The following is a 90,167-nucleotide window of genomic DNA, read 5'->3' as shown; positions in this document are numbered from 1 at the left end:
AGGGGGAGGGGGGAGAGGAAGGAGGGGGGAAAAGGAGGAAAAAGACACGACAGCCCCCCCCCCCCCCCCCCCCCCCCCCCCCCCCCCCCCCCTCGCCGCGCCCGGAGTGTCAGTTCTCGCCGTTGGCGGACAGGATCGACACGTCCTCCAGCAGGTGCGCCAGCGCGCCGTCGCGCTTGGTCTGCGTGGAGTTCTCCGTGCACTGCTGGTTCAGGTCGTCCGAGAGGATCGGGACGTCCTGGATCGGGATCAGGTTGACGATCGGAACGTTGATGTCGTTCAGACCGATGCAGGGCTTGTTGAAGGAGCCCTGGATGAGCGCCATCTGCGGGCTCATGTTGCCGTACGTGGCCGAGTTGCCGAAGCTCTGCATCGCCGCGTTGCCGTTCGCGATGGCCGGCCCGTTGTCGTCACCGATCGCCATCGCCGTCGGAGCCGCGGATGCGGAGGCACCCACGACGGAAGCGGTGATCGCCGCAGCGGCAAAAACCTTCTTGATCACTGGCCAGTCCCTTCTTAAGAAACCCCGTCCACCGGAGCGCCATGACCAACTCCGTTTGGCAAGGATGGTTTCTCCCGTTCACCCGCACGGCCGATACCCCACGCGTGTGCCGACCCGCTGAAACCCTTGATTTCTCGTCCCTGTCGCGCACTCGTGGGGGCCAACCGGGTGAACGCCCGCAACTAATCCTGTGACGGCGGGTTGATGAGGCAGTACGACAGTGCGTCGCTACGAGGAAAGGAACACGAAGTGCTCAAGAAGGCTATGGTCGCCGCGGCGGCCGCCGCTTCTGTGATCGGTATGACGGTGGCGGCTGCTCCCCAGGCCCTTGCCATCGGTGACGACGCCGGACCGTCCGTTGCCAACGGCAACGGCGCGACGTCGGCTTTCGGCAACTCGACGACCAAGGGCGACATGAGCCCGCAGCTGTCGCTGGTCCAGGGCACGCTCAACAAGCCGTGCCTCGCGCTGGATGACGTCAACGTCGCCGTCCTCAACCTCGTCCCGATCCAGGACGTCCCGATCCTGTCGGACGACCTGACTCAGCAGTGCAGCGACAACTCGACGCAGGCCAAGCGGGACGGCGCCCTGTCGCACGTCCTCGAGGACATCTCGGTCCTGTCCGCCAACAGCGAAGGCTGAGACGCTCCCGGTGCGGCCCGGGTTGCCCGCCACTCTCCGTGCGGGCCGCCCGGGCTTTTGCCCACGTGCATCCCACCGGACCCGTCGTTTTCTGTGCGGAGCGTTCGAGTGAATTATCAAGCGGCTTTCGTTCCGTAGTTTCTTCGGACCTCCGTCCTCGTTCACCGCATGCAGGTCGTGCTGCGAGCCGTTTCCCAGATGCTCGCTCGGTTTCGGCCGGCACAGGGGCATGACCGCAGAGAAGGGAAAGCACGTGAATTACAAGAAGAGCGCAGCTGTCGTCGCCGGCGCCATCATGGCTCTGGGCATGGGCGCCCCGGCCTTCGCCGACGCCGACGCGCAGGGTGCCGCCATCGGGTCCCCGGGTGTCCTGTCGGGCAACGTGGTCCAGATCCCCGTGCACATCCCCGTCAACGTGTGCGGCAACACGATCAACGTGATCGCTCTGCTGAACCCGGCGTTCGGCAACACCTGCGTCAACGCCTGACGTCGGAGCGCACCAGCCGCCCGGCCCGGTCACGCCGGCCTTGGATGACCTTCACGGTGCCAAGGCCGGCTTTCCCACTTCTACCAGCAGGAAGACAACGACATTGCGACAGACTCTGAGCAGGGGAATGGTCGTGGCCGCGGCCGCGACGGGCATCGTGTCCATGTACGGCACCCCCGCCTTCGCGGACTCGCATGCGGGCGGAGCCACGTCGGACTCGCCCGGTGTCGCGTCGGGCAACAACGTGTCGGTGCCCGTGCACGTGCCGGTGAACGCCTGCGGCAACTCCGTCAGCGTGGTGGGTGCGTTGAATCCAACTTTCGGCAACTCGTGTGCCAACATCTCCGCTCCCCGCGGTGCGCACGGATCCCACGGCGCTCCTCACCGGCCCTCCCACCACGGCGGGGGCTACGGCGAGGGTGCCGGGTACGGGGACGCGCCGGGCTCGCACGGGCACTCCGGCTCCTCGGCGCACGGCGTCGCGCAGGGTTCGCCCGGCGTCGGCAGCGGCAACAACGCCGAGGCCCCGGTGGACGTACCGGTGAACGTGTGCGGCAACACGGTCGACGTGATCGCCCTGCTGAACCCGGCGTTCGGCAACCGCTGCGGCCAGGAGGCCGGAGGCACCCAGCCGCACCGGCACCCGCACGACACCCACCCGCACATCCCGTCCGAGCGGCCGCCCGGTGACTCGCCGGTCACGCCTCCCGAGCACACCCGGGCCCAGCCGCCCGCCGACACGCCGGAGGGCCCGGGCGACTCCACCCACGGGGCCTCGTCCTCGCTGGCCGAAACCGGAGGTGAGGGCGTGCTCGCCGCCGGGGCCACCGGTGCCGCGCTGCTGATCGGTGGGGCCGTCCTGTACCGGCGAAGCCGAGTGGCGTCCCGTCGGTAGGTGCTCTTGGGTGCCGGACGCGCCTGCCCGGCACCCAAGCCCGTTTCACCGCCCTGCCGTGTCCAGCGCCCCGTCCGGCAAGCGGAGTGCGGGCGCCGGGACCCGCCCGTCCCGCGGCCCCGCGTGCAGCCGTCGGCGCACCCCGCGCACCAGCGTGCCCGCCGTGAACGAGGCACCGTGCACGAAGCGCATCGCGGGCCCGAAGCCGGCCGCCGTCACCAGCCCGGCCATGAAGAGCCCGGGAACCGACGACTCGAAGTCCCGCCCCACGTAGGGCGATCCGTCCGGCATCGTCTCCAGGCCGCCGCGGACGTCGTCCGCCAGCAGCCCGAGCCGTTCGCGGCTCGCCCGGAACCCGGTGGCCGCGATGACGTGCTCCGTGTCCAGGACCGTCAGCTCACCGGTCCGGCTCACCGTCTCCAGGCGGACGCGCCCCCTGGCGTCGTGCGCCGCCGCCACCTCCCGCCCCAGCAACACCTCCACGGCCGGCTCCACCCGGTCGCGCACCCACCAGGCGCCCGCCGGGCCGAGGGCCGTCGCCGCGACGCGGGCGCGCGTCGGCGCCGGGAGCCGGCGGAAGAGGCCCGGACGCTCGGCGTAGAACCAGTTGCGCCAGCCGCAGCCGAGGCCGCTGTGCGGGGCCCGGAGCGACTGCCACAACGGGCGCTCCCAGGGCGGGGGCACCTCGTTCCAGCGCAGCCGGTCCGCGCGGGCCAGCACCCGCACCCGGGTGCCCTGTTCCGCCAGGAGCGCCGCCGTCTCCAGCGCCGCCTGGCCACCGCCGACCACCGTGACGTCCCGGTCCCGGAACCGGGCGAGGTCGCCGTGGTGGCTGCTGTGCGAGACGTACTCGGGGTCCAGGTGGCGCAGCGCCGCCGGGATCTCGACGAACGGCAGGACACCCACGGCCAGGGCCACCGTCCGCGCCCGCACCACCTCGCCGTCCTCGGTGACCGCCTCGAAACCCCCGGGGACGGTGTGGACGCGCGTCACCGTGCGCTCGTCGACGCCGGGCACGCCGTGACGCGCGAACCACAGGCCGTACGAGGCGAACATCTCCACGGGGATCGGCTGCCCGTGCCCCGCCCGCACCCCCTGCCCGGCGCAGTACATGTCCAGCCGCAGCCGGCCCTGCGGGTCGGAGAGATTCGACGCCCACGGCTCGGACTTGAGGAACATGCCGCGGGGCATGTGGTCCCGCCACGACGCCATGGGTCTGCCGAAGACGCGCAGGCTCAGACCGGCGGCCGCGGCATGGGAGGCGATGGACAGGCCGTAGGGACCGGCCCCCACCACCAGCAGGTCGTACATCAGCACGTACTCGCTTTCTCGTCGTCGGCCGGCGGACGCGCGTCGCACACCGGCCTCACGTCATCGGACAACGGATTCCTGGTGTCCGGCGGTCGCGCGGGCCGGGGGAGCCGTGGTGCGGTCGCGGTGCCCGGCGCCCGGTCCAGCAGGCGCGCCGCCACATGGCGGGACCACAGGGCCCACAGCGCGATCCCGGGTGCCAGGTCGTCGCGGGCGTGCCAGGCCAGCTCCCGCCCGCCGGGCCGCGTACCGAGCGCGGTCAGCGGGGCGTAGTTCTCCGCGACGAACGTCCGCCCGGGCCGCGGCGCCGGGTCCGGCAGCGGACGGTGCGTCAGGTCCAGGTGCAGGGCACGTACGACGTCCAGGCCCGAGGCGTCGGTGAAGAGCCGGAACTGGGCGCCGGGGCGGGGATTGAAGTCGAGCAGGTGATAGCGCCCGGCCGCGCCCTCCCGGCGCAGGTCGAGATCGAAGATGCCGCGGTAGCCCAGTTCCCCGGCGAGCCGCTCGGCGAGCTCCTGCACCCGCGGGTTCGGCATCCACTGGCCGACGGCGGTCAGGCCCGCGCCCCGCGGCTGGGCGCGCAGCTTGCGGCCCGGACCGCCGGCCCGCACGGCCCCCGACCGGTCGGCGTACCCGTGGAAGAACCAGTCCCGGTCCGGCCCGGGCGGCAGAAAGGCCTGGAGCAGCAGCCGGCTGCCCGCCTCCGCCGACCGCAGGTACAGCGTCTGCGCCTGCTGGGCCGAGTGCACGATCACCGTGCTGCGCAGCCCGGTTCCGGCCGGCACCAGCCACGGGCGGCTCCACTTCGCCACCACGGGCATCCCGAGCCGCCAGGCCGCCGCCGCCGCCTCCGCGGCACTGTCCGGGACCAGCGTCACCGGGTGGGCGATGCCCGTACGGGCGCACAGGCCGGCCAGTTCCGCCTTGTCGGCGACGGACTCGGCGAGCGGGCCCGGCTGCCGCGGCAGCAGGTAGCCCGGTGTCAGTTCCTCGCGCAGATGGCCCACCGCGACGGCACTCGCGTCGTCCATGGGGATCAGGACGGCGGGACGCGCCACACGCCGGGCCACGCGCAGCAGTGTGGCGGCGATGTCGCGGCGGGACGCGCCGGGCGGTGGCGGCGGATGCAGCTCGGTCACAAATCGCGACCTGCGTACGGGACTTCCGGCGCAGTCGGCGACCACGTGCACGTCCACACCCGCACGCCCGAGGGAGCGCACCGCGCCCAGTGTTCCGTGATGAAAGGGATTCCGGTCGATCCGCAGAAGAACGGCGGGGACGCGGCTGTCGAGAAGCGACACGGGCATTTCCTTCAGTTCGGCTCACCCGTGCGGGTGATCGGAGCACGCGAATTCCGGCACCTCGGTTGGCGGAATTCGCATTTATATGACTGAGTGTCAGTGGATGGACCAGCGCATGACGGCACAGCTCGCCGGAGAGACAGCGGAGAAGCGTGGAGAGAGGAGCAGGTATGGCCGCACAGCAACGACGGCCCCGGGCCGGACGGTCGGCGTTCGTCGCGGCCGCGATCGTCGCGTCGCTCGCCCTGGCGTCGGGACCGGGACACGCGGTGGGCGCGGGGGCACGAGGGGCCGCCGAACCCCCGGTGCCGGAACCCGCCTCGGCGACACCCGCCCCGACACCACCCGCCGCGGAACCACCCGCCGCGGCGCCGGCGCCCGCCGCCTCGGGCCCGGTGACGCTTCCCGCGCCCGCCACCCCGCCGGTCGGTCCGCCGCTCACCCCGCCACCCCTCCCACAGAGCGGGACGACCGCGCCCTCGGAGCCGAAACCCGCGGCTCCCCGGCCCGCCTTCGGCGCCTACCTCGACTACGGCCCCCGGGGCGTGGCCCGGATCGCCCGGTTCAGCGAGTGGCTGGGCGGCGCCGAACTCCGCGTCGCCCACACGTACCTGCCGGGCGATCTCTGGAGCAACATCGAGGGACCGCCCGGCTTCCTCGACGCCTGGGCGGACTGGCGCCGCGAGAAGGCCGACCGGCTTCTGGTCCTCAACGTCCCCATGATGGAGCGCAACGAGGGGCACGTCTCCGACGCCGAGGTGCGGCGACTGCTGGCCGAGGGCGCGTCCGGCGCCTACGACGAGCACTTCCGCGTGCTGGCCGAACGGCTGGTCGCGCTGGAGGTGCCGGACACCGTCGTGGTGCTCGGCTGGGAGATGAACGGCATCACGTACACCCATCGCTGCGGTCCCGATCCGGAGGCGTGGAAGAAGTACTGGAACAGAATTGTCACGACCATGCGTTCGGTGCCGGGCCAGAAATTCCGGTTCGACTTCACTCCGAACCGTGGCCGGGACGCCATTCCCTGGACGCAGTGCTATCCCGGGGACGACACGGTCGACATCATCGGTATGGACGCGTACGACCAGCCGCGGGGTATGTCATTCGACGAACAGGTGACGGAGCCCTACGGCCTTCAGGCGCACGTGGATTTCGCGAAGGCCCACGGCAAGCCCATCTCGTATCCGGAATGGGGACTCTTCCGCAACGGCGACAACGCGACGTACATGAAGCGCATGCTCACGTGGATGGACGAGCACCAGCCGCTCTACCACACCGTCACCGACTACTGCCCGCACGGCGTGTGGCAGTGCGACGACAACCCGAAGGCGTCGCAGGTCTACCGGGACATGCTCTCCGGCCGCACCGATCCGGCACCGGAGCCCACCGCACCGCCGACGAAGACACCCCCGACGGCCCCGACTCCGACTCCCGGGCGTCCGGTGAACTGCTCGCCGGTGGAGCTGGGCGACTGGGTCGAGTACTGGATCGGAGGCAAGCTCTGCCTCCGCTTCGACTGGTGGTCGCGCAACCGGTGACCGCCGGGGGAGCGCCCGCCGGGCGCTCCCCCCGTGGGGCGACTTCCGGACGGTGGCGCTTCGTTCAGGACCCGTCGCCACCGCGCTCCCTCCAGCGGTGCACCAGGTCCCGGCAGAGTCCGCGGGCTGCCACACCGGCGGCGACCACCGCCAGCAGCGGCGCCGTACGACGGCGGGCGAGCAGCAGTCGCTGGTTGACGACCGTCTCGGGCCGCCAGCGGTGCTTGTACGACTCGGCGCCGCGCAGCAGGCTCAGCACCTGCCGTTCGCCGCCGACCGACTGCCGCGCGGTCGCGTCCAGCAGCATGGTGGCCACGTCCGCCTTCCGTTCGCGCAGCCGCGGATCCGAGCCGTACAGATAGCCGCCCGCGAGCCGCCGCGACAGCAGGGTGAGATCGACCGCCACGACCTCGCCGTCGAGCAGGAACTCGGTCACCAGCGCGTCCCCGGAGCGGACCATCCGGCTCACCGCCCGCACCAGGTGGGTGCGGAACCGGGGCCGCAGGTGCTCGGACGTCACCCTGCGGCCCTGCCACTGGAGCCGGTGCAGCTCCAGCAACCGGTTCAGTGCCGCCTCCACGCCGTCGTGGCCCACCACGCGGTGCCGGACGCCGAGGGCGGCGAGCTTGCGCAGCTTGGAGCGGGCCCGCTGGGCGCGCGAGGGCGGCAGCCGGTCCAGCAGCTCCTCCATCGGCAGGGCGGGCAGCTCCATGCAGACCGAGTCCCGCTCGCACCGCCGCGGTCCGCTCCACTGCTCGTAGAACCGCTCGGCCGCGCCGCCCGGACGCACCTCGCGGAAGTCGATCAGGGCGGTGCGGGCGGCAGCGGCGAGCCCTTCGGCGAGCGCGGACGCCGCCCGGTCCGCGTGCTCGTCGTCCAGCAGCACGTCGGCGTAGTCCGAGATCGCCCCGCCCAGCGGTACGAGGACGGGCAGCGGCCGGCGTACGCGCATCAGCGGCGCGACGGCGCGCAGCTCGCCGCCCTCCCGGACCACGACGAGCCGCAGCGCGCCCGGGGTGCCGTACGAGAGCCACCAGGAGTGCAGCCATGCGTGACTCTGGAACGGGGTGGCCGCCGAGCACCGCCGGTACAGCCGCTCCCAGGCCGGGCCCAGCTCCGCGAACTCGTCCGCGCCGGTGACCAGTTCGGCCGCCAGAGTGCCGCGGGTGCCGCGCTCGGCGCCGGTACCCGTGGTGGGCGCCGGGCCCGGGACGATGCCCGGAACCGGCCCTGTGGTGGTCCCGTCGGCCGCGACGCCGGCGGCCTGCCCGGTGCTCACAGCTGTCCGTGCGCGTCGGCGGCGACGGCCGGGCTCGGCACGGACGCGGCGCGCGCGGCGTCGTCCGCCGCCCGCCGGGGCCGGACGAGCAGCGCGAGCCCGCCCAGCAGCCCGCCCGCGGCGGCGCCGACCAGGCCCGTCACCGCGGGCGACGCCGAGGAGGCCTCGGCCGGCTTCACCGCGCGCGAGAACTGCAGCAGTTCCACGTGCGTGCTGCCCTTGGTGTCGTTCGCGTGCCGGGTCAGGGAGCGCGAGACGGCGTTGGCCATGTCGGCGGCCAGGTCCGGACGCGAGGAGGTGGCCGTCACGGAGACCATCGGGGCGTCCGGCGAGGTCGCGGTCCGCACGCTCTCCCGGAGCGTCCTGACCGGCACCCCGGCCCACACCTGGGCGTCGCCGAGCACCGCGAGCTGCGTGGCGACCCGGCCGTACGCCTGCGCGAAGCCGAGCGCCGACGCCGGGTCCGCCTGCCCGGCCGGTACGACGACGACGTAGCTGGTCGCCGTGTACGTCGCGGGGGTCAGCACGCCGTACGTGCCGCCGGCCAGGGCGCCGAGCAGGGCGCCGCCCGCGAGCAGCGCCCACGCCGGCAGGGCCCGGGCCCGGGACAGGGCCGGGCCGGGCCGGGCGGCCGGGCGGTGGGAGCCGGTGTGGTTGTCGGTCATCAGGAACTCACTCCCAGAGAGGTGCGGGACACCGCGGCCGCGTACACGTCCATGAGCTGGGCGGCGCTGCGGGTGATGCAGTAGTGGTGGGCGGCCTCGGGCGCCGTACGCGGCCGTGGGCCCTCGGCGCGGACCTGATCCAGCGCCCGGGCGAACGACTCCGCGCCGCCCTGCACCCGCCGTGCGCCGAGCGCCGCGCCGGGCGGCAGGTCCTCGATCGCCGGGCAGGACACGTACAGCACGGGCAGTCCGGCGGCCAGGGCCTCGACGACGGCGAGCCCGAACGCCTCCTCCGCGCTCGGCGAGGCGAGCGTGTCCATCGCCGCCATCAGCGACGGAAGGTCGGCACCGGGGAAGCCGCCCGTGGGGCGTTCGCCGGTGAGCAGGACACGGTCCGCCACGCCCGCGCGCTGCGCGACGCGCCGCAGGACGCTCTCCTCCGCGCCTCCGCCGACCAGCAGCAGCCAGTAGTCGTCGGGGAGCCGGGCGAGCGCCCGGACCAGGACGTCGAAGCGTTTGCCCGCGGTGAGCCGGCCGACGCCGCCGACGACGTACGCGCCCGCCGGCAGCCCGAGCCGGCGGCGGGTGCGTGCGCGCAGCACCGGGTCGAAGCGGAAACGGCTCACGTCGATGCCGTTCGGCACGACCTCGATGCGCGGCCCCGGCACACCCCAGCGGCGCAGCCGGTCGGCGACGGTGGGCGAGACGGCGACGGTGGAGCTGCCGAGCCGTTCGCTGGCGAGGTACAGGGCGCGGACACCCGTGCTGAGCGCCCGTCCCTCCATCTGCGAGTCGCCGAGGGAGTGCTCGGTGGCCACGACGGCCCTGACTCCCGCGAGCCGGGCCGCGATCCGGCCGTACACGCAGGCCCGGTAGAGGTGGGTGTGGACGAGGTCGTAGCCTCCCGCCCGGATGATCCGCACCAGCCGGGGGAGTGCCGAGAGGTCGCGGTTGCCGGTCATGCCGAGGTGGATGACGCGGACACCGTCGTCGGCGAGACCGTCGGCGACGCTGCCCGGGTTGGTGAGGGTCACCACGTCGCAGTCGACCGGCAGGTGCCGCAGCAGCAGGCGCAGTTGCTGTTCGGCGCCGCCGACGCCGAGGCCGGTGATGACGTGCAGGGCCTTCATCAGACCCCCTCGGCGGGGCGGCGGCGCAGCCGGTGGAGCTTCAGCTTGAGCAGCAGGCGCACGGCGGTGTCGTTCTGGCCGACGTGGACGCGGGGCAGGGCGAAGGGGCCGGTCAGGGGCCCGGGGTCGATCGCGCAGGCGTAGCGGTAGCCCGCCGCCCGTACGGCGTCGACGGCCCGCCGGTCGACCGTGCCGTACGGATAGCAGAACCCGTCGACGGGAGCGCCGATCAGGTCCGAGAGCAGCGCTCGGCTGTCGGCGACCTCGGCGTGCAGGAGCGTGTCGTCGGCCCGGGTCAGATCCACGTGGGTGAGGCCGTGCGAGCCGATCTCGATGCCCTCGGAGGCGGCGGCGACGCGGATGCCCTGCTTGCCGAGCAGCGGCTTGCGCGGGCCGAGCGGGTCCCACGCGTTGTCGCCGTCCAGCCGGCCGGGCAGCACGAAGAGGGTGGCCCCGCAGTCGTGGCGCCGCAGCAGCGGCAGGGCGTGCTCGACGAAGTCGGCGTACCCGTCGTCGAAGGTGAGGCCCACCAGGCCCCGCCCCTCGCCCCGGGCCCGGGCCGCGATCAGTGCGCCCATGCTCACGCCCCGCAGTCCGCTCCGGCGCAGCAGCCCGAGCTGGCGGTCGAGGCGGTCGGGCGAGACGGTGATGCGGTACGGGTCGTCGGAGCAGTCGCCCACGGAGTGGTACATCGCCACCCACGGGGGAGTGCCGGTGTGTCTGGAGGCACGTCGAACTCGTGCCGGGTCAGCGGAAACGGACATACGGAAGCCTTCGGGTCACGGAGCGGAGGGCGGGTGCGACGGCCTGGGCGTTCAGCGCCCAGGCCACGAGGACGAAGACGACGACGACGGCCGAGCCGCCGACGGCGAGACCGGGCAGCGGGGAGTCCGTGCGGCTCGCGCAGAACGCCCCCGCGGCCGCCGCGGCCACCGCCGCGCGCACCGGCCGGCCGATCTCGGCCACGACCTGCCGGGTGCGGATCGGCACCCCGCGCCGGCCCATGCCCGAGAGCAGGAGCAGCGCGGAGAGGGTGATGCCGAGGGCGTTGGCGGCGGCGATCCCGCACACGCCCCAGGGGCCGACGGCCCACGCGCCGACGCCGCCGGTGACGGCGATCCCCGCCGCCATCGCGCACATCGGGTACCAGGTGGGCCGGCCCGCCGAGAAGTACGAACGGACGAGCGCGCCGACGAGGGTGTGGCCGAGCAGGCCGAGGGCGTACACGCGCATGACGGCGGCGGTGGCCGCGGTGTCCTGGGCGCCGAACGCGCCTCGCTCGAACAGCAGTTGGATCATCTGGGGGGCGCAGGCGACGACCGCCGCGGCGCCGAGCAGGACGGTGCACGACACGACGGCCAGGTCGCACTCCACCCGGTCCCGGGCCCGCTCGGTGTCGCCCTCCGCGAGCGCCTGCGCCACCACCGGGAAGGTGACGGTGCACAGCATCAGCGACAGCACCATCGGCATCTGGGCGACCTTCTGGGCGTAGTTCAGATGCGAGATCGCCCCGGCGGGGAGCGAGGAGGCGAGGAAGCGTTCGACGAGTACCTGCGACTGGCGGAACAGGGCGAAGAGCAGGACCGCGGCGACGAGGACCAGGTCCATGGAGCGCGCGGCGGACCCGTCGTTCCCGGAATCCGCCGCGGGACCGTCGGCGTTCCCGGCGCCCGGCGCGGGCGGGGCGGGGGATCCGTGGGCCGGTGCGGGTCCGGGCGCGGGCCGGTCCGGGCAGCTGTCGGCCGTCCCGTCCTGTCTGCCGTGCCGGCCGTGCCGCGGTCGCCCCCGGAGCTGCCGCCACAGCGACGGCGCCTGCGCCAGCACCATCAGGACGCCGCCCACCGCGACCCCGGCCGCCGCCGACCGCACGCCCCAGCGCCCGCCCAGCACGAACATGACGGTGATGATGCCGGTGTTGTACGCGACGTAGATGGCGGCCGGCGCGACGAACCGGCGGTGCGCGCGCAGGGCCGCGCTGCAATAGCCGGCCAGCCCGAAGCTCAGGACACAGGTCGCGGTCAGCCGCGTGCAGTCCACCGCGAGCCCGGGGTCGGGCAGCCCGGGCGCCAGCGCCTCGACGACGTACGGCGCCCCGGCGATCAGCAGCGCAGCCGTCGCGGTGAAGGCCGCGGTCAGGCGGGGCAGTGTGCCGGAGACCAGCGAGTGCACCGGGTCCCCGGCGGCCCCCCGGGCCCGGCGGGCCACGGCCCGGCTGAACATCGGCACCAGGACGAAGGCCAGCCCGTCCTCGATCAGCAGCGTCGCCGCGAACTCCGGCACGGTCCAGGCGATCAGGAAGGCGTCCGTCTCGCTGCCGGCCCCGAAGAGGTGCGCGAGTGCCTGGTCCCGGCCGAGGCCCAGCAGGGCGCCGACGATGGACAGGCCGACGGTGACGAGAGCGGCCTTGGCGAGGAAGCGCTGCGAGGAGGGACCGGCGGGCGCGACCACCACCGCGTCCGCAGCAGTACGGGTGTCGGTGCCCGTACCGGCCACCGCGTCCGCGTCGCCAATACCAGCGGCCGTGTCCGCGCCGGTGCCGGCGGCCACACCAGCTGCCGTACCGGCATCCGTGCCGGCATCCGTGCCGGCATCCGTGCCGGCATCCGTGCCGGTATCCGTACCGGCGGCCGGGGAAGCGCCGCGTGCCGCGGGCACCGTCGTCGCGTCGTCGGACCGAGGGGGTGTCACCTTCATCGCGCCGCGGCCTCCCCGAAAGGACCCACCGTCACGCCCGGCCGGACGGCGGCACCGCCGGGCCCGGCCGCCGCGCCGCCCGGCGCCGCGGAGGCGGGATCCATCAGCGCCCACCAGGCCACGAGCCCGAAGCAGACGGCGGTCAGCACGGTCGAGGGCCCGCCGATGTCGCCGTACGCGAAGTCCACAAGCTGCCAGACCAGCAGACCGCAGGACACGAGCGCGCAGTCGAGCCCGTGCCCGCTCCCCGGTCCGCCGCCGGGAGCCGCACCGGCCGGGTCCCGCCGCCGCACCCGGACGAGCCCGCGCAGCGCGCACACCAGCAGCGCCAGCCAGCTCCCGGCCAGCGCCAGCAGCCCGATGAGGCCCTGCTCGCTGAGGACCAGCAGGTACATGTTGTGCGGGGAGAGCAGCGGCTGCTTGCGGAACGCGGCGCCCGCGCCCTCCGTGTCGCTGCCCGACGACAGCGCCAACGAGGCGTGCCCGTCACGGTGTTCGGGAAAGCCCTTCAGGCCGACCCCGGCCGCCGGGTGCTCCCGCCACATGTCGACCGCGGCGGCCCACATCGTGTAGCGGTCCGTCACCGACCGGTCGGGCGCGTCCGTGACCTGCGTGATGCTGGTGATCCGCTCCTGGAGCATGGCCGTACCCACACCGACCCCGCCCACCAGGACGACGGCCACGGCGGTGACGGCCAGGCCCACCTTCAGCGCGCGCCGCATCCCGGCCAGCGCCAGCTGCGCCGCGACCGTCACCGCCGTGGCGATCCACGCGCCGCGGCTGAAGGACAGCGCGAGCGGCGCCAGCAGCGTGAGCGCGCACGCGGCCGCGACGGCCCGCTGCCGGGCCGGGCCGGTCCCGAGCGCCGTCCCGACCGCGCACACCAGCCCGAACGCCACCACGGTCGCCATCCCCATGACGTCCGCCGCCCCGAACGTGCCCACGGCCCGGATCTCCTCGCCCATGTACGAGGCACCGGTCCCGGTGGCGTACTGGTGCACCCCGAGCGCGCCCTGCCACAGCGCCAGGGCGACGAACGCCCAGGCGAGCAGCCGGAAGTCGCGCCGGTCCCGCAGCAGCAGCACCACGGCGGCCGGGACCAGCACGAAGATCTGCAGATAGCGGCCGAACCCGGTGAGCCCCGCACCCGGCGACGCCGCCCCGAGAGCCGCGACCGCGAAACCGGCCACGGGCAGCGCGAGGATCACCGCGGCCGTCCGCGTCAGGGGCCGCCGCCGCTGCCGTACGAGACGGATCACGCAGTACGCCACCAGGAGCCCGGAGACGGCGTCGGCGGCGGTCGCGCCGCCCTCGCCGCCGGGCGCCACCGGCAGCGCGAGCATCGCGACCACCGCCACCACCGGCACGACGGGCGTCCACCTGACGGTCACGGGCTCAGCTCCCCGTCGGACGGACGACGGCGACCACGGTGCGCAGCAGGATGCAGATGTCCTGCCACAGCGACCAGTCGTCGATGTACGCGTTGTCGAAGCGGCAGCGGTCCTCGATGGAGGTGTCCCCGCGCAGCCCGTGCACCTGGGCGAGCCCGGTGACGCCGGTGCGCATCCGGTGACGGCTCGCGTAACCCGGATACGTCTGGCTGAACTGGGCCACGAAATAAGGGCGTTCGGGACGCGGGCCGACCAGGCTCATGTCGCCCCGCAGGACGTTCCACAGCTGGAGCAGCTCGTCCAGCGAGGTCCGGCGCAGGAAGCGGCAGAACGGGTTCATCTCGTGCGCGTTCGCCACGCTCCACCGGGTCGCCGCCTCATGGGCGTCGACGGGGCGGTGGGTGCGGAACTTCAGCAGCGTGAAGGGCCGCCCGTCCTTGCCGATGCGCTCCTGCCGGAAGACCACCCCGGGCCCGTCGGCCAGCCGCAGCACGACCGCGCACACCAGCAGCAGCGGGCTGACCGTCAGCAGCAGCGCCCCGGAGACCAGCACGTCGAGCAGCCGTTTGCCGGCGCTGCCCCGGGGCCCGGTCACGCTGACGCGCCGGCAGGAGAACCCGGCGAGCCGCTCGCCGTGCACGTCGTACGACGGCGAGTCGGCGTCGACCTCCCACAGCGCGCACCCGGACTCGCCCAACGCGCGCAGCAGCGGGGTGTGTTCGGCGCGGCGCCCGACGACGAGGACGTCCTGGACGCCGTTCTGGATGAGCGCCCGCTGCACCTCCTCGCCAGTGGTCAGCACCGGCAGCCCCTCGCCCCCGGACGGCTGCCGGTCGACGATGCCCACCGGCCGCACCCCGCACCGCGGGTGCCGCAGGAACGCCGCGGCCACCCGCTGCGCCGTGGCGGCGGGGCCGATCACCAGGGCCGCTCCGGGACGCCGGACCAGGGCCCTGCGCCGCCGCCAGTGGACCGTGCCGCGGCCCGCGCAGCTCACCGCCGACTGGAGCACGCACCCCAGGGCCAGCGTCCTCACGGACAGCGCGTGGGCCGGCGCGAGCGCGGCCACCAGGGCCGCCAGCACGCACCAGCCCACCGCGACGCGCGCGCAGACGGCGGGCAGTTCGTCGAGGACGGCGGGCACGGCGGCCGGCCGGTACAGCGACGCGTGCCCGTTCAGGGCGACCACCACGGCCAGCAACAGGCCGACGAGGAGCGGATGCCGCTGCGTCCCGGTCAGCGCCAGGGACGCGCACAGGGCCGCACCGGCGTCCACCGCGGGCAGCGGCCAGCGCGAGGTGCGCCGTACGAAGGTCCGCCGGCCGGCGGGAAATCTGAAGCCGTCGGCGGCCTCGCGCGGAGGGATGACCGAGACGGGCGAGAATCCGTGCTCCCGTGGCTGTGCGCCGGGGGAGGGAACGGTGCTTTCCGCAGTCACGTGTGGATGGACTCCCTGCACTCGTTGTGTGCCCCGCGCGCGGCGAACTCCGCGCGCTCGGCGTGCCCGGCGGACGCCCTGCGGCGCCTGGCGGGCTGTGCGACGAGCAGCTCGCCGTACACGGCCGTGACCGCGTCGGCCATGCGCCGCACGTCGTGCGTGGCCAGTACGTGGCGACGCCCCCGACGGCCGAGCGACTCGCGCAGCGGTGGGTCGGACAGCAGACCGCAGAGGGCGTCGGCCAGCGGGCCCGGCGCCTCGGCGGGTACCAGGCACCGGTCCTGGAGCCCGGGCGGAAGACTCTCGCGGGCGCCGTCGACGTCCGTGATCAGGACGGGGCGCCCGCAGGACATCGCCTCCAGCGGCGCCAGCGCCATCCCCTCCCAGCGGGACGGCAGCACCACCAGGTCGGCGGCCTGGTACCAGGGCACGGCGTCCGCGGCGGCCCCGGCGAACAGTACGGATCCGGGGGCGCGAGCGCGCAGTTCCGGGCCGTCGGGGCCGTCCCCGACCAGCACCAGGCGGGCTCCCGGCATCCGCCGGGCCACCGAGTTCCACGCCGCCAGCAGGACGTCCTGCCCCTTCTGCCGGCACAGCCGTCCCACGCAGACCACCAGCGGACTCCCGGCGCCCGCCCCGGCGAGCAGCGGGATCCCGGACCGCACGGCCCGCGCGTCCGCCGGACGGAAGCGCGCCGGGTCCACGCCGTTGGGGATCACCCGCCACCGGCCGGCCACCCCGGCCCGCGCCCCGGTCCTGCGCTCCGCCTCGCTGACGCACACCACCCGGGTGGCCCAGCGTGCTCCCCACCGCTCCCACCGCAGCGCGAGCGAGGCGGTGACACCGCCGACCGCCTCGAACGACCAGGCGTGCGGCTGGAACACGGTCGGCAGCCGGCCCCGCAGGGCGAGTCGCACCGCGAGTCCCGCCTTGGCGCTGTGCGCGTGCAGCACGTCCGGCCGCGTCTCCTCGACGATCCTGCCGAGCTGCCACAGCTCCGACGCCAGCCCGCCGTCCGGCGAACGCGTCGCCCGCCACGGCCGTACGTCGCTGCCGAGCATCCGGAGCGTGTCGGCGAGCCCGCCGCCGTCCGGGCAGGCGACCGTGACGTGCAGTCCGGCGGCGAGCTGCGCCCGCACCAGGTCCGTGACGACGCGGGCGACGCCGCCGTCGACGGGCTGGGTGACGTGCAGGACCCGCGTCGCTGGGTCGGTCGGTGGCAGTGGCATACGCGGTTCCTCGCTCACGGACGGCGCCGGCGGGAGCGCGTCACTGCTTGGCGTCGACAGCGACGAAGAGCGCACCGGCCCAGGCCGCGTCCCGCTGCGCAACGAGCCGGAAGGCCAAGTGGTCACCGCCGCGCCGTAGGGCGCTGCCCAGATCGAAGACGTCGGAGTCGTAGCCGAGGGTGTTCCGGTAGCCGGGCGTCCGCTTCGCGGCGCCCGGTCCCGGCTCGCTGATCGTGGAGTTCAGCACGTCGTCGGCGGGGTTGGCGGCGTTGCTCAGAGCAGTCGCACCGCGCCCGGTCGACACCGTGAGCGAATCGCCGTCGCGGCCGGCGTCCCCGTTGTAGGCCACGAGGCCCGCCCGGCCACGGGCGCCCCGGCCGAGCGGCAGTCCCCGGACCCCGATCACCTGGTCCGCGCCCGGCCCGAGCGGGGCGAAGCCGTCCCACATCGCCAGGTGCCGCAGCGGCTCCGACTCCCGTTCGTACGCCACCATCAGCGTCCAGCCGCCCCAGGCACCGGCCGCCGAACGGCCCATCGCCACGTTGACCTGCGCCACCGTGTAGAGCCCCGAACCGCTCGCCCGCACCAGCCCGGTGACGTCCGCGGAGGCCTGGAACGCGTCCGCCCCGCGTGCCACCCGGTGCCCGACGACGGTGTCCGCCCGCACGGCCTTGTACGCCCCGCCCGGCTCGGCCACCAGCACCCGCGCGTTGTCCTTCGGCGGCTTCTGCTCGCCCACCCGGAGGTTGCCGCCCCAGTACAGGCGCGCGTACGTGACCCGCCCGCCCTTGGGCAGACGGACCTCGCCCCGGCTGGAGTTGTAGGTGTTCGGGTCCTTGTCGACGTCGATGTAGAACATGTCGAAGTCGTTGTTCGCGGCCGCTCCGCCCGCTCGCGCGGCAGCGCACGGCGACGCCCCCGAGGCGCGGCCGGACTTCGGGCCGCGCGCGGGTGCCGTACGGCAGGTGATGGACGAGTTCGCCGCCCGGACGATCCCGCCGTGCTGGAGCGCGTGATACCGCTGCGTGAACGCGAGGCTCTCGGCCTCGGCGGCGGCCGGGGCGGCCGTCGCGAGGCCGCCGGGTGCCCAGAGCGAGGTCAGGGCGAAGCAGCCCACCAAGGCACGGCGCAGCAGACGACTCGGGGAATTACGCATTCGGCGTTGCCCTTCCGAGCTGAGAAGGTTCCGGACCGGCGGAGGGGCGACCGTGTGCGGATCGCACAGATCTCGCGCCGACTCCCCCGTCCTGTCCCGGGGGTCGAAGCGGCCCCGGGAGGAGCGCAACTCTAGCCGGTATCGGTATTTATCGGTGAAACATCCCAAGTGTGTCGGAATGGTGAAGTCGGGCAGTCGGGACATCACTCCTTTGGAGGCACAACCCGCGCGAGAGCCGCGCGTTGACACAGCGCCGGGCATCTCCGCCCGGTTGTTGTGTCGACTCCCAAGGAGCACCTCTCCATGTCGCGAATCGCGAAGGGCCTGGCCCTGACCTCCGTTGCCGCCGCCGCTGTGGCGGGCACCGCCGGCATCGCCGCCGCCGACAGCGAGGCGAACGGCGCCGCCGTCAACTCCCCTGGCGTGCTGTCGGGCAACGTCCTTCAGGTTCCGATCCACATCCCGGTCAACATCTGCGGCAACACCGTCGACGTGATCGGCTTGCTGAACCCCGCGTTCGGCAACGTCTGCGTCAACGACTGACGCCGCCCCGACCCTTCTGCCGGCCGTTCTCCCCGACGGGAGGGCGGCCGGTCTGCGTTGCTCCTAATGGGCGGAGGGGGTATCCGCGCGATGAGACGGCGTCTCACCAGGGACGACGTTCATGGCGGCGGTGCCGGGCGGGTACGGGTGCCCGGTCGATCGGTTGCAGGGAAAGATCACCGCTCCCACGGTGATCACAAGCTCCTAGCGACCATCGAAGGGAACATCCATGCGTGCTCTGCCCGCCGGGCGCATCGCGTCCTGCGCACTCTGCGCCACGCTCCTGCTCGGGGTCGCCGCTCCGGCCGCCACGGCGGCCGACGGCGACTCGGCGCGTGGCCGCGCCCACGCGGCGGCTCCCGTCCCCGGCGCGGACGGGCTCCTGGACCAGGTCGCGGCCCTGGCCGGCCTCGACGGTGCGCTGGCCCCGGTCACCGGCCTGCTCAGCGCGGTGCTCACGACGGACAACGGCCGACTCTCCGACGGCGAGGCGGCGGAGCTCGGCGACGCCGCGAAGACCGCGATCGCCGAGATCACCGAGGAGGTCACGGCGGAGGCGCCGGCCGACCCGGTGGGGGACGCCACCACCGAGCCCTCGGACGAGACGCCGGACGCCGACGGCCTGCGGGACGAGGACGCGGCGGACATCGACGCCAACCTGCTCGCGAAGCTGCAGAACGGTCTGGACAACCTGCTGGAGGTGATCGACTCGGGTGATTTCGGCAAGGTGGCGCCGGCGGCCACGAGCCTGGTGACCGGTCTCGTCGACGTCGTCGCCTCCACGGCGGTCGGCAGCGGCAGCACCGCTGCCTCGGAGACCTCCGGCCCGGCGGACACCATCCCGGACTCCTCCCCGCTCCCGCAGAACGGCCTGCTGTCCCTGCTGGGCCTGGGTGCCCGCGCCTGAGACGAACCACGGGCGCGCCCGCCGTCGAGCCGGCCCGAGCGGCCGGCGCGACGGTTGTTTTATATGAGAATGGGACGCGCCGTTCGTTCGGGTGGTGTCCAGGAATTTACCGGGCGTGGGGTTTCCGGTCGCGGCGGGGATCGTTGACCAGGGCGAAGTCGAGAGACCAGGCACAAGTAATGTCTGTACGGAATTCCTCCTGGCGACGCGAGTTGCCGAAGAAAGGAACACGATGAAGTCCCTGAAGGCTGCCGCTGTCGTTGCCGGTTCCCTGGTCGCCGCGGGCGCCGCCGCTCCCGCCTTCGCGTACGACCCCGCGCCCACCAGCCTCAACGGCGGCCTGAACGGCGCCATCGAGACCATCGGCAGCCAGCGCTCACTGGACGTGGAGGACCTGCAGCCCCTGAAGCAGCAGTCGAACGCGCTCGACACCGAGAACAAGGACTCCGCGCTCAGCACCGCGAAGGGCGCGACGAAGGCCCTGAACACGGCCACCAGCCCGTCGGATCTCCTGCTCGGCGGCCTTCCTCTCAACGGTTAATAGGTTCATTTCATCGCGTGTCCTGACGGAAAGGTGCGCGGGGCCGTTTATAGGCTGGAGCAAACCTCGAAGAAAGGACCGATGATGAACAGCGTCAAGAAGGCCGCTCTGATTGTCGCCGCCGTGGGAATGTCCATGGGGGCCGCCGCGGGCACCGCGTTCGCGGACGCCGAGGCCGAGGGTGCCGCCATCAACTCCCCGGGCGTCCTCTCCGGCAACGTCGTTCAGGTTCCCATCCACATCCCGGTCAACGTCTGCGGCAACACCGTGAACGTCGTCGGCCTTCTCAACCCCGCGTTCGGGAACGTCTGCGTCAACAAGTGACGTCGTACGCCGGCGGGTGAGGTGACGCGCCGGCACCCGGCGGCGTACTGACGCGAGGGGCCGGTTCCGGCTTGTGGAACCGGTCCTTGCCCCTGTTCGACCCTCCTCCCTCGTTCGGGTGGTCGGCCACGCGGTGTCACCCCGGCGAGTGACGAGGCGACCGGACGAATTCCGGTGCCTGGATAGGGTCTTGCGGTGACCTCAGCCTCAAGCCACACCCGTCCCTTCCGCGCCGCCGACCTCGGCACGCTCGTCGTCATGGCGTTCAGCGGCGCGGCCCCCGACGGCGACATGCCCTACCTCCTCGCCTACACCCTGGGTGACGGCGAAGGCGGCCCGGCGGGCTCCACGGCCGCGGTCGAGGAACTCCTGCGCGGGAACGGACTGTTGACGGACGACGAGATCCTCGACGGTGCCCAGCGGCCCGACCTGCCGCTCACTCTCTCCGTCGAAGGAAGCGAGGTCGTGATCGACATGCCGTACCTCAACGCCCGTTGCGCGGTGCCGGCCGAATGGCTGGCCGCTGTGGGGCAACGCGGTTACACCTACTTCCTGTTCGCCACCCGCCCATGGCCGGAGGCGGAGCCCGGCAAGCCCGTGGCGCCGGAGAGCCTCACCGCCTTCGCGGGTGACGAGGACGTCCTGAACAGCGCGGCGCACGTGCTCCTGCCCGCCCGCGGCGCGCACGTCTGACGGCGGCCGTCGCCCGGCCGACGACGGTGCTGAACCTGACCAGCTGGTGGGACTTCTGGACGAGCTGATCGTCGTACCGGTGCGGCGGCCGGACAGCCGCAGTGCCACGCATCGCAGGGCCGCACGGCCACGGAGCCGCACGGCCGCCGGTCCGATTACTGCGTCGGACGGGGGAATCTTGCGCTGATGCCGTTGTCGGGATCGTTACGCGGTACGGACGCATTGCCCCGAATCCTGAAAGGGACCGTACCTGAGATGAAGTCCACCACTCGAGCAACCCTCGCCGCCGTCCTGACAGGTGTGGCGGCCTCCGTCGGAGCGGCGGCGACGCCCGCCGTCGCGGCCCCCGCCGTCCCCGTCCCGGTCCCGCTGGGCGGCGCGGAGCATGCCCTCGGCATGGAGTTGCCCAGGGTTGCCGGAGAACTGCCGGTGCCCGTACCGGGCAGCCCGAACGGGCCGCGGTTCGTCACGGGTCACCTGCTGCCCGAACGCACCCTCCCGCAAGTGCCGATCAGCACGGCACTGCTCGGTGCGGACGTCGACGCGCCGCTCCCGCAGGCCCTCGGGGACGACTTCGAGCACCTGGTCGTCGACGCGCCCGCGTCCGACCTCAGGACGCTCACCCCGGGCGTGTCGACGGACGCACCGTTGACCGCGCCCAACCCCGGCCACCTCGGCCTCCCCGACCCCAAGCTCCCTCAGGCCGGGGTGCTCACCCCGACGCTGCAGACGGCGCCGGGGATGAACCTCGGGTTCGGCGAGTAACCCCACCAGGGGCCGGGCGCCCGGCGGTCAGGACCCCGGCACCCGCCTCCCACCGGGCGGCCACCGCCACGGGATCCGACAAGGAGAGAACGATGTCCGTCAGCAGAGTGCCGGTGCCTCCGACCGGCCCGGTGGAGGTCGGGAACAGAACCCGCCGGAATGTCATGCGCGCCATGTTCGCCTCGCTCGTCGCGGTCTCGGCGGTCCCCGTCGTCGCGGCGTCGAGACCGTCAGGTGGGGACGAGGTGGTGTCCGACCCGCGTGACGTGGCGGACACCTTCGAGGAGACGTACCGAGGGCGCCACATCCACGGCGTCTACTCCGTCGCGGGCCGTGCCGCCTACGACAGCGGACAGTGGCACGTCACCGTGGACGGGCGGCCGCTGCATCTCATGCGGCGCGCCGACGGCTCGTATCTGAGCATGGTCGACCACTACGAGTCCTACCCCACCCCGCTCGCCGCGGCGCGCGCGGCCGTCGACGAACTGGGCGCCGCCCAGCACCTGCGCGGCCTCGCGGCCGGGGGGAGGCACGATGGTGTACACGCGTAGGGACGTCAGTTCCCTGACCCGCACCGAGCGGCGGCGGTTCGTCGCGGCGCTGCTGGAGATCAAGCGCCGCGGCGAGTACGACGACTTCGTGCGGATGCACATCGAGTACTACGTCTCCGACGGCGACGACGGTCTGCGCACCGCCCACATGGCGCCGTCGTTCCTGCCCTGGCACCGCAGATTCCTGCTGGACCTGGAGCGGGCGCTGCGGCGGGTGGACTCCTCTGTGAGCGTGCCCTACTGGGACTGGACGCGCAGCCGCACACCGTCCTCCGCCCCCTGGACGGCGGACCTGCTCGGCGGCAACGGCCGGCGCTCCGACCACCGGGTCATGAGCGGGCCCTTCGCCTACGGGAACGGGAAGTGGAAGATCAAGGAGGGGGTCACCGACATCGAGTACCTCACCCGCGACTTCGGGCGCCCCCGGGATCCGATCAAGCTGCCGACGGCGGCCGAGCTGGCCCGCGCTCTGGACGATCCGGTCTATGACGCGCACCCCTGGAACTCCACGTCGGCGCGGGGGTTCCGCAACAAACTCGAGGGATGGGGGGCAGGCGGCGGCAGCGGCGCGTGGCGCAACCACAACCGCGTCCACCGCTGGGTCGGCGGGCACATGCTCGGCGGTGCCTCCGTCAACGACCCGGTCTTCTGGCTGCACCACGCCTTCGTGGATCTGCTCTGGACCCGCTGGCAGCGAAAGCACCGCGGAGCACGCTACCTGCCCGCGAGCCCGCCGGGGCCGGGCAGTTCACAGTACCGGCGGATCGTCGCGCGGCACGAGGCGATGCCTCCGTGGAACGTGACACCGGATCAGCTGGAGGACGTCGGCGGGATCTACCGGTACGCGTGACCGGCGCCGGCCCTCTGTCGTGCGAGACCCCCGGCGGTACCACTGCCGGGGGTCGTTACGCGTGTGCGGGCCGGTCAGTGGCCGTAGCCGCTGTCCTTCTTGTCGTCGTGCTGGTGGTAGTGCTTGTCACCGCTCTTGTTGATGCAGGTGTTGCCGAAGGCCGGGTTCAGCAGGCCGACGACGTTGATCGTGTTCCCGCACAGGTTGATCGGCACGTGGACCGGAACCTGCAGGACGTTGCCGGACAGGACGCCGGGCGAGCCGACGGCGGCGGCGCTGGCGTCGGCGTCGGCGGTGGCCAGGCCGGCCCCGCTGAGGACCACGGCACTGGTGCCGAGAACGACAGTGGCTGCCTTCGCGATGCGGGACATCACGTTCTCCTTCTACTCGGTAAGCGCGGCCGCACGAACGCGACCGCACTTCCCCTTCAACGCGTCCGGTCACGGGTGGTAACGGCGATAAGCGCTGCGTCACCCTTATCGACGGGGAAAGCTCCGGGGAGCGGGGCCGGGAGTCGGGAGAAACGGTTCTTGGGCGCAGGCTGGTGCTGGTCACCGCATGGGTTCAGAGGGTTCAGGTGAAGCCGCGTCCCGACGCACCGGGCCTGGCAGGATCTTTCGCGTGTTCGAAGAGCGGCTGCGAGGTGTCCGCGATCGTGGACAGTCAAGGCGCTTGGTCGCGCAGCGATGTGCATCCGGACACCAAGGAACCCCTCATGCATTTTCGCAGGAGACAGGGTGTGTGCGCCCCCGGCAGGACTCGAACCTGCGGCCAAGCGCTTAGAAGGCGCCTGCTCTATCCACTGAGCTACGGGGGCCGGGTGTGGTGGCCTGTGTCCTGGTGTTGCCCGGGTGTGGGCTGGTCCGTGACGGTGCCGGGGACAAGGATAGGGCTCCCGCGTCCTTGTCCTTGATGCTTCCCCTCCGTGGCTCGATGTGGAGGTTCGGTGAAGCGGTCCTGATAATCGCAGGCGGATACGAATCGTGCACCGCTTTTGGCTTCTGGCGCACCGGGTGTTGTGCACTCGTTATGCCTGCGCCCCAGTCATCCCTTCCGCCCCCTTGTGTCCTGTCGGCGCGCAGGCGTGTCCATATGCTTCAGAAAGCCTCCAAAATTGGGCATTCTTCGCATGTGGTGACCTTGGACGTACGGCCTCAGCTGCTCGACGCACTCTCCGCCCTGCGCGACCGTGTCGCCGCCGCACGCTTCCCGCTGCCCCTGGCTGGGGCTCCACGCGCGCGTGCCAACCGCGATGAACTGCTCGCACAGCTCGACGACTATCTGGTGCCCAGGTTGAGAGACCCCGAAGCACCCCTGCTGGCCGTGGTGGGCGGATCCACCGGGGCCGGCAAGTCGACCCTGGTGAACTCACTCGTGGGACGCCGGGTGAGCGAGGCGGGAGTGCTGCGGCCGACCACCCGCACCCCGGTGCTGGTCTGTCATCCGGAGGACCATCACTGGTTCAGCGGGATGCGGGTGCTGCCCGACCTCACGCGCGTGTGGGTGCCTCATCAGGAGCCGGGCGACGACATGCACACACCCGTCGAACGCGGTGAGCGGGTGCTGCGCATCGAGACCGCCGACACGCTGCCACCGGGCCTCGCCCTGCTCGACGCGCCCGACGTCGACTCGCTGGTCGCCGACAACCGCGTCCTCGCCGCCGAACTCATCTGCGCCGCCGACATCTGGGTCATGGTGACCACGGCCGCCCGGTACGCCGACGCGGTGCCCTGGCACCTGCTGCGTACGGCCAAGGAGAACCAGGCGACCCTGGTCACCGTGCTCGACCGGGTGCCCCACCAGGTGGTGTCCGAGGTGTCACGGCAGTACGGCGCGCTGCTCACCAAGGCGGGACTCGGCGACGTGCCCCGTTTCACCGTGCCCGAACTGCCCGAGTCGGCCTGGGGCGGTGGGCTCCTCCCGGCGACCGCGGTCGCGCCGCTGCGGACCTGGCTCATCCATCACGTCCAGGATCCCGCGGCCCGCCACCAGGCGATGGCCCGCACCGCCTACGGCGTCCTCGACTCGCTGAAGTCCCGGATGCCCGAACTGGCCGCCGCGGCCGCCGCGCAGTACGCGGCCGCCCTGCGGCTCACCGCCGCCGTGGACGGGGCCTACGACAGCGAGTACGCGCGCGTGCGGGGCCGCCTGCAGTCCGGGGCCGTGCTCGCCGGGGACGCGCTGAAGCGCTGGCGCGCCTATCCGCTGGACTGCACCGCGGGCGAACTGCTGGACGCGCTCGTCGAGAGCCTCGGAGCGCTCGTGCTGTGCGCCGTCACCGCCGCCGACGAACGGATCGACGAGGCCTGGCGGCGGGAACCCGCGGCGGCCGCGCCGGGGCTGACGGACCGTGACCCGACCCTGGAAAGCGCAGAGCACCGCGTCGGGATGGCCGTACGGCGCTGGCGGCGGGTCCTGGAGGAGTACGCGGAGGAGGAGGTCCGCGACCTCGACAAGAGCGTCGCACCGGACGCCGAGGTGGTGGCCGCGCTGGTCGCGACCACGCTCCTGGGCGGCCGCCGGGGGAGAGCCGCGGGTGAGGGACTCGCCGAGCGGATCGGCGCGCACGGCGCCCTGCGGCTCCGGGACCGGGGCGGGCGCCTGCTCACCGACTACCTCGACAGGGCGCTGCACACCGAGCGCGAGCGTCGTCTCGCGCCTCTCGACGCACTCGACGTACACCCGGAACCCCAGGCCGAACTCATCGCCGCGCTGTCCGTACTGCAGAAGGAGAGGTGACCGCTGTGACCGCCGTCACTGACCGCACGGATCACGCCGACCGTCCCGGAGACGACCCCTCAGGGGACGGCACTTCCGGAAACGGCCTTCCCAGGGAAGGCACTTCGAAAGACGACCTCCACGGGAGTGCCCGTTCCGAACCCGGAACCTCCGTGGAGGCCGGGAGCGGCAGGCGTCCGGCACGTGAGCCCTCCGAGGGCGGACGCGCCGGCAACGCTTCCTCGAACGGTGGCCACGCGCGCGTGGAGCGCGAGGAGGCGGGCCCGCGCCTCGCGAGCGCCGAGGACGGCAAGGACGCCACCGCCCCGGGGACCGGCAGGACGATCAAACCGATCAGGTTCATCTCCAGGAGAGGCAGGGGCGACAAGGACGAGCGCGGCGGCCGGGACGGTGATGACCGCGCCGGCGAGGCCGCCGGGGCGGAGTCCGGGCCGGGCTGGGACGACGGACTGATCGCGCGGCGGGTGTCCGAGACGGACACCCCGCAGGAGACACCCGTGGTGGAGACCAGGACCGCCGTCCAGGCGCCGCCCGCCCCTCTCGCGTACGACGGGCCGCTGCGTTCCCGCCTCGACGCCCTGCGCGAACTCGTGGGCCTGTCCCGCGCCCGGCTCGACAACAGGACGCTCTCCGAGGCGGGCAGGGTCCTGGACGAGGCGGCGGCCCGGCGCAAACTCTCCGGACAGCACACGGTGGTCGCCATCGCCGGAGCCACCGGCAGCGGCAAGTCCCAGCTCTTCAACGCACTCGCCGGGGTGGCCATCTCGGAGACCGGCGTACGCCGGCCGACCACGGCGGCCCCCATCGCGTGCAGCTGGAGCGACGGCGCGGCCACGCTCATCGACCGGCTCGGCATCCCCGGACGGCTGCGCCGCAGGCCGTTGCAGAGCCCCGAGGCGGAGTCGCAGCTGCGCGGGCTCGTCCTGGTGGACCTGCCCGACCACGACTCGGCGGCCGTCCAGCACCGCGAACACGTGGACCGCATCCTGGCGCTCGTCGACGCGGTCATCTGGGTGGTCGATCCCGAGAAGTACGCGGACGCGGTACTCCACGAGCGCTATCTGCGGCCCATGGCGGCGCACGCGGAGGTCACGTTCGTGGTCCTCAACCAGGTGGACCGGCTCCCCGGTGAGGCCGCCGACCAGGTCCTCGACGACCTGCGGCGGCTGCTCGACGAGGACGGCATCGCCCTGGGGGAGTACGGCGAGCCGGGCGCCACCGTGCTTGCGGTGTCCGGGCTCACCGGGCACGGAATCGGTGAACTGCGCGAGGCACTCGGTCAGTTCGTGGCCGAGCGCGGCGCCGCGGCCCGCCGGATCTGCGCCGACCTGGACGTGGCCGCGGCCCGGCTGTGGCCCGTCTACGCGACCGGCCGGCGCGCCGGGCTCAGCGAGGAGGCACGCGACGAGTTCGCCGACCGGCTCGCCGACGCGGTGGGCGCCACCGCCGCGGGGGACGCGGCCGAGCGGGCGTGGCTGCGCAACGCGAACCGCGCGTGCGGCACTCCCTGGCTGAGGCTGTGGCGCTGGTACCAGGACCGGCGCGAACCCCCGACCGGGCGGCTGCCCGTGCGGGCGCCCGCGGACGAGGAGGCCACCGCGCGCCAGCGCGTCGAGCAGGCGGTGCGTACGGTCGCGGAACGGGCGGCGTACGGGCTGCCCGCGCCCTGGGCGCAGGCGGTGCGCGAGGCGGCCGCCCGGGGCGCGCAGGGGCTGCCGGAGGCGCTGGACGAACTCGCCGTGCGTGCGGGAGGCCCGCCCGGGCGGCCGCCGCGGCCCGGCTGGTGGCCGGTGGCTGTGTTCGCTCAGGCTGCCATGACGATTCTTCAGATGATCGGCGGGCTGTGGCTGTTGGGTCAGATCATCGGGTTCATGGCGCCGAACCTCGGTGTGCCGGTGCTGCTGATGGTGACGGGCATCGTCGGTGGTCCGGTCGTGGAGTGGAGCAGCAAGCTGGCGGCGCGCGGTCCGGCGCGCAGATACGGGCTCGAAGCGGAACGGCGGCTGCGGGAGGCGGCCGCCGGGTGCGGACGGGCCCGGGTGCTCGACCCGGTGGCGGCGGAACTGCTGCGGTACCGGGAGGTGCGGGAGCAGTTCGGGAGGGTCGTGGGGACGCGGGTCTAGGGCCTCACCCTCTGCGGGGGCCGCGCCGTTGGGCAGGGTGACCTCTGGGTGGGGCGGCTGCTGGGCGGGGGTGGGTGTGCCGAGCCCCTGTGCGGGGCCGCGGGTCTCCCGGGACCGCGGAACTCCTCGTTCGGGTGACGCAGTTGTCCACAACCCGGCGACGGTCCACAGCGCTCAGCGGGCCCGGCCCGGCGGAGGCAGTCTGGTCCCACGGCGATCGCACCGACGTGATCGCCGCGACAGACGCAGCCGTACGGGCCGGGCCTGTACGCCTGTCCGCGATCCGCCCGGCTGGACAGCCGGGGTGAGGGAGGGGTTCGGGATGAACGAGACCATGGTGTGCGCGGTGGGGAACGTGGCGACGCAGCCGGTGTACCGGGAGTTGGGGTCAGGAGCCTCGGCCCGCTTCCGGCTCGCCGTGACCGCGCGGTACTGGGACCGCGAGAAGAGCACCTGGACGGACGGGCACACCAACTTCTTCACGGTGTGGGCCAACCGGGCGCTCGCGACCAACGTGGGAGCGTCCCTCTCGGTGGGCGACCCGGTCATCGTGCAGGGCAGGCTGAAGGTGCGCACCGAGGTGCGCGAGGGGCAGAGCCGGACGTCGGCGGACATCGACGCCGTGGCGGTCGGCCACGACCTGTCACGAGGGACCTCGGCATTCCGTCGCCCGTCCGGCAAGGGGGAGTCCGGCGTTCCCGCCGCATCCCGGCCCGAGCCCGAGTGGGAGACGGATCCGGGGAGCCGGACCGCGCCGGCGGCGCAGGAGCAGCCGCTGCCCGCCGTGGTGACGTGATGTCAGAGATCGGAGCGAACTGACCTGGCGCACGGCCTATCGGCGTCGGTGTGCCGACGATTTTCGTGGATTTGTCGATAAGCCCAGCTCACAGGGTGTTCTCAGCGATAACGATTCCGAGTCGGATCGGTTATCGGATGACATGACCGGGGAGAGCGGTGTGCCCCCTACCTAGGATGCCGGGCATAGCTCATGGGGCTTCTGATTCTGCTGGTGGGACCGTTCCCCCACGTCAACGGGTCCTGCTCGAAGGGGAATTCTGTGTTTTCTTCGTTCTCTGCGTCGTCCGCGCGCAGGCGAGGGGCCGCGCGCCTCGCCGCCGCGACGTTGGTGTCGGGGCTCGTCGCCGCCGGGGCGATGGCCACCGCCGGCGCGGCCGTCGCCGACGAGACCCCGCAGAGCCAGGGCGGTGCGACCGCGACGATAGGCGGCCTGAAGACGTACGGCGACGCCGTGATCCACGACGCCGAAGGGGACCTGGAGGTCTCCGCGGGACTCTTCGAGATGTCCGTCGACAACGGCGGCATGCTCCAGACCTACTGCGTCGACGTGCACAACCCGACGCAGAAGGACGCCAAGTACCAGGAGACCCCCTGGAGCGGCACCTCCCTCAACGGCAACGTGGACGCGGGCAAGATCCGCTGGATCCTGCAGAACTCCTACCCGCAGGTCAACGATCTCGCGGCGCTGGCGCGCAAGGCGGGGACGAGCGGCCTCACCGAGCAGGACGCGGCGGCCGGCACCCAGGTCGCCATCTGGCGGTACTCGGACGGCGCCGACGTGGACGCCGTGAGCCCGCGGGCGGAGAAGCTCGCGGACTACCTGCACCGGAGCGCACACAGCCTCGCGGAGCCCAGGGCCTCGCTCACCCTCGACCCGCCCGCGGTCTCCGGTCACGCGGGCGGGAAGCTCGGCCCGGTGACGGTGCACACGAACGCGGACAAGGTGACGGTGTCCCCGCCCGCCGACGCGACCGCGGCCGGAATGAAGATCGTCGATCAGCACGGCAAGCGGGTCACCTCGGCGACGGACGGCAGCCGGCTCTACTTCGAGGTGCCGCAGGACACGGCGGACGGTTCCGCAGCGCTGACCGTGCAGGCGTCGACGACCGTGCCCGTCGGCCGTGCCTTCGCCTCCGAGACCCGGAGCCAGACCCAGATACTCGCGGGTTCCAGCGAGTCCACGGTCTCCGCGACGGCGACCGCGACCTGGGCGGAGAAGGGTGCGATACCCGCGCTGTCCGCCCGGAAGAACTGCGCCAAGTCCGGCGTGGACATCACGGCCGCCAACGAGGGGGACGAGCCGTTCACCTTCGAGCTGATGGGAGTGGAGCACACCGTCGAGGCGGGGGTGACACAGACGGTGACGATCCCGCTCCAGGAGGACCAGGCGTACGACTTCACGATCGAGGGCCCGAACGGCTTCGAGAAGCGCTTCACCGGCGTGCTCGACTGCGAGACCGAAAGCGGCGCGGGCGGCGACGCGGCCCAGACGCTCAGTGAGCCGAGCCCGGCCACGGCGGGCGGCGACACCTCCACCGGCGGCACCGACCTCGCCGCGACCGGCGGCTCCGGAGCCACCCCGATGATCGCGGGCACCGCCCTCGCGCTGCTCGTCATCGGCGGCACGGCGCTGCTGCTCATTCGGAAGAAGACCCCGACGCAGGACTGAGCGGCACGGCACCTTGACACCTCCACAGCGAGCCACGGCCCCGACCGGCGCCGCGCGACGCGAAGAGCCGGCACCGGGTACGGCAACCGCCGCGGACGCCGGCCCTGACGTGCAGGTCGCGGGCCCCCGATGAGACTGGTTTCCATCCAGGGGTGGCCGTCAGGCAAGATGGGGTGTATCTGCCCACTGCCGATTTCAAGCGTCCGGACGGTTTCTCTTGGCTGAGTTCATTTACACCATGCGCAAGGCGCGCAAGGCGCACGGCGACAAGGTGATTCTCGACGACGTCACCCTGAGCTTCCTGCCCGGAGCGAAGATCGGTGTGGTCGGCCCGAACGGCGCCGGTAAGTCCACCGTTCTGAAGATCATGGCCGGCCTCGAGCAGCCGTCGAACGGTGACGCGTTCCTGTCGCCCGGCTACTCGGTCGGCATGCTCCTGCAGGAGCCGCCTCTGGACGAGTCGAAGACGGTCCTGGAGAACGTGCAGGACGGCGCCGCCGAGATCATGGGCAAGCTCAGGCGCTTTAACGAGGTCGCCGAGCTGATGGCGACCGACTACTCGGACGCGCTCATGGAGGAGATGGGCAAGCTCCAGGACGACCTGGACCACGCCAACGCGTGGGACCTGGACACCCAGCTGGAGCAGGCCATGGACGCCCTGGGCTGCCCGCCCGGCGACTGGCCGGTCACCAACCTCTCCGGTGGTGAGCGCCGCCGCGTCGCGCTCTGCAAGCTGCTCCTCGAAGCCCCGGACCTGCTGCTGCTCGACGAGCCCACCAACCACCTGGACGCCGAGTCCGTGCAGTGGCTGGAGCAGCACCTCGCGAAGTACCCCGGCACCGTCGTCGCCGTCACCCACGACCGGTACTTCCTGGACAACGTGGCCGAGTGGATCCTCGAACTGGACCGCGGCCGCGCCCACCCCTACGAGGGCAACTACTCCACGTACCTCGACAAGAAGTCCTCCCGCCTCAAGGTCGAGGGCCAGAAGGACGCCAAGCGCGCCAAGCGGCTCAAGGAAGAGCTCGAGTGGGTGCGGTCCAACGCCAAGGGCCGGCAGGCCAAGTCCAAGGCGCGTCTGTCCCGCTACGAGGAGATGGCCGCCGAGGCGGACAAGATGCGGAAGCTGGACTTCGAGGAGATCCAGATCCCGCCGGGCCCGCGCCTGGGCAGCATCGTGGTCGAGGTCAACAACCTCAGCAAGGCCTTCGGTGACAAGGTTCTCATCGACGACCTCTCCTTCACCCTGCCGCGCAACGGCATCGTGGGCGTCATCGGCCCGAACGGCGCCGGCAAGACCACGCTGTTCAAGATGATCCAGGGTCTGGAGACCCCGGACTCCGGCACGATCAAGGTCGGCGACACGGTCAAGATCTCGTACGTCGACCAGAGCCGCGCGAACATCGACCCGAAGAAGTCGCTGTGGGCCGTCGTCTCCGACGAGCTGGACTACATCAACGTCGGCCAGGTCGAGATGCCCTCGCGCGCCTACGTCTCCGCCTTCGGCTTCAAGGGCCCGGACCAGCAGAAGCCGGCCGGCGTCCTGTCCGGCGGTGAGCGCAACCGGCTGAACCTGGCGCTGACCCTCAAGCAGGGCGGCAACCTGCTGCTCCTCGACGAACCGACCAACGACCTCGACGTGGAGACGCTCTCCTCCCTGGAGAACGCGCTGCTTGAGTTCCCGGGTGCGGCCGTGGTCGTCTCCCACGACCGGTGGTTCCTGGACCGGGTGGCGACGCACATCCTCGCGTACGAGGGTGACTCGAAGTGGTTCTGGTTCGAGGGCAACTTCGATTCGTACGAGAAGAACAAGGTCGAGCGGCTCGGCCCGGACGCCGCGCGTCCGCACCGTGCCACCTACAAGAAGCTGACCCGGGGCTGATCTTGCGGCACATCTACCGCTGCCCGCTGCGCTGGGCGGACATGGACGCGTACGGCCACGTGAACAATGTGGTCTTCCTCCGCTACCTGGAGGAAGCCCGTATCGACTTCCTGTTCCGCCCGGACAAGGATTTCCAGCAGGGGTCCGTGGTGGCGCGCCATGAGATCGACTACAAGCGCCAGCTGGTCCACCGGCACGCGCCGGTGGACATCGAGCTCTGGGTGACGCAGATAAGGGCGGCGTCGTTCACGCTCGCCTACGAGGTCAAGGACCCGGACCAGGTGTACGTCCGGGCCCAGACGGTGATCGTGCCGTTCGACTTCGAGGCGCAGCGCCCGCGCAGGATCACGGCGGAGGAGCGGGAGTTCCTGCTGGAGTACCAGGACGACCGGGCCGAGGCCGTCGCCGCATGACGGACCTGGAGCTGGCCGACGAGGGGGAGGCGGCGGACCTCGCCGCCTTCCTGGCCAGGCTCATCCACTACGACCGTGCCGCCGCCGTGCGCCTCCAGGCGTCCGGCACGACGCTGGCGGTGTTCGGACGGCCGCCGTCGTTCGAGGTCCTCGCCGTGCGTGCGGCGCGGCTCGTCAAGCCGTACGAGAGCGGACTGGACGTCACGCTGGACGTGACCGTCTCCGCCGGTGAACTGCTGGAGTCGCTCGACGAAGCGGCTGCCGCCGTCACCGTGCCGGCCGCCGTCACCGGGCCGCCGTGGGCCGGGTTGCTTCCGCCCCGCGGCGGATGGCGGCCGGAGCCCGGGCTTCCGCCACTGGACGCGGTCCGGGCGGCCGTCGGCACGGCGGTGTCCGAATTCCGGTCCCGTACGCAGGAGTTGGCGGCCGAGCAGCGTACGCGGGCCGAGCTCGACCGGATCGGCCGGGAGATCTGGTCCCGGCCCGTCGGCGACAGCGCCCTTCCGGTGCGGGCCGCGCATGCCGCACAGGCGCTCGGGTTCCTGCGTCCCGCGCGTACGGCGGCGTCGGACGAGGAGTCGCCGGCCCTGTACTCGTCGGGGGCCTGGCTGCGGCTGCGCACGCCCTACGGTTCGATAGCCGTACGCAGGGCGGGACTCGGGGCGCTGGACGTCAGCGTCCGCTGAACGCCCCGCCCGTCCGCACCCGGCGCCGTCCCGCCCGTCCGCACCGGTCCCGTGCCGGACGGGCCACGGGAAGCCCGCCGTGAGGTCAGCCGGCCGTGAGGTCAGCCCGCGGTGTTCACCATCGACGCGGCGGCGTACGTCAGGTACTTCCACAGGGTGTGCTCGTGCTCCTCGGAGAGGCCGAGCTCCTCGACGGCGACGCGCATGTGCCGCAGCCACGCGTCGTGCGCGGCCTGATCGACGGCGAAGGGGGCGTGGCGCATCCGCAGCCGGGGGTGGCCGCGGTTGTCGCTGTACGTCGTCGGCCCGCCCCAGTACTGGATGAGGAAGAGAGTGAGGCGGTCCTCGGCCGGTCCCAGCTCCTCCTCGGGGTACATGGGCCGCAGCAGCGGGTCCTCGGCGACGCCCTGGTAGAAACGGTGCACGAGGCGGCGGAAGGTCTCCTCGCCGCCGACCTGCTCGTAGAAGGTCTGCTCCTGAAGCGTGCCGCGCGGGATCTCATTCACCCGTCCATCGTCTCAGACGCGCCGACCGAGGACTCAGGGCCTAGGGCCTGTCGTTTGGATCATGCCGGCGTCGCGGGGTCTGGCACGCACATCTGCGGCGTTGTCGTCGGTCGCCGACGCTCCGCGTCGACTCCCTCCTCCGCCTTGCAGCTGCACGCGCCAGACCCCGCTCGGGTCGGTCAGGACGAACCGTCGGTCACAGCCAGCCTGATCCAAACGACAGGCCCTAGGACTCCCCACCTTCGCCCGGCCCGCCGGGTAGCACGGTGAGCGCGCCGAGGAGCCTCTTGGTGCCGAGTGCGGACGGGATGGCTCCGGTATTCGCGTCGCGGGCACTCCGGCAGCACAGTGGAGGTATGGGTGCGCACGCTCTCGACCCCGGCCTCGACGACCTCGCCACGTCCGCGCGGGCGGCGCTGGTGCGCGAGATCGACGCGAGCGGGGCCTGGGGCGGCGACCCGCTGTGGCGGGAGGCGTTCGAGACGGTCCCGCGTCACCTCTTCGTGCCGTACTACTACGTCGGCGTCCTCGGCGGTTACGAGCGGATGTGGGGAGAGGATCCCGACCCGCGCCGACGCGAGCGCTGGCTGCGTGGCGCGTACGCCGACGCCCCGCTGGCGACGCGGGTGCGGGACGGGGAGCTGCTGTCCTCCAGCAGCCAGCCCTCACTGATGGCGAAGATGCTGACCGAGCTGGCGGTACGCGACGGGGACGCCGTCCTGGAGATCGGCGCCGGCACCGGCTACAACGCGGCCCTGCTCGCGCACCGGCTCGGCGACGGTCTCGTCACCACCGTCGATCTCGATCCGGAGATCACGGGCTCGGCACGGCGGCACCTCGCCGTCGCCGGTCACCACCCGGCCGTCGTCACCGGTGACGGAGCACGGGGAGTCCCGGAGCGCGCGCCCTTCGACCGGATCATCGCGACCTGCACGCTGACCTCAATCCCGCGGGCCTGGCTCCCTCAGTGCCGGCCGGGGGCCCGGATCCTCGCGCCGCTGGCCACCGGTCTGATCGCCCTGCGCGTGCGGGACGCCGGGCACGCCGAGGGGCGCTTCCTGCACACGCCCGCCTTCTTCGTGCCGCTGCGCGGGGACACCCAGCCCGAGCCTGAGCTCCCCGAACTGGGCGGGCTGCCGCGCCGGGCCACCACCGACGACCTGTTCCGGTTCCTGCTGACACTGACGGCGGGCCGTGTCGACCCGCACGAGGCGTACGCCGTGTGGGAGCGCGAGGAGGCGCCGTCGCGGGAGCGGTACGGCGTGACGGTCAGCGGCGCGGACGCCTGGGCCTGGCTGGACGACCCCGAGGGGCCGTACACCTGGCCGTTGGCGTGAGCGCGGCCGCCGTACGCGGACCGGGCCGGTGAGCGCCGGGTGGCACGCGCCCCGGCCGGGGAGAGCCCTCAGCCCCGGCGGACGGTGATCGTCGTCCAGGCACCCACGTGGACCCGGTCGCCGTCCTGGAGCGGGACGGGCACGAAGGGCTGGATGGGCTCCTCGCCGCCGTTGACCGTCGTGCCGTTCGTGGAGTTCTGGTCGACGACCGCCCAGCTGCCGTCCGGCTGCTGGACCAGGACCGCGTGCTGGTGCGAGACGCCCGGGTCCTCCGGCGGCACCGACAGGTCGATGTCGGGGGTGTCGCCGGTGGAGTGGCGGCGGCGGCCGATGGTGAGCTGGTTGCCGGTGAGGGGGCGCTGCTGCTCGGGGGAGTACGCGGGCAGGTTCAGCCCCGCGGCCTCGGGACCGGAGCGCTGCATCATCGCCATGAAGTACGCGCGGTCGGGACCGATGGTCGCGGTCCAGGTCTGCGGCTGCTGCTGGTAGTCGGGGCCCGGGGCGGGCGGGGCCTGGGTCGCGCCGGGCTGCGGGAAGCCGTAGCCACCCTGCCCGTGCCCCTGTCCCTGGTCGGGGTTGCCCGGTCCGCCGGGGCCGCCCTGGCCGCCGGGGCCGGTGGACGGCGGGGGAAGCACCCAGTCGTCGTCGCCCCCGAAGGCCGGACCGCCTGGCTGCGGGGCCTGCGGCTGCTGCCGTTCGCCGGGGAAGGCCGGCGGCGCGGCGGGACTCTGCTGCTGGAAGGCCTGCGGAGCGCCGGGACCGCCGGACTGCGGCGGAACCGGCCGCGAGGGATCACCGGGGAAGCCGGACGGGCCGGGGCGTGAAGGATCGGCCGGAAAACCGGACGGACCGGGTCGCGAGGCCTCGCCGGGGAAGCCCGACGGGCCGGGGCGCGAGGGTTCGCCGGGAAAGCCGGACGGGCCCGGCGGGTTGCCGCCGAAGCCGGACGGACCGGAGGGTTCCTGGCCGTACGGCGGGATCGGCTCGGCGGGCCGGTTCATCTGCGAGGGCCGCGAGCTCTGGTAGTCGTACGCGTCACCGCCGGCGCCGTAGGACGGGCCGGGCTGCTGCTGGAAGCGCTGCCCCGGGCCGGGGCCGCCCGCAGCCCCCGGGCCGGGCGCCGGCGGACGCGGCGCGGCCGGGGTGTACGAGGTGGCGGTGTTGGTCAGGAAGTTCCACCGGCACTCCTCGCAGAACGGCGCGCCGCCCTCGCGGGGCGTGCGGCACTGCGGGCAGAGCTGCGGCTCGCGGTCGGGGGCGCCGGAGAAGGGCCGGCCGCCTCCGGGCTGACCACCCGCACCGGGCGGCGGGGGCGAGCCGGGCGGCGGGTAGCCGTAGCCGGCGGGGGGCGGCGGCGGGGGCGGGGGTACGGCACCGGCCATGCGGTGACCGCAGACCTCGCACCAGTCGTCGGAACCCGACTGGTGTCCGTTCGGGCAGGTCGGCATGTCGGCGCTTCCCCCTCTCCTTTTCCGGCCGGTCCGGCCGGGTTTCTCCGGTCCCCTGGAGGGGCCGGGCTCGCTACTTCTTTACACGAACAGTCTTGGTGGACCGGGTCTCGAGGGTCATCTCGTCCGCCTCTTCGACCCGTGCCTTCAATCGCACAGTACCTGCAGCCGCGTCGACCACGTCCACCACCTTCGCAAGCAGTTTCGCAGTATCGGCGTTGCCGGACGCACTCGCGAGCTGGACCGCGCGGCCCAGCTTGGCCGTCGCGCCGTCGACATCTCCCGCTTTGCGGGCATCCAGGCCCTGTTGGATGACCTGTGCCAGTTCCGCCTGGCCTGTGTAGTGCGCGACCTGGGGGTTGATCGACGTGGACGCCACCATGTCCTCGGTCCACACGGCCCGTACGAGTCCCTGCGCGCCGAGGCTGTGCACGCTTCCGTCGCTCTGCGGGACGACCAGGGAGACCCGTGCGGCCAGCATCTCCTGGCCGAGGCCGGCCGAGGGGACCTCCACGCACACGTGGTAGTCGCGGGACTCGTCGCCCCAGGACCCGGTGGGGTAGTCGCCCGCGCGCGGGCCCGCCTCGCTGCGGCGGCCGGTCAACTCCTCGACCGTGGGCGCCACTTGTTTGACGAACTTGATCTCCGTGCCGACGGGTGTCCACAGCCGGAGGGCGACGTCCGCGACCTCCTTGCCCATGGCCGTCTCCATCATCTGCGTGAAGTCGGCGGCCAGGGCGGCCGGGTCGGCGACGATGTCGGCGGTGCCGAGCAGTGCCGAGGCGATCCCGGTGACCTCCTTGACCTCCCAGTCCGTGCCGACTCCCCGCGCGTCACAGGTGAATCGGCCGGCGCAGGAGTCCAGGGCGGCCTTCAGGTCCTTCGGCGTCTCGTGTTCGTTGCGGCCGTCGGTGAGCAGGATTCCGTGCCGGATCGAGACGTCCGCCGAGGACAGCAGGCGGTCGGCGAGGCGCAGCCAGGTGCCGATCGCCGTGCCGCCGCCTGCGCTGAGCCTGCGCAGTGCCTGCTTGGCCTGCTCACGGGTCTGGGCGCTGGCCACCGCGAGCCGCCCGTCGGCCGGGTAGATCTCCTGGGCGACATGTGTGCCCGAGATCACCGTGAAGTGCACGCCGTCGCGCACCGCGTCGATCGCGGCGGCCGTCGCCTCGCGGGCGCCGCGCATCTTGGCCGGCGGGTAATCCATCGAGCCCGAGCAGTCGACCATGATCGCCACGCCGGCGTCGGGTGCCTGCCCGGCCGCGTACAGATGCGGGGCGGTGATCGCGCTGCCGACGGTGCCGCCGCCGGTCGCGCTCACCGTGACGATCGCGTTGACCTCGCGGCCGCCTTCCGGCAGGTACTCGTTCTGGTAGACGTCCACCGAGAACTGCGGCGCGTGCGACTTCGAGAAATTGGCCATGCCTTCTCTGCTCCCCCCAGCGTCCCGCGCCGCGCGGTTTCCCACGGCGGGCGGAAGGACAACGATGTGCGGACCGGTCCCCTCCGGTCCGAGGCCGTTCCCGTGCTGCGGCCTCAGGCCGATCCTGCCCCCTGAGAGGGTGCGGGGAACGGCATGACGGCCACTGTTACGTTGTCGTGGCCCCCGCCGTCCAGGGCGTGGCCGACCAGGACCTGGGCGCTGTGCAGGGGCCGGTCGGTCGCGTCGGGGGGTACGACGTCGGCCATGTGTTCGGCCGCCTCCAAGTAGTTCCACAGCCCGTCGGTGCACACCACCACCACGCCGGGCCGGTCGGGCTTGAAGGACGCGACGTGCGGCTCCAGTTCGTAGGCGTCCGCGCCGAGCCAGCCCGTGATCGCGTGGGCGCGCTCGTCGGCGTAGGCCTCCGCCTCGTTCATCAGGCCGGCCGCGACCATCTGCGCGGCCCACGAGTCGTCCTCGGTGAGCCGGGCCGGGGGCGCACTCCGGTCGGCCGGCACCCAGTAGGCGCGGCTGTCGCCGACCCAGCCGACGGTCAGCAGGCTGGTCGTGACGACGGCGCCGACCAGGGTGCAGGCGGGCGCGTTCTGGTGGGGGGTCTGCTCGCGGGCCGGACCGGGCTCCTCGGCCAGGGCGTTGACGGCGTTCGAGGCGGCGACGATGGCCTCGTGCATCGCCTGCTGCGGGTGGGTGCCGAGCGGCAGCGACTCGAGCAGCGCCTCACCCGCGGCGCGGGACGCGGCAAGTGACGCCTCGTCGGGGCGGGTCGCCGAGGAGACGCCGTCGCAGACGATCGCGACGACGGCGGGCGAACCGTCCGGCAGTGCGGTCGAGGAGAGCGTGAACGCGTCCTCGTTGCGGTGGTGGCGCAGCCCCCGGTCGCTGACCGCGGCGACGGCGGTGAGCTCCTGCTCCATGTGGTCCCGCTCGCGCGGCTGGGCGTGCCCGCAGTTCTCGCAGTAGCCGTCGCGGTCGACGTGGCCCGCGCGGCAGGCCACGCAGAGCTTGGTGCCGGCGGGCGGCGTCACGAGGTCCGCGGTGCGGGGATCGGCGGGTGCCGACCCGGGGGGAGCGAGGGGGTACTCGTCCGGCTCCGCGGGCCGGTCGAACCGCACACCGGCGGACTCGCCCCCGGCGTCCGGCACTTCGGCCCCCCGGCCGGGCACGGACCCGGCGCCGGCGGGTGACTGCGGGTCCGGGAGTTCGGAGCCGGCCGAGTCCGTGCCCGGGATGTCCGAGGGCAGGTGGACCGGGGCGGGCGTGCCGGAGCTGCCCCGCTCGGGGGCGACGGGCCAGTCCACGGACGGGACCTCCGAAGGGGGGCGGGGGGCATCGCCGTTCATGGTGATCGTGGGGGTGTCCTGCGGCGGTGCGGGCACCGCCGACAGGTCGAACCCGCACGCTCCGCAGAAACGGTCACCCGGCTCCAGGGGCTCCTCGCAACTGGGGCACCTCGAAAGAGCCGTCGGCTGGGGCATCTGGGACATCAATCACACCCACGTCCGGGGGCGGTAACGGTTGGCACGTTCCACCAGGTCGATCCTCTCCTCGCCGCCCTGCGCGAGCCTGGCCAGCGTCCGGTACGAACGCTCCAGACCGAAGCGGAGGCCTCGCTCGTCCAGCTCGCTGCCCAGCAGCGCACGTCCGCCCGCGGCCGGTGCGGAACCCTGGCTACCGGAGAGTACCCAGTCCAGCGCGCATCCCAGGACCTCTGTGGACAACTGCTCGCGTCGCACGGCGTCGAGACCGTATCCGTCCAGGGCCTCCACCTGCCCGGCGGCGGCCGTCAGGTCGTCCAGGAAGCGCGGCGCGGCGGTCTCCTCGGCCGTCCGGTGCCGCAGCCGCGCCCGTACGGCCGCGACGCGCGCCGCCGTGTAGTGGATCGACGACTCCGGCACCGACTCCAGCGTCCGCACCGCGCCGCGCCGGTCGCCCGCCGCCAGCTGCACCCGGGCCAGCGCGAACGCCGCACTCACATAGCTCGGATCGGTCGTCCACACCAGGCGGTAGTACTCGGCCGCGTTGTCCAGCTGGCCGAGCACCTCCGCGCACACGCCGAGCGCCAGCTTGGGGGCGGGCTCCCCGGGGAACGCGTCGTAGACCGCGTCGAAGGACAGCGCCGCGCCCTCGTGGTCGCCGGTGACCAGCGCGGCCACACCCCGGTACCAGACCACCCGCCAGTCGTCGGGCCGCTGCTCCTCCAGCTTCCGCAGGACGTCGAGCGCCGTGTACGAGTCGCCGTTCTCCAGCCAGGCCCGGATCTGCCGCAGCTTCGTCTCGACCGACTCGCCGGGCGCCGCCGCGAGCGCCGTGACCAGCTCCGCGGGCGCGGACGCCATCAGGCCGGCCAGGAAACCGGCGTTCGGGTCGCCCGGATCGACGTGCGGGACGGGCAGGGCGAGCGCGGTGGCGGCCGTGTCCAGTGGTCTGACCAGGGCGGCCCCGGGAGGCGCAGGGAGCGGCGGCGTGCCGTTCGTCCCGGCCGCCGGGCGGGGTGCGCCCTTCCTGCCGCGTACGGGCACGGCGCGCGCGCCGAGCCGGGACACGTCACCGTGCGGCCCGCCGAACAGCTCCGTGTCCGTGACCTTGACCTCGGGGCCGAACAGGGTCGACAGGGAGGGCCGCGGACGGCCGGTCTGCAGGGCCACGACCTCGCGCAGGACGCCGGTCAGCTGCTCCGACATCTCCTCCGCGGAGGCGAACCTGCGGGCCGGATCGGGGTCGGTGGCCCGCACCAGCAGCCGGTAGAACGACTCGTACTGCCGGAAGACCTCGATGGTGTCCGGGTCGGGCAGCGAGTCCACGAAGACGTTCGTGTAGCCCTGGAAGTCGAAGCTGAGGACCGCGAGGGTGCGTGCGACGGTGTACAGGTCGGAGGCGACGGAGGGCCCGACGTCGGCGACCTCGGGTGCCTGGTAGCCGACGGTGCCGTAGATGGCCGACTCGTCGTCGTCCATCCTGCGCACCGCGCCCATGTCGATCAGCTTGAGCTGGTCCTCGGTCTGGATCGCGTTGTCGACCTTGAAGTCGCAGTACAGGAGGTTGCGGCTGTGGAGGTGCCCGAGGGCCTCCAGCGCCTCGATGCCGTACGCGCACGCCTGCTCCACGGGCAGCGGATCCCGCTTGCCGCCCGCCGTGCGGCGGCCGTTGGCGATCTCCTTCAGCGACTTGCCGCCCACGTACTCCATGACGATGTACCCGTCGAGGGAGCCGCTGCGCTGGTCCAGGTGCTCGACGAAGTTGTAGATGCGCACGATGTTGGCGTGCTCGATCTCGGCGAGGAAGCGGCGTTCGGAGATCGCGGCCGCCATCGCGTCCTGGTCGCCGGTGTCGAGCAGGCCCTTGAGGACCACCCAGCGGTCGGAGACCGCGCGGTCGACGGCCAGGTAGACCCAGCCGAGACCGCCGTGCGCCAGACAGCCCACGACCTCGTACTGGCCGTGCACGATGTCGCCGGTGTGCAGCTTCGGCACGAACGAGTACGGGTGGCCGCACTTCGTGCAGAAGCCCTCCGTGCGCCCTGCCCGGTCCCCGCGCGAACGCCCCACCGGCGCCCCGCAGTCGGAGCGCGAGCAGAACCGCTTGCGCTCGGGGACCTCCGGGTTCTCCAGCACCATCTCGCGCGGGTCGGGCCGCGGCACCCCCGGGACCTGCACCAGGCCGGCGCCGAGCCGGCCGCGGCTGGAGGCCCCCGTCGTGGCTCCGGAACTGCGCACGGACACCGACCGCGACGCGGAACCGCCCGACAGCGACCGCGACAGTCGGCCCGAGACGGAACGCCGGGACTGCGAGGACCGCGACGACGTCCGCGAGCTGGCCCGCGCACTGCCGCGCGTGCTGCTGCTGCGGGAACCGCGCCCGCCGGCGGTGATCCCGGTCGGCGGCGAACCGACCGTGCCGTCGTGCGAGACCACCGGCGCCAGACCGCACGTGTCGCAGTACAGCTCGCCGCCGCCCATGTCCTCGTACGAGCCCGGGCATCCGGGCCGCTGGCACGTCCGCCGCGCACTCTCGGGCTGTTCACTCACGTCGTCTCACCCCTGCCCCTCACGTGACCGGCCCCCTGCGGTCGGTCCGCTCGCCCGGCCCGTCCTGCTCGGGCAACCGCGGGCTGAGCAGGTCGGCCGCCGCCCGCTGGTAGCGCAGCACCGCCTCCTCCGCGACCCGCAGATCGCAGGGCGCGCTCCACAGCATGCGGCGCGCCGCGTCATAGCGCTCGACGAGGAACGGGTCCTCCGCGAAGCCGTGCCGGGCGACCTTCGCCTTGTACGCGTCGAGGCGGCCGCGCAGCTCGGCGCGGACCGCCAGCGGCGCGGTCACCGCCGTCAACGACTCACGGGCACGCAGCAGTTCGTCCTCCGCCTTCTGCTCCAGCGACTCCAGGAGCGGGGACAGGCGGTGCCACTGCGCGTGCCGCCGGTACTCGGCGGCCGTCGCCAGCTGCTCGTGCAGGGCGGTCGGCGGGCCGCTCACCGCGGGCACCTCGGACGCGGCGATCTTCGCCAGCACCTCACCGCGGGCGGAGCGGGCCTCGGCCAGGGTGCGGTCCGCGCGCGAGAGCACGTCCCGCAGCCGCACGAGCCGCGCCTCCGCGTCCTGCCGCACGGTGAGCACCGCGTCGATCTCCCGCCGCACGTCCTCCAGGGCGCGCGCCTCACGGTCGTACGCCGTCGTGTCCGGGCGGCCGCCGCCCGGCGCCGAACTGCCCCGCGCGGGCAGCCAGAAGGCGAGCGGGTCGGAGATCACGCGCTCCCGCATCGACGCCAGCGTGCGGGTGATCCGCTCCAGGTCGTCGCCCGACGGATGCTCGCCGGGGCGTACGCCGACGGAGTGCGCGAGCCGGCGGGTGCGCTGGAGTTCCGCGGCCAGCAGGTCGATCCGGGCGGGCAGTGCCGACCAGACGGCGTCCGCCGCCACGACCATGTCGAGGGAGGCCGCGTACAGCTCGTTCATCCGCTCCACCAGCGAGGCCAGTGAGAACCGCTCGCTGAGCTTGCCCGATCCGGCGAGCGTGGGGGCGTTGGCCGTGGCCGTGGCACTCCCCGCGACGGTGACGCTCTCGCCGCGCAGCAGCTCCGTCAGCTCGGCCAGGTCCTCGCGGCTCGACCAGCGTCTGCGGGCGCGAATGCCGCGGGCGGCACGCAGCGCGTCCGCGTACGCGTCGAAGTACGCCCACAGCAGGGTGATCGACGCCTCGGTGGCCGTCCACCGCTCCTTGGTCGTGCCGGTGAGCTCGGCGCCTTCGAGGAGCCTGCGGCCCGCGTGGTCCTGCAGGGCGAGGAGCGAGGTCTCGATGGCCTCGTGCTCCGCGCCGAGCCGCGCCAGCGCACGGTCCACCTCGTCCCGGTCCAGCACCGGCCCGGGGGGCCCCGTGACGCCCATCGATCACCTCTCGCTCTCGGTAGTTGCCTGGAGTCGGTCGCGGCCCGTCACCTGTAGTGGGCCACCGGCGGTTTCGAGGACGGCGACCTGTCGGGCAGGGTGGCGGCCAGCCAGGTGTCGTACGACGCCTGCCAGCCGCTCTTGCGGTAGTCCTCGATGACCTCGTTGACCCGGCGCACGAGATCCTCGGCGTCCTTGTTCATCGCCACACCGTAGTACTCGGTGGTGAAGGTGCCGCCCTTGAGTTCGACCGTCGGGTCCTGCGCGGCCTGGCTCGCGGCCAGCGCGCCGTCGGTCACCACGGCGTCGACCTCGCCGAGCTGGAGCCGCACCAGGCAGTCGAGTTGGTTGGGGACGACCGTGGAGAGGTCGGCGGACGAGACCAGCCTGCCCGACTTCCGGTCGGCCATCAGGGTGTCGCGCGCGGTCGAACTGTCCGCCGTGCAGATCCTCTTGCCGGCGAGGGTCTCGTCGTAGCCCTCGATGGCCGACTTCTTGGGGGCGAGCACCTGCTGGCCGGTCACGAAGTAGGGCGCGGAGAAGGCCACTTGGTCCAGGCGGTCGCAGGAGATCGTCATGGTGCGGACCACCATGTCGACCCGTCCCTGCTGCACGGCGGGGATGCGCTCGTTGGTGGGGATGGCCTGGAAGCGGATCTTGTCCGGGCTGCCGAGGAGCGCCTGCGCTATCCGCCGCGCCAGGTCGATGTCGAAGCCCTCCAGCTCGACCTTCTTCTTGGTGCTGTTCGGATCGCGGTAGCCCCAGCGGTAGCTGTTCTGGTCGACGCCGACCTTCAGGTAGCCGCGCTCCTTGATGGCCCTGACGGTGGTGCCGCTCTCGTCACCGGACGGGGAGGGGCTCAGGTCCTGCGGGTCCGCGCACTCCTCGGCCTTCAGCTGCCGGCCGTCCGCGACGCCCGGCCCACCGGTGCCCGTGCTGCCGTCCCCGTGGGCGTCGGCCAGCGGGAGCAGCAGCGCGAGGGCCGCGGTGAGGGCACAGGCGAGCGCCATCGCGCCCACTCCACCCCAGCCCCGCAGGCTCGCCCGCAGCCGTCGTAGCGTCATCGCCGCTCCTCCCCTCACCGGTACTCCGAAAGCCTGCGCCCGATGCCCAGGACCGCCGCCGCCGCGCCCAGCACCGCGAGGAGGGCCGCGCCGGCGGGCAGGCCGGTCATCGCACCCCGGCCGTCCCCCGCCGCCTGCCGGAACTCCCGCTCCTCGTGGCCGAGGGCCAGGTCCAGATTGTCGTCGACGCCGTCGAAGCATTCGGCGGTCGGCTTCTGCGCCGGGGTGCCGATGATCCTGTCCAGGGCGCCCCGGTAGTCGCCCGCGTCGTCGGCCTTGCGGGCCTGAAGGTGGCGGGACTTCCACACCTTCATGTTGCCGGTGGCGGCCGTGACGGGCTTCTGGCCCACCGTGTCGTCCGCGAGGGAGTCCGCCTCGGCCAGGCCCTCGGTGAGGTCCCTCATCGCGGCCTGGAAGGCGACGTCGAACTTGTCCTCGGGCTCGCCGTCGACCTTGACGGTCTCCGCGCCGCGGCTCACCAGGGTGAGCGTCTCGTTGCCCCGGGCCTTCAGGGAGGCGATCTGGGCGTCGTGCAGCACGTTCAGCGAGCGGACACCGTGGTCGTACGAGGAGTCGAGTCCGGCGCGGGCGACGCTGTGCCCGACGACCAGCCAGAGCAGGACCACCGTGCAGGCGGCCGTGGCGGCGGCCAGGCCCTGGTTCAGGACCCGGTTCGTGTGCCGGTAGTGGCGCCGCTGGGCCCCGGCGAGCGCGCCGAGGACGAGGACGCCGAGTCCGATCGCGGCCCACGGGTACGGGGTCGCGGCGGCGTAGTCGGAGCGCAGCCGCCGGTTCTCCGAGGTGTAGAGGTCCTCGGCGGCCGGGAGCATCTCCTCCTGCATCTTCTCGTTCGCGTACCGCAGGTAGGCGCCGCCGAGCGGGAAGCCCTGGCGGTTGTTGGCACGGGCCCGCTCGACCAGGCCCTTGTACTCCGGCAGCAGCTTGTTCAGTTCGGTGACCGTGTGCGCCGACGGGGAGCCCGGCTCGGAGTTGGCGGCGGCGGTGACCAGTTTCGCGGCGGCGGTCCTGATGTCGTCCTCGTAGCGCCGGCGGGTGTCCTCCGGCTCCTGACCACCCGCCAGGAAGCCACTGGAGGCTGCCGTGTTGGCGTCGGCGAGCGAGCGGTAGATGTCCGCCGCGTCGGAGCTCAGCGGCTGGCTCTTGTGCAGGACGTCGTCGGCCGCGGCCGAACGCTCCGTCATCTGCCAGGCGGTGACGGAGCCGAACGCGATCACCAGCAGCGCGAGCAGGGCGCCGATGATCCGCAGTCGGCCGGGCTCGGTCGTCGCGCCCGCCCGCAGCCGGTCGACGCCCTCGGCCCACGCCGTGCGCCGGGGCGGAGCGCCGTCGGGCATCGGCCGCGCGGCCGGCCTCGGCGCCGGCACTCCGGCCTGCGCCGGCACGGCCGCCGGCCCGGCCGGCCCGGCCGGCGCCGATGGCGCCGCACCGCCCTGCTGCGGGTATGTCACGTGACCTCCCCCATGGTCATCCGCCGGCCACCCCCGGCCCGCCGCACCGAAGGGCGCGGACGGAGAGGCACGGGCGCAAGTATCGCCGCCGCGACGGACATCCGCACAGGCCTTGACTCGATCTTGTGCGGATCGCGGCCCACCTGTCCGGTTCCGGCGCAGCGCACGACTCCCCGCACCACCCCCTGCCCATGAATACGCGCGCAGGATCCGTTCGGTTCCCGCCCGTGCCCAGGTGGCGCGCCCCGCGCGCGGGAGCTCACGTCCCCGCGCGCGGGCGCCACACGTCCCCGCGCGCGGGGTTCACTCCCCTTCGTAGAAGGCGCGCACGCGCGCATGGGCCTCGTCGGGGGCCCGCACGTGATCGAGGCCGAGGAGGGCGGCGCCCAGCACGGGGGCGGCCGTGACCACCCTGGGGACCGCCTTGGGCGCGCGGTCGGCCAGCAGTTCGCCGATCCGGTCGTCCAGTTGGGGGTGCCGGGCCGCGAGGATGCCGCCGCCGAGCAGGACGGGCACCTCCTCGTCCAGCAGGTCCAGGCGGGTCAGGGCCACCGTCGCCATGGCGACCACCTCGTCCGCGAGCCGGTCGACGAGCGCGCGGGCCACCGGGTCGCCGTCCGCCGCGGTGGCGAACAGCACCGGGGTCAGCTCGTGCCGCCGGGCGTTGCCGACGTGTTCCAGGTGCAGTGCCTCGATCAGCGCGTACATGGAGCGGAGGCCGAAGTGGGCCGGGAGGGTGCGGGCGAGGGCCGTGGGTCCGCCCCGCCCGTCCTCGGCGCGCGCCGCGTGCCACAGGGCCTCCTCCGCCAGGCCCCAGCCGCCGCCCCAGTCGCCGGAGATCCGGCCGATCGCGGGGAAGCGTGCGGTACGGCCGTCGGACCGCATGCCCACGCAGTTGATTCCGGCGCCGCACACCACGGCGACCCCGCGCGGCTCGGCGATCCCGGCCCGCAGGATCGCGAAGGTGTCGTTGCGTACCTCCACGCTCGCGCCCCATCCGCGCGCCCGAAGCGCCCCCGCCAACTGCTCCTCCTCCACCGGGAGATCGGCGTTGGCGAGACAGGCGGAGACATGGGCGACGGAGGTGACGTCCGCCGCGGCGAACGCCCGGTGGACCGCGTCGGCGACGGCGTCCACGGCCGTCTCGACGCCCACCGCGGGAGGCCGGAACCCGCCGCCGCGCGCCGTGGCGAGAACCTCCCCGCCGGCCGTCACGACCGCGACGTCCGTCTTGCTGTTCCCCGCGTCGACGGCGAGGACGCTCGCCCTCACGCCCACGCGAGGTGCTCCCGGTTGTGCGCGATCAGCAGGTCGGTGAGGGCGTCGGCGGACGCGTACCTGCCGACCAGGGGGTGCGCGAGCAGCGCGCGGAACACCCGGTCGCGGCCACCGCGCAGGGCCGCGTCGAGCGCCAGGTCCTCGTAGGCGCTCACGCCCGCCATCAGCCCCGCGTACAGCGGGTCCACGGCCGGCACCGGCAGCGGCGTCGGCCCCTTCGCGCCGACCGCCGCCTGCACCTCGATCACCGCGTCGTCCGGCAGGAAGGGCAGCGTGCCCTTGTTGTACGTGTTCACCACCTGGTAGGGGCTGCCGCCCCCGCCGAGCAGCGCGGCCGCCAGGTCCACGGCCGCCTCCGAGTAGTACGCGCCGCCGCGCTTCGCCAGCAGCTCCGGCTTCTCGTCCAGCGAAGGGTCGCCGTACATGCGGAGCAACTCCCGCTCCATGTCGGCGACTTCGGCGGCGCGGGACGGCTTGGTGCGCAGCTCGCGCACGACCTCGTCGTGCGCGTAGTAGTAGCGCAGGTAGTACGAGGGGACGACGCCGAGCCGGTCGACGAGGCCGCGCGGCAGGTGCAGGTCGCCGGCGATGCTGTCGCCGTGCTCGGTGAGCAGCCGCGGCAGGACGTTCTCGCCCTCCGGACCGCCGAGCCGCACGGCGGTCTCCCAGGTGAGGTGGTTCAGGCCCACGTGGTCCAGGTGCACGTCGGCGGGGGAGACCCCGAGCAGTCCGGCGAACTTCCGCTGGAAGCCGATCGCGACGTTGCACAGCCCGACCGTCCTGTGCCCCGCCTGGAGCAGGGCGCGGGTGACGATGCCGACCGGATTGGTGAAGTCGATGATCCAGGCGTCGGGATTCGTCCGGCGGACCCGCTCGGCGATGTCCAGCACCACCGGCACGGTGCGCAGCGCCTTGGCGAGGCCGCCCGCGCCCGTCGTCTCCTGCCCGACGCAGCCGCACTCCAGCGGCCACGTCTCGTCCTCGTTGCGGGCGGCCTGTCCGCCGACGCGCAGTTGCAGCAGCACGGCGTCCGCGCCCTCGACCCCCGCGTCCAGGTCGGACGTGGTGACGATCCTCCCGGGGTGCCCCAGCCGGGCGAAGATCCGCCGGGCGAGGCCGCCCACCAGTTCGAGGCGGTCGGCGGCCGGGTCGACGAGCACCAGTTCCTCCACGGGCAGGGTGTCCCGCAGCCGGGCGAAGCCGTCGATGAGTTCAGGGGTGTACGTGGAGCCCCCGCCCACTACTGCCAGTTTCATAGTCAGCCCTTCACTCCGGTCAGCGTGACACCCTCGACGAACGCCTTCTGCGCGAAGAAGAACACGAGGATCACGGGGGCCATGACCAGGACGGTCGCGGCCATGGTGAGATTCCAGTCGGTGTGGTGCGCGCCCTTGAACGACTCCAGGCCGTAACTCAGTGTCCAGGCACCGGGGTTCTCGGACGCGTAGATCTGCGGGCCGAAGTAGTCGTTCCAGGCGTAGAAGAACTGGAAGAGCGCGACGGCCGCGATGCCGGGCTTCGCCATCGGCAGGACAACCCTCAGCAGCGTCCTGAGGTCACCGCAGCCGTCGACCTTCGCCGCGTCGAGGTACTCGTTCGGGATGGTCGTCAGGAACTGGCGCAGCAGGAAGATGGAGAACGCGTCCCCGAACGCCATCGGGACGATCAGCGGCCACAGCGTGCCGGACAGGTCCAGCTGCTTCGCCCAGAACAGGTACATCGGGATGACGACGACCTGCGGCGGCAGCATCATCATCGAGATGACCAGCATCAGCGACAGATTCCGGCCCCGGAAGCGGAACTTGGCGAGCGCGTACGCCACCGGGACCGACGAGACGACGGTCAGGACGGTGCCGAGGCCGGCGTAGAGCAGCGTGTTCTTCCACCAGGTCAGGAAGCCGGGGGTGTCGAAGACCTTCCGGTAGTTGCCCCACTCCCAGGTGTGCGGGACGAGGTCCCGGCTGAGTGCCTGGGTGACGCTCATCAGCGAGGTCAGGAAGACGAACACGAAGGGCAGGACGAAGAAGAGCGCCGCCGCCACGCCCAGCGCGTGCACGGCGACCCACTCCAGGAAGACCCGGCGGCGGGCGGTGCGTTCGGCGGGGGAGACGGGCCGGGGCTCCGACCCCACCGGCTTGTCGAGTACGTGGGTCATGGGTCAGTCACCTGCCTGGATGAGGCCGCCACGGCGCCGCATCAGGAACGCGGTGAACACCATGGACAGGGCGAACAGCACGAGCGCGACCACACAGGCGGAGCCGTAGTCGAAGCGCTGGAAGCCGAGGTTGTAGACGAGCTGCGGCAGGGTGAGCGTCGACCTGTCCGGGTAGCCGGGCTCGAACTGCGTGCCCGCGCCCTGGATGACCCCGGACGCGACCTTCCCGGCGATCAGCGGCTGCGTGTAGTACTGCATAGTCTGGATCACGCCGGTGACCACGGCGAACATCACGATCGGCGAGATGTTGGGCAGGGTCACGTACCGGAACCGCTGCCACGCGGACGTGCCGTCCAGCTCCGCCGCCTCGTACTGCTCCTTCGGCACGTCGAGCAGCGCCGCCATGAAGATGACCATGAGGTCGCCGACGCCCCACAGGGCGAGCACGGTGAGGGCGGGCTTGGACCAGGAGGGGTCGTTGAACCAGCCGGGTGCCGGGATCCCGATGCCCTCCAGGATCGCGTTGACCGGTCCCGTGCCCGGGTTGAGCAGGAAGGCGAAGGCCATCGTGGCGGCGACGGGCGGGGCCAGATAGGGCAGGTAGAAGAGGGTCCGGAACACGCCCGTGCCGGTCCTGATCTTCGTGATCAGCAGCCCGACCCCGAGCCCGAACAGGACACGGAGGCTGACCATGACGACGACGAGGTACAGCGTGTTCTTCAACGCGGGCCAGAACAAAGGGTAGTTCTGAAAGACGTAGACCCAGTTCTTCGTCCCGCTCCACGTCGGCGGCTTGAAGCCGTCGTAGTGCATGAAGGAGAAGTAGACCGTCGAGATCAGCGGATAGGCGAAGAAGACCGCGAAGCCGATGAGCCAGGGCGACATGAAGGCGGCCGTGCGCAGCGCCGCCCGGCGGCGCTTGGCGCGCAGTGTGTACGTGGCGCTCATGAGGATGTCACTTCGCCTGGGCGATGTCCGTGTCGATCTGCGCGGCGGTCTTCTTCAGGCCCGCCGCCAGATCCCTGGCCCTGCCGCTCTCGTAGTCGTAGCCGAACTGCTGGATCGACACGAGGTAGGTACCGCCGTTGACCGACGCCGGGGTCGTCGTCGAGTCGGGGTTCGAGGCGATGTCCAGGAACGTCTTGAAGCGCGGGTCGTACCTCAGCTTCGGCGACTTGAGGGCGGCCAGCGTGGACGGCACGTTGTGGATGGCGTTGGCGAAGCCGACCACCGCGTCCGTGTCCGTGGTCATGTACTTCAGCAGCTCCCAGGCCGCGTTCTGCTTCTTGCTGGTGGCGGCGATGCCAGCGACGGTGCCGGTGATGTAGCCCTTGCCGTACTGGTCGGCCTGGTCGTCGGGCACGGGCAGCGGGGCGACGCCGATCTCGAAGCCGGGCTTCGACTCCTCGGCCATGCCGAGCCGCCACTCGCCGTCCAGCTGCATCGCGACCTGGCCGGTGTGGAAGGGGTGCTTGGGGCCCCATTCGTCACCGAGCCCGGACCGGTACTTCTCCAGCCTCTGATAGCCGCCGAGTCCGTCGACCAGCCGCTTCTGCAGGGTGAACGCGGCCTTGAACGCCGGGTCCTTGACGATGTTCGACTTGCCGTTCGTGTCGAAGTACGTGGGCGAGAACTGCCCCAGATAGTGCTCGGTGGTCGACTCCCAGCCGTGGTAGTTCGGCATGAAGCCGAGCTGGGAGTACGAGTCCCCCTTGGTGACGGTGAGCTTCTTGGCGGCCTTCTCGAACTCGGACCAGGTCTTCGGCGGGCTCGTGAGGCCGGCCTTCTCGAACGCGGTCTTGTTGTAGTACAGCCCGTACGCGTCGCCGAGCAGTGGCACCGTGCAGCGGTTGCCGTCGAACCGGGTGTACTCGTTCATCGCCTTCGGGAACGTCTTCTCCGGGTCGGGACCGGTCTTGTCGAAGAACGGGTCGAGGTCGACGAAGGCGCCGGAGGAGCAGAACTTGCCCACGTTGTTCGTGGTGAACGAGGAGACGACGTCGGGGGCCTTGCCGCCGCCCGCGCGCAGCGCCTGGTTGATCTTGTCGTCCGTCATGTTGCCGACGACGTTCACGTGAATGTTGGGGTGCGCCTTCTCGAAGCCCGCGACCAGCGACTTCACGGCCTTGACCTCGGCGGGCGCACTCCAGGCGTGCCAGAAGTCGAGCGTCGTCTCCCGGGAGGCGTCGTCGCTCGCCCCCGCGTCGGACTGGCCGGTACACGCGGTGGCGAGGAGCGCCATCGAGGCGGAGAGGGCCAGCGCGACGGCCGCTTTCCGGGATATTTCGGGCATGACGGGGTCTCCCTAGGACGGGCGGGACTGCAGGGGACGCGGGGGGTGGGGCGGGTACGGCGGGGCGGGTTCAGCGCGAGGTGTCGAAGACCTCGTCGCGGGTGGCCGCGAGCGCGCTCTCCAGCGCGCCGCGCAGCACGGGGTGTTCACGGACGTCACCGACGACGAGGCGAGGCTGGGACGCGGCCAGCTCCTCCAGCTCGGCCTGGACCAGGGCTCGCAGCGGCTCACCGCCGGCGGTGAGGGAGGCGCCGCTGAGCACGACGAGTTCGGGGTCGAGCACGGAGACGAGCGAGGCGAGACCGGTGGCCAGCCCGGTCGCGTACGTCTCCAGCAGGCGCAGGTGCGCTCCCTCGTTCACGGCGGCGGCCCGGGCGACGAGAGCGGCGGCGACCTCGGCGTACGGCCCGCTCGGCACGGGCCGGATGCCCAGCTCGCGGGCCAGTGCCGGGAGGGCCTGGGAGCCGGCCAGTTCCTGATAGCCGCCGCTGTTGGCGCGGGTGACGTGGCGGACCAGGGGCGCGCCGGGCACCGGCAGGAAGCCGACCTCGCCGGCGCCGCCGGTCCAGCCGCGGTGCAGCCGGCCGCCGAGGACGAGCGCGGCACCGAGGCCGCCCTCGTTCCACAGCAGGACGAAGTCGTCGTGGCCGCGGGCCGCGCCGAGCCGCTGTTCGGCGACGGCGACGAGATTGACGTCGTTCTCGTACTCGACGGGCATCGGCAGCGCGGCGGCCAGCTCGTCGAGGATGCTGGGGGAGTGCCATCCGGGCAGGTGCGAGGCGTAGCGCAGCCGTCCGGTGTTGGGGTCGAAGGCGCCGGGGGTCGCGATGACGAGCCGGTGGACGTCGTCCCGGGTGAGGCCCGCGGCCTTCACGGCTCCGTCCAGCGCGTCGGTGACCTGCCGGACGACGGGGTGGGCGGGGCGCCGGCCGGGCGTGGGCAGCTCGTACTCGCCGACGGTCCGTCCCGTCATGTCCGCGACGGCGGCCCGGATGCGCTCGGGGGTGACGTCCAGCCCCGCCGCGTGGGCGGCGCGGGGATTGACGGCGTACAGCTGCGCGTTCGGGCCCGGGCGTCCCTCGCTGGTCCCGGTGGCGAGCACGAGACCGGCGGCTTCCAGGCGGGCCAGGAGCTGGGAGGCGGTGGGCTTGGACAGCCCGGTCAGCTTCCCGATCCGGGTACGGGACAGGGGGCCGTGCTCCAGCAGGAGATCGAGGGCTGCGCGGTCGTTCATGGCGCGCAGGACGCGCGGAGTTCCCGGCGTACCGGCTGATCCGGCCATGTCTGTCCCCACCTGCCTCTCGGCTGCCCAGCTTTCCAGTGACGCGGCGGGGAAGTCCACGCGGGGCCCGGGCCGCCCCGCCGCCGATCACTGTTAGGAAAGTTTCCTGTTCGATGGGAGGAACGTAGGCGCGGTGCCGCGGGGGCGTCAAGAGAGGCCGCCCCCGCGGCAACAGAGTCGTTACCTGCGGGGGCGGCGGAACAATGGGGGCGGGGCGGCTACCTCTGCCGGGGCGCGATCGGCGACGCGGCCTCCGACTGCGGGGACGCGGAGTTCGCGTACACCGAGGGGGCCGCCACCCCTGCCGTCGGGTCCGGGGCGGGGAGCTCCTCCGGCTGCACCGTGGAGCCGCCGACGATCCGGATGTCGGCCTCGTCGAAGGCCCGCTTGATGCGCCAGCGCAGCTCGCGCTCGACGGTCAGGGCCTTGCCGGGCATCGTCTTGGCCGAGACCCGGACGACCATCGAGTCCAGCAGGACGCTGTCGAGGCCCAGCACCTCGATCGGGCCCCACAGCAGCTCGTTCCAGGGCTCCGCCTTGCTCATGGCCTCGGCGACCTCGTTGAGCACGGAACGGACGCGGTCCAGGTCCTCCGCTGCGCTGACGGTGACGTCGACGCCCGCGGTGGCCCAGCCCTGCGAGAGGTTGCCGATGCGCTTGACCTCGCCGTTGCGGACGTACCAGATCTCGCCGTTGTCGCCGCGCAGCTTGGTGACGCGCAGGCCGACCTCGATCACCTCGCCCGAGGCCACCCCGGCGTCGATGGTGTCGCCGACGCCGTACTGGTCCTCCAGGATCATGAACACGCCGGACAGGAAGTCGGTGACCAGGTTCCGGGCACCGAAACCGATGGCCACACCGGCCACACCGGCGGAGGCGAGCAACGGCGCGAGGTTGATCTCGAACGTGCCGAGGATCATCAGCGCGGCCGTGCCCAGGATCAGGAAGGACGCGACCGAGCGCAGTACCGAACCTATGGCCTGGGACCGCTGCCGGCGCCGCTCCACGTTCACCAGGAGACCGCCGAGCGCGGTGCCGTCGACGGCCTGCGCCGTCCGGTTCATCCGTTCGATGAACTTGGTGATCGCCCGGCGCACCGCGATTCTCAGGGCCACCGCGATGACGACGATGAGCAGGACGCGCAGGCCGATGCTGAGCCAGGTGGACCAGTTCTGCTCGACCCAGCTGGCGGCGTTGGTCGCGCTCTCCTGGGCGTCCTGGAGCGGGTCTGCCGTCGTCGACGGTGACGGCGACGGCGACGGCGTGGCTGCGGCCGGCAGGACGGACAAGAACACGGGGGTACCTCCAGGCGTAGCGGTCCGCCCGCGGCCGGAAATCACGAGAGGGACACCGTCGGGCAGACCCACCACACTAACGGGGCATCGTGTGTGGATCGTTGCGATGTCCGAGGGAGAGACTGTGCTCACCTGGGGATGAACGAGGTGTGGTCGAAAACACTCCCAGCCCGTTACCGGGACATGGTGGCGCTTCCACCAGGCCTGAGGGGACACTGGCCACAGATCGTCCCGGCGCGAGCCACGCGCCGCCGGCGTACAAGGAGGCATCCGTGCCGCATGTCCTGGTCCTCAACGCGTCGTACGAGCCACTCGGCGTCGTACCGCTCCGCCGCGCGCTCGTCCTCGTCCTTGAGAACAAGGCCGTCTGTCTCGAGGAATCCGGCGCCTTCATGCACAGCGCGACCGTGACTGTCCCCGCACCCAGCGTGGTCCGGCTGAAGAGGTTCGTCCGGGTCCCCTACCGGGGCCCCGTCCCGCTGACCAGGCGAGCCCTCTTCGCCCGCGACGGCGGCCGGTGCATGTACTGCGGTGGCATCGCCACCAGCGTCGACCACGTCATCCCGCGCAGCCGCGGGGGCCAGCACGTCTGGGACAACGTGGTGGCGTCCTGCCGCCGCTGCAACCACGTCAAGGCCGACCGCCACCTGGTCGAGATCGGCTGGCGGCTGCGCCACAAACCCGCCCCGCCGACGGGGCTCGCCTGGCGCATCATCGGAACCGGCCATCGCGACCCGCGCTGGCTGCCCTACCTGCAGCCGTACGGCGCCGAGGACGCGATGGCCCGGATCGACGGCATCTCCGCCTGACGATCCGGGCTTTCGCACATCCCAGGCGCCCGGCCTGCGGTGCACGGTTCCGCCCGGCCAGTAGCGCACGGTTCCGCCCGGCCTGCCCGCACACCCGTGCCCGGCCGGCCGCGCACGGCCCCGCGTCAGCCGCGGGGCCCTTCGGGGCGGGCACCGCGCACCGCGCAGAGCGCCAGCCCGGTCACGAAGAGTGCCGGCGCCACGGCCCACGCATCCGGCTGCGGCCCCGTCTGCACGGGCCACGCCAGGACTGTCTCGTTTCTCACACGGGGCGCGGACGCGGACAGATACACCGCGCTGAAGTACAGCGTCGTCGGCAGCCAGCTCGCCCGGGCCCCGAACACCACCGCCGACACCGCCGTGAGCCCGACCGCGCCGAGCGTGTTGCGGACCATCGCCGCCGCGCCGAACACCTCGGCGTGCCCCGGCACCGCGAGGGCCAGGAGCAGCGCCGCGAGCGCGCTGAGCACCAGCAGATGGGCCAGCCGCCGGGGCCACCAGGGGCGCACGGCGGTGTCGTCCAGGTCCCGGGGCCGGGCCGCCCGCCGACGGCCGGGGCCGGGCCGCCCGCCGACGCGTAGGGCGCGCAGGCGAGCAGCGCACCGGCCGCCGCCGCCAGACAGGCCGCGGTCAGCCAGCAGGCGAGCGGCAGCGCCGCCGTCAGGAGCTGGGCCAGCGGGCCGCGCGCGGTCGAGGCGCGCAGTTCCGTCGTCCCCAGGCGGCGTTCCCGTCCGCCGTGCCAGGCGCCCGCGGCCAGCGCGAAGGGGGCGCCCATCATGGCCGCTGCGGCGCTCAGCCTGGTGGTCGCCCCGCCCCAGCTGCCCTGCCACTGGGACGCGGTCGCCGCGAGGGGCCACGCCAGCGCCCCACCGTCGCCCGCAGCACCTCGCGCAGCTCGGGCGAGATGCGGTCCAGCGCCGCGCCCACGTCCCCGTACTCAAGTCCGGCCCGCACCCGTTCCTCGGCGGAGGCCGCCGGCGCCGGTGCCTCGCACTCCACCCGCGCGGCCCGCTCCTGCACCCGGCGCGTGTCCACCAGCCGCCGGGCCGCGATCGTCCACAGCCAGCCGCCGGCCTCCTCGCCCCGGTGGGCGGCCGCCGACCGCCACACGGTCACGAAGGTGTCCTGGAGCACCTCGCGCACGACCTCGGGGTCCGCGCACCGCCGGGTCAGCCGCGTGTGCAGCCAGCCGGCGTGCCGGTCGTACAGCGCGGCCATCGCCGCCGAGTCCCCGTCCGCGACGGCCCGCAGCAGCGCCGCGTCCGTCGCGTCCTCCCGGTGGCCCCCCCCACGGGGCGGAACAGTCTCACACCCCCTCTATCGACCCCCGCGGCGTTCCCGGTTCACCGCGCGGCCGGCCGGTCCCGCCCGGTGTTCCCCGCCGGGGGACGCGGTACGCCCCGCACGTCACCGGGTCACGCCGTACGCCTCCACCGACCAGAGCGAGTAGCCGTACCGCGTCGCCCGCCGCGCTCCCTGGACGCGCACGAACCGCACGTCCCGTTCGTCCATGCGCACCGACTCGCGGCCGCCCCGCCCGTCCCGCACCTCCGACGCCGTACGCCAGGTCCGGCCGTCCTCGGACACCTGGATCCGGTACGCGGAGGCGTACGCGTCCTGCCAGCGCAGCACCACCTGGCCCAGGCGCACCGGAGCGGCCAGTTCCATCTGCCACCAGGCGTCGTCCCGGGCGGGCGAGGACCAGCGCGTCCCCCGGTCGCCGTCGTTCGCCGCCGACGCCGGGAAGTCCGCCGTCTCGTCGCCCGAGGAGCTCGCCCTCGCGTTCCGGGCGAGGTCGGGTCCCGCCGTGCGGGGGAACGCGCGGACCGTGAAGGTGCGGGTCACGCCGCCGAAACCGACCGTGACCCCGTACGTGCCCGAGGGCGTCCGGGCCGGGACGGTGACCTCGATGGGGACGTCGAGCCGCGTGCCGCGCCGCAGCAGTTCCGTCACCGGGACCCGCACCCTGACACCCTTGGGCGCCTTCACGGTGAGCTTCCCGCGGACGTCGGACGGGCGCAGGGGGACGAGCCGCGCCGTCACCGACCCGGTGCCGCCGATGGCCACGTCCGTCCGCGTACGCCCCAACTCCAGTTTCGCGAGAGGGGAGTCGGCGAACCACGGCACGAGGTGCCGTACGCGCGAGGACCCCGCCCCGGTCACCCGCAGGGCGTCCGCGCGCACCGTCGCGGAGATCTCCGTCGCGCCGCCCGGCGCGAGCGCGCCGAGACGCCGCCAGCCCTCGCCGGGAACGTACGCCTCGACGGTTCCGGGCGTCCCGGGATCGGCCAGCACGGTGACCGCGGTGAGCGGGCGGGCGTGCGGCAGGCGGACGGTGCGCCCGCCCGCCGCCCGGCCGTGCTCGGCCGAGGAACCGGGCTCCGCCGACGAGCCGCGCCCGGTCGCGGAGTCGTGGTCGGCCGGTGCGTCGTCCCGCGCCGCGGGCTCGTGATCGAGACCCGCCCAGGCCTTGTACGCCTGCTGCGCCCGGGTCAGGAAGGGGTCGAGTACGCCCTTGCCGACCGTGACCCGGCTCCTGCGCAGTTCGGCGCGCAGGCCGTCGAGGGTGCGGTAGGACTGCCAGGCCGCCGTCGCGTCGCCGCCCGCCTGCGCGCGCAGCATGGTGACGGCGGTGTCGCCCGCGTCCCCGTAGCGTGCCAACTGCCGGCTCCACGGCCGTACTTCGGTGGGCAGCGAGCGGCCGGGCAGGTGCCCGGGTGTCCCGCGCATCACGGCGAACGCGTCCCGCAGCCGCCGCGCCGCCTTGTCCGCCGCCTTGTCCGCTGCCGCGCTGTCCGGTGTCGTGCGGGTCTTCCAGAAGGCCGCGACGAGCGGGCGCAGGTACGCCGACTCGGCGCCGCCCAGAACCGACGACGCGTCGTTCCCGGCCAGCGCGCTCAACGCCCGCTCGCCCCGCGCGTCACCGTCGGCGAGGTCGCCGATCGCGGCCCGCCAGGAGTCCTGGGGGCGGTAGTCGCGGGGATTCCAGGCGTAGTCGGCGGCGGTGAAGAGGGGGACGCGGGAGGCCTCCGCCTGGCGCATCCCGTTGGCGAGCAGGCCCGCCGAACCCGTCGCGACCGCGGGCTCGCGGCCCTGGTACGGGCCGAGGAAGATCCGGTCCTGCGCGTAGTCGTTGACCGGGTAGTTGTCCATCGTGACCAGCGGGTGCCCGAACGCGTCCCGGGCGGCGGCGAGTTCACGGCCGGTGATGGTGCGCGGCACGACACCCACGCCCGTCCACGCGACCTCGACGGCGTCGTCCAGCACGCTCGCCAGCGCCCGCCGGTACGCGGTCGGGCCGTCCTGGTAGTACTCGGTCGGCATCAGCGACAACGCCGGTGCGTCCGGGTGGAGTTCGGCCAGCCGCCGGGCCACCGCGTTCGCCACCCGGGCCTGCGCCCGCGCCGCGGACTCCGGCCCCGAGCCGAACCTCTCCGCGTCGGCCGCGCAGTGCCACTCGCTGTAGCTGACGTCCTGGAACTGGAGCTGGAACGCGCGGAAGCCCAGCGCCCACATGGCGTCGAGCTTGCGTGTCAGGGCCTCGACGTCGGTGTCCGACGAGAAGCACATCGCCTGCCCCGGGGCCACGGCCCAGGCGGGGGTGACGTGATCGCGGACCGCCCGGCCCGTCAACTCGCGGAAGTCGGCGCGCTGTCGGGCCGGATACGGCTCACGCCAGCGCGCCTGGCGGTAGAGGTCGTCGCCGGGCGCGTACAGATAGCGGTTCTGTTTGGTGCGGCCCATGAAGTCCAGTTGGGCCAGGCGCTGTTCCTGGGTCCACGGGTTGCCGTAGAAGCCCTCGGTCGTGCCCCTGACCGCCGTACCCGGCCAGTCGCGGACCAGGACGCCCGCGACGCGCCCGTCGCCGCCGATCAGCTGGCGGAGCGTCTGGACGGCGTGGAAGAGGCCGTCCTCGCCCGCTCCGGCGAGCGCGACGGTGGCCCGGCCCCCGGCCCGGCCGACGGCCAGCCGGTAACCGCCGGAGGGGAGATCGGCGCGGGGCGGCGCGCCGAGGGCGGCGAGGGCCTTGTCCAGGGGGGTCGCGGCGCGGACACCGAGGGCGTGCGCACCGTCGGTCGCCGCGCTTCCGGCGTGCCCGCCGAAGGGGTACGCGCTCTTGCCGTCCCCAGCGCCACCGTCCCCGGCACCGCCGGGGCCCGTGGTGCGGCCCGAGCCCGCGGTGCCGCCCGAGCGCTTCGATCCGGTGGGCTTCCTGGCGCGGTCGGTGCCTGCCGTCCCGCTGCCCGGTGTCCGACCGCCGTGCGCCGACTCGCCGTACGACGGCAGGCCGTGCGCCGACGGGCCGTGCGCCGTCTCGTACGTCGGTATGTCGTGCGCCGACTCCGCGCCCGCGCGCACCACCAGTGCGCCCGCGCGCAACGCGTCCGCGGGGAGCGGGTCGCTGTCACGCACCGTCGTGACCTTCCGCGCGCCGGCCTGCCACAGCAGCGCCCGCAACGCGTCCAGGGCGTACGGATCGGCCACCGCGTCGGCGACCAGGATCACCTCGTCCGTCACCGTGACGGCGGAACCGCCCGCGCTCAGGGACTGCGGGCGCGGCCAGACCGACGGCAGAGCCTCGGCGTGCGGCGCCTCCGCGGCGGCGGCCCGAATCCGGGCGCCTGCGGCACCCGGCGTCGCGACGGCACCCGGCGCCACGCCCAGCGCACTCGCGGCGAGGACGAACGCGAGCACGGCGGCACCCTGCCACCGGCGGAGCGGTTCGGCACCCGGCCCCCGTCGCAGCCGCACCGTCCCCCGTGCCCGCCGGAGCTGTACGGCTCCCATCCCGCGCCGGAGCTGCAACAGCCCCTCCCTCGTCGTTCGCCTCCCCCGCACGGCTCGGTCGGGGTGGCATCGACCCCACCATTCGCGTGGTCGCAGTGTCAACGGAACCGGCCGACGCGCCGCGACGCCTCTGCCGGGCGAGGGGGTCCCGGCGCGCCGTGCGGTGGCGCTCCGGCAGCACCCGACCGGCTTCTGGTGGCATGGGCACTCCTGACACAGAATGTGACCAAGAACACCTTGAGCGTGCGTGGACGTCTGCGGCCGCGCTCATTGGGTAGGGCTGCGACAACCCGCGCCCGCCGCACGACGACAAGGAGACCCCCGTGGCCGCTTCGGCACACCTTCTGCTCTCGGCCCTCTCCAAACCCTCGGCGGTGTCCTCCGCCGATGCCCGCGGCGCGGGCTTCCCTCCGAAACAGCGGGGAGCCCGGCCCGCCCGAGTCCCCGAGTGGGACACGCTCGGACCTGCTCCGCGGGAGTGCGACAGCGCCGAGGGTTCCTGGGGCGAGACACCGCTCACCAGTGAGCCGCCGCTGCCCGACGCCGAGCCGCTGACCAGCGAGCCGCCGCTGCCCGACGCCGCCCCCCTGACCAGCGAGCCGACCTCGACCGGCGCCGCAGCGGGGGTCTAGATGGCCCCGGCCGAGCCCGCCGAGAACCCGCTGTCGGACGCCGCGTCCGCCCCGCCCGTCGAGAACCCGCTGTCGGACGCCGCGTCCGCCCCGCCCGCCGAGCCCGCCGAGAACCCGCCGTCCCGCACCGCGTCGGCCCCGCGGGCCGAGGCCGCCGAAGCCGCCGAAGCCGAGTCCGCCGGGACACCGCTGTCGCGGCTGGCCGCCCTGCACGGCGTCGCCACGTCCTACCGCCCCTCCACGGACCGCACGGTCCCCGCCTCGGACACCGCGGTCGTCGCGGCCCTCGCGGCCCTGGGCGTCGACGCGAGCACCCCGCAGGCCGTCCGCGCCGCCCTCGCGTCCCGGGAGGCCGGACTGCGCGAGCGGCTGCTGCCCCCGACCGTCGTGTCCTGGGGAGGCCGCGCGCCCGCCGCGCTCGACGGTCTGCCGGACGGCACCAGGCTGCGCGTCGAGACCGAGCAGGGCGAGACCCGCACCTCCGCCCGGGACCTCCCGGCCGGCATCCACACCCTGTGCGTCACCGCACCCGACGGCCGCACCGCCGATGCCCACCTCGTGGCGGCCCCCGCCCGGCTGCCCGCCCCGCCCGGACGCACGTACGGACTCCTCGTCCAGCTCTACTCCCTGCTCTCCCGCCGTTCCTGGGGCATGGGCGACCTCGGCGACCTGAGCGAGCTGACCGCCTGGGCGGGCCGCGCGCTCGGCGCCGGATTCGTACAGCTCAACCCGCTGCACGCAGCCGTGCCCGGCACCCCCACCGACCCCTCCCCCTACCGGCCCTCCTCGCGCCGCTTCCCCGACCCGGTGCACCTGCGCGTCGAGGACGTCCCCGAGTTCGCCCACGCCGGCGACCGCGACCGGCTCGACGATTTGCTCCGCCGCGCCGAGGCCCTGCGCGACTCCGTCCTGAACAAGGGCGCGCTGATCGACCGCGACGCCGTGTGGGACCTCAAGCGCGAGGCACTCGAACTGGTCCGCGCCGTGCCGCTCGGCCCCGGACGGCAGGCCGCCTACGGCGACTTCCTCGCCCGGGAGGGCACCGCCCTCGAGGACCACGCCACGTGGTGCGCGCTGGCCGAGGTGCACGGCTCCGACTGGCACCGGTGGCCGGCCGGACTGCGCGACCCGCGCTCGGCCGAGACCGCCCGCGCCCGGACCGGACTGGCGGACCGCGTCGACTTCCACACGTGGCTTGCCTGGCTCACCGACGCCCAGCTCACCGCCGCGCAGCGCGCCGCCCGCGACGCCGGCATGGACATCGGCCTCGTCCACGACCTCGCGGTCGGCGTCCACCCCGGCGGCGCCGACGCCTGGGCGCAGCAGGAGCACTTCGCCGCCGGAATGACCGTGGGCGCCCCACCGGACGCCTTCAACGCGCTGGGCCAGGACTGGAGCCTGCCGCCCTGGCGCCCCGACCGGCTGGCCGAGTCCGGCTACGCCCCGTACCGCCGGCTCCTGCGCGCCCTCTTCCGCTACGCGGGCGCCCTGCGCATCGACCACGTCATGGGCCTGTTCCGGCTCTGGTGGATCCCGCAGGGCCGGCCGCCCACGGAGGGCACGTACGTCCGCTACGACGCCGAGGCCATGCTCGCCGTCCTCGTACTGGAGGCCTCGCGTGCCGGGGCGCTGGTGATCGGCGAGGACCTCGGCACCGTCGAGCCGGGCGTGCGGGAGGCCTTGCAGGAGCGCGGGGTGCTCGGCACCTCCGTGCTGTGGTTCGAACGGGACTGGGCCGGCGACGGCCTGCCGCTGCCGCCCGAACGCTGGCGCGCCGACTGCCTGGCCACCGCCACCACGCACGACCTCCCGTCCACCGCCGCCCGCCTCACCGGCGAGCACGTGGAACTCCGCGACAGCCTGGGCCTGTTGACCCGGCCTCTGGTGGAGGAGCGGGCCGAGGCGGCCGCGGACACGGGGGAGTGGCTGGCACTGCTGGCCCGGCTCGGACTGCTGAAGGACGACGGCGGGGGCGGGGCTGAGGGTGAACCCAAGGGCGGAGCCGGGGCTGAGGGTGAAGGCCTCCTGCCGGCGTCCGATGAGGTCGAGGAGGCCGAGATCCAGGCGGTGCACCGGTTCCTGTTGCGCACCCCGGCCCGGATGGTCGGCGTCTGGCTGCCGGACACCGTCGGCGACCGGCGCCCGCAGAACCTGCCCGGCACCTGGGACCAGTATCCGAACTGGCGACTGCCCATCGCCGACGCCGGGGGCCGTCCCGTCACGCTGGAGGAACTGGCCGCGTCACCCCGGCTGCACGCCCTCCTGGACGTGCTGCGGCCGAGTCCGGCGCCCCCGGCGTCCGCTGCCGCACCCGGCACCCCTGACGCCTGACGCCGCCGATGTCCGTCCGGCCCGGGGGCGTGCCCAGCGCGCTCCCGGGCCGCCGGCCGGGCCCCGGCCCCGAGCCCCTCGTACGGCGCCCGGGTCCTTCCTATGGCACCCCGGGCGCGCGGCCGCTCCGGGCGTTCGCTACGTTTGCACCGTGGACAAGAAGAACGCCCTGCGCGCCGGCGCCCTGGCTGCCGGTACGACGCTGATGATGCTGCTCATGTCGTCCCCCGCGCTCGCGCTCACCCGCGACGACGGTGACGACCCCGGCACGGGCCTGAGCGTGATCGACACGCTGGGTCTCTACGTCGCGGCGCCGATCGTGCTGTTCCTGGTCATCGCCGGACTCGTGATGGTCCTCGACAAGTCCCAGAAGCAGCACAGGCACGAGAAGCAGGGCTGACCGCCGCCGTCCGCCGCTGATCTTCCGCGCCGAGGGAGTCCGCACCCATGGGGTGTACGGGCTCCCTCGACGCGTTTCCCGCAGGCCGTACGCGCGTACGGCCTGCCCACGCCGTGCCCGCGCAGCAGCGGCGGCATCGTCCGCCCGCGGCTGGCGTCAGCTCGTGGCAGGCGTCAGCTCGTGGTTCCGGCGAGCAACTGACGTAGCAGATCGGCCAGTTGGGTCGCCTGCTTGGGGTCGAGTGCGTCGAGCGCAGCGGTCTGGACGGCGAGGCCCGCGCCCACCGCCTCGTCGATCAGGCGGTACCCCTCGTCCGTGAGGGTCACCTGGAGCCCCCGCCGGTCGTACGGATCGGGGGACCTGCGCAGCAGCCCCGCGCGCTCCAGTTTGTCGAGGCGGCCGGTCATCCCGCCGGTGGTGAGCATGAGCGTCGCCGAGAGCTGGCGGGGCGAGAGCGTGTAGGGCTCCCCGGAGCGGCGCAGGGTGGCGAGTACGTCGAACTCGCCCCGGGAGATCCCGAACCGCGTGTACGCCCGCTCCATGCGGTCGCCCATCGCCCGGGAGAGGCGGAAGACGCGGCCGAAGACCTCCATGGCCCTGGTGTCGAGGTCGGGCCGTACGTCGGCCCACTGCTCGACGATCGCGTCGACTTCGTCCTGGCTCGGCGGGTTCCCGGTCATGGGAGGAGTATCGGCCCGCGCGTCGGCCGGTCGCAAGAAAGTAGCTTGACGATAAGTCGCTTAGCACTAAGCTACTTCCTGCTGACTTACTTTCCGCCGACGCGACCGGGCGTCGGCCCACCTTGCGGAGGGCGCCGTCATGACGGACGCGACACCCGGCTTCACGGGCACCACCGGACGGCGGTCCGCGACCGTCCTGCTGACCGCCCTCGCCCCGGTCTCCTGGGGCAGCACCTACGCCGTCACCACCGAGTTCCTGCCGGCCGACCGCCCGCTGTTCACCGGGCTGATGCGTGCCCTGCCCGCCGGGCTCGTGCTCCTCGCGCTGGCCCGGGTGCTGCCGCGCGGCGTCTGGTGGTGGAAGTCGGCCGTCCTGGGCGCGCTGAACATCGGGGCGTTCTTCCCGCTGCTCTTCCTCTCCGCGTACCGGCTGCCCGGCGGAATGGCCGCGGTCGTCGGCTCGGTCGGCCCGCTGTTCGTGGCCGGGCTCGCCGCGCTGCTGCTGGGGGAGCGGCCCACCGTACGCACCCTGCTCACCGGGATCGCCGCCGCCCTGGGGGTGAGCCTGGTGGTGCTCCAGGCAGCCGGGGCGCTGGACACCCTGGGCGTCCTCGCCGCCCTCGCCTCGACCGCGTCGATGTCGACCGGGACGGTGCTGACCAAGCGGTGGGGGCGCCCCGACGGCGTCGGCCCCCTGGCGCTGACCGCCTGGCAGCTCACGGCAGGGGGACTGCTGATCGCCCCGCTCGCGCTCCTCGTCGAGGGCGCGCCGCCCGCGCTCGACGGGCGGGCGGTCGGCGGATACCTCTACCTGGCGCTGGCGAACACGGCGGTCGCGTACTGGCTCTGGTTCCGCGGCATCGGCCGGCTGACCGCCACCCAGGTCACCTTCCTCGGCCCGCTCTCGCCGCTCACCGCGGCCGTCATCGGCTGGGCGGCGCTCGGTCAGACGCTGATGCCGCTCCAACTCGTCGGCATGGCAATGGCGTTCGCCGCGACGGTGGCGGGCCAGCGGGCACCCCGCCGCACCACCGGGCACCCGGCCGCTCCGGCCGCCACGCCCCACCCGGCCACCACCACCCCGGCCACCGGCACCCCCACCACCCTTGCCGTCCCCGCCGTCCCCGCCGTCCCCGCTTCCGACGCCGTCGCCCCGGGGTGACCTCCGTGCTGTCCGAGTCGCGGACTCCGCGACGGCGCGGCAACCGAAAGGGGGCGCCCGGCACAGTGCCGGGTGCCCCCTCTCATCTACGACAGGTCACGCCGCCTCCGCCGTACAACGCCTCACGACGTCGCCGCGTCCGCCGCCTGGGCCTTCAGGGCCCGTTCCACGCCCGAGCGGGCCTCCGAGATCAGCCGCTGCAGGGCCGCGTTCGGCTCCGCCGTGGCCAGCCACGCGTCCGTCTTCGCGAGGGTGTCCTCACTGACCTGCACGGACGGGTACAGACCCACCGCGATCTGCTGCGCCATCTCGTGCGAGCGGGACTCCCAGACGTCCTTGACCACGGCGAAGAACCTGTCCGTGTACGGGGCCAGCAGCTCCCGCTGCCCGGTCTGCACGAAACCGCCGATCACCGCTTCCTGCACGGCGTTCGGAAGCTTGTCGGACTCCACGACCGAGGCCCAGGCCTCCGCCTTCGCCTCCTCGGTGGGCCGGGCCGCACGGGCCGTCGCCGCGTGCCGTTCGCCGGCCGCCGTGCGGTCGCGCTCGTACTCGCCGGCGATCTCCGCCTCGTCGAAACGGCCGACCGCGGCGAGCCGCTGCACGAACGCCCAGCGCAGCTCGGTGTCGACGGCCAGGCCCTCGATGGTCTCCCGGTCGTCGAGCAGGGATTCCAGGAGGTCCAGCTGCTCCGGCGTCCGGGCGGTCGCCGCGAAGGCGCGCGCCCAGGCGAGCTGGTGGTCGCTGCCCGGCTGCGCGGTGCGCAGGTGGGCGAGCGTCGCCTCGGTCCAGCGGGCCAGCAGCGTCTCGCGGGCGGCCGGGTCCGCGTACTGCTCGATCGCCAGCTTGACCTGGCGGTGCAGCGACTGCACCACGCCGATGTCGGACTCCTTGCCGATGCCGGCGAGGACGAGGGAGACGTAGTCGCGGGTCGCGAGCTCCGCGTCACGCGTCATGTCCCACGCCGACGCCCAGCACAGGGCGCGCGGCAGCGACGACTCGAAGTCGCCCAGGTGCTCCGTCACGAACGCGAGGGACTGCTCGTCCAGGCGCACCTTCGCGTACGACAGGTCGTCGTCGTTGAGCAGGACCACCGCCGGACGGCGCTTGCCCACCAGCTGCGGTACGTCGGTCAGTTCGCCGTCGACGTCGAGTTCGACGCGCTCGCCGCGCACCAGCTTGCCGCTCGCGTCGAGGTCGTACAGGCCGACCGCGATGCGGTGCGGGCGCAGCGTCGGCTCGCCCTTCGCGCCGGCGGGCAGCGCGGGAGCCTCCTGGCGGATCGCGAAGGCGGTGATGACGCCGTCGGCGTCGGTCTCGATCCGCGGCCGCAGGACGTTGATGCCGGCCGTCCGGAGCCACTTCTCGGACCAGGTGCCGAGGTCGCGGCCGCTGGTCTCCTCCAGCTTGCCGAGGAGGTCCGACAGCCGGGTGTTCCCGAACGCGTGGGCCTTGAAGTAGGCCTGCACACCGCTGAAGAACTCATCCATGCCGACGTAGGCGACGAGCTGCTTGAGGACGGAGGCGCCCTTGGCGTACGTGATGCCGTCGAAGTTGACCAGGACGTCGTCCAGGTCGCGGATCTCGGCCATGATCGGGTGCGTGGACGGCAGCTGGTCCTGGCGGTACGCCCACGTCTTCATGGAGTTGGCGAACGTCGTCCACGACTGCGGCCAGCGCGAGTCGGGGTGGTACGCCTGACAGGCGATCGAGGTGTACGTCGCGAACGACTCGTTGAGCCACAGGTCGTTCCACCACTCCATGGTCACGAGGTCGCCGAACCACATGTGGGCCAGCTCGTGCAGGATGGTCTCGGCCCGGACCTCGTACGCGGCGTCGGTCACCTTGGACCGGAACACGTACTGGTCGCGGATGGTGACGGCGCCCGCGTTCTCCATCGCGCCCGCGTTGAACTCCGGGACGAAGAGCTGGTCGTACTTCTCGAACGGGTACGCGTAGTCGAACTTCTCCTGGAACCAGTCGAAGCCCTGCCGGGTGACCTCGAAGATGGCGTCGGAGTCGAGGAACTCGGCGAGCGAGGGCCGGCAGTAGATGCCGAGCGGCACCGACTGCCCCTCCTTCTCGTACACGCTGTGGACGCTGTGGTACGGCCCGGCGATCAGCGCGGTGATGTACGTGGAGATGCGGGGCGTGGGCTCGAAGGTCCAGACGTCGTCGCTGGGCTCCGGCGTCGGCGAGTTCGAGATGACGGTCCAGCCGGAGGGCGCCTTCACGGTGAACTGGAAGGTGGCCTTCAGGTCGGGCTGCTCGAACGAGGCGAAGACCCGGCGGGCGTCCGGCACCTCGAACTGGGTGTAGAGGTAGGCCTGCTGGTCGACGGGGTCGACGAACCGGTGCAGCCCTTCACCCGTGTTGGTGTACTCGCAGTCCGCCACGACCCGCAGGACGTTGCGTCCCTCCAGCAGGCCGGGCAGCGTGATCCGCGAGTCCTTGAAGACCTCGGAGGGGTCCAGCGGGTCGCCGTTGAGGATGACCTCGTGGACGGCCGGGGCGACCAGGTCGATGAAGGACTCCGCGCCGGTCTCGGCGGAGTCGAAGCGCACCGTGGTCACGGACCGGTAGGTGCCGCCCCCACTCCCGGCTCCGTTCGGGGTGGTGCCCCCGCTCTGCGCGTCGGAGAGGTCGAGTTCGATCTCGTACGAGTCCACGCTCAGCAGCTTCGCCCGCTGCTGTGCCTCTTCCCGGGTCAGGTTTGTGCCAGGCACGCGGTCATCTCCTCGTTATGTGTGGGTCGCGTCATCCTTCCACGGGAACTGCGCGGAACGCGATGTCCGATTCCCGCCGGTAAGGCGGGCGCCCGGAGCCGAGTCTGGAGGCATGACGACCTGTACCGCACGACCCGTCGAGCAGACGGTGCTCGAGGAACTCCGGGACCGGGACGACGCCGGACGGCCCCTCGCGCCGTACCCGGACGAGGAGGGCGGGGCGCCGCTGCGCTGCTGTCTGCGCCGCAGTGTGCCGGGGGAGCGGATCGCTCTCGTCTCCTACGCGCCGCTGCGGCGGTGGGCCGCCGCGACGTGGGCGCGGCCCGGAGCCTACGACGAGCAGGGACCGGTCTTCATCCACGCCGGGGAGTGCGCGGGGCCTGAGCCCGGCGCAGAGCGGTATCCCCTGGCCCGGCCGGGTGCCCTGCGGGTCCTCAGGCGGTACTCCGCCGAGGGGCACATCCTCGGCGGGCGCCTGCTGGAGATCCCCCGGGACGCCGAGGCGGCGCTCGACGGGGCCCTCGCCGACGCCTTCGCCGACCCGCGGGTCGCCCTGGTCCACGTCAGGGCCGTGGAGTACGGGTGCTTCCTCTACGAGGTACGGCGGCCCTGAGGAGCCTCGGGCACCGGGACGGCTCCCGCTGCCCGGACGCCGGGGGGGGGGGGGGGGGGGGGGGGGGGGGGGGGGGGGGGGGGGGGGGGGGGGGGGGGGGGGGGTGGGGGAGGGAGGGGGTTCTCGAGGGTGAGGGGCATGGGGTGGCGGGTCACCCCCCCTCCCCCCCCCCCCCCCCCCGGACCGGCGTCAGTCCTTCAGCTCGGCCGCGACCAGCTCCGCGATCTGGATCGCGTTCAGGGCGGCGCCCTTGCGGAGGTTGTCGCTGGAGACGAAGAGGGCGAGACCGTGGTCGACGGTCTCGTCGGGGCGGATACGGCCGACGTACGAGGCGTCCTGGCCGGCCGCCTCCAGCGGCGTCGGGATGTCCGAGAGGACGACACCCGGGGCGCCGGCGAGCAGCTCGGTGGCGCGCTCCGGGGACAGCGGACGCGCGAAGCGGGCGTTCACCTGGAGGGAGTGGCCGGAGAAGACGGGCACGCGCACACAGGTGCCGGAGACCTTGAGACCGGGGATCTCCAGGATCTTGCGGGACTCGTTGCGGAGCTTCTGCTCCTCGTCGGTCTCGTTCAGGCCGTCGTCGACGACGTTGCCGGCGAGGGGGAGCACGTTGAAGGCGATGGGACGCTTGTAGACCTGCGGCTCGGGGAATTCGACCGCGCCGCCGTCGTGGGTCAGCCTGTCGGCGTCGGCGACGACCTTCTGCGCCTGGCCGTGCAGCTCCGCCACGCCCGCGAGACCGGAACCGGACACCGCCTGGTAGGTGGCGACGACCAGCGCCTCCAGGCCCGCCTCCTCGTGCAGCGGCTTCAGGACCGGCATCGCGGCCATCGTCGTGCAGTTCGGGTTGGCGATGATGCCCTTGGGGCGGTCGGTGATCGCGTGCGGGTTCACCTCGGAGACGACCAGCGGGACCTCGGGGTCCTTGCGCCAGGCCGACGAGTTGTCGATCACCACGGCGCCCTGCGAGGCGACCTTCTCCGCCAGCGCCTTCGACGTGGCACCGCCCGCCGAGAAGAGCACGATGTCCAGGCCGGTGTAGTCGGCGGTGGAGGCGTCCTCCACGGTCACGGCCGTGCCCTTGAAGTCGATCGTCGAACCCGCCGACCGTGCCGAGGCGAACAGGCGCAGCGTCTCGACGGGGAAGTCCCGCTCGACGAGGATCCTGCGCATGACCGTGCCGACCTGACCGGTGGCTCCGACGATTCCTACCTTCACGACGACTCCTAGCGTGCTTTTCCTGCGTACGGACGACAGGTCCCAGTGAACCCATCATGCGTCTCACCGGGCCCCGTGTGTCCAATCCTTTGCCCGAGGAATGGGACGGCGCCTGTGACGTACCCCTCGGGCGGCCCCGCGCGGGCGGCTCACGTCCCGGCGAACGTTTCGGCCCGCGCGGGCGTCCTAGAGGAAACGCGGCGAGGGGAGGGGTGACGGTGCTGCGCAGAAGGACGCGGCGCGTCCAGGGGGCGGACGACCCCCTGGACGCGGCCCAGGAGCGCCGGGTGCGTGCGGTGCTCGCGCTCGGCGGAGTGCCGCAGGCGGACCTGCCGGACGGGGTGCAGCAGGTCCGCCTGCGGCTGCTGGAACGTGCCGCCAAGGGGGACGAGTCGCTGCGTGACGTGTCGGCCTGGGCGGCGGTCGTCGCCTCGAACCTGGCGATGGACTGGCACCGGGCCAAGCGCCGGCAGGAGCGGCTCGGCGAGCGCCTGGCGGGGCTGCGCCAGCTGGAACACCCCTCCGGCGAGGATTCCAGCGTGCTCTCCCTCGCCGTCGCGCGCGGCCTGGACGAACTGCCCGACGCCCAGCGCCAGGTCCTCGTCCTGCGCTTCTACGCGGACCTGCCGGTGCGGGGGATAGCCGAGGAGCTGGGCATTCCGGAGGGCACGGTCAAGAGCAGGCTGCACACGGCGGTACGTGCCCTGCGCGCCCGCCTGCACGAGGACGAGGTGGTGTGACGTGGCCAGGTACGAGGACAGGCCGGCCGAGCCGGCCGGTGCGGCCGTGGACGCGCTGCTCGCCGCGATCGTGGGCGAGCCGCTGCCGCGGGCGGTGCGGGACGACGCCGGGCTCGTGGCGGAGCACCGCGCCGCGGTCGCGGACGTGGCGCTGCTCCGGGAACAGCTGCGGATCGTCGGGGACACGCTGGCCGGCCCGGTGGACGGGGCCGAGCGGGCTCCGGTGCGGGCGGCCCCCGCACGGGTGCGCCGCCCGGAGCGGGCGCCCCGTGGACGCGGCCGGGGCCCGCTGGCCATCGCTCTGGGCACCCTGGCCGCGGCTGCCGCGGCCGCGGTGGTGACCGGGATGGGCTGGCTCGTGGTGCAGGGCGGCGGCGGGACGGGGTCCGCCGACGACGCGAAGGCGGGGCCGGCCGCGAGCCGGCAGGACAGCGGCGGCAAGGCGGGTGACACGTCGGCGGACTCGCCCGAGATGCGCGTCGCCTGTTCGCGGGTCCTCGTGGAGGGGACCGTGGTGAGCATCGCGCCCGGGAGGGACGGGGACGTCCGGGTCGTGCTGAAGGTGAGGCGCTACTACCGGCCGCAGGCGTCGGTGAAGGCCCGGCCGACGCTCACCGTCACCCTGGACGGCGGCGCGCGCGAGACCCTGAAGCCCGGGGTGTACACGCTCGTCCGGATCCCGGTGCGTGCGCAGGAGGGGCAGGACTGGGAGGTCGGCCAGGGTGTCGGCGACGCGCGCAAGGAGCTGCTGAGGGCGCTGCCCGGCGCCACGGGACTGACCTGCCAGGAGTCCCTGCGGGACACCGGCTGACGGCGACGCGAAGGGGCGGGCGCCCGTACGGACGCCCGCCCCTCCTGCCGTCACCCGTCGGTTACGGCGTGACCTTCTCGATCTTGACGCTGCCGAGGCCCGCGACCGTGCCGCGGGCGTTCACCAGCTGGACCTGGCCGAAGAACTCGCGGCCCTCGGGGGCCGCGGCGGCGGCGGTGACCGAGGCGGACACCGTCGCCGAGTCACCCGTGCCGAGCTTGACCGGCGCGGACCCGTCGACGGTGACCTCGCCGAGCGAGGACGAGAAGAACACGTCCTGGTAGTCGTACGCCGTGGAGCCCGAGGGAACCGCGTAGCCCACGACCTCGATGGTGTACGTCCCGGCGGCCGGGGAGGGCACGGAGACGGCCTCCTCGGAGTCGCCGTCCGCCGACGAGCCGACCGTCGTCCCGGCGGCGTTCTTCACCGTCAGGTCCAGGTCGGCGGCCGTGTCGGAGACCTTGCCGATGGCCACGTCGAGCGACTTGGCGCCCGCGGGCACCTCGACCGTGGTGGTCTGCGTCGTGCCCTCGGTGATGGTCGGCCGTGCCGTCTTGGAGGAGCCGAGCGGGCCGCCCTTGAGCGAGCCGTCGAGCGCCGCGAAGTTGTTCGTCACCTTCCAGGAGGCGGCGGCCGGGGTGCCGACCTTCGCCTCGGGGACCGTGACGACGGCCGGGTCGAAGGCCGCGCCGAACACGGCGACGTCCAGCTTGTACGGGTTGTCGAGCAGCGGCGACGTACGGCGCGACTCGACCTCGATCTCCCAGACGCCGGCCTGCGGGTCCGCGTACGCGCGCACGTCGGGCTTGCATCCGTTGCCGTCGAGGTAGTTGTTGTAGCAGTACGGCGTCGAGGTGTTGTCGACCGGAACGCCGTACGGGTGGATGGAGACGAAGCGCGTCTGGCTCTTGTCCTTCAGCCCGCTCATCGCGACCTCGAGGGACTTGGCGCCCTCGGGGACCGTCACGAAGTACGACGTGCTGCTGTTGCGCTGCACCGAACCCGACGCGGAGTAGGTGTACTTGACGGGCGCCGCGACGACGACGGTCGACAGGACCTGCTTGTCGATGCCCTCGGTGCGCGGGTCGTCGACCTCGAGGATCGCGCTCTTGATGCCGGCCGAGGACGGCTTGGCGGCGATCTTGACGGTGACCGGAGTGTTCAGCGGCAGCGAGACCTCGTCGGAGCTCGCGATGCGGAAGGTGCGGCCCGCGTTGTTCTCCAGGTGCAGCTCGTGGCGGAGCGCCCGGTCGGGGCCCGACGTACGGGTGATGGTGACGTCGTACGTCTTGGACTGACCGGCCTTGAGGCCGCCCTCACGGTCGTACAGGCCTGTGCCGAAGCCCGGCGTCTTCAGGGCGTAGTCGACCGCGGTGTCGACCGGTGCCTTGACCGCGTAGGTGTGCGCGGTGGCGTCGTCCTTGATGGACTCCCACGCGTCCCCGATGTTGATGAGGCCCGCACCCTCCTCGTACGCCTGCACACCCTTGATGTGGTCGGCGGTGGAGTTCAGCGCGGTGCGCAGCGTGGCCGGGGTGAGGTCGATGCCCTTCTGCTTCGCGGCGCTCAGCAGCAGCGCCGAGGCGCCCGCGGCCTGCGGAGACGCCATCGACGTGCCCTGGAGCATCGAGTAGCCGGCGGGCAGCGTGTAGCCGGCCTCCGCGACGGGGCTGCCGGGCAGCCAGGTCTGCGTGGTGTTGATCGAGGCGCCGGGCGCGCTGAGCGTCGGTGTGAAGCCGCCGTCCTCACGCGGGCCGCGCGAGGAGAAGGGCATCATCGCGTACGGCTTCTCCACCTGGGAGCCGTAGTTGGCGGCCCAGGTCTGCCGGGAGATGGCCGCGCCGACGGAGATGACCTTGTCGGCCAGACCGGGGTCGCCGATGGTGTTGGCGCCGGGGCCGGAGTTGCCCGCGGAGATCACCAGCTGGACGCCGTACGTGTCGATGAGACGCGTGTAGAGCTCGGCGCGCGCGTTGTTGCCGTCGTTGAGCGCCGGCAGACCGCCGATGGACATGTTCACGATGTCGACACCGCGGTTGGCGACGAGGTCGATCATGCCCTCGGTGAGCGCGACGTTGGTGCAGCCGCCGGTCCAGGTGCAGGCGCGCGAGGAGACGAGCTTGGCGCCCGGCGCGGCGCCGTTCATCTTGCCGCCGAACAGGCCGTGCGCGGCGGTGATGCCCGCGACGTGCGTGCCGTGCTCGGACTCGATGATGCCGATGTTGACGAAGTCGGCCTTCTTGCCGACCCAGTCGCCGCCGTAGGGGTCGGTCGGCACGTCCTTGCGGATCTCGACGACGAACGGCTGCCGCTCGACGACGTCGGTCGCCGGGTTGTCGGTGCCGAAGTAGCCGGTCTGGAAGCCGTCCTTGTAGGGCTTCATCGACGTGTCGTCGGTGAAGTCCTGGTTGTTGTTCAGGTCGACGCGGACCGTGCCGGCCTTGGCGTCGTACAGCAGGCCCCAGGCGTCGGTCGTGTCGCCGTCGCGGTTCGCGTCGCCGTTGGCGTCGCCGCCGACGGAGGCTGACTCGCGGAAGATGCTGACCTGGTAGTCGCCCGCCGGGGCCTTCCAGGTGGCGCCGCCGTAGGTGAAGACGGGGCCGGTGACCGGGTTGGTCATCCGGCGCCAGGTGAGGTCGCTGTCGGTGATCGGGTCGGTCGCGGTGACCCAGTCGACGATCTTGCGCTCACCGGTGGTGGTCTTCTGCAGCGCGGGGTGCCCGAGGTCGACACCGGAGTCGAGGATGCCGATGGTGATGCCCCGGCCGTCCGCCTTCGGGTGTTCCTGCACGAAGTCGACGGCGCCCGTCTCGAAGGACGGGTTGTACGGGTTCTCGGCGGGCGTGCTCTTGGAGGGGGCCGGGTAGGCGGCCGTCGCGGTGGCCTGCTCCTTGGCGCCCTTGGCCGTGTCGGCGCTCGGGGCCGGGTCGTCGAGCGCGATCTCCTGGCGCAGGTCGATGCCGTGCACGGAGGTGAGCTTCGCGGCGGCGGCGATGGCCGCGTCGGCCTTCGCGGTCGGGACCGTGGCGCGGACGTAGCCGACCTTGTCGTAGGTGCGGCCCACGGAGCCGCCCTTCACCGCGTCCAGCCGGTCGGCGACCTGCTCGGTCTGCCCGGGGGCGGTGGCGATCATCATCGTGACGTTCTTGGCGCCCTCGGCCTTGGCCTCCGTGAGGAGGTCGGCGTCGGCCGAACCGAGCTTGGCGCTCGCGGACTTGGTGCCCGGGTCCGGTGTGGCGGGTGCGTGGTCCGCGGCGAAGGCCATGGGTATCGGCCCGGCCGCGGAGAGCGCGGCCATCAGGCCTGCGGCCACGGCCACGCGGGCCACGCGTCTCGCGCCCGATATCGGAGCGCGCTGAGGTTCGGGGGTCATCAGCTATCCCTTGTAGGTAAAGGAACGAGCGTGGAGCGAACGGACCCGGGATGAATCGGGCCGATCACATCAGTCCGGTATGTGAACCCGGAAGACCGCTCAGCTTTACCCAAGGGGCACTTGTTTGGGGAGAGTTGACCGTGGCGGGATGAGGGCATGGCGTACTTCCGCCATACGCCACGACGGTCATAGCGGGACACGGAGGGGCATTCCCGGTGGCTTGGCGCCGACCGGGCGCGGGTCTCAGCCGTCCTTCGTGCGCGCGTAGTGGCGGGACGCCTTCGCCCGGTTACCGCACGCGGCCATCGAGCACCAGCGGCGGGTGCCGTTCCGTGAGGTGTCGAAGAAGTGCAGGATGCACGAGCCGTGGGCGCAGCGGCGGATGCGGTCGGGGGCGGCGGCGAGCAGCTCCAGGTAGTCGCGTGCGGCGAGCCAGGCGGGGCCCCACGCGCCGTCCTCGAACTCGGCGCTCTCGCCGGGCCCCCGCGGGGTCAGCCTCACCCTGACCCGCCCGTGCGCGAGGACCGCGTCGACCCGGTCCGCCCCGTCCTCCGGGGAGCCGTCGACGGCGGCGCGCAGTGCGTCGCGGGTGTGCAGGACGTGCCGCAGGGTGGCGTCGTCGGCGGGGAAGTCCAGGCCGTTGGCCCGCAGCCACACCGCCAGGCCGTCGGTGTCCGTGAGCAGGTCCCGCACGGACCCCTCGTGCATCCAGCGGGTGTTGAGCAGGTCGAGGGAGAGGGGCTCGCCGGTGAGCGGGCGCGGGTCCGGCGCGCTGGACGCGGGGGACGCGTGGGGCGCGGGGGTCATGGGGGCTCCCTTCGCTGCTAACCGGTCAAGACTACGTGACCGGTTGCGCCTCCTTCTCCTAACCCCTAATCTCCATTACAAGGGTTAGCCCCCGGCTTCGGGGGCCCCATCGACGGAGGGGACTGTCATGACACCGCGCACCGGCCACATCGGCCTCAGCGTCACCGACCTCGACCGCTCGCTCGGCTTCTACCGGGACGTCCTCGGCTTCCGCGTGATCGCCGAGGGCAAGGAAGAGGGCCGCGCATACGCGTTCCTGGGAGAGGGCGGCAGCCCCGCGCTCACGCTCTGGCAGCAGGCCGGGGGCCCGTACGACCGCGGCCGTGCCGGACTCCACCACCTGGCGTTCGAGGCGGACTCGGTCGAGCGGGTCAGGGAGTACGAGACGGCGCTGCGCGCCTACGGCGTCGAGTTCGCGTACGAGGGCGTGGTCGCCCACCGGGAGGGCTCGGCCTCCGGCGGCATCTTCTTCCACGACCCCGACGGCACCCGCCTGGAGATCTACGCGCCCCGGGGCGCCGAGGAGGCGCCGGCGCCCTCGTCCTCGGCGCCGACCTGCGGCTTCTTCTAGGAGAGGGGCGAGTCGTGACGTACCACCCCGGTTCACGCGCCGTGCAGGAGCGGGTCGGCGTCCGTGACCTCGCCGACCACGTGGGGCAGTCGATCGGCCAGGGCATCCGGCCCGTGGCGGCCGCCTTCCTGGAGCAGCAGCCGATGCTGGTGCTCGGCGCCGCCGACCCGGCGGGCGGCGGGGTGTGGGCGTCCCTGCTCACCGGCCGGCCCGGGTTCGTCCGAGCCACCGGGCCCCGCCGGATCTCCGTCGCGGGCGCGGTCCGCCCCGGTGACCCGCTCGCGGACGCGCTCTGCGCGCCGGGCACGGCGGTGGGCACCCTCGCCCTCGACCCGCGCACCCGCCGCCGGATGCGCCTCAACGGCCGGGCGTGCCCCACGCCCCGCGGCCTGGCCGTCGAGGCCGACCAGGTCTTCGCCAACTGCCCCAAGTACCTTCAGCGGAGGGAGAAGTACGAGACCGTCGACCGTGCTCCCCGGCCCGCCCGCCACAGCCGCGAACTCAGCTCCGCCCAGCGGGAGTTCGTCGCCGCTGCCGACACCTTCTTCCTGGCAAGCGTGCACCCGCGCGGCGCCGACGTGAGCCACCGGGGCGGCAACCCCGGTTTCGTACGCGCCGAATCAGCCCACGAGCTCGCCTGGCGCGACTTCCCGGGCAACTCGATGTTCCTGACCCTCGGCAACCTGGAGGCGGACCCCCGGGCGGGACTGCTCTTCCTCGACTGGTCGTCCGGGACACTGCTCCAGCTCACGGGCACCGCCCGCACGGAGTACGGCCCCGCCGGCGAGCGGACCGTCCGCTTCACCGTCGCCGAGGCCGTGGAGACCGCCGGCGGCAGCCCGCTGAGCTGGTCACCGCCCGCCCTCTCACCGGCCAACCCGGTGCTGCCGTAACGTCGTCGCATGCACGAGGAGTTGCGGGTGGCGGCCTACGCCGTGTGTGTACGGGACGGTCGGCTGCTGCTGGCCCGCTGGGTCGCCGGCGACGGCAGCAAGCGGTGGACCCTGCCCGGCGGCGGCATGGACCACGGCGAGGACCCCTACGACACCCTCGTCCGCGAGGCCGAGGAGGAGACCGGCTACGCCGTGGAGCCCGTCACCCTCCTCGGCGTCGACTCCGTCCGCCGCGCCTACCCGCGCCGGCTGGGCAGGACCGCCGACTTCCACGGGCTGCGCATCGTCTACGAGGCCCGGATCACCGGCGGCGAACTGCGCCACGAGACCCACGGCTCCACGGACATGGCGGCCTGGCACCCACTGGACACGGTGCCCGCGCTGGAGCGCGTCGAACTGGTCGACGTCGGCCTCGCCCTGTGGCGCGGGCGCCCGGCCTCGGGACGGCCCGCCGACGCCGGAACATAGGCCGGGTACCCCGGAACATGAACGCAAAGTGACCGCCTCCCGGCCGTTCGGAGAGGGGTCCGTGGCCGCGCAGGGCACGCGGAGATCCACGTACGGTGATCGGCGCTGCGCGTTGCTGTCGAGTTAACGCGCAGGCCATTCCCAGTGCCAACGATCCAGTGTGAGCGGGGATTTCGTCGGACGAGACCCCGCGACCACTGCCGACGCGTTCGTACTCGGGGAGATCGCGCCATGTCGCGCATACGCTCTGTCGCCACAGCCGCCGCCTCCGCCACCACCGCATCCCTCGACCGCCGCGCCCTGCTCGCCGCCGCCGGCGCGGTCTCGCTCTCCGCGGGCATCGGGTACGCGCTGCGGCCCGCCGCCGAGGCACACGCCGCCGCCGGTCAGGCGCCGGCCGCCGCGGGCCAGGCACCCGTCGCCATGTCGCGCCGGGCGCCCGCCGCGCCCCTGGCGCCCTACACGCGCGGCACCACCCTGGGCTCGGTCGCGGCGCCCCGCGGCGGCTCCGGCTACCGGCGGCTCGGCGACGGCCCCGCCTGGCCGCGCGTCGTACGCGGCGAGCTGGCCGCACCGAGGACGGGCCGCGCCGGACGGCGCACCGCACTCGCCGCCTTCGTCCAGTTCACCGACCTGCATCTGGTCGACGTGCAGCACCCGCTGCGCTACGAGTACCTGCGCGCCCAGACCGCCAGCGCCTGGCGCCCCCAGGAAGCCCTGTCGGTGGCCGGCGCCGTCTCCCTCGTCGAGCGGGTCAACTCCCTGCGGGGAGCCCCCGTCACCGGCTCCCCGCTCCACTTCGTCATGACCACCGGCGACAACACCGACAACAACTCCAAGACGGAACTCGACTGGTTCCTGAAGGTGATGAGCGGTGGCCGCATCACCCCCAACTCCGGGGACCCGCGCCACTACGAAGGCGTCCAGAACAGCGACCTCAAGCTGTACTGGCAGCCCGACACGGCCCTGCGCGACGCCGACAAGCAGCACGGGTTCCCGCGCATCCGGGGCTTTCTCGACGCGGCCGTCCGCGAGCTGCGCAGCCCCGGCCTCGGCCTGCCGTGGTACTCCACCGTCGGCAACCACGACGCGCTGCCCGGCGGCTGCTACGCGCCCGGCGACTCCTTCTTCGCGGACTTCGCCGTCGGCGGCAGGAAGCTGATGACCCTCGACGAGACCGTGGGCGCCGCCCTCTGGAAGAACGTCAAGCAGGGCGGCGACCCCAAGGGCGTCGACTTCCGGGCGATGCTCAAGTCCCAGGCCCGCCGCATGCGTGCGGTCACCCCCGACGAGGCGCGCGCCCCCTTCACCCCGGCCGAGTACCTCGCCGCGCACCTCGACCCCGCCCACACCGGCCCCGGCCCGGTCGGCCACGGCTACTCCGAGGCCAACCTCGCCGCGGGCACCCAGTACTACGCCTTCCGCATCGCCGACGACGTCCTCGGCGTCAGCCTCGACTCGACCGACCCCGGCGGCCACTACGAGGGCTCGGTCGGCACGGCCCAGCTGCGCTGGCTGGAGCGGACACTGCGCGACAACAAGGACTCGTACGTCATCGTCTTCAGCCACCACACCAGCAAGACCATGCGCAACCTGCGCGCCGACCCCGCGCACCCCGGCGAGAAGCGCCACGGCGGCGCCGAACTGCTCGCCCTCCTCGGCAGCCACCGCAACGTGCTGGCCTGGGTCAACGGCCACAGCCACAAGAACGACATCACCCCGCACACCGCGTCGGGCGGCGGCTCCTTCTGGGAGATCTCCACCGCCTCGCACGTCGACTTCCCCCAACTCGCCCGCGTCATCGAGGTCGTGGACAACAAGGACGGCACGGTCTCCCTCTTCACCACCCTCGTCGAGTCCGCGGCCCCGCACCGCACCGACTACGCCGACCTCACCCAGACGGGCCTCGCGGCGCTCTACCGCGAACTGTCCTTCAACGCACCGGGCGCCCGCACCGACCTGACCGGCGCTCCCGGCGACCGCAACACCGAACTGGTCCTCAAGAAGGGCTGAAACGCACTCAACCGCCCGCGCGGCAGGCAACTGCCGCCCCGCCCGCCGGGTCCCTCCCCCTGACCGTGCACGTCTCACGGAATCAGGACGATGGGGGAACACATGTCAGTGCGTACGGGACTGGTGGGAGCGACCGCGGCGGCGGTGGCCGTGACCCTGGCGGGGCCCGCGGCGGCGGCGCCCGCCGGACGGGACCACACGCCGACCAGGCAGGCCATGGACGCCGCCGTACGGGACGGCGTCCCGGGCGTCGCCGCCCGGGCCGTGGACGAGCACGGCACCTGGAAGGCGGCCTCGGGGACCGGCGACCTGAAGACGGGCGCGCCCCGCCGCGCCGACGACCGGTACCGCGTCGGCAGCATCACCAAGACCTTCGTCGCGACGGTCCTGCTCCAACTGGAGGCGGAGGGCCGGCTGTCCCTGGACGACACCGTCGACGAGTGGCTCCCTGGCATGGTGCGGGGCCACGGCCACGACGGCGGCCGCATCACGCTGCGCCAACTCCTCAACCACACCAGCGGTATCTACGACTTCACGGAGGACGAGCGCTTCACCCGCACCTACTTCCTCAAGGACGGCTTCCTCCGGCACCGCTTCGACACCGTGACACCCCGGCAGCTCGTCGGCCTCGCGATGAACCACGAGCCGGACTTCGCCCCGGGCACGTCCTGGCACTACTCCAACACCAACTACGTTCTCGCCGGTCTGGTGATCGAGGAGGCCACCGGTCACCCGTACGCGACCGAGATCCGCCGCCGCGTCGTCGAGCCGCTCGGGCTGCACGCCACCCTCGTGCCCGGCACCTATCCCAGGGTGCCCGGGCCCAGCAGCCGCGCCTACGGCAAGCTCGCCGCCACGACGACCGGACCTACGTACGACGTCACCGAACTCAACCCCTCGCTCGCCTCCTCCGCGGGCGAGATGATCGCCGACTCCCGTGACCTGAACCGCTTCTACTCCGCGCTGCTGCGCGGCAGGCTCCTCCCGCCGAAGCAGCTCAGGGAGATGAAGACCACCGTCCGGGCCGACGAGATCCCGGGCGCCGGTTACGGCCTGGGCCTCATCGACCGCGAACTGAGCTGCGGCGTCCACGTCTGGGGCCACGGCGGCGGCATCCACGGCTCCACCTCGGAGGCCGTCACCACCGCCGACGGCCGGCACTCCCTCGCCTTCAACTTCAACGGCGACTGGTCGGGGGACAGCGACGCCGTGATCGAGGCGGAGTACTGCGGCGAGTAGCCCCCGCGGACGGGCCGCACGTACGCGGAGGGGCCGCCGGCGGTCCGGCGGCCCCTCCGTGCCCCTCCCGGTGTCCCCGGTCCGTCACTACCGGGGCAGCACCACGACATACGCCGCCGGATCACGGTCGCCGGCCGCCATCAGGGCGGTGCGCACGACCGCCGCCTGCTGCTCCCTCGCGTCCCGCAGCTTGCGCGGGGTGATGTGGACGACCGTGATGCCCAGCCGCTCCAGGTGCTCCCGCTTACGGGCGTACTCCGACCACAGCGCGTCGTCGTCCTGCCCGAGGCCCTGGCGGGGCGCGCGGGTGTCCAGCTCCACCGCCACCGCCTGCTCGGGCCAGTACGCGTCGAGACCGCCCAGGTGCGGGCCGCCCGGCAGCCGCAGGTCCACGTTCCACACCGGGTCGGGCAGGCCGTACTCACGCACCATGCGGTGCAGGCGGTCCTCGGCGGTCGAACGGCCCTCCGCCAGCAGCGAGTCCACGGCGTCCACCACGTGCGGCCGGTTCAGCAGCCGGGCCTGCGTCAGCTCCCGCACCAGCGCGGCGGGTTCGCAGTGGCCGCCGCGCACCGCCTCCGTGAGCAGCCTGCGCACCGTGGCCGCGTCCGACGGCTCCGTCACGGCGTCGGCGACGGCCCGCGGCACCGGGGCGAGCGGCACACCCGCGACCTGCTCGGGGACCGGCAGCACCGCGGTGCGCACGATCCGCGCGCAGCCCGTCGAGCGCAGCCGCCGCAGCCGGGGGACCAGGACGTCGATCCGCTCCAGGGAGGACAGCGGGGGCGTGCCGGAGAAGCCGTGCAGTGCGAGGGCGGCGAGACCGGTGACCAACACGTCCGGGTACGCCGGACGGCGCGGCTCCTGCGCACCCGGCTGGACCGGGACACCGGGCGCCGCCGCCCGCAGCGGGGAGCGGGCCGCGTACATCAGGACCGCGTGCAGCCGCTCCTCGCCGGAGGGCGGGCCCGGGTGCAGGACGTGGACCCCGGGAAGGATCTGCTGCCACGGGCCGCCCGGGCGGCACTGCTCGTTCACCTCGGCGGCGGTCACACCGCGCGCCCGCAGCTGCGCGGTGGTCAGCACGCGCCGCTGCACCTCGGACAGGTGACGGAGGGGGCGGGGGGAGAGCGGGGTGTTGTGCGTCATGCCCCCGAGTTTTCCGCCCGCGACCCGTTCCTTAACCGCTGTTACACGTCCGTCGACGAATCCGGACAAGCCCGTCCTAAAGTACGGACGTTCGACTGCCGAAAACGGCAGGTTCGGCCGGGGACCGACGGAGTCGCGGCCGTGCGTCCAGGTATCCGGTAACCGCTGTTCTCGTAGTCACGGAGGGCACCGGCGAGACCGGTGCCCTCCGGGGAGCCGGGACCTCTAGCCGGCGGCCGCGTCGCACGCCTGGGCGCGCAGTGAGCGCGCCAGGTCGTCCCGTGCCTCCAGGACCAGGCGGCGCAGCGCGGGCGGCGCCCCCTCGTGCGCGGACAGCCACGCGTCCGTCGCGTCCAGCGTCATGGGTGAGTCCTGCAGGGCCGGGAACAGGCCCCGGACCACGTCCATCCCGATCTGGATGGAACGCTCCGCCCACACGCGCTCGATCGCCTCGAAGTACTTCGCGGTGTACGGCGCGGTCAGTTCGCGCTGGGACGGCCGGCCGAAGCCCGCGATGGTCGCCTCGACCAGCGCGTTCGACAGCGCGTCGGACTCCACGACGGACGCCCAGGCCTGCGCCTTGACCGCCGCCGACGGGCGGGCCGCCAGACAGCGCACCTGGTGCCGCTTGCCGGACGCGGTGTCGTCCCGGGCCAGCTCGGCGGCCAGCACCGACTCGTCGGCCTCACCGGCCGCGGCGAGCGGCTCCAGGAACGCCCACCGCAGCTCCTGGTCGACGTCCAGGCCGTCGATCCTGGCCGTGCCCTCCACCAGCCCCTTCAGCAGCTGGAGGTCGGACGCGTCGGACGCGACGCGGGCGAGGAACCGGGCCCAGGTGAGCTGCTCCTGGCTGCCGGGCTCGGAGATCCGCAGCTCCTTCAGCGCGCCGTCCGCGAGCAGCCGGCCGCCCTCGGGCCGCCAGACGGGCGCCGCGTAGTGGGTGAGCGCCGAGTGCGCCCAGGCGTGCAGCATCTGGAGCACACCGATGTCGGACTCGCGCCCCGCGAACCGCAGCACCAGCCCGATGAAGTCCCGGGCCGGCATCAGCCCGTCGCGGGTGAGGTTCCACAGGGCCGACCAGCACAGGGCGCGGGCGAGCGGGTCGGCGATCTCGCCCAGCCGCTCGCGCAGCGTCGCCAGCGAGTTCTCGTCGAAGCGCACCTTGCAGTACGTCAGGTCGTCGTCGTTGACCAGGACCAGGTCAGGCGCCTCGGCGCCGACGAGTTCGCCGACGACGGTGCGCGGCCCCTCGACGTCCACCTCGGCGCGCGCGTACCGCTCCACGGCACCGCCGGACGAGCGCCGGTACAGTCCCACCGCCACCCGGTGCGGCCGCACCTCGGGGTGCGACTCCGGTGCCTCCTGGACGACGGCCAGCTCCGTGATCCGGCCCTCCGCGTTCAGGATCACCTGCGGGGTCAGGGAGTTGACGCCGGCGGTCTGCAGCCAGGCCCGCGACCACGCTGCCAGGTCGCGTCCGCTGGTCTCCTCCAGCACCGACAGCAGGTCGCCCAGGCGCGTGTTGCCGTACGCGTGCCGCTTGAAGTAGCGGCGGGCGCCTTCGAGGAACGCGTCCCGGCCGACGTACGCCACCAGCTGCTTGAGCACGGACGCGCCCTTGGCGTACGTGATGCCGTCGAAGTTGAGCTTGGCGTCCTCCAGGTCACGGATGTCGGCCGTGACCGGATGCGTGGACGGCAGCTGGTCGGCGCGGTACGCCCACGCCTTGCGGTTGTTGGCGAAGGTGATCCAGCCGTCGGTGAACCGGGTCGCCTCGACCATCGAGAAGCTGCCCATGAAGTCGGCGAAGGACTCCTTGAGCCACAGGTCGTCCCACCACCGCATGGTGACCAGGTCGCCGAACCACATGTGTGCCATCTCGTGCAGGACGACATTGGCGCGCCGCTCGTACGACGCCTGCGTCACCTTGCCGCGGAAGATGAACTCCTCCCGGAAGGTGACGAGTCCGGGGTTCTCCATCGCGCCGAGGTTGTACTCGGGCACGAACGCCTGGTCGTACTTCCCGAAGGGGTACGGGTAGTCGAAGTGGTCGTGGAAGAAGTCCAGGCCCTGCTTGGTGACGAGGAAGACGTCGTCCGCGTCGAAGTGCGGGGCGAGGCCCTTGCGGCACATCGCGCCGAGCGGGATCTCCAGCGTCGTACCGTCGTCGAAGGTGCGCAGGTAGCGGTCCGTGACGTAGTGGTACGGACCGACGACGAACGCCGTGATGTACGTCGAGATCGGCTTCGTCTCGGCGAACTTCCAGACACCGTCCGCCAGTTCGCCGATCCCGTTGCTCCACGCCGTCCAGCCCTCGGGGGCCCGCACCTCGGCGCGGAAGGGCGCCTTGAGGTCCGGCTGCTCGAAGGTGGCGAAGACCCGGCGGGAGTCGGCGGGCTCGTACTGCGTGTACAGGTAGACCTCGCCGTCCTCCGGGTCGACGAAGCGGTGCATGCCCTCGCCGGTACGGGAGTAGGCGCACTGGGCGTCGACGACCAGCACGTTCTCGGCGGCGAGGTCCTCCAGCCGGATCCGGGCACCGTCGAAGACGGCACCGGGGTCCAGGTCCCGGCCGTTCAGCGAGACGGCGGTCACGCTCGGGGCGATCAGGTCGGCGAACGTGGCGGCGCCGGGCTCGGCGCAGCGGAACCGGACGGTGGTCACGGACCGGAAGGTGCGCGGCTCGCTCCCGGCGTCCCCCACGGCGGACCGCAGGTCGAGGGACACCTCGTACCCGTCGACGGACAGCAGCGCGGCCCGCTCCCGGGCTTCGTCGCGGGACAGATTCTCACCGGGCACGGGCGGCACTCCTTCGTGACGTGATCGGCATGCGTGAACAGGACCGATCCTGCCATGTGCTCCTGACCGCGGGCACCCGGGAATGGCGGGGGCGCGTGCCGGTGTTGCCCTGGGGAAACAGACCTCACGAGGAGAGCCATGTCCGAGAAGACCCCTGTCGACTTCTGGTTCGACCCGCTGTGCCCCTGGGCCTGGATGACCTCGCGCTGGGTGCTGGAAGTGGAGAAGATCCGCGACATCGAGGTCCGCTGGCACGTGATGAGCCTCGGCGTCCTGAACGAGTCGAGGCTGGACGAGCTGCCCGAGGAGTACCGCGAGCTGCTCTCCACCAAGGCGTGGGCCCCGGTCCGCGTGGTCACGGCGGCCTGGCAGAAGCACGGCGACGACGTCCTCGGCCCGCTCTACACCGCGCTCGGCACCCGTTTCCACAACCAGGGCGAGGACGCGACCCGCGAGGCGATCGCGGCGGCGCTCGCCGACGCCGGTCTCCCGGCGGACCTGATCGACTACGCCGACCAGGAGGACTTCGAGTTCGACGCTCAGCTGCGTGCCTCCCACAAGGAGGGCATCGACAAGGTCGGCCAGGACGTCGGCACCCCGGTGATCGCCGTTCCGGGCGCGAACGGCGAGCAGATCGCGTTCTTCGGGCCGGTGGTCACCCCGACCCCTCAGGGTGAGGACGCGGGCAAGCTGTGGGACGGCACCCTGCTGGTCGCCTCGGTCCCCGGCTTCTACGAGATCAAGCGCACGCGCACCAAGGGCCCGGACTTCAGCAACCTGTGAGCCACCGGGGTCGCCCGTGCCGCCCGGCCGGAGCGCACCTCGTCCGTGAGGCCCCCGCGAGTCACGTCCTCGCGGGGGCCTCACGTCTTTTTCCGCCTGCGCGTGAAGGGTGAGAAGACGATCACGAGCAGGACGATCGGGGGTCCCGGTCAGGGAGCGAGCAGCAGCACGTCCGTGCGGGACGCGGCGGCGGCGTACCGGCGGGCGACGTCCTGCCAGTCGACGACCTGCCACATGGCCTCGACGAAGTCCGCCTTCTGGTTGCGGTACTGGAGGTAGAAGGCGTGCTCCCAGGCGTCGAAGACGAGGATCGGGGTCGCGCCCTGGCCCACGTTGCCCTGGTGGTCGTAGACCTGCTCGACGATCAGCCGGCCGCTGAGCGGTTCGTAGGCGAGGACGCCCCAGCCCGAACCCTGCGTGGTCGCCGCGGCCTTCGACAGCTGCGCCTTGAAGGCCCGGAACGAGCCGAAGGACTCGGCGATCGCGTCGGCCAGCTCGCCCACGCCGTCCGCGGCCAGCGGTTCGCCGCCGCCCCCGCCGGTCATGTTGTGCCAGTAGATCGAGTGCAGGATGTGCCCGGACAGGTGGAACGCCAGGCTCTTCTCCAGGCCGTTGACCGCGCCCCACGTCTCCTTGTCGCGCGCCTCCGCGAGCTGCTCCAGCGTGTCGTTGGCCCCCTTCACGTACGCCGCGTGGTGCTTGTCGTGGTGCAGCTCGATGATCTCGGGGCTGATCACGGGCGCGAGCGCGGCGTAGTCGTACGGCAGCTCGGGAAGTGTGTAGACGGCCATGCCAGGGGTCCCCTCCGACGTCTTGTTGCAAGTTACTTGCAACTGCATTCTAACGGCAAGAGGCTCGCTCCACCCGCCGGGACATGCGCAGGGCCCCGCAAGGAAGCGGTCTGCGGCATGCGCAAGGGCCCCGCACGGATACGGGCCGCGGCATGCGCAAGGGCCCCCGCACGGAAACGGTCTCCGTGCGGGGGCCCCTGCGGGCGGCGGGTCAGCCGCGGGCGCGCGTCCGCTGCCGGACGTAGCCGACGGCCGCCAGGAACGCCGTCATCCCGCCCGTCGAGTACAGCTGCACCCGGGTGTCCGGCTGCCGCGCCATCAGGACGAGGATCGCGGCCATCGCCGCCAGCGCCACCCAGGTCAGCACCGGGAACGCCCACATCCGCACCGCGAGCCGCTCCGGCGCCTCCCGCTCCAGCGTGCGCCGCAGCCGCAGCTGCGCCACCGCGATGAAGATCCAGACGACCAGGATCACCGCGCCGATCATGTTCAGCAGCCAGGGGAAGACGTCGTCGGGCCGCCAGTAGCTGAGCAGCACGCAGCCGAAGCCGAACACGGAGGAGGCCAGCACCGCGGCCCGCGGCACCCCGCCGGAGACCCGGCCGAGCACCTTCGGCCCCTGCCCCCGCTCCACCAGCGAGTACGCGATGCGCGAGGCGCCGTAGATGTTGGCGTTCATCGCCGAGAGCAGGGCCACCAGGACCACCACGTTCATCAGCTGCGCGGCGCCCGGGATGCCCAGCTGGTCGAGGGCGGCGACGTACGGGCCCTTCTCGACGACCTGGGCGGAGTCCCACGGGACGAGCGTCACGATGAGCGCCATCGAGCCGATGTAGAAGAGCGCGATGCGCCACATCGCGGTGCGCACGGCCCGCGCGACGCCCTGGACCGGGTTCTCGGACTCGGCCGCCGCGATGGTCACGGTCTCCAGGCCGCCGTACGCGAAGACGGACGCGAGCAGGCCGATGACCAGCCCCTCGCTGCCGTTCGGCAGGAAGCCGCCCTCGCCGGTGAGATGCGCCGTGCCGGGGGAGTCGGTGCCGGGCAGCAGCCCGGCGACGGCCAGCACCCCGAGCACCAGGAACAGGGTGATCGCACCGACCTTGAGTGCGGCGAACCAGAACTCGAACTCGCCGAAGTTCTTCACGGCCGCGAGGTTGGCCGCGCAGAAGGCGACCATGAACAGCGCCACCCAGGCCCACTCGGGCGTACCGGGCAGCCAGCCGGTGACGATCTTCGCGGCGCCGATGCCCTCCAGACCGACGGCCGTGCACAACAGCACCCAGAACGACCAGCCGGAGGCGAAGCCCGCCCACGGTCCGATCGCCCGCTCGGCGTGCGCGGAGAAGGAGCCGGAGGAGGGGTGGGCGGCCGACATCTCGCCCAGCATGCGCATCACCAGCATGACGAGCAGACCGGAGACGGCGTACGCGACGACGATCGACGGGCCGGCGGCGGCGATGCCCGCGCCGGACCCGACGAACAGGCCCGCCCCGATCACCCCGCCGAGGGCGATCATCGACAGGTGGCGCTGCTTGAGTCCGTGCGAGAGCGGCGGTGCCGGGTCGGCGGTGGCGTCGTCGGGTCGGTCGACGCCGGTGTCGGGAGCGGTCCGGGACATGGCGTGGGGAGTCCGTTACGTGAGACGGGGCAAAAACGCCCACAGTCTGGGCAGTCACCCCGCCCGGACGGAGGGGCTGCCCAGCATGCGGACACCCACGATACGGAACGTAAGGGTCCGGTTACCTGACGGGTGTGAGGCGGTTGCGGGCACGGGTGCCGACGCGGGCACAGGCGCGGCGGCGGGCCAAAGTCGCGACGGAGGCCTTTGGCGGGTCCCTACAGTCCCCGTTCACCCGTCCCCGTGGGCAAACCGACCCCACCACAGTGACCAGCATCACGCTGCCGTGGGTGTCCCCGGTATTCTTTGTCGGAAGGGCACCAAGCGCGCGTTCCCCCCTTTGTCGAGCGCTGACGGTGATCGGCCCAAGTGCCCTGGGATAGCGTCACGGTGTCCCGAACCGTGAGAAGCCGCCGGAGTCCCCATGAGTACCGCTGTCGTGACCGCCCGCCCCCGCCAGGTCCTCGCCGACCTGCTGCCCGCCTCTCGCGTCAGGGACGTGGCGCTCGTGGCCGGCGGTGCCGCGCTCACCGGGCTCGCCGCCCAGCTCTCCGTGCCGGTGCCGGGCTCCCCGGTGCCGGTGACCGGCCAGACCTTCGCGGCGCTCCTCGTCGGCACCGCGCTCGGCGCGGGCCGCGGCCTGTTCTCCCTCGCCCTGTACGCGCTGCTGGGCCTCGCCGGTGTCCCGTGGTTCGCCGGCGGCGGCTCGGGCGTCACCGTGTCGTTCGGCTACATCCTCGGCATGCTCCTCGCCGCCACCGTCGTGGGCGCGCTCGCCCGCCGCGGCGCCGACCGCTCGGTCCTGCGCATGGCGGGCACGATGCTCCTCGGCGAGGCGGTCATCTACGCGATCGGCGTCCCGTACCTGGCCTTTGCCGCCGACATGTCGCTCACCGCGGCGATCGCGGCGGGCCTCACCCCGTTTCTGATCGGCGACGCCCTCAAGGCCGCCCTGGCGATGGGCGTGCTGCCGACCGCCTGGAAGTTCCTCGACCGCTGATCCCTCAGGCACTCCCGAAGAGGTTCGCCGGGTCGTACACCGACTTCAGCCCGGCGAGCCTCTCGCGCGTTCCGGGGTCGTACAGCCCGTCCGGACGGTCGCCGGCCCCGAACGCGAAGTTGCGCATGCGCCCGGTCGTCCACGGCTCCAGCAGGGCGAAGGCCGGATCCAGCAGGGCGCGTGCCCGTGTCCGGTCGGCCATCGCCAGCAGCCGGACCAGGAAACGCCCCGCTCGGTGCGGCACGGAGTTCGGCGCGGGCCGGGCCAGCGCCCCGCCCAGGTGGTTGATCTGCACGACGCACATGACGGGCGCCTGAGGCCCGGTCAGGGCGAGCAGCGCGGCCACCGCCCCGACGTCCAGCTCCCGCAGCACCGCGCTGTCCCCGTAGTACGTGTGCGGGAAGTCCGGATCGCTGTGGATGGTGTGGCTCTCGGAGTACGGCATCTCGCGGAGTGAGTCCGTGAGTGCCGGGCCGATCCTCCGCAGCGGGGCGACGAGTTGCTCGCCCTCGGCGGCCGGACCCGGGTGGGCGACGCGTACGGACACGGCGTACCGCCCGCGCAGCGGCGGCGGCACCCCCGGCACGTCCGGGTACGGCACGGCGGCGAACGACGAGGTCAGGCCGTCGGGAACCGTCCGCGTCCAGCGCTCGTACGCCCGCAGCGCGGTCGCCGGGTCGACCTCGCGCCCGTCGAAGGCGAGCGAGCCGCCGTACAGCCGGGTCACCGGCACGAGCTCCGTCTCCAGCGCGGTGACGATGCCGAGGTGGTGGCCGCCGCCGAGCAGCGCCCAGTACAGGCCGGGATCCGACGCCCGGGTCACCCGGCGGAGCCGCCCGTCCCCGGTGACCACGTCCAGCGAGCGCACATGATCGGCCGCGTACCCGAACTCCCGGGCCAGGATGCCCAGTCCGCCGCCCAGCGTGTACGAGACGGCGCCCACGCCCGGCGCCGACCCGTTCAGCGGGGCCAGCCCGGACGGCCCGGCCGCCGCGATCACGTCGGCCCAGCGGACGCCGGCCTGGACACGGGCGGTGCGGGCCCCGGCGTCGACCGTGACGCCGGCCATGCGCCGCGTCGTGACGAGTACCCCGCCCTGCGAGTCGCCCGGCAGCCCGTGCCCGGTGGCCTGGACGCCCATCGGCAGGCCCGCCGCCGCGGCGTGACGCACCGCGGCGGCCACGTCGTCGGCGCCGGCCGCCGCGAAGACGACGGCGGGCCGCTGCGTGAAACCGGTCTGGAATCCGGCGAGTTCGTCCTCGTAACCCGCGTCGCCGGGCCGCAGGACGAGCCTGCTGTGGGTGCTGTCCACGGTGTTCATGGACGGCATCGTGCCCGCATAACCTGACAGGCGCCGTCAGGTTACCGAGGGCGGTACGGGCCGGGTGCCGCGGACGGCCTCCCGACGCGGTTCCGGTACGCCGCAGACAGCTTCACCGTCCTGTGAAGGCGCCCGCCCGACAGAGCCGTACCGGCCCCCGCCGCAAGGCGCACGACGCAAGGCGCCCGCCGCACGACACAGGGCGCACGACGCCCGCCGCACGACGCACGGGTGGGGGGGGGGGGGAGAGGGGGGGGGGGGGGCGGCACCCGCTCCTGTACGGGGGTGGGGGTGCTCCTCGACGCAACCACCCTCGCGTATACATCTCCCGTGCTCCCCC

The 90,167-nt window shown here is 73.0% G+C and carries 75 protein-coding genes, 1 tRNA gene and 1 pseudogene; 35 read left to right on the top strand and 42 right to left on the bottom strand.

Features of this window, described 5'->3' with window-relative positions; translation table 11 throughout:
* Nucleotides 1–109: 109 nt before the first annotated feature.
* Nucleotides 110–502, bottom strand: coding sequence for a rodlin (locus tag AC069T_RS12670; protein WP_478782725.1), 393 nt, complete (start codon nt 500–502; stop codon nt 110–112).
* 249 nt (nt 503–751) lie between these two features.
* On the opposite strand from AC069T_RS12670, the gene rdlA reads away from it, so the two are divergent.
* The 3 genes from rdlA to AC069T_RS12655 all read left to right on the top strand — a co-directional run bounded on the left by rdlA (nt 752) and on the right by AC069T_RS12655 (nt 2,526).
* The gene (gene rdlA / locus AC069T_RS12665) at nt 752–1,144 is read left to right on the top strand and encodes a rodlin RdlA (protein WP_478782724.1); all 393 of its coding nucleotides are present in this window, start codon (nt 752–754) and stop codon (nt 1,142–1,144) included.
* A gap of 229 nt (nt 1,145–1,373) precedes the next feature.
* Nucleotides 1,374–1,631, top strand: coding sequence for a chaplin (locus AC069T_RS12660; protein WP_478782723.1), 258 nt, complete (start codon nt 1,374–1,376; stop codon nt 1,629–1,631).
* 103 nt (nt 1,632–1,734) lie between these two features.
* Nucleotides 1,735–2,526: a chaplin gene (locus tag AC069T_RS12655; RefSeq protein WP_478782722.1), complete on the top strand. Its 792-nt coding sequence runs from the start codon at nt 1,735–1,737 to the stop codon at nt 2,524–2,526.
* Nucleotides 2,527–2,571: 45 nt separating this feature from the next.
* On the opposite strand, the gene AC069T_RS12650 is transcribed toward AC069T_RS12655, so the two are convergent.
* Both AC069T_RS12650 and AC069T_RS12645 read right to left on the bottom strand, forming a co-directional pair.
* Nucleotides 2,572–3,837: an FAD-dependent oxidoreductase gene (locus tag AC069T_RS12650; RefSeq protein WP_478782825.1), complete on the bottom strand. Its 1,266-nt coding sequence runs from the start codon at nt 3,835–3,837 to the stop codon at nt 2,572–2,574.
* Nucleotides 3,837–5,138, bottom strand: a complete 1,302-nt coding sequence (locus tag AC069T_RS12645) for a carboxylate--amine ligase (protein WP_478782721.1) — start codon at nt 5,136–5,138, stop codon at nt 3,837–3,839. Before AC069T_RS12645 ends, AC069T_RS12650 begins: the two co-directional genes overlap by 1 nt.
* A gap of 170 nt (nt 5,139–5,308) precedes the next feature.
* On the opposite strand from AC069T_RS12645, the gene AC069T_RS12640 reads away from it, so the two are divergent.
* Entirely contained in the window at nt 5,309–6,676 is a 1,368-nt protein-coding gene (locus AC069T_RS12640) for a glycoside hydrolase family 26 protein (protein ID WP_478782720.1), read from the top strand.
* Between the two features lie 64 nt (nt 6,677–6,740).
* Here the strand turns inward: AC069T_RS12640 and AC069T_RS12635 are convergent, their stop codons facing one another.
* The 9 genes from AC069T_RS12635 to AC069T_RS12595 form a co-directional block, all read right to left on the bottom strand.
* Nucleotides 6,741–7,832, bottom strand: a complete 1,092-nt coding sequence (locus AC069T_RS12635; protein WP_478782824.1) for a GNAT family N-acetyltransferase — start codon at nt 7,830–7,832, stop codon at nt 6,741–6,743.
* 119 nt (nt 7,833–7,951) lie between these two features.
* Nucleotides 7,952–8,620, bottom strand: coding sequence for a YveK family protein (locus AC069T_RS12630; protein WP_478782719.1), 669 nt, complete (start codon nt 8,618–8,620; stop codon nt 7,952–7,954).
* Nucleotides 8,620–9,750 carry a glycosyltransferase gene (locus AC069T_RS12625; protein ID WP_478782718.1) on the bottom strand — a complete coding sequence of 377 codons (1,131 nt, stop codon included), beginning with the start codon at nt 9,748–9,750 and terminating at the stop codon, nt 8,620–8,622. Before AC069T_RS12625 ends, AC069T_RS12630 begins: the two co-directional genes overlap by 1 nt.
* Nucleotides 9,750–10,442, bottom strand: a complete 693-nt coding sequence (locus AC069T_RS12620) for a polysaccharide deacetylase family protein (RefSeq protein WP_478782823.1) — start codon at nt 10,440–10,442, stop codon at nt 9,750–9,752. The genes AC069T_RS12625 and AC069T_RS12620 overlap by 1 nt, the downstream gene beginning before the upstream one ends.
* Before the next feature lie 55 nt (nt 10,443–10,497).
* A complete protein-coding gene (murJ, locus tag AC069T_RS12615; protein ID WP_478782717.1) occupies nt 10,498–12,444 on the bottom strand; it encodes a murein biosynthesis integral membrane protein MurJ in 1,947 nt (648 codons plus the stop codon).
* Nucleotides 12,441–13,787 carry an O-antigen ligase family protein gene (locus AC069T_RS12610; protein ID WP_478782822.1) on the bottom strand — a complete coding sequence of 449 codons (1,347 nt, stop codon included), beginning with the start codon at nt 13,785–13,787 and terminating at the stop codon, nt 12,441–12,443. The genes murJ and AC069T_RS12610 overlap by 4 nt, the downstream gene beginning before the upstream one ends.
* A 52-nt stretch (nt 13,788–13,839) precedes the next feature.
* Nucleotides 13,840–15,273, bottom strand: a complete 1,434-nt coding sequence (locus AC069T_RS12605) for an exopolysaccharide biosynthesis polyprenyl glycosylphosphotransferase (protein WP_478782716.1) — start codon at nt 15,271–15,273, stop codon at nt 13,840–13,842.
* On the bottom strand, nt 15,270–16,502 hold the full coding sequence (locus AC069T_RS12600) for a glycosyltransferase (protein WP_478782715.1): 1,233 nt from the start codon (nt 16,500–16,502) through the stop codon (nt 15,270–15,272). Before AC069T_RS12600 ends, AC069T_RS12605 begins: the two co-directional genes overlap by 4 nt.
* Nucleotides 16,503–16,542: 40 nt before the next feature.
* A complete protein-coding gene (locus tag AC069T_RS12595; RefSeq protein WP_478782714.1) occupies nt 16,543–17,658 on the bottom strand; it encodes a DUF3344 domain-containing protein in 1,116 nt (371 codons plus the stop codon).
* A 303-nt stretch (nt 17,659–17,961) separates the two neighbouring features.
* On the opposite strand from AC069T_RS12595, the gene AC069T_RS12590 reads away from it, so the two are divergent.
* From AC069T_RS12590 to AC069T_RS12555, 8 genes are all read left to right on the top strand, one after another.
* Nucleotides 17,962–18,201 (top strand): chaplin, encoded by a 240-nt coding sequence (locus AC069T_RS12590; protein ID WP_478782713.1) that lies wholly within the window; start codon nt 17,962–17,964, stop codon nt 18,199–18,201.
* A 229-nt stretch (nt 18,202–18,430) separates the two neighbouring features.
* Nucleotides 18,431–19,108, top strand: coding sequence for a hypothetical protein (locus AC069T_RS12585; RefSeq protein ID WP_478782712.1), 678 nt, complete (start codon nt 18,431–18,433; stop codon nt 19,106–19,108).
* 232 nt (nt 19,109–19,340) lie between these two features.
* Nucleotides 19,341–19,649: a hypothetical protein gene (locus AC069T_RS12580; RefSeq protein ID WP_358849950.1), complete on the top strand. Its 309-nt coding sequence runs from the start codon at nt 19,341–19,343 to the stop codon at nt 19,647–19,649.
* 84 nt (nt 19,650–19,733) lie between these two features.
* The gene (locus AC069T_RS12575; RefSeq protein WP_478782821.1) at nt 19,734–19,973 is read left to right on the top strand and encodes a chaplin; all 240 of its coding nucleotides are present in this window, start codon (nt 19,734–19,736) and stop codon (nt 19,971–19,973) included.
* Nucleotides 19,974–20,168: 195 nt separating this feature from the next.
* Nucleotides 20,169–20,666, top strand: coding sequence for a DUF5949 family protein (locus AC069T_RS12570; protein ID WP_478782711.1), 498 nt, complete (start codon nt 20,169–20,171; stop codon nt 20,664–20,666).
* 255 nt (nt 20,667–20,921) lie between these two features.
* The gene (locus tag AC069T_RS12565) at nt 20,922–21,431 is read left to right on the top strand and encodes a hypothetical protein (RefSeq protein ID WP_478782710.1); all 510 of its coding nucleotides are present in this window, start codon (nt 20,922–20,924) and stop codon (nt 21,429–21,431) included.
* Nucleotides 21,432–21,523: 92 nt separating this feature from the next.
* Complete coding sequence (locus AC069T_RS12560; RefSeq protein WP_478782709.1) at nt 21,524–21,982, top strand: tyrosinase family oxidase copper chaperone; 459 nt, start codon at nt 21,524–21,526, stop codon at nt 21,980–21,982.
* Nucleotides 21,966–22,832 carry a tyrosinase family protein gene (locus tag AC069T_RS12555; protein WP_478782708.1) on the top strand — a complete coding sequence of 289 codons (867 nt, stop codon included), beginning with the start codon at nt 21,966–21,968 and terminating at the stop codon, nt 22,830–22,832. Before AC069T_RS12560 ends, AC069T_RS12555 begins: the two co-directional genes overlap by 17 nt.
* A gap of 74 nt (nt 22,833–22,906) precedes the next feature.
* Here the strand turns inward: AC069T_RS12555 and AC069T_RS12550 are convergent, their stop codons facing one another.
* A complete protein-coding gene (locus tag AC069T_RS12550; RefSeq protein WP_478782707.1) occupies nt 22,907–23,203 on the bottom strand; it encodes a chaplin in 297 nt (98 codons plus the stop codon).
* Nucleotides 23,204–23,576: 373 nt separating this feature from the next.
* Nucleotides 23,577–23,649: transfer RNA gene (locus AC069T_RS12545), tRNA-Arg, on the bottom strand.
* Nucleotides 23,650–23,963: 314 nt separating this feature from the next.
* On the opposite strand from AC069T_RS12545, the gene AC069T_RS12540 reads away from it, so the two are divergent.
* From AC069T_RS12540 to AC069T_RS12510, 7 genes are all read left to right on the top strand, one after another.
* Nucleotides 23,964–25,571, top strand: coding sequence for a dynamin family protein (locus AC069T_RS12540; RefSeq protein ID WP_478782706.1), 1,608 nt, complete (start codon nt 23,964–23,966; stop codon nt 25,569–25,571).
* Nucleotides 25,568–27,694, top strand: a complete 2,127-nt coding sequence (locus tag AC069T_RS12535; RefSeq protein ID WP_478782705.1) for a YfjP family GTPase — start codon at nt 25,568–25,570, stop codon at nt 27,692–27,694. The genes AC069T_RS12540 and AC069T_RS12535 overlap by 4 nt, the downstream gene beginning before the upstream one ends.
* A 322-nt stretch (nt 27,695–28,016) precedes the next feature.
* Nucleotides 28,017–28,490 (top strand): single-stranded DNA-binding protein, encoded by a 474-nt coding sequence (locus AC069T_RS12530; RefSeq protein ID WP_478782704.1) that lies wholly within the window; start codon nt 28,017–28,019, stop codon nt 28,488–28,490.
* Nucleotides 28,491–28,751: 261 nt separating this feature from the next.
* Nucleotides 28,752–30,161, top strand: a complete 1,410-nt coding sequence (locus tag AC069T_RS12525) for a Cys-Gln thioester bond-forming surface protein (protein ID WP_478782703.1) — start codon at nt 28,752–28,754, stop codon at nt 30,159–30,161.
* A gap of 217 nt (nt 30,162–30,378) precedes the next feature.
* Nucleotides 30,379–32,043 (top strand): energy-dependent translational throttle protein EttA, encoded by a 1,665-nt coding sequence (ettA, locus tag AC069T_RS12520; protein WP_478782702.1) that lies wholly within the window; start codon nt 30,379–30,381, stop codon nt 32,041–32,043.
* 2 nt (nt 32,044–32,045) lie between these two features.
* Nucleotides 32,046–32,456, top strand: a complete 411-nt coding sequence (locus AC069T_RS12515; protein WP_355785300.1) for an acyl-CoA thioesterase — start codon at nt 32,046–32,048, stop codon at nt 32,454–32,456.
* The gene (locus tag AC069T_RS12510; RefSeq protein ID WP_478782701.1) at nt 32,453–33,142 is read left to right on the top strand and encodes a DUF8010 domain-containing protein; all 690 of its coding nucleotides are present in this window, start codon (nt 32,453–32,455) and stop codon (nt 33,140–33,142) included. The genes AC069T_RS12515 and AC069T_RS12510 overlap by 4 nt, the downstream gene beginning before the upstream one ends.
* Before the next feature lie 101 nt (nt 33,143–33,243).
* On the opposite strand, the gene AC069T_RS12505 is transcribed toward AC069T_RS12510, so the two are convergent.
* A complete protein-coding gene (locus AC069T_RS12505) occupies nt 33,244–33,648 on the bottom strand; it encodes a globin (protein ID WP_478782700.1) in 405 nt (134 codons plus the stop codon).
* Nucleotides 33,649–34,004: 356 nt separating this feature from the next.
* Between AC069T_RS12505 and AC069T_RS12500 the strand changes: the two genes are divergently transcribed.
* Nucleotides 34,005–34,985 carry a methyltransferase domain-containing protein gene (locus AC069T_RS12500; RefSeq protein ID WP_478782699.1) on the top strand — a complete coding sequence of 327 codons (981 nt, stop codon included), beginning with the start codon at nt 34,005–34,007 and terminating at the stop codon, nt 34,983–34,985.
* Nucleotides 34,986–35,053: 68 nt separating this feature from the next.
* On the opposite strand, the gene AC069T_RS12495 is transcribed toward AC069T_RS12500, so the two are convergent.
* From AC069T_RS12495 to AC069T_RS12430, 14 genes are all read right to left on the bottom strand, one after another.
* Nucleotides 35,054–36,433 (bottom strand): FHA domain-containing protein, encoded by a 1,380-nt coding sequence (locus AC069T_RS12495; protein ID WP_478782698.1) that lies wholly within the window; start codon nt 36,431–36,433, stop codon nt 35,054–35,056.
* 73 nt (nt 36,434–36,506) lie between these two features.
* Entirely contained in the window at nt 36,507–37,853 is a 1,347-nt protein-coding gene (locus AC069T_RS12490; protein ID WP_478782697.1) for a vWA domain-containing protein, read from the bottom strand.
* Nucleotides 37,854–37,966: 113 nt separating this feature from the next.
* Complete coding sequence (locus tag AC069T_RS12485; RefSeq protein ID WP_478782696.1) at nt 37,967–39,361, bottom strand: protein phosphatase 2C domain-containing protein; 1,395 nt, start codon at nt 39,359–39,361, stop codon at nt 37,967–37,969.
* Nucleotides 39,362–41,830: a serine/threonine-protein kinase gene (locus AC069T_RS12480; protein WP_478782820.1), complete on the bottom strand. Its 2,469-nt coding sequence runs from the start codon at nt 41,828–41,830 to the stop codon at nt 39,362–39,364.
* Between the two features lie 88 nt (nt 41,831–41,918).
* A complete protein-coding gene (locus AC069T_RS12475) occupies nt 41,919–43,253 on the bottom strand; it encodes a hypothetical protein (RefSeq protein WP_478782695.1) in 1,335 nt (444 codons plus the stop codon).
* A 47-nt stretch (nt 43,254–43,300) separates the two neighbouring features.
* Nucleotides 43,301–44,317: a glutamate ABC transporter substrate-binding protein gene (locus AC069T_RS12470; RefSeq protein ID WP_478782694.1), complete on the bottom strand. Its 1,017-nt coding sequence runs from the start codon at nt 44,315–44,317 to the stop codon at nt 43,301–43,303.
* Between the two features lie 14 nt (nt 44,318–44,331).
* Complete coding sequence (locus tag AC069T_RS12465; protein ID WP_478782693.1) at nt 44,332–45,786, bottom strand: hypothetical protein; 1,455 nt, start codon at nt 45,784–45,786, stop codon at nt 44,332–44,334.
* 303 nt (nt 45,787–46,089) lie between these two features.
* A complete protein-coding gene (locus AC069T_RS12460) occupies nt 46,090–47,064 on the bottom strand; it encodes an N-acetylglucosamine kinase (protein WP_478782692.1) in 975 nt (324 codons plus the stop codon).
* Complete coding sequence (locus AC069T_RS12455; RefSeq protein WP_478782691.1) at nt 47,055–48,320, bottom strand: 6-phospho-beta-glucosidase; 1,266 nt, start codon at nt 48,318–48,320, stop codon at nt 47,055–47,057. Before AC069T_RS12455 ends, AC069T_RS12460 begins: the two co-directional genes overlap by 10 nt.
* A gap of 2 nt (nt 48,321–48,322) precedes the next feature.
* Nucleotides 48,323–49,219, bottom strand: coding sequence for a carbohydrate ABC transporter permease (locus AC069T_RS12450; RefSeq protein ID WP_478782690.1), 897 nt, complete (start codon nt 49,217–49,219; stop codon nt 48,323–48,325).
* A gap of 3 nt (nt 49,220–49,222) precedes the next feature.
* Entirely contained in the window at nt 49,223–50,167 is a 945-nt protein-coding gene (locus tag AC069T_RS12445) for a carbohydrate ABC transporter permease (RefSeq protein WP_478782689.1), read from the bottom strand.
* 7 nt (nt 50,168–50,174) lie between these two features.
* On the bottom strand, nt 50,175–51,512 hold the full coding sequence (locus AC069T_RS12440; RefSeq protein ID WP_478782688.1) for an ABC transporter substrate-binding protein: 1,338 nt from the start codon (nt 51,510–51,512) through the stop codon (nt 50,175–50,177).
* 70 nt (nt 51,513–51,582) lie between these two features.
* Nucleotides 51,583–52,794, bottom strand: a complete 1,212-nt coding sequence (locus AC069T_RS12435) for an ROK family transcriptional regulator (protein ID WP_478782687.1) — start codon at nt 52,792–52,794, stop codon at nt 51,583–51,585.
* 218 nt (nt 52,795–53,012) lie between these two features.
* Nucleotides 53,013–54,089, bottom strand: a complete 1,077-nt coding sequence (locus AC069T_RS12430) for a mechanosensitive ion channel family protein (RefSeq protein ID WP_478782686.1) — start codon at nt 54,087–54,089, stop codon at nt 53,013–53,015.
* Nucleotides 54,090–54,361: 272 nt separating this feature from the next.
* Between AC069T_RS12430 and AC069T_RS12425 the strand changes: the two genes are divergently transcribed.
* Nucleotides 54,362–54,898, top strand: a complete 537-nt coding sequence (locus tag AC069T_RS12425; RefSeq protein WP_358849898.1) for an HNH endonuclease — start codon at nt 54,362–54,364, stop codon at nt 54,896–54,898.
* Between the two features lie 125 nt (nt 54,899–55,023).
* Here AC069T_RS12425 and AC069T_RS12420 read toward each other — a convergent pair whose 3' ends face one another.
* From AC069T_RS12420 to AC069T_RS12410, 3 genes and pseudogenes are all read right to left on the bottom strand, one after another.
* A complete protein-coding gene (locus AC069T_RS12420) occupies nt 55,024–55,407 on the bottom strand; it encodes a hypothetical protein (protein ID WP_478782685.1) in 384 nt (127 codons plus the stop codon).
* Nucleotides 55,408–55,765: 358 nt separating this feature from the next.
* A pseudogene (locus tag AC069T_RS12415) lies at nt 55,766–56,152 on the bottom strand (RNA polymerase sigma factor); the annotation flags it as partial.
* A 153-nt stretch (nt 56,153–56,305) separates the two neighbouring features.
* Nucleotides 56,306–59,593 (bottom strand): beta-N-acetylglucosaminidase domain-containing protein, encoded by a 3,288-nt coding sequence (locus AC069T_RS12410; protein ID WP_478782684.1) that lies wholly within the window; start codon nt 59,591–59,593, stop codon nt 56,306–56,308.
* A gap of 416 nt (nt 59,594–60,009) precedes the next feature.
* Here AC069T_RS12410 and AC069T_RS12405 point away from each other — a divergent pair, with 416 nt between their 5' ends.
* From AC069T_RS12405 to AC069T_RS12395, 3 genes are all read left to right on the top strand, one after another.
* Complete coding sequence (locus tag AC069T_RS12405; protein WP_478782683.1) at nt 60,010–60,318, top strand: hypothetical protein; 309 nt, start codon at nt 60,010–60,012, stop codon at nt 60,316–60,318.
* Nucleotides 60,319–62,649 carry a 4-alpha-glucanotransferase gene (malQ, locus tag AC069T_RS12400; protein WP_478782682.1) on the top strand — a complete coding sequence of 777 codons (2,331 nt, stop codon included), beginning with the start codon at nt 60,319–60,321 and terminating at the stop codon, nt 62,647–62,649. It abuts the gene before it with no gap.
* A 151-nt stretch (nt 62,650–62,800) separates the two neighbouring features.
* Nucleotides 62,801–63,049 (top strand): hypothetical protein, encoded by a 249-nt coding sequence (locus tag AC069T_RS12395; RefSeq protein ID WP_358849906.1) that lies wholly within the window; start codon nt 62,801–62,803, stop codon nt 63,047–63,049.
* Between the two features lie 173 nt (nt 63,050–63,222).
* Here the strand turns inward: AC069T_RS12395 and AC069T_RS12390 are convergent, their stop codons facing one another.
* Nucleotides 63,223–63,729, bottom strand: coding sequence for a MarR family winged helix-turn-helix transcriptional regulator (locus tag AC069T_RS12390; RefSeq protein ID WP_478782681.1), 507 nt, complete (start codon nt 63,727–63,729; stop codon nt 63,223–63,225).
* A gap of 139 nt (nt 63,730–63,868) precedes the next feature.
* On the opposite strand from AC069T_RS12390, the gene AC069T_RS12385 reads away from it, so the two are divergent.
* Entirely contained in the window at nt 63,869–64,891 is a 1,023-nt protein-coding gene (locus tag AC069T_RS12385) for an EamA family transporter (RefSeq protein ID WP_478782680.1), read from the top strand.
* A gap of 122 nt (nt 64,892–65,013) precedes the next feature.
* On the opposite strand, the gene pepN (AC069T_RS12380) is transcribed toward AC069T_RS12385, so the two are convergent.
* On the bottom strand, nt 65,014–67,617 hold the full coding sequence (pepN, locus tag AC069T_RS12380; RefSeq protein WP_478782679.1) for an aminopeptidase N: 2,604 nt from the start codon (nt 67,615–67,617) through the stop codon (nt 65,014–65,016).
* Nucleotides 67,618–67,729: 112 nt separating this feature from the next.
* On the opposite strand from pepN (AC069T_RS12380), the gene AC069T_RS12375 reads away from it, so the two are divergent.
* On the top strand, nt 67,730–68,230 hold the full coding sequence (locus AC069T_RS12375; protein WP_478782678.1) for a DUF1203 domain-containing protein: 501 nt from the start codon (nt 67,730–67,732) through the stop codon (nt 68,228–68,230).
* 189 nt (nt 68,231–68,419) lie between these two features.
* On the opposite strand, the gene AC069T_RS12370 is transcribed toward AC069T_RS12375, so the two are convergent.
* The gene (locus AC069T_RS12370; protein WP_478782677.1) at nt 68,420–69,448 is read right to left on the bottom strand and encodes an aspartate-semialdehyde dehydrogenase; all 1,029 of its coding nucleotides are present in this window, start codon (nt 69,446–69,448) and stop codon (nt 68,420–68,422) included.
* A gap of 212 nt (nt 69,449–69,660) precedes the next feature.
* On the opposite strand from AC069T_RS12370, the gene AC069T_RS12365 reads away from it, so the two are divergent.
* Both AC069T_RS12365 and AC069T_RS12360 read left to right on the top strand, forming a co-directional pair.
* Complete coding sequence (locus AC069T_RS12365; protein WP_358849912.1) at nt 69,661–70,188, top strand: RNA polymerase sigma factor; 528 nt, start codon at nt 69,661–69,663, stop codon at nt 70,186–70,188.
* Between the two features lies 1 nt (nt 70,189).
* Entirely contained in the window at nt 70,190–70,999 is an 810-nt protein-coding gene (locus AC069T_RS12360; RefSeq protein ID WP_478782676.1) for a hypothetical protein, read from the top strand.
* Nucleotides 71,000–71,060: 61 nt separating this feature from the next.
* Here the strand turns inward: AC069T_RS12360 and AC069T_RS12355 are convergent, their stop codons facing one another.
* On the bottom strand, nt 71,061–74,372 hold the full coding sequence (locus AC069T_RS12355; RefSeq protein ID WP_478782675.1) for a S8 family serine peptidase: 3,312 nt from the start codon (nt 74,370–74,372) through the stop codon (nt 71,061–71,063).
* A 243-nt stretch (nt 74,373–74,615) separates the two neighbouring features.
* Entirely contained in the window at nt 74,616–75,179 is a 564-nt protein-coding gene (locus AC069T_RS12350; RefSeq protein ID WP_478782674.1) for a CGNR zinc finger domain-containing protein, read from the bottom strand.
* A gap of 127 nt (nt 75,180–75,306) precedes the next feature.
* Here AC069T_RS12350 and AC069T_RS12345 point away from each other — a divergent pair, with 127 nt between their 5' ends.
* The 5 genes from AC069T_RS12345 to AC069T_RS12325 all read left to right on the top strand — a co-directional run bounded on the left by AC069T_RS12345 (nt 75,307) and on the right by AC069T_RS12325 (nt 80,363).
* Complete coding sequence (locus AC069T_RS12345; protein ID WP_478782673.1) at nt 75,307–75,750, top strand: VOC family protein; 444 nt, start codon at nt 75,307–75,309, stop codon at nt 75,748–75,750.
* A 14-nt stretch (nt 75,751–75,764) separates the two neighbouring features.
* Nucleotides 75,765–76,643 carry a pyridoxamine 5'-phosphate oxidase family protein gene (locus tag AC069T_RS12340; protein WP_478782672.1) on the top strand — a complete coding sequence of 293 codons (879 nt, stop codon included), beginning with the start codon at nt 75,765–75,767 and terminating at the stop codon, nt 76,641–76,643.
* A gap of 9 nt (nt 76,644–76,652) precedes the next feature.
* A complete protein-coding gene (locus tag AC069T_RS12335) occupies nt 76,653–77,111 on the top strand; it encodes an NUDIX hydrolase (protein ID WP_478782671.1) in 459 nt (152 codons plus the stop codon).
* Nucleotides 77,112–77,342: 231 nt separating this feature from the next.
* Nucleotides 77,343–79,124: a TIGR03767 family metallophosphoesterase gene (locus AC069T_RS12330; protein WP_478782670.1), complete on the top strand. Its 1,782-nt coding sequence runs from the start codon at nt 77,343–77,345 to the stop codon at nt 79,122–79,124.
* Between the two features lie 102 nt (nt 79,125–79,226).
* Entirely contained in the window at nt 79,227–80,363 is a 1,137-nt protein-coding gene (locus tag AC069T_RS12325) for a serine hydrolase domain-containing protein (protein WP_478782669.1), read from the top strand.
* Nucleotides 80,364–80,450: 87 nt separating this feature from the next.
* Here the strand turns inward: AC069T_RS12325 and AC069T_RS12320 are convergent, their stop codons facing one another.
* Nucleotides 80,451–81,512: a hypothetical protein gene (locus tag AC069T_RS12320; protein WP_478782668.1), complete on the bottom strand. Its 1,062-nt coding sequence runs from the start codon at nt 81,510–81,512 to the stop codon at nt 80,451–80,453.
* Nucleotides 81,513–81,737: 225 nt separating this feature from the next.
* Nucleotides 81,738–84,311 (bottom strand): aminopeptidase N, encoded by a 2,574-nt coding sequence (gene pepN, locus AC069T_RS12315; RefSeq protein ID WP_478782667.1) that lies wholly within the window; start codon nt 84,309–84,311, stop codon nt 81,738–81,740.
* A gap of 138 nt (nt 84,312–84,449) precedes the next feature.
* On the opposite strand from pepN (AC069T_RS12315), the gene AC069T_RS12310 reads away from it, so the two are divergent.
* Nucleotides 84,450–85,094: a mycothiol-dependent nitroreductase Rv2466c family protein gene (locus AC069T_RS12310; protein ID WP_478782666.1), complete on the top strand. Its 645-nt coding sequence runs from the start codon at nt 84,450–84,452 to the stop codon at nt 85,092–85,094.
* A gap of 149 nt (nt 85,095–85,243) precedes the next feature.
* Here the strand turns inward: AC069T_RS12310 and AC069T_RS12305 are convergent, their stop codons facing one another.
* Both AC069T_RS12305 and AC069T_RS12300 read right to left on the bottom strand, forming a co-directional pair.
* Nucleotides 85,244–85,885, bottom strand: coding sequence for a superoxide dismutase (locus AC069T_RS12305; protein WP_478782665.1), 642 nt, complete (start codon nt 85,883–85,885; stop codon nt 85,244–85,246).
* A gap of 211 nt (nt 85,886–86,096) precedes the next feature.
* Nucleotides 86,097–87,506 carry an amino acid permease gene (locus AC069T_RS12300; protein WP_478782664.1) on the bottom strand — a complete coding sequence of 470 codons (1,410 nt, stop codon included), beginning with the start codon at nt 87,504–87,506 and terminating at the stop codon, nt 86,097–86,099.
* 424 nt (nt 87,507–87,930) lie between these two features.
* On the opposite strand from AC069T_RS12300, the gene AC069T_RS12295 reads away from it, so the two are divergent.
* Nucleotides 87,931–88,506: a biotin transporter BioY gene (locus AC069T_RS12295; RefSeq protein ID WP_478782663.1), complete on the top strand. Its 576-nt coding sequence runs from the start codon at nt 87,931–87,933 to the stop codon at nt 88,504–88,506.
* Between the two features lie 4 nt (nt 88,507–88,510).
* Here AC069T_RS12295 and AC069T_RS12290 read toward each other — a convergent pair whose 3' ends face one another.
* Nucleotides 88,511–89,827: an FAD-binding oxidoreductase gene (locus AC069T_RS12290; RefSeq protein ID WP_478782662.1), complete on the bottom strand. Its 1,317-nt coding sequence runs from the start codon at nt 89,825–89,827 to the stop codon at nt 88,511–88,513.
* Between the last annotated feature and the right edge of the window lie 340 nt (nt 89,828–90,167).

The sequence above is a fragment of the Streptomyces sp. NPDC043867 genome (assembly GCF_056435845.1).
Note: the sequence above shows the minus strand (reverse complement) of the source record. Positions and strands in the feature narration are given on the sequence as shown.

Excerpts from the sequence above, each read along its gene's own strand:
- malQ (WP_478782682.1), top strand. The coding sequence starts at position 60,319 with ATGGCCCCGGCCGAGCCCGCCGAGAACCCGCTGTCGGACGCCGCGTCC.
- AC069T_RS12355 (WP_478782675.1), bottom strand. The coding sequence starts at position 74,372 with ATGACCCCCGAACCTCAGCGCGCTCCGATATCGGGCGCGAGACGCGTG.
- AC069T_RS12490 (WP_478782697.1), bottom strand. The coding sequence starts at position 37,853 with ATGGCCAATTTCTCGAAGTCGCACGCGCCGCAGTTCTCGGTGGACGTC.
- AC069T_RS12640 (WP_478782720.1), top strand. The coding sequence starts at position 5,309 with ATGGCCGCACAGCAACGACGGCCCCGGGCCGGACGGTCGGCGTTCGTC.
- AC069T_RS12345 (WP_478782673.1), top strand. The coding sequence starts at position 75,307 with ATGACACCGCGCACCGGCCACATCGGCCTCAGCGTCACCGACCTCGAC.
- AC069T_RS12575 (WP_478782821.1), top strand. The coding sequence starts at position 19,734 with ATGAACAGCGTCAAGAAGGCCGCTCTGATTGTCGCCGCCGTGGGAATG.
- AC069T_RS12610 (WP_478782822.1), bottom strand. The coding sequence starts at position 13,787 with ATGCTCGCGCTGCCGGTGGCGCCCGGCGGCGAGGGCGGCGCGACCGCC.
- AC069T_RS12310 (WP_478782666.1), top strand. The coding sequence starts at position 84,450 with ATGTCCGAGAAGACCCCTGTCGACTTCTGGTTCGACCCGCTGTGCCCC.
- AC069T_RS12470 (WP_478782694.1), bottom strand. The coding sequence starts at position 44,317 with ATGACGCTACGACGGCTGCGGGCGAGCCTGCGGGGCTGGGGTGGAGTG.
- AC069T_RS12290 (WP_478782662.1), bottom strand. The coding sequence starts at position 89,827 with ATGAACACCGTGGACAGCACCCACAGCAGGCTCGTCCTGCGGCCCGGC.
- AC069T_RS12580 (WP_358849950.1), top strand. The coding sequence starts at position 19,341 with ATGAAGTCCCTGAAGGCTGCCGCTGTCGTTGCCGGTTCCCTGGTCGCC.
- AC069T_RS12390 (WP_478782681.1), bottom strand. The coding sequence starts at position 63,729 with ATGACCGGGAACCCGCCGAGCCAGGACGAAGTCGACGCGATCGTCGAG.
- AC069T_RS12320 (WP_478782668.1), bottom strand. The coding sequence starts at position 81,512 with ATGACGCACAACACCCCGCTCTCCCCCCGCCCCCTCCGTCACCTGTCC.
- AC069T_RS12620 (WP_478782823.1), bottom strand. The coding sequence starts at position 10,442 with ATGTACCACTCCGTGGGCGACTGCTCCGACGACCCGTACCGCATCACC.
- AC069T_RS12305 (WP_478782665.1), bottom strand. The coding sequence starts at position 85,885 with ATGGCCGTCTACACACTTCCCGAGCTGCCGTACGACTACGCCGCGCTC.
- AC069T_RS12495 (WP_478782698.1), bottom strand. The coding sequence starts at position 36,433 with ATGCCGACCTGCCCGAACGGACACCAGTCGGGTTCCGACGACTGGTGC.
- AC069T_RS12480 (WP_478782820.1), bottom strand. The coding sequence starts at position 41,830 with ATGGGCGGCGGCGAGCTGTACTGCGACACGTGCGGTCTGGCGCCGGTG.
- AC069T_RS12375 (WP_478782678.1), top strand. The coding sequence starts at position 67,730 with ATGACGACCTGTACCGCACGACCCGTCGAGCAGACGGTGCTCGAGGAA.
- AC069T_RS12350 (WP_478782674.1), bottom strand. The coding sequence starts at position 75,179 with ATGACCCCCGCGCCCCACGCGTCCCCCGCGTCCAGCGCGCCGGACCCG.
- AC069T_RS12330 (WP_478782670.1), top strand. The coding sequence starts at position 77,343 with ATGTCGCGCATACGCTCTGTCGCCACAGCCGCCGCCTCCGCCACCACC.
- AC069T_RS12585 (WP_478782712.1), top strand. The coding sequence starts at position 18,431 with ATGCGTGCTCTGCCCGCCGGGCGCATCGCGTCCTGCGCACTCTGCGCC.
- AC069T_RS12555 (WP_478782708.1), top strand. The coding sequence starts at position 21,966 with ATGGTGTACACGCGTAGGGACGTCAGTTCCCTGACCCGCACCGAGCGG.
- AC069T_RS12565 (WP_478782710.1), top strand. The coding sequence starts at position 20,922 with ATGAAGTCCACCACTCGAGCAACCCTCGCCGCCGTCCTGACAGGTGTG.
- AC069T_RS12510 (WP_478782701.1), top strand. The coding sequence starts at position 32,453 with ATGACGGACCTGGAGCTGGCCGACGAGGGGGAGGCGGCGGACCTCGCC.
- AC069T_RS12650 (WP_478782825.1), bottom strand. The coding sequence starts at position 3,837 with ATGTACGACCTGCTGGTGGTGGGGGCCGGTCCCTACGGCCTGTCCATC.
- AC069T_RS12600 (WP_478782715.1), bottom strand. The coding sequence starts at position 16,502 with ATGCCACTGCCACCGACCGACCCAGCGACGCGGGTCCTGCACGTCACC.
- AC069T_RS12445 (WP_478782689.1), bottom strand. The coding sequence starts at position 50,167 with ATGAGCGCCACGTACACACTGCGCGCCAAGCGCCGCCGGGCGGCGCTG.
- AC069T_RS12500 (WP_478782699.1), top strand. The coding sequence starts at position 34,005 with ATGGGTGCGCACGCTCTCGACCCCGGCCTCGACGACCTCGCCACGTCC.
- AC069T_RS12630 (WP_478782719.1), bottom strand. The coding sequence starts at position 8,620 with ATGACCGACAACCACACCGGCTCCCACCGCCCGGCCGCCCGGCCCGGC.
- AC069T_RS12450 (WP_478782690.1), bottom strand. The coding sequence starts at position 49,219 with ATGACCCACGTACTCGACAAGCCGGTGGGGTCGGAGCCCCGGCCCGTC.
- AC069T_RS12335 (WP_478782671.1), top strand. The coding sequence starts at position 76,653 with ATGCACGAGGAGTTGCGGGTGGCGGCCTACGCCGTGTGTGTACGGGAC.
- AC069T_RS12440 (WP_478782688.1), bottom strand. The coding sequence starts at position 51,512 with ATGCCCGAAATATCCCGGAAAGCGGCCGTCGCGCTGGCCCTCTCCGCC.
- AC069T_RS12660 (WP_478782723.1), top strand. The coding sequence starts at position 1,374 with ATGACCGCAGAGAAGGGAAAGCACGTGAATTACAAGAAGAGCGCAGCT.
- AC069T_RS12530 (WP_478782704.1), top strand. The coding sequence starts at position 28,017 with ATGAACGAGACCATGGTGTGCGCGGTGGGGAACGTGGCGACGCAGCCG.
- AC069T_RS12475 (WP_478782695.1), bottom strand. The coding sequence starts at position 43,253 with ATGGGCGTCACGGGGCCCCCCGGGCCGGTGCTGGACCGGGACGAGGTG.
- AC069T_RS12595 (WP_478782714.1), bottom strand. The coding sequence starts at position 17,658 with ATGCGTAATTCCCCGAGTCGTCTGCTGCGCCGTGCCTTGGTGGGCTGC.
- AC069T_RS12295 (WP_478782663.1), top strand. The coding sequence starts at position 87,931 with ATGAGTACCGCTGTCGTGACCGCCCGCCCCCGCCAGGTCCTCGCCGAC.
- AC069T_RS12325 (WP_478782669.1), top strand. The coding sequence starts at position 79,227 with ATGTCAGTGCGTACGGGACTGGTGGGAGCGACCGCGGCGGCGGTGGCC.
- AC069T_RS12625 (WP_478782718.1), bottom strand. The coding sequence starts at position 9,750 with ATGAAGGCCCTGCACGTCATCACCGGCCTCGGCGTCGGCGGCGCCGAA.
- AC069T_RS12435 (WP_478782687.1), bottom strand. The coding sequence starts at position 52,794 with ATGGCCGGATCAGCCGGTACGCCGGGAACTCCGCGCGTCCTGCGCGCC.
- murJ (WP_478782717.1), bottom strand. The coding sequence starts at position 12,444 with ATGAAGGTGACACCCCCTCGGTCCGACGACGCGACGACGGTGCCCGCG.
- AC069T_RS12300 (WP_478782664.1), bottom strand. The coding sequence starts at position 87,506 with ATGTCCCGGACCGCTCCCGACACCGGCGTCGACCGACCCGACGACGCC.
- AC069T_RS12550 (WP_478782707.1), bottom strand. The coding sequence starts at position 23,203 with ATGTCCCGCATCGCGAAGGCAGCCACTGTCGTTCTCGGCACCAGTGCC.
- AC069T_RS12385 (WP_478782680.1), top strand. The coding sequence starts at position 63,869 with ATGACGGACGCGACACCCGGCTTCACGGGCACCACCGGACGGCGGTCC.
- AC069T_RS12590 (WP_478782713.1), top strand. The coding sequence starts at position 17,962 with ATGTCGCGAATCGCGAAGGGCCTGGCCCTGACCTCCGTTGCCGCCGCC.
- AC069T_RS12560 (WP_478782709.1), top strand. The coding sequence starts at position 21,524 with ATGTCCGTCAGCAGAGTGCCGGTGCCTCCGACCGGCCCGGTGGAGGTC.
- AC069T_RS12455 (WP_478782691.1), bottom strand. The coding sequence starts at position 48,320 with ATGAAACTGGCAGTAGTGGGCGGGGGCTCCACGTACACCCCTGAACTC.